This is a genomic window from Sphingomonas sorbitolis, assembly GCF_036663875.1.
In the GTDB taxonomy this organism is placed as follows: domain Bacteria; phylum Pseudomonadota; class Alphaproteobacteria; order Sphingomonadales; family Sphingomonadaceae; genus Sphingomonas.
In genome coordinates this window covers 634,385-749,727 of the sequence record NZ_JAXOJS010000001.1, presented here as the reverse complement: position 1 = coordinate 749,727, position 115,343 = coordinate 634,385, and the positions used below count along the sequence as shown (strand labels likewise).

At 64.0% G+C, this 115,343-nt stretch carries 100 protein-coding genes and 1 pseudogene (1 of these 101 cut by a window edge); 50 read left to right on the top strand and 51 right to left on the bottom strand.

The window, feature by feature from the left end:
• Both U1763_RS03120 and U1763_RS03115 read left to right on the top strand, forming a co-directional pair.
• Positions 1-770, top strand: partial view of a reprolysin-like metallopeptidase gene (locus tag U1763_RS03120; RefSeq protein WP_332754071.1) — the 3' portion only. It extends 481 nt beyond the left edge of the window; the window shows 770 of its 1,251 coding nt (coding positions 482-1,251); the start codon falls outside the window, past its left edge; the stop codon is at positions 768-770.
• Positions 771-817: 47 nt separating this feature from the next.
• On the top strand, positions 818-1,510 hold the full coding sequence (locus U1763_RS03115) for an IS5 family transposase (RefSeq protein WP_332754070.1): 693 nt from the start codon (positions 818-820) through the stop codon (positions 1,508-1,510).
• 65 nt (positions 1,511-1,575) lie between these two features.
• On the opposite strand, the gene U1763_RS03110 is transcribed toward U1763_RS03115, so the two are convergent.
• Complete coding sequence (locus U1763_RS03110) at positions 1,576-1,908, bottom strand: hypothetical protein (RefSeq protein WP_332754069.1); 333 nt, start codon at positions 1,906-1,908, stop codon at positions 1,576-1,578.
• Between the two features lie 280 nt (positions 1,909-2,188).
• Between U1763_RS03110 and U1763_RS03105 the strand changes: the two genes are divergently transcribed.
• The 4 genes from U1763_RS03105 to U1763_RS03090 all read left to right on the top strand — a co-directional run bounded on the left by U1763_RS03105 (position 2,189) and on the right by U1763_RS03090 (position 3,649).
• Positions 2,189-2,521, top strand: coding sequence for a hypothetical protein (locus U1763_RS03105; RefSeq protein ID WP_332754068.1), 333 nt, complete (start codon positions 2,189-2,191; stop codon positions 2,519-2,521).
• Positions 2,522-2,551: 30 nt separating this feature from the next.
• Positions 2,552-3,208, top strand: a complete 657-nt coding sequence (locus tag U1763_RS03100; protein ID WP_332754067.1) for an SOS response-associated peptidase family protein — start codon at positions 2,552-2,554, stop codon at positions 3,206-3,208.
• Positions 3,209-3,218: 10 nt separating this feature from the next.
• Positions 3,219-3,395, top strand: coding sequence for a hypothetical protein (locus tag U1763_RS03095; RefSeq protein WP_332754066.1), 177 nt, complete (start codon positions 3,219-3,221; stop codon positions 3,393-3,395).
• Between the two features lie 68 nt (positions 3,396-3,463).
• Entirely contained in the window at positions 3,464-3,649 is a 186-nt protein-coding gene (locus tag U1763_RS03090; RefSeq protein WP_332754065.1) for a hypothetical protein, read from the top strand.
• A 399-nt stretch (positions 3,650-4,048) separates the two neighbouring features.
• Here U1763_RS03090 and U1763_RS03085 read toward each other — a convergent pair whose 3' ends face one another.
• From U1763_RS03085 to U1763_RS03075, 3 genes are read right to left on the bottom strand one after another with little or no spacing between them, the layout of a single operon-like run.
• Positions 4,049-5,317: a Y-family DNA polymerase gene (locus tag U1763_RS03085; protein WP_332754064.1), complete on the bottom strand. Its 1,269-nt coding sequence runs from the start codon at positions 5,315-5,317 to the stop codon at positions 4,049-4,051.
• Positions 5,314-5,790 (bottom strand): LexA family protein, encoded by a 477-nt coding sequence (locus U1763_RS03080; RefSeq protein ID WP_332754063.1) that lies wholly within the window; start codon positions 5,788-5,790, stop codon positions 5,314-5,316. Before U1763_RS03080 ends, U1763_RS03085 begins: the two co-directional genes overlap by 4 nt.
• Entirely contained in the window at positions 5,787-5,996 is a 210-nt protein-coding gene (locus U1763_RS03075; protein ID WP_332754062.1) for a hypothetical protein, read from the bottom strand. The genes U1763_RS03080 and U1763_RS03075 overlap by 4 nt, the downstream gene beginning before the upstream one ends.
• Before the next feature lie 135 nt (positions 5,997-6,131).
• On the opposite strand from U1763_RS03075, the gene U1763_RS03070 reads away from it, so the two are divergent.
• From U1763_RS03070 to U1763_RS03060, 3 genes are all read left to right on the top strand, one after another.
• Complete coding sequence (locus tag U1763_RS03070) at positions 6,132-6,368, top strand: hypothetical protein (RefSeq protein ID WP_332754061.1); 237 nt, start codon at positions 6,132-6,134, stop codon at positions 6,366-6,368.
• A 527-nt stretch (positions 6,369-6,895) separates the two neighbouring features.
• The gene (locus tag U1763_RS03065; RefSeq protein WP_332754060.1) at positions 6,896-7,777 is read left to right on the top strand and encodes a toxic anion resistance protein; all 882 of its coding nucleotides are present in this window, start codon (positions 6,896-6,898) and stop codon (positions 7,775-7,777) included.
• A 40-nt stretch (positions 7,778-7,817) separates the two neighbouring features.
• On the top strand, positions 7,818-8,324 hold the full coding sequence (locus U1763_RS03060) for a hypothetical protein (protein WP_332754059.1): 507 nt from the start codon (positions 7,818-7,820) through the stop codon (positions 8,322-8,324).
• 6 nt (positions 8,325-8,330) lie between these two features.
• On the opposite strand, the gene U1763_RS03055 is transcribed toward U1763_RS03060, so the two are convergent.
• The 11 genes from U1763_RS03055 to U1763_RS03005 are packed head-to-tail and all read right to left on the bottom strand — an operon-like array spanning position 8,331 to position 18,329.
• Positions 8,331-9,122, bottom strand: a complete 792-nt coding sequence (locus U1763_RS03055; RefSeq protein WP_332754058.1) for an AIM24 family protein — start codon at positions 9,120-9,122, stop codon at positions 8,331-8,333.
• A 12-nt stretch (positions 9,123-9,134) separates the two neighbouring features.
• Positions 9,135-10,052 carry an HpcH/HpaI aldolase/citrate lyase family protein gene (locus tag U1763_RS03050; RefSeq protein ID WP_332754057.1) on the bottom strand — a complete coding sequence of 306 codons (918 nt, stop codon included), beginning with the start codon at positions 10,050-10,052 and terminating at the stop codon, positions 9,135-9,137.
• Positions 10,049-11,161 (bottom strand): cysteine protease StiP domain-containing protein, encoded by a 1,113-nt coding sequence (locus tag U1763_RS03045; protein ID WP_332754056.1) that lies wholly within the window; start codon positions 11,159-11,161, stop codon positions 10,049-10,051. Before U1763_RS03045 ends, U1763_RS03050 begins: the two co-directional genes overlap by 4 nt.
• Positions 11,151-11,900 (bottom strand): HAD family hydrolase, encoded by a 750-nt coding sequence (locus U1763_RS03040; protein ID WP_332754055.1) that lies wholly within the window; start codon positions 11,898-11,900, stop codon positions 11,151-11,153. Before U1763_RS03040 ends, U1763_RS03045 begins: the two co-directional genes overlap by 11 nt.
• A complete protein-coding gene (locus tag U1763_RS03035) occupies positions 11,897-13,018 on the bottom strand; it encodes a phosphoribosyltransferase domain-containing protein (protein ID WP_332754054.1) in 1,122 nt (373 codons plus the stop codon). Before U1763_RS03035 ends, U1763_RS03040 begins: the two co-directional genes overlap by 4 nt.
• Positions 13,012-14,148, bottom strand: a complete 1,137-nt coding sequence (locus U1763_RS03030; RefSeq protein ID WP_332754053.1) for a trypsin-like peptidase domain-containing protein — start codon at positions 14,146-14,148, stop codon at positions 13,012-13,014. The genes U1763_RS03035 and U1763_RS03030 overlap by 7 nt, the downstream gene beginning before the upstream one ends.
• A gap of 21 nt (positions 14,149-14,169) precedes the next feature.
• Positions 14,170-14,745: a TerD family protein gene (locus tag U1763_RS03025; RefSeq protein WP_332754052.1), complete on the bottom strand. Its 576-nt coding sequence runs from the start codon at positions 14,743-14,745 to the stop codon at positions 14,170-14,172.
• Positions 14,746-14,770: 25 nt separating this feature from the next.
• Entirely contained in the window at positions 14,771-15,349 is a 579-nt protein-coding gene (locus U1763_RS03020) for a TerD family protein (RefSeq protein ID WP_332754051.1), read from the bottom strand.
• 28 nt (positions 15,350-15,377) lie between these two features.
• Positions 15,378-16,499, bottom strand: coding sequence for a DUF475 domain-containing protein (locus U1763_RS03015; RefSeq protein ID WP_332754050.1), 1,122 nt, complete (start codon positions 16,497-16,499; stop codon positions 15,378-15,380).
• A gap of 40 nt (positions 16,500-16,539) precedes the next feature.
• Positions 16,540-17,721 (bottom strand): TerD family protein, encoded by a 1,182-nt coding sequence (locus U1763_RS03010; protein ID WP_332754049.1) that lies wholly within the window; start codon positions 17,719-17,721, stop codon positions 16,540-16,542.
• Positions 17,722-17,744: 23 nt separating this feature from the next.
• The gene (locus U1763_RS03005) at positions 17,745-18,329 is read right to left on the bottom strand and encodes a TerD family protein (protein ID WP_332754048.1); all 585 of its coding nucleotides are present in this window, start codon (positions 18,327-18,329) and stop codon (positions 17,745-17,747) included.
• Positions 18,330-18,524: 195 nt separating this feature from the next.
• Here U1763_RS03005 and U1763_RS03000 point away from each other — a divergent pair, with 195 nt between their 5' ends.
• On the top strand, positions 18,525-23,048 hold the full coding sequence (locus U1763_RS03000) for a PDDEXK-like endonuclease domain-containing protein (protein ID WP_332754047.1): 4,524 nt from the start codon (positions 18,525-18,527) through the stop codon (positions 23,046-23,048).
• A 481-nt stretch (positions 23,049-23,529) separates the two neighbouring features.
• Here the strand turns inward: U1763_RS03000 and U1763_RS02995 are convergent, their stop codons facing one another.
• Positions 23,530-27,345 (bottom strand): anti-phage protein Upx-like protein, encoded by a 3,816-nt coding sequence (locus U1763_RS02995; RefSeq protein WP_332754046.1) that lies wholly within the window; start codon positions 27,343-27,345, stop codon positions 23,530-23,532.
• 372 nt (positions 27,346-27,717) lie between these two features.
• Here U1763_RS02995 and U1763_RS02990 point away from each other — a divergent pair, with 372 nt between their 5' ends.
• The 5 genes from U1763_RS02990 to U1763_RS02970 all read left to right on the top strand — a co-directional run bounded on the left by U1763_RS02990 (position 27,718) and on the right by U1763_RS02970 (position 34,915).
• A complete protein-coding gene (locus U1763_RS02990; RefSeq protein WP_332754045.1) occupies positions 27,718-28,059 on the top strand; it encodes a Vch_cass14 family protein in 342 nt (113 codons plus the stop codon).
• A gap of 2 nt (positions 28,060-28,061) precedes the next feature.
• The gene (locus U1763_RS02985) at positions 28,062-28,562 is read left to right on the top strand and encodes a hypothetical protein (protein ID WP_332754044.1); all 501 of its coding nucleotides are present in this window, start codon (positions 28,062-28,064) and stop codon (positions 28,560-28,562) included.
• A 308-nt stretch (positions 28,563-28,870) separates the two neighbouring features.
• Complete coding sequence (locus tag U1763_RS02980) at positions 28,871-29,908, top strand: hypothetical protein (protein WP_332754043.1); 1,038 nt, start codon at positions 28,871-28,873, stop codon at positions 29,906-29,908.
• A gap of 939 nt (positions 29,909-30,847) precedes the next feature.
• The gene (locus tag U1763_RS02975) at positions 30,848-32,728 is read left to right on the top strand and encodes a sensor domain-containing phosphodiesterase (protein ID WP_332754042.1); all 1,881 of its coding nucleotides are present in this window, start codon (positions 30,848-30,850) and stop codon (positions 32,726-32,728) included.
• A 366-nt stretch (positions 32,729-33,094) separates the two neighbouring features.
• The gene (locus U1763_RS02970) at positions 33,095-34,915 is read left to right on the top strand and encodes a hypothetical protein (RefSeq protein WP_332754041.1); all 1,821 of its coding nucleotides are present in this window, start codon (positions 33,095-33,097) and stop codon (positions 34,913-34,915) included.
• Between the two features lie 447 nt (positions 34,916-35,362).
• On the opposite strand, the gene U1763_RS02965 is transcribed toward U1763_RS02970, so the two are convergent.
• The 12 genes from U1763_RS02965 to U1763_RS02910 all read right to left on the bottom strand — a co-directional run bounded on the left by U1763_RS02965 (position 35,363) and on the right by U1763_RS02910 (position 48,508).
• Entirely contained in the window at positions 35,363-36,238 is an 876-nt protein-coding gene (locus tag U1763_RS02965; protein ID WP_332754040.1) for a transglutaminase-like domain-containing protein, read from the bottom strand.
• A 310-nt stretch (positions 36,239-36,548) separates the two neighbouring features.
• Positions 36,549-37,115 carry a TonB-dependent receptor gene (locus U1763_RS02960; RefSeq protein ID WP_332754039.1) on the bottom strand — a complete coding sequence of 189 codons (567 nt, stop codon included), beginning with the start codon at positions 37,113-37,115 and terminating at the stop codon, positions 36,549-36,551.
• A gap of 153 nt (positions 37,116-37,268) precedes the next feature.
• Complete coding sequence (locus U1763_RS02955; RefSeq protein WP_332754038.1) at positions 37,269-37,940, bottom strand: peroxiredoxin-like family protein; 672 nt, start codon at positions 37,938-37,940, stop codon at positions 37,269-37,271.
• Positions 37,937-39,283, bottom strand: a complete 1,347-nt coding sequence (locus tag U1763_RS02950) for an LLM class flavin-dependent oxidoreductase (protein WP_332754037.1) — start codon at positions 39,281-39,283, stop codon at positions 37,937-37,939. The genes U1763_RS02955 and U1763_RS02950 overlap by 4 nt, the downstream gene beginning before the upstream one ends.
• Positions 39,280-41,814, bottom strand: coding sequence for a TonB-dependent receptor plug domain-containing protein (locus U1763_RS02945; RefSeq protein ID WP_332754036.1), 2,535 nt, complete (start codon positions 41,812-41,814; stop codon positions 39,280-39,282). The genes U1763_RS02950 and U1763_RS02945 overlap by 4 nt, the downstream gene beginning before the upstream one ends.
• 117 nt (positions 41,815-41,931) lie before the next feature.
• Positions 41,932-42,951 (bottom strand): ABC transporter substrate-binding protein, encoded by a 1,020-nt coding sequence (locus U1763_RS02940; RefSeq protein ID WP_332754035.1) that lies wholly within the window; start codon positions 42,949-42,951, stop codon positions 41,932-41,934.
• Positions 42,951-44,054 (bottom strand): LLM class flavin-dependent oxidoreductase, encoded by a 1,104-nt coding sequence (locus tag U1763_RS02935; protein WP_332754034.1) that lies wholly within the window; start codon positions 44,052-44,054, stop codon positions 42,951-42,953. The genes U1763_RS02940 and U1763_RS02935 overlap by 1 nt, the downstream gene beginning before the upstream one ends.
• Before the next feature lie 28 nt (positions 44,055-44,082).
• A complete protein-coding gene (locus tag U1763_RS02930; RefSeq protein WP_332754033.1) occupies positions 44,083-45,318 on the bottom strand; it encodes a rhodanese-like domain-containing protein in 1,236 nt (411 codons plus the stop codon).
• A complete protein-coding gene (locus U1763_RS02925) occupies positions 45,315-45,929 on the bottom strand; it encodes a cysteine dioxygenase family protein (protein WP_332754032.1) in 615 nt (204 codons plus the stop codon). The genes U1763_RS02930 and U1763_RS02925 overlap by 4 nt, the downstream gene beginning before the upstream one ends.
• A complete protein-coding gene (locus tag U1763_RS02920) occupies positions 45,929-46,684 on the bottom strand; it encodes an ABC transporter ATP-binding protein (protein ID WP_332754031.1) in 756 nt (251 codons plus the stop codon). Before U1763_RS02920 ends, U1763_RS02925 begins: the two co-directional genes overlap by 1 nt.
• A gap of 1 nt (position 46,685) precedes the next feature.
• A complete protein-coding gene (locus tag U1763_RS02915; RefSeq protein WP_332754030.1) occupies positions 46,686-47,486 on the bottom strand; it encodes an ABC transporter permease in 801 nt (266 codons plus the stop codon).
• 176 nt (positions 47,487-47,662) lie between these two features.
• The gene (locus U1763_RS02910) at positions 47,663-48,508 is read right to left on the bottom strand and encodes a LysR substrate-binding domain-containing protein (protein ID WP_332754029.1); all 846 of its coding nucleotides are present in this window, start codon (positions 48,506-48,508) and stop codon (positions 47,663-47,665) included.
• A 207-nt stretch (positions 48,509-48,715) separates the two neighbouring features.
• Here U1763_RS02910 and U1763_RS02905 point away from each other — a divergent pair, with 207 nt between their 5' ends.
• From U1763_RS02905 to U1763_RS02885, 5 genes are all read left to right on the top strand, one after another.
• Positions 48,716-49,882, top strand: coding sequence for an acyl-CoA dehydrogenase family protein (locus tag U1763_RS02905; RefSeq protein WP_332754028.1), 1,167 nt, complete (start codon positions 48,716-48,718; stop codon positions 49,880-49,882).
• Positions 49,879-50,817 (top strand): NAD(P)-dependent oxidoreductase, encoded by a 939-nt coding sequence (locus U1763_RS02900; protein ID WP_332754027.1) that lies wholly within the window; start codon positions 49,879-49,881, stop codon positions 50,815-50,817. Before U1763_RS02905 ends, U1763_RS02900 begins: the two co-directional genes overlap by 4 nt.
• A 10-nt stretch (positions 50,818-50,827) precedes the next feature.
• A complete protein-coding gene (locus U1763_RS02895; RefSeq protein WP_332754026.1) occupies positions 50,828-51,664 on the top strand; it encodes a class II aldolase/adducin family protein in 837 nt (278 codons plus the stop codon).
• On the top strand, positions 51,661-52,635 hold the full coding sequence (locus U1763_RS02890) for an ABC transporter substrate-binding protein (protein ID WP_332754025.1): 975 nt from the start codon (positions 51,661-51,663) through the stop codon (positions 52,633-52,635). Before U1763_RS02895 ends, U1763_RS02890 begins: the two co-directional genes overlap by 4 nt.
• 125 nt (positions 52,636-52,760) lie before the next feature.
• Complete coding sequence (locus tag U1763_RS02885; protein ID WP_332754024.1) at positions 52,761-54,944, top strand: TonB-dependent receptor; 2,184 nt, start codon at positions 52,761-52,763, stop codon at positions 54,942-54,944.
• Positions 54,945-55,960: 1,016 nt separating this feature from the next.
• Here the strand turns inward: U1763_RS02885 and U1763_RS02880 are convergent.
• Positions 55,961-56,947: an aldo/keto reductase gene (locus U1763_RS02880; protein ID WP_332754023.1), complete on the bottom strand. Its 987-nt coding sequence runs from the start codon at positions 56,945-56,947 to the stop codon at positions 55,961-55,963.
• A 262-nt stretch (positions 56,948-57,209) separates the two neighbouring features.
• Positions 57,210-58,031, bottom strand: a complete 822-nt coding sequence (locus U1763_RS02875) for an SDR family oxidoreductase (protein WP_332754022.1) — start codon at positions 58,029-58,031, stop codon at positions 57,210-57,212.
• Between the two features lie 124 nt (positions 58,032-58,155).
• On the opposite strand from U1763_RS02875, the gene U1763_RS02870 reads away from it, so the two are divergent.
• Positions 58,156-59,064 (top strand): LysR family transcriptional regulator, encoded by a 909-nt coding sequence (locus U1763_RS02870; RefSeq protein WP_332754021.1) that lies wholly within the window; start codon positions 58,156-58,158, stop codon positions 59,062-59,064.
• A gap of 195 nt (positions 59,065-59,259) precedes the next feature.
• On the opposite strand, the gene U1763_RS02865 is transcribed toward U1763_RS02870, so the two are convergent.
• The 3 genes from U1763_RS02865 to U1763_RS02855 form a co-directional block, all read right to left on the bottom strand.
• Entirely contained in the window at positions 59,260-59,958 is a 699-nt protein-coding gene (locus tag U1763_RS02865; RefSeq protein WP_332754020.1) for a RibD family protein, read from the bottom strand.
• A gap of 87 nt (positions 59,959-60,045) precedes the next feature.
• The gene (locus U1763_RS02860) at positions 60,046-60,369 is read right to left on the bottom strand and encodes a carboxymuconolactone decarboxylase family protein (RefSeq protein WP_332754019.1); all 324 of its coding nucleotides are present in this window, start codon (positions 60,367-60,369) and stop codon (positions 60,046-60,048) included.
• Positions 60,369-60,767, bottom strand: a complete 399-nt coding sequence (locus U1763_RS02855) for a (R)-mandelonitrile lyase (RefSeq protein WP_332754018.1) — start codon at positions 60,765-60,767, stop codon at positions 60,369-60,371. The genes U1763_RS02860 and U1763_RS02855 overlap by 1 nt, the downstream gene beginning before the upstream one ends.
• 93 nt (positions 60,768-60,860) lie before the next feature.
• Here U1763_RS02855 and U1763_RS02850 point away from each other — a divergent pair, with 93 nt between their 5' ends.
• Complete coding sequence (locus U1763_RS02850; protein WP_332754017.1) at positions 60,861-61,754, top strand: LysR family transcriptional regulator; 894 nt, start codon at positions 60,861-60,863, stop codon at positions 61,752-61,754.
• A 144-nt stretch (positions 61,755-61,898) separates the two neighbouring features.
• On the top strand, positions 61,899-63,605 hold the full coding sequence (locus U1763_RS02845; RefSeq protein WP_332754016.1) for a family 43 glycosylhydrolase: 1,707 nt from the start codon (positions 61,899-61,901) through the stop codon (positions 63,603-63,605).
• Between the two features lie 16 nt (positions 63,606-63,621).
• Here the strand turns inward: U1763_RS02845 and U1763_RS02840 are convergent.
• The 3 genes from U1763_RS02840 to U1763_RS02830 all read right to left on the bottom strand — a co-directional run bounded on the left by U1763_RS02840 (position 63,622) and on the right by U1763_RS02830 (position 66,233).
• A protein-coding gene (locus U1763_RS02840) for an IS5 family transposase (RefSeq protein ID WP_126849408.1) occupies positions 63,622-64,379 on the bottom strand; the annotation gives its coding sequence in 2 pieces (ribosomal slippage) (positions 63,622-64,046 and positions 64,046-64,379; 759 coding nt in all).
• Positions 64,380-64,647: 268 nt separating this feature from the next.
• Positions 64,648-65,604, bottom strand: a complete 957-nt coding sequence (locus U1763_RS02835) for a hypothetical protein (protein WP_332754015.1) — start codon at positions 65,602-65,604, stop codon at positions 64,648-64,650.
• Complete coding sequence (locus tag U1763_RS02830; RefSeq protein ID WP_332754014.1) at positions 65,601-66,233, bottom strand: TauD/TfdA family dioxygenase; 633 nt, start codon at positions 66,231-66,233, stop codon at positions 65,601-65,603. The genes U1763_RS02835 and U1763_RS02830 overlap by 4 nt, the downstream gene beginning before the upstream one ends.
• Before the next feature lie 318 nt (positions 66,234-66,551).
• Here U1763_RS02830 and U1763_RS02825 point away from each other — a divergent pair.
• From U1763_RS02825 to U1763_RS02805, 5 genes and pseudogenes are all read left to right on the top strand, one after another.
• Positions 66,552-66,662, top strand: a pseudogene (locus tag U1763_RS02825) (integrase core domain-containing protein); the annotation flags it as partial.
• A gap of 186 nt (positions 66,663-66,848) precedes the next feature.
• The gene (locus U1763_RS02820) at positions 66,849-67,187 is read left to right on the top strand and encodes a hypothetical protein (RefSeq protein ID WP_332754013.1); all 339 of its coding nucleotides are present in this window, start codon (positions 66,849-66,851) and stop codon (positions 67,185-67,187) included.
• A gap of 18 nt (positions 67,188-67,205) precedes the next feature.
• The gene (locus tag U1763_RS02815) at positions 67,206-68,534 is read left to right on the top strand and encodes a carbon-nitrogen hydrolase family protein (RefSeq protein ID WP_332754012.1); all 1,329 of its coding nucleotides are present in this window, start codon (positions 67,206-67,208) and stop codon (positions 68,532-68,534) included.
• Between the two features lie 45 nt (positions 68,535-68,579).
• Positions 68,580-69,413, top strand: a complete 834-nt coding sequence (locus U1763_RS02810) for a hypothetical protein (protein WP_332754011.1) — start codon at positions 68,580-68,582, stop codon at positions 69,411-69,413.
• A complete protein-coding gene (locus U1763_RS02805; protein WP_332754010.1) occupies positions 69,410-69,955 on the top strand; it encodes a hypothetical protein in 546 nt (181 codons plus the stop codon). Before U1763_RS02810 ends, U1763_RS02805 begins: the two co-directional genes overlap by 4 nt.
• Before the next feature lie 862 nt (positions 69,956-70,817).
• Here U1763_RS02805 and U1763_RS02800 read toward each other — a convergent pair.
• Entirely contained in the window at positions 70,818-71,549 is a 732-nt protein-coding gene (locus U1763_RS02800; RefSeq protein WP_332754009.1) for an SDR family oxidoreductase, read from the bottom strand.
• A gap of 140 nt (positions 71,550-71,689) precedes the next feature.
• On the opposite strand from U1763_RS02800, the gene U1763_RS02795 reads away from it, so the two are divergent.
• The 5 genes from U1763_RS02795 (at position 71,690) to U1763_RS02775 (ending at position 77,268) form a co-directional block, all read left to right on the top strand.
• The gene (locus U1763_RS02795; protein WP_332754008.1) at positions 71,690-72,289 is read left to right on the top strand and encodes a TetR/AcrR family transcriptional regulator; all 600 of its coding nucleotides are present in this window, start codon (positions 71,690-71,692) and stop codon (positions 72,287-72,289) included.
• 435 nt (positions 72,290-72,724) lie between these two features.
• Complete coding sequence (locus U1763_RS02790; RefSeq protein ID WP_332754007.1) at positions 72,725-73,714, top strand: aldo/keto reductase; 990 nt, start codon at positions 72,725-72,727, stop codon at positions 73,712-73,714.
• Between the two features lie 329 nt (positions 73,715-74,043).
• The gene (locus tag U1763_RS02785; RefSeq protein ID WP_332754006.1) at positions 74,044-74,247 is read left to right on the top strand and encodes a hypothetical protein; all 204 of its coding nucleotides are present in this window, start codon (positions 74,044-74,046) and stop codon (positions 74,245-74,247) included.
• A gap of 94 nt (positions 74,248-74,341) precedes the next feature.
• Positions 74,342-75,874, top strand: coding sequence for a cation:proton antiporter (locus tag U1763_RS02780; RefSeq protein ID WP_332754005.1), 1,533 nt, complete (start codon positions 74,342-74,344; stop codon positions 75,872-75,874).
• 149 nt (positions 75,875-76,023) lie between these two features.
• Positions 76,024-77,268 (top strand): multidrug effflux MFS transporter, encoded by a 1,245-nt coding sequence (locus U1763_RS02775; protein WP_332754004.1) that lies wholly within the window; start codon positions 76,024-76,026, stop codon positions 77,266-77,268.
• A gap of 834 nt (positions 77,269-78,102) precedes the next feature.
• On the opposite strand, the gene U1763_RS02770 is transcribed toward U1763_RS02775, so the two are convergent.
• Positions 78,103-78,834 (bottom strand): (R)-mandelonitrile lyase, encoded by a 732-nt coding sequence (locus U1763_RS02770; RefSeq protein WP_332754003.1) that lies wholly within the window; start codon positions 78,832-78,834, stop codon positions 78,103-78,105.
• 17 nt (positions 78,835-78,851) lie between these two features.
• Positions 78,852-79,301 (bottom strand): carboxymuconolactone decarboxylase family protein, encoded by a 450-nt coding sequence (locus tag U1763_RS02765; RefSeq protein WP_332754002.1) that lies wholly within the window; start codon positions 79,299-79,301, stop codon positions 78,852-78,854.
• 122 nt (positions 79,302-79,423) lie between these two features.
• Here U1763_RS02765 and U1763_RS02760 point away from each other — a divergent pair, with 122 nt between their 5' ends.
• Complete coding sequence (locus U1763_RS02760) at positions 79,424-79,609, top strand: hypothetical protein (RefSeq protein ID WP_332754001.1); 186 nt, start codon at positions 79,424-79,426, stop codon at positions 79,607-79,609.
• A gap of 353 nt (positions 79,610-79,962) precedes the next feature.
• On the opposite strand, the gene U1763_RS02755 is transcribed toward U1763_RS02760, so the two are convergent.
• Positions 79,963-81,105, bottom strand: a complete 1,143-nt coding sequence (locus U1763_RS02755; protein ID WP_332754000.1) for an FAD-dependent oxidoreductase — start codon at positions 81,103-81,105, stop codon at positions 79,963-79,965.
• 37 nt (positions 81,106-81,142) lie between these two features.
• A complete protein-coding gene (locus tag U1763_RS02750; protein ID WP_332753999.1) occupies positions 81,143-82,255 on the bottom strand; it encodes a Gfo/Idh/MocA family protein in 1,113 nt (370 codons plus the stop codon).
• 133 nt (positions 82,256-82,388) lie between these two features.
• Between U1763_RS02750 and U1763_RS02745 the strand changes: the two genes are divergently transcribed.
• The 7 genes from U1763_RS02745 (at position 82,389) to U1763_RS02715 (ending at position 91,315) form a co-directional block, all read left to right on the top strand.
• Complete coding sequence (locus U1763_RS02745) at positions 82,389-82,712, top strand: winged helix-turn-helix transcriptional regulator (RefSeq protein ID WP_332753998.1); 324 nt, start codon at positions 82,389-82,391, stop codon at positions 82,710-82,712.
• A 328-nt stretch (positions 82,713-83,040) separates the two neighbouring features.
• Positions 83,041-84,195 carry an MFS transporter gene (locus U1763_RS02740; protein WP_332753997.1) on the top strand — a complete coding sequence of 385 codons (1,155 nt, stop codon included), beginning with the start codon at positions 83,041-83,043 and terminating at the stop codon, positions 84,193-84,195.
• Positions 84,196-84,211: 16 nt separating this feature from the next.
• Entirely contained in the window at positions 84,212-84,922 is a 711-nt protein-coding gene (locus tag U1763_RS02735; RefSeq protein WP_332753996.1) for a TetR/AcrR family transcriptional regulator, read from the top strand.
• Positions 84,919-86,217, top strand: coding sequence for a c-type cytochrome (locus U1763_RS02730; protein WP_332753995.1), 1,299 nt, complete (start codon positions 84,919-84,921; stop codon positions 86,215-86,217). The genes U1763_RS02735 and U1763_RS02730 overlap by 4 nt, the downstream gene beginning before the upstream one ends.
• Entirely contained in the window at positions 86,214-86,687 is a 474-nt protein-coding gene (locus U1763_RS02725; RefSeq protein ID WP_332753994.1) for a (2Fe-2S)-binding protein, read from the top strand. The genes U1763_RS02730 and U1763_RS02725 overlap by 4 nt, the downstream gene beginning before the upstream one ends.
• Positions 86,684-89,005, top strand: a complete 2,322-nt coding sequence (locus U1763_RS02720) for a xanthine dehydrogenase family protein molybdopterin-binding subunit (protein WP_332753993.1) — start codon at positions 86,684-86,686, stop codon at positions 89,003-89,005. The genes U1763_RS02725 and U1763_RS02720 overlap by 4 nt, the downstream gene beginning before the upstream one ends.
• Before the next feature lie 111 nt (positions 89,006-89,116).
• The gene (locus U1763_RS02715) at positions 89,117-91,315 is read left to right on the top strand and encodes a xanthine dehydrogenase family protein molybdopterin-binding subunit (RefSeq protein ID WP_443026880.1); all 2,199 of its coding nucleotides are present in this window, start codon (positions 89,117-89,119) and stop codon (positions 91,313-91,315) included.
• Positions 91,316-91,369: 54 nt separating this feature from the next.
• On the opposite strand, the gene U1763_RS02710 is transcribed toward U1763_RS02715, so the two are convergent.
• Positions 91,370-91,771, bottom strand: a complete 402-nt coding sequence (locus tag U1763_RS02710) for an amidohydrolase family protein (protein ID WP_332754400.1) — start codon at positions 91,769-91,771, stop codon at positions 91,370-91,372.
• A gap of 460 nt (positions 91,772-92,231) precedes the next feature.
• On the bottom strand, positions 92,232-92,426 hold the full coding sequence (locus U1763_RS02705) for a hypothetical protein (RefSeq protein WP_332753992.1): 195 nt from the start codon (positions 92,424-92,426) through the stop codon (positions 92,232-92,234).
• A gap of 261 nt (positions 92,427-92,687) precedes the next feature.
• On the opposite strand from U1763_RS02705, the gene U1763_RS02700 reads away from it, so the two are divergent.
• The 3 genes from U1763_RS02700 (at position 92,688) to U1763_RS02690 (ending at position 94,251) form a co-directional block, all read left to right on the top strand.
• A complete protein-coding gene (locus U1763_RS02700) occupies positions 92,688-92,990 on the top strand; it encodes an EthD family reductase (RefSeq protein WP_332753991.1) in 303 nt (100 codons plus the stop codon).
• Between the two features lie 99 nt (positions 92,991-93,089).
• Entirely contained in the window at positions 93,090-93,506 is a 417-nt protein-coding gene (locus U1763_RS02695) for a (R)-mandelonitrile lyase (RefSeq protein WP_332753990.1), read from the top strand.
• 91 nt (positions 93,507-93,597) lie between these two features.
• Complete coding sequence (locus U1763_RS02690) at positions 93,598-94,251, top strand: SDR family NAD(P)-dependent oxidoreductase (RefSeq protein ID WP_332753989.1); 654 nt, start codon at positions 93,598-93,600, stop codon at positions 94,249-94,251.
• Between the two features lie 523 nt (positions 94,252-94,774).
• On the opposite strand, the gene U1763_RS02685 is transcribed toward U1763_RS02690, so the two are convergent.
• The 6 genes from U1763_RS02685 to U1763_RS02660 form a co-directional block, all read right to left on the bottom strand.
• On the bottom strand, positions 94,775-96,262 hold the full coding sequence (locus tag U1763_RS02685; RefSeq protein ID WP_332753988.1) for an FAD-binding oxidoreductase: 1,488 nt from the start codon (positions 96,260-96,262) through the stop codon (positions 94,775-94,777).
• A gap of 76 nt (positions 96,263-96,338) precedes the next feature.
• The gene (locus U1763_RS02680) at positions 96,339-97,775 is read right to left on the bottom strand and encodes an MFS transporter (RefSeq protein WP_332753987.1); all 1,437 of its coding nucleotides are present in this window, start codon (positions 97,773-97,775) and stop codon (positions 96,339-96,341) included.
• Positions 97,776-97,784: 9 nt separating this feature from the next.
• Positions 97,785-99,380 carry a thiamine pyrophosphate-dependent enzyme gene (locus U1763_RS02675; protein ID WP_332753986.1) on the bottom strand — a complete coding sequence of 532 codons (1,596 nt, stop codon included), beginning with the start codon at positions 99,378-99,380 and terminating at the stop codon, positions 97,785-97,787.
• A gap of 31 nt (positions 99,381-99,411) precedes the next feature.
• Positions 99,412-100,896: an NAD-dependent succinate-semialdehyde dehydrogenase gene (locus U1763_RS02670; RefSeq protein ID WP_332753985.1), complete on the bottom strand. Its 1,485-nt coding sequence runs from the start codon at positions 100,894-100,896 to the stop codon at positions 99,412-99,414.
• Positions 100,893-101,876 carry a cupin domain-containing protein gene (locus tag U1763_RS02665; RefSeq protein WP_332753984.1) on the bottom strand — a complete coding sequence of 328 codons (984 nt, stop codon included), beginning with the start codon at positions 101,874-101,876 and terminating at the stop codon, positions 100,893-100,895. The genes U1763_RS02670 and U1763_RS02665 overlap by 4 nt, the downstream gene beginning before the upstream one ends.
• A complete protein-coding gene (locus U1763_RS02660) occupies positions 101,869-103,548 on the bottom strand; it encodes an FAD-dependent monooxygenase (RefSeq protein WP_332753983.1) in 1,680 nt (559 codons plus the stop codon). The genes U1763_RS02665 and U1763_RS02660 overlap by 8 nt, the downstream gene beginning before the upstream one ends.
• Before the next feature lie 152 nt (positions 103,549-103,700).
• Here U1763_RS02660 and U1763_RS02655 point away from each other — a divergent pair, with 152 nt between their 5' ends.
• The 6 genes from U1763_RS02655 to U1763_RS02630 all read left to right on the top strand — a co-directional run bounded on the left by U1763_RS02655 (position 103,701) and on the right by U1763_RS02630 (position 113,129).
• Positions 103,701-104,588: a fumarylacetoacetate hydrolase family protein gene (locus U1763_RS02655; RefSeq protein ID WP_332753982.1), complete on the top strand. Its 888-nt coding sequence runs from the start codon at positions 103,701-103,703 to the stop codon at positions 104,586-104,588.
• Between the two features lie 90 nt (positions 104,589-104,678).
• Positions 104,679-105,491 (top strand): FadR/GntR family transcriptional regulator, encoded by an 813-nt coding sequence (locus tag U1763_RS02650; protein WP_332753981.1) that lies wholly within the window; start codon positions 104,679-104,681, stop codon positions 105,489-105,491.
• 211 nt (positions 105,492-105,702) lie between these two features.
• The gene (locus U1763_RS02645; RefSeq protein ID WP_332753980.1) at positions 105,703-108,591 is read left to right on the top strand and encodes a TonB-dependent receptor domain-containing protein; all 2,889 of its coding nucleotides are present in this window, start codon (positions 105,703-105,705) and stop codon (positions 108,589-108,591) included.
• Between the two features lie 163 nt (positions 108,592-108,754).
• Positions 108,755-109,942, top strand: coding sequence for an aromatic amino acid transaminase (locus tag U1763_RS02640; RefSeq protein ID WP_332753979.1), 1,188 nt, complete (start codon positions 108,755-108,757; stop codon positions 109,940-109,942).
• 99 nt (positions 109,943-110,041) lie between these two features.
• Positions 110,042-111,541 (top strand): amino acid permease, encoded by a 1,500-nt coding sequence (locus tag U1763_RS02635; RefSeq protein ID WP_332753978.1) that lies wholly within the window; start codon positions 110,042-110,044, stop codon positions 111,539-111,541.
• Positions 111,542-111,806: 265 nt separating this feature from the next.
• The gene (locus U1763_RS02630) at positions 111,807-113,129 is read left to right on the top strand and encodes an amidohydrolase (RefSeq protein WP_332754399.1); all 1,323 of its coding nucleotides are present in this window, start codon (positions 111,807-111,809) and stop codon (positions 113,127-113,129) included.
• Between the two features lie 131 nt (positions 113,130-113,260).
• Here the strand turns inward: U1763_RS02630 and U1763_RS02625 are convergent, their stop codons facing one another.
• Positions 113,261-114,187 (bottom strand): hypothetical protein, encoded by a 927-nt coding sequence (locus tag U1763_RS02625; protein ID WP_332753977.1) that lies wholly within the window; start codon positions 114,185-114,187, stop codon positions 113,261-113,263.
• Between the two features lie 312 nt (positions 114,188-114,499).
• Positions 114,500-115,210, bottom strand: coding sequence for a hypothetical protein (locus U1763_RS02620; RefSeq protein ID WP_332753976.1), 711 nt, complete (start codon positions 115,208-115,210; stop codon positions 114,500-114,502).
• Between the last annotated feature and the right edge of the window lie 133 nt (positions 115,211-115,343).

Genomic DNA, 115,343 nt, shown 5'->3' with positions numbered 1-115,343 from the left:
ACGACGACGAAGGTTCGGAAAGCGGGGCGTCAGCCGACGACGGAGGGGCAGACGCGGCGGCAGAGGCGGTCGTCATCGACCTGATGGTCGTCTACACGCCGGCCGCGAGGGACAGGCTGAAGACCGACGACGCGGTAAGGGCGAGGGCCCTGGAATCCGTTGCACGCGGCAATCAGGTTCTGGCCAACAGCGGTCTCGACGTCCGGCTCAAGCTGGTCCATTGCGCGCTGCTGCCGGGCTACGCCGAACCCTCGGGCGCGGACCCCTTCTACGTCATGCTCGCGCAACTGGAGAAGGGGATCGCCCCAGGTCTCGAGGGCCTTCACGCCCTCCGCAAGACGCACAAGGCCGACATCGTGTCGCTGCTGGTCGCCGACAATTCTCTGGGCGGACTGGCGAACGTCATCGGCGAGCCGCCGCGGGCCACGTTCGGACGCGCCGCCTATAATGTCGTATACTACCAGGTGGCGGCGTCGACCTGGACGCTGCTGCACGAGATCGGACACAATCTCGGAGCCTGCCATGAATCGCCGTGCGTCACCAGGCGACCATATGGACAGGGCCATGCGTTCGCAGCCGGCGCTCCGCCCAGGCAATACAAGACGGTCATGGTCCGCAAGAGCGTGGCCGGCCAGCGGATACCCTATTTCTCCAGCGCGGACGTGGCCGTCACGTACCGGAATGTGCCGGTAGGCGACGGCAGCCACGACAATGCCCGCGTCGTCCGCGCGGGCGCACCGATCGCCTCGACGTTCGGAGAGGCGCTTTAGGGCCTGTGGGGATTCAAAAAGTTGAGCGGACGTGATCCACGCTGCGGATGGACCGCGACGTACTGACGGATGCCCAATGGGCGAAGATGAAGTCACACTGCCTTGGCAAGGTGGGCGACCTTGGACGTAGAGGCGCGAACAACCGGCTCTTCATGGAGGCGGTGATGTGTATTGCCCGTACGGACAGTCCGTGGCGCGACCTGCCGGAGCGGTTCGGCAACTGGAGCACGGCGATCAGGCGGTTCTGCGACTGGCGGGCGGTGATGTCTTCAAGCGTATCTTCGAAGCGCTGTCAGATGAGCCTGACCTGGAGTACGCCATGGTCGACGCGACGATCGTCAAGGTCCACCGCCACGGACAGGTCGCAAAAGGGGGCTCAGAGCCAGGCCATTGGCCGCTCCAAAGGATGCATGACGACCAAGATCCTGGCGCTCACCGACGCGCTGGGCAACCTGGTCCGCTTCCGGTTGATGCCGGGTCGGCGCTTCGACAGCGTAGAGGTGCCCCCGCTCATCGACGGCATCGGCTTCGACGGGCTGATCGCGGACAAGGCATTCGAAAGCAACTCCATCTACCCTCTTATCCATGAGCATCGCGCACGGGATGCCGAGGCGCGGGGCGCCAGACGTTCACGATGCCGAAGAAAGCCTGCGGCGTGGACGCGGATCCCCAAGGCTTCCGTCGACGGGCCGGTCTCGACCTTTCGCGCGAGGTCAGGCATCGCCGTAACGCAAGGGTAGGCGTGACGTCGCTCGTGATCGGCTCCGCGACGAACGAATGTTCGACTAGTCCGGTGCGGCGGGCGTCATTGCTCCGTCTCTTGCGAAGCGACCGCGCCCATCGTCATTGCCAGCAGCGATGCGCCGCGTTGTGCGTGATCGAGCTTCAGAAGCCGGACCCAGTGCGCAATGTGTTTGCCTGCCGCATCCACGCCTTTGCGCTGCAACTGCGCGGTCGTCAGGTTCGTGTCGTTCTGGATAACCGACGCGATCGACAGCGCGTAGAAGTCTATGATGTCGTCGGCGATCAAAGCTTGATCGGGAGAGTTCGCAGCAAGGTACTGCATGACTATTGGCATGATCTCCTGGAACAGGTCGATCTTCGCCTGGTCGTCTACCTTCATGATGTTCGCGGGCATGCTGGCGTCCTCCGTTACACAGATGTATTGCCTCAGATCATTAAGCGGAAGGCCAGGCCGACGGGTCCCGCCAGTACCGGAGCCGTCATGAATCATCCGCGCGAATGGTTTCAGCCGAAAGTCGTCGGTATCGGTTGGTCGCCTCGAACGTGGGAGGGCTGGGCGGTCATCGTCGCCGTGATCGCGATTGGCTGCGTTGTCGGTCGCGTCAACGTTTGACGAGCCACAGGCGCGAGAGCGTCATGTTGCATGCGCCGGGGAACCTGGCTTAGGTTTGGCCATGGAAAACACCGAACCCCAGTTTGACCTCCTTGGCCAGCTTCGCTCGCTCATCGCGCAACGAAACGCGGCAGCGGAGGCGTTCGAGATGTTCAAGCAGGACGCCGTGCTGGCGCCTGCCGCTGATCTGGCGAACGGCGACGTCTCCTCCGACGAAGCCGCGGACGTGGCCGCAGAGGAAGTCGACACGTTCAAGGCTCAGACCGAAGGGCTTCTGGCCAGCGCGACCGACGACGAACTTCTGGCTGCGTACCAACAGACACAAGGGGAGGTTGGCGATCTCGCCGCCGAGGCGCTCCGCGATGAAATGCGGCGTCGGAACCTCGATGAATGAACAGACCGAGCGCCAACCGGGAAATCTGGCATGTGTAATCGAGCACGGTTCAGCGGCGAACCCGAGACCATAGTCGAGCGCTTCGGGGCGGAATGGTTGGCCGGGAAGCCGATGGACAACCGGTTCGATCCGAAGGAGCTGCGCCCGTTCGGACGAGCGTATGTCGTGCGGAACGAAGGCGTTCGCCCTGTGCTCGACGTCATGGAGTGGGACGTTCTGGCGGGACAGGCCAAGCAGGCTGGTCGCAAGGTTGCGCAGACGAACGTGCGCACTTTGCATCTCCCGCAATGGCGCTCGCTCGTCAGCGACCACGCCAACCGGTGCCTGATTCCGCTGACGGAGTTCTGCGAGTGGGCACGCGAGCCTACCGATCTCGGCGACGGCAAGAAGCCTATCAAGGGAGAAATGTGGTTCGCGGTCACCGATCTGCCCGTGTTCGCCATCGCGGGCTTCTGGCGACAGGTCGGTGACCGACGCTACTTCGCGATGGTCACCTGCGATGCGAACGAACTGGTGGCGCCGATCCATCCCAAGGCGATGATCACGATCCTTCGGCCGGATGATCACAAGCGTTGGCTGACGGGCAGCTACGACGACGTGCTAGCCTTGCAACGGCCATATCCGGCGGATCGGATGTCCGTACGTGGCCCCGTCTTCCCAACCCGTGGCGGCAACATTCTTGTCTGAACGGCCGGTCATGTCCGATCGCGAGGTCTGGGAGAAGGCGTCGACGATAGCAGCGGCGTTCGGAGACGACGATCCTGAACATTTCGCGGCGAGGTTCTTCGACGTTCTTCGCGACACCGCAAGTCCGCAGGACTGGCGCCGGGTCGCGGCTGCGGTCGACATCATTGCTGCCGCAACCCGACATTAGTACCGGCACGTCACCGGTCGTCCGGCTCCGCGACGCATTCCGTGCGTTTGACCGGCGAGGAAACTGACATGGCGAACGGAGAGAAGATCACGGACGGTGCCAACGAGCGGACCATCGACGAGGCGATCATCGGCACGTCACCGGGCATTCCCGACGAGGCACTTCTGCCCGGCGTGAAAATGTTGGAAGTGCCAAGCGACGGGGAGGTCGCGCGGATCGCTGCGAAGCTCGGAGCACCTGATCCAGGCAGATGACATGTCATCCTTGCGATAGGCCGGGGGCCTCCGGATCGACCGGGGACGCGTCGTCGGAGGGCTGGTATCGCAGTGTCCATTGAGGGAACCCTCCCGGTGAAATCTCGATGTCCGGAAGGCCGATGGGGTCGGACCCGGTTTCGACCCACCCCGCGCCGAGGCAACGACTGCATGCCGTACGCTTGCAACGGAAGCTGACGAGATCGATCTCAGTGTTCCACTGTCCCCTGCCTTGGCAGGTCGGGCACATGGCATCCAGGCTACCCTTGCGGGGCTGAAGCGGAACGATGTCGAATGCGTGCGGACTGTCGGGGCCGTCGCAATGGACGATGTTGCTGGCGTGGTTCATCGCGACTTACTCGTGGGACTTCTGGCCGAACGCAATATGCGATGCTGTCGCTAGGCTCGGACCGTCGGCACCTGTGCTATGTCCGTCGTCCATGCGGGCGAACGCATCTCGGAACGCATCTTCCATTCCCGCTTGAACCCCTGTGACGCCGTCACGACCGTCCACGTGCCGAACCTGCCGTTGATCGCGTCGAGCGCGCCCATGAGCCGGTCCCGCTTGGCCGTATCCTCCTCGAACAGCGTGCGCGGCCGCTCGTCTTCGGGCAGCAGGTCGTCGAGCATGATGCCAGCCTTCGTGTAGGCGTAGCCATCGCGCCACGCCTTCTCAGCGCCCCGCCTGGTCGCTGCGATCAGCTCGAGGCTGTCGTTCGTCATCGGATGCAGGGTCACCATGCGCGATGCACCGTACTGGGGCCGGTCAGGCTTATGCTTGTTCGTATGAAAGAACGCGGTCAGCCGGGCCGCGACCAACCCGTGTGATCGCAGCTTCTCGCCAGCGCGCAGCGCGTATTGCGACAGCGCTCCCATCATCCGTTCGAAGTCGCATATTGGCGTTCCGAATGACCGGGTGACGGCCATGCCCTTTCGGCGGGGCTCGACTGCTTCGACGGCATTTGACGGAACGCCACGCAGTTCGGCCACGAGTCGCTCAAGGACGACCGTTCCGACGGCGCGCGCCTGCTTCATCGGCATGTCTCGTAGGGCACCGGCAGTGTGGATGCCGAGATCGGTCAACTTGCGAGCCGTCGCTCCGCCGACGCCCCACACGTCACCAACCGCGAAGGCATGCATCACATCGCGCCGTACGTTGTCGTCACGAAGATCGGCCACACCGTCGAACTGCGGGTTTTTCTTGGCAGCCGCGTTCGCCAGCTTCGCCAGCGTCTTGGTCTCCGCAATGCCGACGCACGTGGGTATCGTCGTCCATAGCTGGACCTGGGCACGCATCGCGTTCGCGTGGGCCACAAGATCGCGCCCTTCGAAGCCGGCGAGATCCAGGAATGTCTCGTCGATCGAGTATATCTCGAAATCACGGGCGAAGGACTCGCAGGCGGCTATCACCCGGCGCTGCATGTCGCCATAGAGAGCGTAGTTCGACGACCGAACCTGGATGCCGTGCCGTTTCACCTTGTCGCGCAGGTGGTGGATGGGGTCGCCCATCTTGATGCCGAGCGCCTTGGCCTCCGCCGATCGTGCGATTGCGCAACCGTCGTTGTTCGACAGGACGATGACCGGGACCCCTACCAGACTGGCATCGAAGGCGCGCTCGCAGGAGACGTAGTAGTTGTTGCAATCGATCAGGGCGATCGGCGGGCTCATGCCATCTTCCGCGCGACGCCGACGACCGTGCCCCAGATCTCGACGTGCTCGTCCACAAGGATGTCTACGAACCCTTCGGCCTCAGGCACGAGCCAATGCCGGCCGTCGACGTAGCGCAGGCGCTTCAGCGTCCGGTCGCCATGCACCAGCGCCACGACGATCGCACCGGCCTTGGGCTTCTTGGCGCGGTTCACGACGATCAGATCACCGTCGTTGATCCCGGCGCCTGACATCGATCGACCCTCGACGCGCATGATGTAGCTGGCGGCTGGATGCTCGACGAGCCAGGCGCCAAGGTCGATCGGTTCCTGCATGTCGTCCTGCGCAGGCGACGGGAACCCGGCAGGGGTGTGGACGAGGAAGAAAGGCACCTCACAGGGCACCAGTTCGAACGGGACGTCGTGGAGTCGTAGCGCATCGTCATGACGGTGCAGAGGGACGACGACCGGGCGCTCCGGGTTCCACGAGATCACGGCCGGAGGATCGCGGCGAAGAGGAGCTGATCGTGCCGAGCGGCCAGAACGGATCGGGCATCCGGCGCGGCACCGACGGCTTGGCGGTACCCAGCTGTCCCGAACCGTTTGGCCTCGTCGAAGCTGAATGCCACGGGGCGCATGGGCGGATAGACGTCGTCGTAAATCGCCCAGGCAGCCGCTCTAAGCCGCAGATCGTGCTGCATTTCGTTGCTCCATAGATGTCGAGCCGCCGTGAGCGGCATGGTCATAGCTAGGCGCGATCCGGATTGATTCGCAAGAACATTGCAAGAACACGGACATGATGCGATTGGTCGGCCGACGATTCGAAGGACACGATCATGGCCGAATACGACGATGACCAGCAGGAGCCGAAGCCCGCGTTCGGGAAGTGGTTGCTGTCACAGCGGGACCGAGGCGATTGGGTCGATGGCATAGCCGACGCGGCGCGTGCCGATCGGACATTCCCGAAGAACGGCGATCCCGAAGCGGTGCGGGCGCATCTGCGCAAGCAGCAGGCCGATGGCGACGCCTTCGCCGCTATCGATGATGCAGAGAGCGACTGGATGGCCGCTTAGTCGTGCTGTTCGTAATCGTTGCCCTTCAGGCAGGAATGCCAACGGCGCCATTCTCCTGCACTGTGACCCGCGTCCACGATGGCGATGGCCCTTTGTGGTGCTCGAACGGCATCAAGGTTCGGATCGCAGGGGTGCAGGCGCCGGACTTCGAGAGCGCGTCACCTTGCCGCGTGGCAGATCCGCGCCGCGCTCACTACCGTTGCGACAACGCCGCCGCTAATCGCAGCCAGCAGATCGTCGAGCGGCTCGTGCTGCGCAAAACGCTGCGATGCGAGGCAACGGGCAAAAGCTATGGTCGCGTTGTCGCTCGGTGCACGCTGCCAGACGGTCGATCACTATCTTGCGCTGCGATCGCGTCCGGCGCCGCGGTTCGTTGGGACCGCTATTGGCGATAGTATCGAATGGGTGGGTGCGGGTGAGCATTTGGGCCGTGGGGGCGCGGGTCGCTGCTGCATCGTCGATCCGAAGCGCCTGTCCCGCGTGTTGGTAGTGGATCAGCGCCGCCGGATGTCGGATAGAGCATCTGCATGGCCAACGACGTGACCTCGGAGATCGTGATCAGCTCGCCGGATCGGGAGCAGGCGATGCGGGCTTTGGCTCGCGAATACCTTCGGGCATGGATGCGGCCCGGAGGGAGCATCGCCCTCGAACGCGTAGGACGTGACGCGATACGCGACGCCGCGGACGCCACGGCTCGCACGTCGCGATCCGTGGAGCCGGCGTCGACCGAGGGGATACTGGCGGATATCGAACGGTTCGCGGCCGCGTTGACCGAACCGCCGAAGGTTCGGACGCACTGGTGGTCGGCGCGCCGACCCGACGCGGACCCGCCAACCGCGTCGGACCTGGCGGCGCTCATCGAGCGGCTCGATCGTCAACGCGATGTCCTGATGCGACGAATGATCAGCCTGCAGACCGATCGTGAGCGGTTCGTAGTCCTGGATTATGCACTGGAGGATGCGGTACATCTGATACGTGCGTTCGGACCCGTGGTCGAAGCCGCCGTACGCGAGCTGCGGGACCAAGGCGGCGACGAGGCGGCCCGGATCGAGGCAGAGACGTCCGCCGCCCTTCTCGATCGTCGACGTGCCGTGCTGACCCAGCTTGCGGTGCATCGGCAGGCCATCATGACGTTGGATATGATCATCTCGAACGAGATGACCCTCGGCGCCGCACTGGAGCGGGCGCGCACAGCGACGATTTCGGCGTTGCAGGTCGCGATGGCCGCACGGCGAGCTGCGGCAGACGGTACGCTCATCGCGCGGCAGGGCGCTTCGCTCGCGCAGACGATCGATGGCGCGAGCGCCGGGACGGCGGGCGGGTCGGGGCATGCCAAGCGGATGCTCGAGGACGCGCTGATCCAGGCCAGGACCGCCATCGCAGCGATGTCGGATCGCGGGACGCGCTAGAAGCGGTGCTGGCTTTTCAGATCCGCCATGGAGTACCATCGTGCTTCACAGGTTTGTCGAACGGAAGCCGGTCGTGTCGGGATTTTTAGATCGGGTGGCGAATTGGTTGGCGGGGCCGGCGGCGTCCGAGCCGGAAGCCGCGATCGAACCGGTACGGACTGCGCCGACGATCGAGCCGGAGGACCTGAGGCTGCCCGACACGACTCGGCCGCGAGTGGCTCGACTGCTGTCGCTCGCGTCGGACATCGAAGCTCGTAGTCTGGACGATGCGGTTATGATCTCGGCGCTCACCGAGGTCAGGCAGATGCGGGACACCCACCTGCCGAAGCTCGTCACAAGCTATGCCGAGATCCCGGCCGCGCATCGTGCCGACATATTCCGCAAGACTGGCAAGTCCGCGAGCTACAATCTCAATGCGGCGGTCGATAAGATGATCCAGAGGCTCGAGACGCTGTCCAGCACGATGGCGCAGGACGACATCGACAGCTTCGCCGACAATCTGCGCTTCATTGAGCATCGGTACGGCGGCGGTGACCCCGCGCCATGACCGTCGTCATCCCAGCCTCATGGTCGGCGTCAGCCACACCGTTCCACGGCCACTGAATACGAACACCAGACCTTCGCCAGTCCGCATTGCGTTGCGCAGACCACGGACCAGCGGACGCAACTCGACCTGCAAGCCTGCCGAATACATCAGCATGACGTCGCCATCGACGATGAGCTCGTCCCGCCCGTCGAGCTCGATCACTTCGATCTCGTCGACCGGCACAGGAGCCTCAACCACGAACGCGCCCGCACCTGTGAGCTTCGGTTGCATCAGGCCGTTGCCCGACAGAATGCCTTGGACGGACCGGTGGACGTGCGTCGATACGACGATGTTGGCGTCGCAGGCGTAGAAGGCGCCGTCGTCGAGGATCAACGCATCCTGCGGGCCATCCATGGATGCCAGAATGAAATGCTTGGGTGTGGCCTCGGTCCACACCTCGCCTTGCCCGGAGTAGCGTGTCGCGAACGCGCTTTCCCCCGTGCCCGCGGATGTGATCGCCCTTGCGAAGAAGCCACCGGCGCCGGCGTTCTTCTGGACCTCTACCTGGAGACGACCCTTGGCGTACTGGAGCGCCCCGGGTTCAAGCAACGCAGCACCGCCGTCGAGCACGATCCGAAGTTGGCGAGCGGTCGACGGATGCGGCGGGTGCAGGTGGATCGTCGCCGCCGTACCATTCGGGGCGGCGTTCGGAAGGTGGACGGGCGATCCGAGTGCATGGCTCTTTCGAACGAACTGGTACAGTTCGAACCGGACGCCGGTGCTTGCCTGCTCGTCGATCTTGGTACGGTATTCGACCATCTCAGCTCTCCATCACGCTCGAAGTGGCAGCGGCATCGGTTCGGCGACGCCGAAGGCCGACGCCCGCGAAAGTAGGCGTTCGGCCCAGGCACGATGGGTCGCGGGTTCGCACATGACCCCATCGCGCGCGAAGACGGCGGGGCCGTCCGGTGCGAGGATCTGGCGCGCCTCCTCGACCTCCTGGCGGGGCACCGCATAGGCTCCTTGTATCACCGCGATCTGATCGGGGTGGATGGCCGATTTCGTGACAAGGCCGTGCTCGATGTCCCTCGCGACCTCCTCGCGGAGCAATGCCACGTCGGAGAAGCGCTCGAACACCGGAGCGCTCATCGCGAAGCCCCACGGCAGGAATGTCGCGATCAGTGATCCGATGACCGGACCGAGCGGACTGTCGTAGGCGGTGCGTCCGGCTGGGCGTCGCAGTCCCATGGCGTTCAGCAGGTCGTTGCCGCCGATGCGCAGGGCGAGGATCCGGTCCTGGACGCCAAGCAGCTGATCGCGAAGACGCCGCATCTCGAAAGGGTCGAGGGCCTCGCGGGTCTCGAGCGTCGGCATGAGGCGATGATGGTCGTGCAGCGGCAGTGACAGGAAGCCAGGCATGTTGTCGGCGTGGGCTTTCGGGATGACGAAGCCATCGATGCGCTCGATACCCGGCATGTGGAGGATGCGGTCCAGCATGCCGAGGTCGCGCGGCCTGACGAATGTGCGCGGTCCGTCAGGGTTCGCTTCGCGTGGTGGCAGACGCCGCAGAGTGGACCCCAGGTTGCCGAGTGCGAGCGGTACCTCGCGTTCGAGAACCGAGTCCTCGAGGCAGAGGACCGCGGATCTGAGTCCTCTGATACGGTTTACGCCGTACAGGCGCTCGATCGCGTCGTGTCGTGAGCAGGGCATGTATAGGGTCGCGCCGAGCGATGCCGCTGTGATCGTCAAGATTCGCTCCCCAGTGTTCTTATTATCGCGACGGCGCGGTAGCGGCTGTCGTTGCTCAGCTGTTCGACCTCGATTCCGGCGGCGTCCGCGAGATGGCGAAGATGCTGCACGTCCGGATCGAGATGGTCCCGCAGCAGAAGGCGTTCGGGTACTCGACGCAGCAGCGCGCGCGTGGCCTCGGCTATCCCGGGTTTGATGCGGTTGGGATCCCGCGTTCCCGCGAGAGCGAGCAGATCGGCGAGCATTGTCGTTCCCGAGGCGCGAAGAGAAGGGATGTTCGCCGCGTGTCCGTCGATGGGGCGAGGGGGCTTGGCGATCGCGAGCGGCGCGACGGCATCGACGAAAGCGCGGGATCGATCCGCGCCCGCATGGTGCGGGTAGGTCACACACGCATGGAAGTCGTTGGCGCCGACGAGGTCGGGGCGGAGGATGGATCGGCTGACGAGGCCGGACACGATGCCGTTCAGGAGGCCCGACGCAATGAGATAGTCGTCGTCGGTCGCAGCGATGTCGGCCTGTCCGGCGGGGTCGGCTATGACGGCAAGTACCGGGCTGAAGCCGCAAGGCCGATGCAGAAGATTCGATCGCAGCTCGCGCGCGATCGCACCCTTGCCGGTCCAACCGTCGACGAAGACGACGTCATCCGGATCATGGCGGGCGGCGATGTGCGCGAGCGCGTTGAGATCGATCCCGCGGTCCCGGATGATGCTGACGGAATAGTGGGCGGCGAGGTGGCCGGCAGCCCGCAGCGTTCGTGTAAGAAGCACCCCTATCGGCGTGCCCGCACGAGCCAGTGAGGCGATGACGATCTCGCGTCCGGGGCGACGGGTGGCGAGATGGGCCGCGAGGCTTGAGATGTCCTGGGCAAGCCGGTCGTGGTTTCGGGCCAGCGCCGCGTCGTAGAGCGCGAGATACGCATCGTCGGGAACGGCTTCCGGCGCGATCATCTCGGAATAGTGCCGGCGACCGGACTGGATCAACTGCTCCTTGGTCGCGACGTCGGTGGCTTCCAGCGTGACGGGCTTGAGTAGGAACGTGACGTCTTCGTTGGCATAGCTGCCCGAGAAGTCTGGCCGGGAAAGGACACCGTCGACGAGCTCAGCGACCACCGAGAACCGCTCCCGATAGCTGTGATTTCGTCGGCATCATCGCGTAGTCGCATAGCGCCATGAACGGCGCGTCCGTGCGACTGTCGCCGATCCCGATGACGGGTGCGTCGGGGAAGCGCGCCCGCAGGGCGGGCAGGAGCCGTGCGACCGCATGCTGCTTGCCCAGATACGGTGGCATGAGCGCGATGTTGTTTCCGTTGCGGTGGTCCGTCCATCCTTGGGGGACCTTCGGCACCGCGGCATCGACGACCCGATTGAGCGCCGCCGCATCCGCTGTAGCATGCTTCGCCAGCACGTAGAGCGGAGTGTCCTCTTCCGTCAGGACGCGGACGTTGATCGGCGTGCCGGTACGATCCGCCTCGGCGGCGATCGCCGAGACGAAGTTGGACAGGTCTTCGGAATGACGCGCGGCGTGGGCCGCGATCTCCGTCGCCCAGGCGGGGTCGACGGCGCTGTCATCGTCGAGGATCACGCCACCGTGCGCACATACGGCCGCCGCGAACGGGACCCGCACGCGCCTCAAGGCATCGAGGCTGCGTGCCGTGACCGGAATCAGATGGGTCGTCTCCGAGAGCCATTCGAGAAAGCGCATCTGGCTAGGTGTCGCATAGCTGAGTGGATCGCCGTCGCGTGTGAAGCCGAGCGGGGTCAACCGCTCCGGAGCGATGTCGGTCGGACATTTGCCGAGTGTCTGGAAGAGCGTGTCGTCCAGATCGACGAAGGCTATCGCGCGCGTCATCGGCCCCATCCCAGGACGTCCGCATCTAACGCGGCGATCAGCGCGCTATCGACGCTTCCCGCCGGCGTCTCGCGGCAGATCCATGTCCGGCGCCCGTCCTCCGAATCCGCATTGTAGAGGTAGTTGCCGACGCCGGTCTCGTAATTGTCGGCGAAGCACAGCTTGCTTCCCATGGCCGCACCCAGCCGGGCCGGGCTTCGGCTGGTCGCCTGCACGACCACGTCGCGGCCGGCGCTTTCAAGACGTTCTGCAAGGAGGAAGGGCAGGTAGGTGAACTCGCCCGTCCCGACGATCCGCAAGGGGCCGGAGTCTCTCGGGAGATCATCGCTTGGTGGAACGGAGATCGCGGTACGGAGGCCCAGCCGTCCGTAGTTCGTATGGATCGGGATCCGGCCGAGCGAACCCGCGTTCGTCTCGAACGTGGGGTCGTGCGAAGGGGCGCCCCCCGGGGTCCAGTGCAATGCACCCTTCAGTAGCGAGAAAACGTCCGTGGGGCGGGGCATCGTTGTCCGCCAAGTCGCGTCCGCGGACCAGTCGGTGAGGGTCGCGACCACGATGCGTTCGACGTGTGGCCAGCAATCCACGAGGGCGTTCGCGAGATTGCGCAGCGTCGTTCCGGTCGAAACCTCGTCGTCGACGAGTACGATGGTGCGAGGCGTGTCGATGCCAGAAGCGTTGGGTCTATAGATCAGATGGGCCGAGGCATGGCTGTGCGGCTCCTCGAACCGGCAGAGGAGGGGAGCGTCTACGAGCTGCCGGGTCGAGTGGACGAACCCGACGTCGTCACGACCGGAATGCCTACGCCATTCCTCATGAAGTGTCTGACCGAGGCAGACGGCGGTCTCGGCGAGGCCTACTACCATGACGGGGCCCGGAAGATCGGTGGGGATCTGCGACGCCAGATCTCTGACGCTGCGCCGCATCGTCGAAGGCGCGGCGGGAAGATGCCGGCCCAGTACGCGAGAGACGACGAGGAAGCCACGCTTCGGGTTTTCACGCGCCGCGAAGTCGCACAGTTCGTCCAGTGGCCAGTCGGCCCGGTCCACCGCGATGCGCAGCGTCCCCGTGGGGAGATTGACGGTCCGCTCCGCCGATCTGACGGCATGATCCATCAGCATGCGCAGGTTATCCGGAAGATCGCGTCTCGCATCTGTCGTGCGATTGCCGCGCCGCCGAGCGGATCGTCCTTGTCGGAAGTCTGAGGTTCCAGGCCGAATGCGTCGAGGAAGCTGCGAATGACGGCGCCCTTTATTGCGAAGTTGATGTTCTGTGCGTTAGCGCCGACATCGCGGATGCGATCGAGATTGAGCGACGAGCTCACTAGGCCGATGAGCCGGCCTGCGGTGTCCAGGATGGGACCGCCGCTGTTGCCGCTGGCGATCGGTGCGGTGAACTGGAAGACGGTGCTGTCGTTCCCCATGCCGCAAAGGGAGGCGATGTTGCCGGTGCTGGCTTGTGGTCCGGTGCCCAGCAGGCCCTGTAGCGGAAAGCCGAGCACCATGACGTCCTCTCCAAGATGGAGATCCAGGTTCGATCGGAAGCGTGCGACGCTAGGCAGCACCGCATCGACACGCAGCAGGGCAAGGTCATTGCGCTGATCGGTGAAGACGAGGTCGGCCGGGAGCGGTCTCCCCCCGACGAGAAGGCTGATCGGTCCTCCGTCCTCGACGACGTGCGCGTTGCTTAGGACATGATTGCGGTCGACTGCCACGCCGCTTCCCGACGATATCGCCCCGACGCGCGGAGTCGGGCGTTCGGTCGGTTGCGTCTCTGTTCCGCCCAGCCGGCGCGCCCAGCCGAGGTCGACTCCATGTGCCGCGGCGACCGCGACCAGTCCGCTGCTGAAACCTTGGCCGTTCGCGGCGAGACGCCACTCGCCGCGGTGCCGGTAGATCTCGACGAGTATGACGGCTGCGTCTTCACGGCCGGACAGATCCACCGTGAAGCGCATATCGCCGGCCGACGTCGTGATCCGCCGCCGCAGAGCACGGCTGCCGGTGTCGTAGGCGACGAGAAGCAGCCGTTCGATGCTCGTCGGCAGAAGGTCGAGCCGGAGCTCGAGCCGGCCGCTCTCGACGAAATGTGCCGCGGGGCGCATCTCGCGGCTGGTGGCGTCCATGGGTGGGAACGTCGGCGAGGCCGCACGCATCGCATCCAAAGCGATCAACGCGAGCGGTGCCGCCTCGTCCACCCCGACGCTGATTGCATCGGAAAGGCCGGCCCGCTCGCCCGCGACGAGGTCACGCATGAGAGGGCCGGCTCCGAATGGTCAGATGTTGACGCCGAACGACTGGGCGAGTGGCCCCAGGCCGCCGACGAATCCCTGACCGATCGCCTTGAACTTCCACTCGCTGCCATGACGGTAGAGGTCGCCGAAGATCATCGCGGTCTCGGTCGATGCGTCTTCGGATAGGTCGTATCGCGCGATCTCGGCACCGCCCTCCGCGTTCAGGACGCGGATGAAGGCGTTGGACACCATGCCGAAGTTCTGGCGGCGGCCGTCGGCCTCGTGGATCGTCACGGCGAAGCTGAGCTTCTGGATGTCTGCAGGGATCTGGTCGAGCGAAACGGCGACGACCTCGTCATCTCCGCTGCCCTCGCCGGTGAGATTGTCGCCCTGATGGACGACTGAACCGTTGGCGCCGTTCTTGTTGTTGTAGAAGACGAAGTCGGCGTCGGACCGGACCTTGCCGGTTTCGTTCAATACGAAGACGCTCGCGTCGAGATCGAATGCGCTGCCGTCCGTGACGCGCGTGTCCCAGCCGAGACCCACGCGCACGGCCTTGAGGCCCGGCGCTTCCTTGCTGAGGCTGACGTTGCCGCCCTTGGAGAGTGATACTGCCATTGTCCTGATCCCATCTGTTTCGGCTTCAGCCGATGTTGACACCGAAGTTGCGTGCGAGCGGCGCGAGGCCGCCCTTGTAGCCCTGGCCGACGGCGCGGAACTTCCACTCGCCGTTGTGGCGGTAGATCTCGCCGAAGATCATGGCGGTTTCCGTGGAGGCGTCTTCCGATAGGTCGTAGCGCGCGATCTCACGTCCGGTCACGTCGTTGACGACGCGGATGAAGGCGTTTGAGACCATGCCGAAGCTCTGGCGACGGGCCTCGCCGTCGTGGATGGTAACGGTGACGGCGACCTTCTGGATCTCCGCCGGCACTGTCCCCAAATCGACCTTCAGCGCCTCGTCGTCGCCATCGCCCTCGCCGGTCCGGTTGTCGCCGGTGTGCTCGACTGACCCGTCGGAGGAACGCAGGTTGTTGTAGAAGATGAAGTCGGCATCGCCGCGCACGCGCTCGGACGCTCCGAGGAGAAAGGCGCTGGCATCGAGATCGAAGTCGGTGCCGTCGGTCGTGCGCGTGTCCCAGCCGAGCCCGATGAGGATCCGGGTGAGGCCGGGCTCCTCCTTCGAGAGACTGACGTTGCCGCCCTTCGAAAGACTGACAGACATGGGTGTTCCACTCCTATTCAAGCATTGGTCAAACTTTGAGGCGTTCGCCCGTCGGCAGGGTGGGCGTGGCGTCCTCGAGAGGGATCTCCACCGGCTCGCCACGGTTCGCACGAACCGAGGCGATGAAGGCCAATCCGATGAAGGCGGCGCCGATGAGACCTGTCACGGTCTCGGGGACTTCCAAGCGCACCGAGATGAGCATTATCGCCGCGAGGGCGATGATGGCATAGAATGCGCCGTGTTCGAGGTAGCGGTATTCGGTCAGCGTGCCCCGGTCGACGAGCATCACGGTCATGGACCGCACGAACATCGCGCCGATGCCGAGGCCGAGCGCGATCACGAAAAGATTGTTCGAGAGGGCGAAGGCCCCGATCACGCCGTCGAACGAGAAGGACGCGTCCAGCACCTCCAGGTACAGGAATGACGCCAGGCCAGCCTTCGCGACGGCGCCCGTCAAGGCGGCTCCGGCATGGGCGCCAGATGCGCCCTCATCCTCTTCGTCCTTCTCGAGCACCGAACCGATCGCCTGAACGGCGATGTAGGCCACCAGTCCGAACAGACCGGATGTCAGAAAGGTCATCGCGTCGGCCGGCCCGATCAACCGGGATATGCCGTAGAGGGCTAGCAGCACGACGCCGATCGCCAGACCCGAGATGCGCGAAAGACCGGTGAACGGACGTTCGATTGCCCCGATCCAGTGCAGGTCCTTGTCCTCGTCCAGGAAGAAGGTGAGGCCGACCATGGCGAGGAAGGCGCCTCCGAACCCGGATATGCCGACATGAGCCCCCGTTATGATGCGTTCGTAGGCGACCGGATCGGTCGCCGCGAGCGTGACCGCGTCGATCGGTCCGAGTCGCGCGGCGATCGCCACGATGACGAGCGGAAAGATGATCCGCATGCCGAAGACCGCTATTATGACGCCCCATGTCAGGAAGCGGCGCTGCCAGACGGGCGTCATGTCGCGCAGGACGGTGGCGTTGACGACCGCGTTGTCGAACGACAGGGACACCTCGAGGACGCCCAGGACCAGCACGATCCACAGGATGCCGAGCGTACCCGCCACGTCGTGCGTACTAGTCCAGCCAAGCCAGGCGCCGAGTGCGAGACAGAGCGCCGTGAAGGCGAACGATCCCTTGAAGTACTTGAACATCAGTTTCCCCGTTGACCGGCAGGCTTGTAGCGAGCGGACATCAATCCTTGCGACCAGCTGTCCAGCGCAGCCCCCAGCCGAGCCGTTCGTCGAGCACCTGCTGGTCGCGGAAGTATTCGACGATGCGAGTGGCCTTCAGCTGGCCTCCGTCGTTCTCGATGAGCACCACGCCACACAGACGCCGATCATTCCGGCCCTCGGTCATGCGCACCTCGATCGGCGGCTGGTCGGGCATGGTGACGGTGACGACCCCGTCGGTCTGCTGCCAGTTCGGCACGCCGTCGTAGATGTTCGCGAAGATGATGATGCGTCGGATCTCGCTCCAGTGCGCACCATTGATCCGGAGCGTCTCGCCCTGGGAGACGTCGCCGGTCCGGTCGTCGCCCGACAGGGCGATGTAGGGCGCGTTCGCGAACGACCCGAACACGTTGCCAAGTGCCTGCACGACGCTCTTGCGACCGTCGGCCAGTTCGAAGAGGCAACCTAGATCGAGGTCGATCGCCGTGCCACCGCCGAAGAACGCCTTGCGACCGCGCGACCAGTTCAGATTGACGGTGATCTCGCCGAAGCTGGTGCCCTTCTTCTCCAGGCTGACGGTCTGCCCCGGCTTGTCGAGCGTGACCTTGCTGAGCCGCACCGGCGGCGCGGGCGGCGGCGGTGCCGGCGGTGGGGGCGGCGCTGGAGCGTCCTCGGCGACCTCGATGCCGAACGACCGCGCCAGCGGGGCGAGGCCGCCGACGAAACCCTGTCCGACCGCGCGGAACTTCCACTGGCCGTTCCGGCGGTAGAGCTCGCCGAAGACCATTGCGGCTTCGGTCGCGCTCGAGAGAGCGGGGGCGTATCGAAGCTCCGTGGTTCCGGCGCGCGACCCCACGGCGATTTCGGCGCCGACGAGCAACGCGAGCGTCTGGCTCTTGGCCTGCGCTTCGTGGATGGTGACGCAGAACACGATGCGCTCGATGTCGCTGGTCAACTTCGACAGGTCCACCCTGAACCCCCCGCGTGATCCGACGGACGCGTCGAACAGGACCGCGCCGTCGCTGGCTTCGGGTTGGTTGTAGAACACCATGTCGGTGTCGCCACGGACCTTGCCGGAGGCGGTCAGGAGATAGGCGGACGCATCGGCGTCGACGTCCCGATTTGCCTGGACGGTCCACGAGAACGCGACCGTCGCATACTCGTCGGCAACGGCGGCGTTGCCGCCTTGCTGCAGTTCCAACATGTGCGGGTTTCCCGGATTGAATTCTACAGGGTGGTTTCGATCACGCCCGTCATGTCGTGGAATGTCCGGCCGGTGGTGCGCTCGCCCAGCGCCTTCATGTCCCAACCGCCGGCACCGCGGGTGAGCTTCGCCATGACCTGGCCAGTGTGCGACCCCGAGCCCGTGAGGTCGTAGCGCGCAAGCTCCTTGCCGTTCGTCAGATCGATCAGGCGGCAGTAGGCGTTCGCGATCCGATCGAAGGTGTCGCCCTGAAAGCTGTTTACCGTGAAGACCAGCGTCTGAACCGAGGCGGGCAGGCGCGAAAGGTCGACGTTGATCGTCTCGTCGTCACCGTCCCCGGCGCCCGTGCGGTTGTCGCCGCTGTGGACGATGCTGCCGTCCTTGCTGGCGAGCTGCCGGAACCAGATCTCATCCACGAGGCGGCGGTCGGCGTCGTACAGCAGGCACGAAGCGTCGAGATCGATGTCGCCGCTACCGCCGCCGCCGAACATGCCGAGCAGACCCTTCGCCTTGCGGACATCCCAACCCAGACCCATCGCGACCCGCGTGAGCGTTCCGCCGCCCGACTTCTCGAGCCGAACGGTTTGACCCTTCTGCAAACTAACCATTTGGCCCCCGCTCCCTGACTTGCGCCTCAACTGGCGAAACTCGGATACTGTCGATGCACTGCGTCTGTGACAACCATGTTAATTAGATCGAACCGGTTTGGATGCTTCTCCATGGTATCACGTTGATTGATTGACGTTCGGGGGAACGTGACGCGATATGGCGCAACAAGCGCGACGAGGGATTGCAGGGTACATATGGTCGAACGTGACCGACTTAAGGCGCTTATCGAGTATGTCGAAGCGACCGAACGAGATCGTCTGCGCACGGTCTTGGACGTTGCGGACTATCGTGGTTTTCGCCGCGCAGGGGACGATGTGATCCTGCTGCCGGGGGTCCTCGTCAATGTTCGCGATGGCGATGACCATCGTTGGTTGAGCGTGGACAGGCTCGTCCGCCGGCCTCCGCCCGTACCCGATGACGCCGAACTGCGGACATGGCTCAATGTCACGGACGATGTCGCGGCCCCGCCGGCTCTTAGGGCCGAAGTGCCGCGCGAGCTCGCGCCCGCAATCGCGCCGATGCAGAACGACGCGCTGACGGTTAGACTTGCCGATCACCCGGATCGCGGTCGACTGGAGACCGCACTCGAAGGCTATCGGCGCGAGGTCTGGTCGGCATGGGCTCTGGAGGAACGGCCGCGTCGCCAGACGATTGACCTCTACAACGGCCTGTTCGCGTTGCGTCAGACCCTGGACGGCGGCTCCGAGCAGCCGGTCGAGCTCGCATGGGGGATCGGCATCGCCCGGTGGACCAGACCCGCTGGCCGTCTGCACCACCCGCTGCTCACGGTTCAGGTCGAACTCACGCTGGACGAGGTATCGCACAGGATAGATGTACGACCGCGAAGCGAAGCGCCCCCCTCCATCGAGACTTCTCCGCTCGACGCGCTCGACGCGCCGTCCGTCGACGAGTGGCACACCTGGACCGAGCGCTATCTCAATTCCCTCGAAGGGGAGGGTCTATCGCCGTTCGATCCCGAGAGTTTCGCACCTGTTCTGAGGCGGGCGGTCGCGCTTCTGGACTCCGATGGCCAACATCTCCCCGACATGGGAGAGCGGCACGCTCCGGTCGGAGAGACTCTTCAGGTGGACGGTCGCTGGGTCCTGATAGAGCGGACCCGCAGCGCCACGCAGCTGATGGACGATCTTCGTCGGTTCAAGGCGGAGATCGATAAGGTCGAGGAAGTGGAGGATCTGCCTGCGGCGGTGCGTGTTCTGATAGAGCCGCCAGCCGACGCGGCGACGACGGAAGCGTATCCGGTCTACCGCGGGGTCTCGACAGTGCCGGGCGTCACGTCGTCCGACGGATCGGGGGCAGACCTCTTCTTTCCGATGCCGTTCAACCGCGAGCAGGTCGAAGTTATCCAGCGGCTCGCGTCCAGACCCGGTGTGGTCGTCCAGGGACCGCCCGGCACCGGAAAGACCCATACTATCGCCAACATCATCAGCCATTATCTGGCTCTGGGCAAACGGGTGCTGGTGACGTCGCAGAAGGCACCGGCCCTCAAGGTGCTGAGGAACAAGCTTCCGGCGGCCGTCAGGCCGCTGGCGGTGAGCCTCCTCGAAAGCGACAGAGATGGCCTGAAGCAGTTCCAGGAGTCGGTCGACATCATCGCCGACCGTCTGCATCGTACGCGGCCTGTCGAGGCAGGTCGCCAGATCGCGATGCTTGATGCGCGCATAGAGACCCTGCACCGCGGCCTGGCCTCGGTCGATCGGCAGGTCGACGAGATCGGCCGTAGTGCCATGAGCCCAGTCACCATCGACGGGTTGCCCGTGGACCCGGCGGAAGCCGCGCGGCGCGTCGTCGCCGCACGTGAACTCGCCGACTGGCTTCCCGACGATCTCGACGCGATCGAGTCGCATGAACCGAAATTCGATGATGCGGGCATCGTCCGCCTTCGCGCCGCGCGGAAGGACGCTGGCGAGCGGATAGGTCTGTTGGATGCGTCGCCACCGCCCGACTGCCTTCCCGGCGCCCATGAGATCGTCGCCATCCATGAAGATCTTGTCGAGGCCTCGGCGATCGGTGAGGCCACGGGTGGAGAACGTGCGCTCGCTAGGGGTTTAGGAACTGAGACGGTCAGCTCTCTCAGAGCGCAGGCGGAAGCGATGGTCGATGCCAGATCGGCGATCGCCAATGACGGGTTCTCGTGGTCGGACGCCGCGTTGGCACGCTGGCTTGCGGACGGCGACGACCCTGCCTTGACGGCGCTTTCGGGTCTAGAGGAGGAGGTGAACGGCGTAGCGAACGAGGGGCGCCATTTCCTCGTGCGACCCGTCGCTGTCCCGGAAGGCAGTGGTGACGATCCTGCTTTCCGCGAGGCCGTGAGCAAGCTGGCCGCAGGTGATGACCTCGGTCTCTTCCAGAACCTGTTCGCGCGGCAGTTGAAGAACCAGATCGCATCGGTCCGCTTGTCGGGACGAGCCCCGACGGGACCGGAGGAATGGTCCGAGGTCGAGCGTCACCTGATCGCGGCGGACCGGGCGGTGCGGTTGTGTGCTGCATGGAACAGCGCGGGCGCGGTGGCCGGGCTTGACGGCGCGGTCTCCATCGAACCGAGTGCTGCCGAGGGGATGCGCCGACAGCTTTCCCAGCTAGCTGCTCTGCGCGCGCGAGCCATCGGCGAACGACAGCTCGAAGCCGCAACGCGCGCGACGATCCCTGGATGGCGCTTGCGCCTGATCAATGACGACGCAGCCACTCATCGGCTGATCGAACTTCTTGAGCAGCATCTGAAGTTGGCGCGGTTGTCGGCTGCCACGGCTGAACGGGAGCGGTTGCTCGCGATTGCCCGCGGCATGCAAGGACCGTGCGGCGAAGAGTTTCTGGCGATCCTCGGAATCGTCGGCGAAGCCGATGTCGATGCCGTCCTTCTAGAACGACGCTGGGTTGCGGCGTTGGGCGAGGCCAAAGTACTCCGATCGCTGGTGCCAGCCTTCGCGGACATCAAGGCCATAACCTTGCTGGTGAGGGAGAGCGGTGCTCCGCTATGGGCTGAGCGGTTACGGCGCGAGCCTGTTCAGGGACAGGAGGATCCGCTAACTCCAGGCGATTGGCGCGAGCGGTGGACCTTGCGTCGTCTGGCTACTTGGTTGCAGCGCATCGATCGGCACGACCGTCTGCGTGTGCTGGGTCGAGAGCGGCGCGAACACGAGGACCAGCTTCAGCGCACCTACGAGGAGGCCATCGAGATCCGGACTTGGTGCCGTCTCGCCGAGAAGGCGAGCGATCAGGTCCGGGCTGCTTTGGCGGCCTACGCCCAGGCGATGCGCAAGCTCGGCCGTGGAACGGGCGTTCGTGCCGGTCGCTATCGCGCGGACGCCCGCGCCGCCGCCGATCGTGCGAAGAACGCGCTGCCGTGCTGGATCATGCCGCACTACCGCGTATCGGAATCGCTCCCGGCCGAACTCGGCCTGTTCGATCTCGTGATCATCGACGAGGCGTCGCAATCGACCGTGGCTGCCCTTCCGGCGCTACTGCGCGCGCGGCAGGTGCTCATCGTCGGCGACGATCGACAGGTCAGCCCCGACGCTGGGTTTCGTGAGGAGGCGCGGATGAACCAGCTGGCAGACCGTCATCTGGGTGGTCAGGTGTCCGACTACCGCGCTGCGCTACGTGAGGAGAAGTCGCTCTATGACCTGGGTACGGTTGTGTTCGCGGGCGGGGCGATACTACTGAAGGAGCATTTTCGCTGCGTCGCTCCAATCATCGAATACTCGAAGGCGCAGTTCTACAGCCATCAACTCATACCTCTGCGGTTGCCGTCCGCATCTGAGCGCCTCGATCCGCCGCTCGTTGACATTCTGGTTGAGGACGGTTTTCGAAAAGGAAAGGTCAATCCTCTCGAAGTGGATTGCATCATCGACGCGATCGGGCGGATCGCGGACGATCCGGCGATGGCGTCACGCTCGATCGGGGTGACGACCCTGCTTGGACAGGAGCAGGCCATGGCGATCCTCAAGGCGATCGAGCAGGTGCTAGGCTCCGAGATCATGCTGCGGCACAAGATCCGTGTTGGTGAGCCGGTCGCATTTCAGGGCGACGAACGCGACATCATGTTCATTTCGCTGGTCGCAGACCGCGGAAGCAGTGCCTTGTCGGGACTCGGTTACGACCAGCGCTTCAACGTCGCCGCGTCGCGCGCACGCGACCGCATGGTGCTCGTCCGATCGGTCGAGCTGGAGGATTTGCGACCATCCGACAAGCTTCGCCGTAGCCTGATCGAGCATTTTCAGGCCCCGTTCGCCGGCGACACGACGCTGACGCAGGATCGGCGCGCGCGGTGCGAGTCGCCGTTCGAGACCGAAATGTACGATCTTCTCGTCGAGCGCGGCTACCGCGTAGACACGCAGGTTCCTGTGGGAACGAAGCGGATCGACCTCGTCGTGGAAGGCGGAAACGACCGTCGCCTCGCAATCGAATGCGATGGCGATCGGTACCACGGTCCGGAGCAATGGCCGGATGACATGGCGCGCCAACGCATGCTGGAAAGGGCAGGCTGGACCATTTGGCGATGCTTCGCGTCCCGCTTCGTCAGAGAGCGTCGTGCCGTCATGGAGGAACTGATCGCCGTCCTCACGGACCGGGGCATCGAGCCAGCAGGCGCGGAAGGTGCGCCTCCGAGCCGGTATACCGAACATAGACGCTGGCGCGGCACGCCTCTGCAGACCGACCCCGTACCTTACGCGTGGCTCGTACATGCGGATCCCTTCTGATCCAGTTCCCCAGGAGTGAGCCATTGCATGGAGCACGAAGCTTCCGATGATGGACCTGCCGGCGATTGCACCTGTCGCGAGTTTCTCAAGCGTCATCATGTGGGTCCATGACCGCGCAAACCCGCGGTGGTGCGCCGACCCGCTCATTGCGCGGCCCCCAAGCCTGGAGGTGCCCAACTTCAAATCGTCCGCATCGAACGGCGATCGCCAATATCGCGCACGCTGCGGCAGGGCGTTACAGGTTCGGCACAATCGTCCCGAACCTGACTAGCAGGAGGTACGGGCTAAAAACTGCGATTTAACCAGTACCGCCGGTGTCTTGGTCCAGTGGTCCTCGATGCCGTGCTGGAATGGCCTCGTGTTTTGATTATCATCCGGCTGACGCTCTACGAGATCCGGCGTTTCATACCCGGCATGGGGCAATCCATCTTGCGACTCGTGCGGTCGCCGCAGTGAAAGACGATGGCTATCCGGATCGATGTCAGAGCCGCCTCTTGAGGGCGGTGCCCCAATTAACGTTGCCGATGTCCCTGAGCCTGATGAAAACTGCATCCGAAGAAGGGTTTGTTTCGACAAACGTCATCGGCTGAGGCGAGTCCACCACGACCAGGCCATGGACTTGGGGAGCGGTCGGTAGCCGGTAGCGTCGGGCAAGGGCCGCTACATGCTGCCGGACGTGGGTCACGCGGTTCAAGTGCCGCATCAGGTTGTCAGGCTTGCCGTCGTGCCGGGGCACGCCACGATATTCGGATAGCCGGCGAGTGGTTTCGGCAAGGGTCCGGCAGAGCTTTATGTCCTTTGCCTCGATCACCCAGACGTGTTTGCGATCCTCGCTGAACGCCAGCACGTCGATGTCGCCCAGCAGCTTCATTTCCGGCGTCGCTTTCTGGTTGAGCGCTGCCCAGGGAGTGACCTCGGGCGCGGCGTCAAGTCCCAAGGCGACGAGCGCGTTGGCGACGGTCGCGTTGAAGGCGTTGCCAGCGGCGTTCGAGGCGCGTCCGACGTGGCTGCGCATGGCGCTGCTGGACCAGAAGCGGTCCTGGAGACCACCGTCATACGCGCCTGCGAGATTGTGGACGGCAGAGCGTTCGACGACGGCTGGAGCTACGGCGATCGACGGATCCGGCTCGTTGTCGATTGCAACAAGGGGCCGCCCTATGATCGACTGCGGGCGGTCGAACCGGCCTAGATCGTAGTCGTTGAGTAAAGCGTCGGCGGGTATGTCGTTCCAGCCATCGCGCGATCGCAACGTCAGGCGATCGATCAGGGGCTCGATCTCTTCGCCGCCGCCGAGGCCCGATGCCTTGAGGCGGTGTATCAGTTCGGAACGGCGGAGTATCAACACGTCGCGGCGTTCGGTGATGGCGATCTCGCCCGTGGCAGCGCTCAGGTCGCCGAACGTGGCAAGCTTCGATCGGAATTCGGCCTCCAAGGCTGCGGTCAGATCCGATTGCAGCGTGACCTCGCTCGCGCGGGGAATGGCCACCCTCTCATCGTAGCGCTCAATGTCCCGCTCCCGGGTCTCCAGGTGCATCGTTGTCGCGCTCGGCGCTAGAGTGCTTTCTCCAAAGGTGTGATCGTAGAGCAGATCACCGGTAGGGCTTATTACCAGACGCGCTGGCAGGCGGTCGCCCAATAAGGCCGGTAGCAATTCGCAGTAGCCGAAGTGCTGCAGCGCTATGGCGCGTAGCTCGTCGAGATCCATGCCGCCGACCCCGCTGCCGCCTTGCGAAGGGGCGTGGGACGCCGCGACCTCTGCCAGCATGGCGCAGGCCCGCAGGTTGGCGTTGGTTGCATTGCGGTGTTCCAGACTGACGTCTCGGTCGGCGTCCTCTCCGTGAATGGCGCGGAGCGCCCGCGCGGTCACCGCCCAGTGCTGTTCGTCCGCGAGGCTTGCCTGTAGCAGCGACAGGGCGGAAGTGACCAGTTCCCGTCGGTCGTAGTGCGCGACACATATGAGGAGGTGTTCGAGCGACCGCGCGTGCAGGGCTTTCAGCAGCGTTGCGCATTTCTCGCGACCCTGAACCACTTCGCCCGCCAGATGTCCCAGTCCGAGCGCATGACCATGTTTGACGATGGAAACGGCGGTGCGGGGGATTGGCCGGAACCGTTGGGCGATGATGTGGTGCAAGCGAAGTCGATCGGCGACGCGGTCGGGATAGTAGGCGTGGCGCCACCTCACATGTGGCGATGCAACCTTGCCTATAACTCGCTTAAGCGCCGACGATCGGTCTATCGCTGCTCCAGCTGCCGTCTGGATGGCATCGAGCATTGCGGCGGCGAGCGCCACCTCCGCCCGGTTCTCGACCCTGCGTGCGCCTTGCTGCCAACGCCCTGACGCATGGACATGTGCAGTACGGGACCCCGGATCGGCGGTGAAGCTGATTGCGCCGTCGAGTTCGACGTCGTTCGGCGGATCGTCGATTAGAGCGTCGACGGCCTGCAGTTCGAGTTCGATGAGCACTGGTTGCCCTACGTCCCATCCATCGACGTGGACAAGGTCGGTGATCAGGGCGATCCAATGCAGCGCGGCCTTCCAGTTCTGATATCCGTCGTTGAAGCCTTCGCCGCCTGGTTGGTGGCGGATGCTCAGCCAGATCGGCATTGGCCCGTCGAGCACGACGCCGAGAAGCATGCCGCGGCGCACCTCGTCGTAGGACGCGTAGATCGGCTCGAGGACACCGAAGTCGGCATGCGGATCCAGGCGCCCCACCGTTCGCCAGGTGCCATCGGGCAGGAGCGCGCTCCGGCGATCGAAGGCTAGAGCTGCGCGCTGTCGTGCCGCGAAGAGGCTGTCGGTCGGTATGACTACGCTCATTGGCGGCACAAGGTCTCGGCCGCCCTGTGGCACGAGTGCGAAGTCGGTCTGGCGCCACCATTCGTGGAGATTAAGCGGGCCACTGAGGTTTCGGAGCTCGAAACCGAGGTTTTCCACCATGTCCTCCAGGACCTCGAGCCGCCAGAGATCCTGGAGCGAGCCGTCCTTTGCGCCTCCCAGTGCGATCGCATCCGCGACGTCGATCCCGGCGAACCGCCATCCGCGAAGTTCCTGGGGCCGGGTGAACTCGATGATCTCTCCGGGACCCCAGCTTCCCATGAGGTAGATCGTCGTGCCGGTGATGAAGCCAGGTCTGGGGGCGCAAGCATGTCGGGCAGAGAGCATCGATGTCGTGATCCGCGCGCGACGTGCCTGGTTGGCCGGCGCCAGATCGCCGAAGCCGTGTTCGCGCCAGCCGGAAAACTGGCCTGCGGTCTGCTCGACGTGAACGTGTCGCCCGGGCGACTCCTCGCGTACGATCGAACGTGTTGGTTCGCCGAGGTTCAACCTCGTCGCTACGTCATCGAGCCGTACGAAGCCGGACTCGGCGAGGCGTTCCGCTTGGACCGCAAGTAGGGCTTCGGCGATTTCGGCTTCACGGTCGGAGGCCAGCATGTGGTCCACGATCGCCGCGCGTGCCGCCAGGCTCAGGGTGCTGGGGACTGCCAGGAGAATGCCCGTCCTCGTGCGAAGCAGCGGTCGCATGTCGAAGGCGGCGCATCCGGGCCTCTCCGTCATCGTGCTTGAAAGCTCGTTGTCCTCGCTCACGAAGCGATCGAGAAGGCCCATCTCCAGCCCGGCTTCGGCCATGTCCGCCCGCGACCACTCGACGCTGGCCGACGACGACATGAGTCTGGCGGTCGAGGGGACCGGAACGTCCTTCCACTGTCTCCCGCCTCCCGCGACCCGGCGGTCGAGTCCGGCGCGTGCGGCGATCACGTCCGAGAGCCGAAGCAGCGCATGGACCGAGGCTAGGATGGTTTCGTCGGTTTGGACTGCTATGCGCTCGGCTGCTTCAAGGAGGGTTTCGGTATAGAACGCAGGGTGTGCCCAGGTTCCGCAAAGCAGTCGCCTGTCGCCCTGTCTCGTGGGTACGGTCTGGACGAACAAGTCCTCCGATGGGTCCTCGAGTCTCGACACGTCCGCCTTGCCAAGGTCTGAGTTGAGGAAGCGCAGCAGGTCGGCGCGGTTTGGTTGCGTGTCGCCGACGGCTAGTCCGGCGACTAATCGGCTCGCCCAGTACAAGCGGACCGCGTGGACGTGGAGCTGCGGATCCAGCTGTAGTGCGGCGAGTGCGGAAAGGGCGGCGTGCTTGTCCCAGCGCGCGACGCGCCTAGTCATCTGCTGGTTGCGGATTGACGCTTCCAGAGGTGTCGTCGGCAACGGCATCAGGTTCTCCAGCCCGAACGCGGCGCGCTGGACCCTGCCAGGATCTACTGCGCCGGCGGAGGCGGCGTCGGCGAATGGTATGATTGTCACGACCGCAGGATGCGACGGCGTGCGTTCGATCGTCCAGTACTCGGCATGCGAAATCCGCTTTGAAGGGAAAGATGGGTAGCACCTCGTGCGTATCGGCGCGCTCGTTGCGATGACGACGCTCGGTTCGCTGCCACGGGCCCTGGCGATGTGGGCGAGCCACCACGTCGCTACCGCGGAACCCGATGGCGGTCGTTGGCGCGGGGCGGACGTTCGCACATGCCCACCCACCGCGGGTCAATGAGGTCCGCGGTCGCTGCCGCTCGACTGCGCTCGCGACGATCCAAACCACATCGGTCGCGTTTCCCGTACTAACCGGCCTGCATTCCGCTAATCGGCACGTTGGGTGTTCGAGTGTTGGGGAGGGACGGGAAGATGGCCATAACTGCGAAGGACGTTGAAGAGCTCCAGGTGTATGCGGCCGGCGTGATGGATCGCGCCGATCACCACGCGGGCCGGGTTAAGGGCATTGCCTTGGCATTGTTGGGAGGAATCATCTGGAGAGGCGAGCCGGGATCGATTCGCATTCGTCGCTTCGCCGGAGCGCCAGCCAACATGCTATGGGCGACGATCTCAGGGCGTACGTATGTCTTCGCCTACAACCACGACTCCGAGAAGATCGAGATCAGGGACCGCACCCAGACCGGTGCGGTCCTTCATTCGTTCGACGATGGTGATTCCGCCGCCGACGTCGAAATCGCTTTTCGGGCCCTTTGAGCATGCTCGTCGCCCGCGCCCAGCTGAACTACGTAGAGGACCTGGTGGCGCGCTTCGCCCGGGACGATGGCCAGATGCAGCCGATTGCCGTGCGGCAATCGCAGTACGTCGCGATCGTCGCTATGCTTCGCTCCGTTGGACACGTGTTCGACAAGATGGACTGCACCGATGAGGCGAGGCGCCGCTGGAGCGCCCACCAATGGAAGGCCTGGCGTCGTGAGCCGATCTTCGCCGACTTCATCGAACCCAATCGAAACGCGCTGCTCAAGGAGTTCAGGGGTGGGCTTGAGCTTTCCAACGACGCTTTCGGCGACGTCGCGGTGACGATTGACCCAACCGTACCCGGCATGGTTTCTCTCCTCGCCTCGTTCGACGCAGCCAAGGCCCGCGATGCTGATGGTCGGCTGATAATGCCGCTCTTCCACAAAGCCATCGAGTTCTGGGATGGTCACTTGGCCGAAGCCGAATCTGACGTCGCCTTTCGCGGAGCCATTCAGCACTAGACGTAGGCTCGAACGATGCCAGCCGTCCCGCGGTAGCCGGTTCGTTCACCCGCTCGGCGGGCTCGTGAGTCCCTAGAGGCGAGCGAAGATCACCACGACCGGCCGGGTTTCGCGTGAGTATAGGGCGGCTCTGGCGCTGCATTGTCAGGATTGGTTTGAACGGTATGATTGGTTCTAGTTTCCGGAAGCACGTGGCGCTCTGCCCCGTCTGCAAGACGCCTCATCACTACAGTGAGACAACGTTTCCGCTCGATAACGACTTCGGGTCCTGGCTCATTCGTTGCGCCAAATGCCCCGAGGAATTCATTGTGCAGTTGCAAAACCCGCGTCAATCCGACGCGAAGGCGTGCAACGTCGTCGATATTTATGATGACATTAAGCCGTACGGCGGCAGCGCGTCGCGGGCGAGCGAGGGGGCCGTCCACAATCTGGACCTCAACCGGCAGCAGCCGCTGTTCGATTACGCGAGCGAACCCATCTACCGATGCTCCCGCAACGGGGAGAATCTTGAGCAGGCGGCCTTTGCCTCCCTAACGAAGCACCATCCGGCGGTCGCCTCGCAACTGAACGCCGCAATGAACATGTACCTTGCGAGGTCGAGGATGCGAGCGGTGGACCACGCGGTCGTTGGCGTGCCTGTCAGCTGCAACTGTGGCGAGGAGCATCGCGCGCTGTTCTACCACCCGTTCAAAACGGATGGATCGATGGCGCCTGCTGCTGAGGCCATGCTACTCGCGGACGTGTCAGGCGCCGACCTTTCCGAAGACCTTACAGGTATTTTCAGCAAGACCTATCTGATGAACGCGATTGAGAAGCTCATCGTACGCTGGCGGCTCTTCTGCGATCAGATCGTGATAGCTGTTCCGTTTTTCGGTCATGGATACAGCACCGAGGAACAGAAGCTGCAGATCTGGGAGAGGCTGCTCGGCTTCCTCGATCCAGATCGAACTTTCCTGCTGACCCGTCCGGCGGCCTACAAGGCCTACAAGGCGGCTTTGAAGGAAGCGGGCATCGATTACGATGTCATCGCGAAGTTCGGTCTTGAGAACAGGATGATTTCGGCAGGCAATCGCAAGCAGAACTTTCACGCGAAGTTCTACGCGGGGGTGGGCGAGCGGAGCGAGATACTGAGTGGATCGGCAAACCTGGTGTCAGGCCCATCGTTTGAGAACGCGTCATTCGCGCCTTGTGCGGGACGGCGGATTACGAAGCGCTATCTCGATCCGCTTGGTGTAGAGATGCCCGCCGCACCGACGCGCGCGCGGGCGCATCTCACTGTCGAATTGGAACCGCACGGCTGGGTGTGGGATACGGCCGACGGGCCCGCGCCGGCATTGTCGAACTGACTACGCAGCGTCGCACGCTATGGCGGGAACCTCCTTCAGCGGCGGCCACCTTCCCTATTCTTCTCACCAAGTGTTTCGCCGCCTCCTGAAAGCGGTGGCTGGTTGCATTCGCCGCAGACGTATCTCCGGCTAGGTGACGCGAGCCGCCTTCATACGCTCCGCCATCGCGCTCGTGACGTCATCGATCTCCGGAGAAGTCAGATCCGGCTCGGACTCCGCCATGAGCGCGACGAACAGCGTGTCAAAGGCCTTGGGCAGGGTGATCGCACTTCACGGTACCAAGACCGGGTTAGCTGGTCGCCGTCTCCAGATGTTCCCTATTTTAGTCGCAGATGCCGGAAGGCGACCGGGATCACAACGCCGTGTCCCTCGGCGTTGGTGCCACGGCGATCAGCCCGCGGCAGCTCGTCCGATCGTTGATCTTGCGCAGGACGAATGCCGAGGGCACGCCTTCGCGGCTCGGAAGGCCATTGAGATGGCGAAGGTCGTTTGCAGGTCCTCGATGACGGACGCATGCACGATCGGAAGGAGGCAGTCACGGATCACGGGCGCTTCTTCTCCGGCGTGAATCAGGATTGCCTAGACGCTGCGCGCATCAGAACCATCGAAGGAGTTTCGTAACTGGAGCAGCCTGCACCCGGGGACAATGTCGTAGGTCGCGTGCTATGTCGGTTCATGAACTGGGGTCGCTGAACCGATGCGACCCACATGGCCGCGAGATCCGTCTCGCTACGTGCTTACGCGCTCAGGTCCCTTATGATCATCGCGAAAAATCGGCCAGTCTGTGATTACACCATTGATATCATGGACCAAATATAGGCTACAGAGTTAAATAAACTGGTGTGAGTAATAATCAAATCCAAAATGGATCTTTTAATCGACCGTCTGTAGGTCGAGTTTAAATTAATTTAAACTCGCCGTCCGGTAAACCTAATCTCTATGCATCCTCCTAAAAAAGATCAGTATCAAGAGAGTAATACTCAAGTAAGCGTACTGATTCAGCTGCAGAACGCCATATTGAAGATGATTGCCGTGGGTACTCGCCTCGCACCCACAGGTAACATGCTTTGCACCGAAGTTGAACGGATCCTTCCTCAGGTGACGTGCTCGGTTCTTACTGTCGATCTGGCAGGCCTGCTTCATCCGCTTGCCGGTCCAAGCCTTCCGGAAGCATATTCCCAAGCTCTGAATGGACTGTCCGTCGGGCCGTTAGCCGGTTCTTGTGGAACTGCCGCGTATCTCAAAACAGATATCACGGTCCTTGATATCGAGACCGATGCTCGATGGGCGCAGTTCAAACACCTTGCGCTGCCACACGGGCTCCGTGCATGCTGGTCCAGTCCGATATGTGATGCAGACGGTCGCGTGATCGCGACATTTGCTCTTTACTATCGCAGCGCGCGAGGGCCGACTGACTTTGAGCGCGATGTGGTGGCCAACTGCGTTCACCTCACGCAAATCGCTATCGAGCGACATGAGCGTGTCCTCGAGCACCAGCGGCGGGCTTTTACCGACGCCTTGACCGGTTGCCCCAATCGGGCCGCATATCATGCCGCTCTTTCGAAACTGGAAGGCGCCGCGGTCGGCACTTGGGCCCTGTTTGTATTGGATCTCGATAATCTGAAAGTCGTGAATGACACGTTCGGGCATCATGCGGGTGACGAGCTTCTTCAGGTTGCCAGCGACAGGATCTCGGCAGCGGTCAGCCCCGGGCGAACGTTTCGCGTCGGAGGCGACGAATTTGCAGTCATTCTCCAAGCTCCTGAGGCCCTCCGTGATCTGGAAAAGATCGCTGATGACGTTCTAGCCGCGCTCTCGGTCGCTGCGGATTGCGGCGGGCATAGCATCGTTCCGCGCGCTACCATCGGAGGCGCTACATTCTCACCGGACGACGCCGGGGTGGGGAGTGTTCGGCAGAATGCCGACTTTGCTCTTTACCACGCCAAGGAAACCGGTCGTGGCGGCTTCGTACGATACTGGGCAGGGCTCCGCTCGAAAATGACGCGGCGTATGGGCGCGATCAGGGACTTGAGCGCGGCGTTGCGGGAGGACCGGATCGAGGCGCATTATCAGCCGATCTTCCGACTGGACACGCGGGAGGTCGTAGGACTGGAAGCGCTTTGCCGCATGCGCATTGGCGACAATCTGGTTTCGGCCGCCTCCTTTCATGAGGCGACTGCCGACGCGCAGGTTGCGACCTCGCTCACTGCCAGGATGATGGCGCTTGTCGCGGCTGACCTACGCCGATGGCTGGATTTGGGTATTCCGTTCCAACACGTCGGTATCAACGTCTCGTCTGCGGATTTGAGTGGCGGTGCCGTGGGACAGGTTCTGTCCGCAGCGTTCGAGCGCGAGCGGGTCCCTCTCAATCATGTCATCCTCGAGGTGACCGAGACGGTGTACATGGGGCGTGGCGACCAGGCGATACAGCAAGCGATCAGGGCACTACGCGCTGACGGCATACGGGTCGCGCTGGACGACTTCGGGACGGGCTTTGCGTCGCTGACGCACCTGCTCACGGTTCCCGTCGATATCATTAAAATCGACAAGATGTTCGTTGACCACCTGGAACCCGATGGCGTCAGCGTGACCATTGTAGAAGGCCTGATCCGCATCGCGAAGAAAATGGGCATAAGGATCGTCGCCGAGGGAATAGAAACTGAGGAACAAGCTGAACAGCTTCGCGCTATCGGCTGTGAGCTGGGGCAGGGGTACATCTTCTCACCCGCGGTCGATCGGGAAACGACCACCGCCCTTCTTATGGAGCATGCACAGGGCATTGCGCGACCGCCGATATCGTCGCGATCGGGCTCGGGCTAATTGCTCATCGGCGTTGAGACCGCTGAAGGACTTACCGGCAAGACGTAGGATTCGTCAGCATCGAATTGTGAATTGGCGTCGAGGCAGGACCCGAATTCATTCTTCGCAAGACCATGTTGCCGGTCTATCGATCAATCGTGCATTGGAGTCGAGCGCGAACACCACACGATCTTCGACCCGAGTTCGCGTGCGTTAACCAACATGGAAATGGGTCGATCAGTGGACCGGATACGTGGCCAATCTGACGGCGACCCGCATTCGACCAGGCCTTCGTGAAGGAGCATTCATGATAAATTAGCGGGACACTCAGCAAACTCACTTCGCACTTCACTGACATTTGTGGAGTCCGCTATTCGGGAGCAAATCGTGCGTGTAAAAGACGATGCCATCGAAATCACTATCGAGCAGGCGGTACGAGCGCTGATTATTCGTAGCGAGTTATCGACATATGCGTCCGACATGAAAGAAAACTTACGGCAGTATGATTGGCAGCATCTGGTTCCAATACTTTGCCGCGACCTTCCGAGTTTTCGGCTGACGGTTGATCGGTACGAACGCCTCCGCTCGACGGCGTCGCGTATGCCAACGGAGTTTAAATCGAAGCTGATCGTCGCCTTCGACGCTTGGCTCGACTTGCATTGGAAGGAGGTCAGGCCGACGGCGATAAAGCGGGCCAAGGAAGGTTTGTCGAAAAATGTTCTGACGGATCACGACCTTCGACATTGTCTGGCCAGATACCCACGACTAGCAGCCGACGAGGATCTGATCCGAACCGCCATCCAAAAGCTCGTCGAGAGTCGAGATCCACATCACGAATACCTGAACCTGACCATGTTGACCGGTTCGGCTATCACAGCCGACGTTTTGATCGAGCAAGCTCTCCTGCACGGATGGACCCGACATTCGGACCAGATTGCGAAAGTGCTGAAGCTTTGGCTCGGAACAGGGGTTCGCGACAAGCTGATGATCGCGTTGTGGTCCCCCTCCGTCGATGGCGTCGAGGACAACGATATTGCGGCGGTCGCCAAGCATCTTCGACAACTGCCTCTTCGCGCCGGACCTCCGCTGAGTTCGAATGTGCTCGATGGCGCCGATGATGGTACTCGCACGGCTTGGCGGAGGAAGCTTGCAGAGCTGTTGGAGACCGACGAGCAGCTGAGGATTGCTGCAACCGAAGCCCTCCTCTGGCTTGCTTTCAAAAAGGACGACAGATTCGTTCAGTTCACGGCGATCGAGATCAATGGTCCGACCGCTCCCGAAGTACTCCGCAGTCTTGAGATGCATAATTCGGCGCTGGTGGTGCATCGGGCCCGGTCCGCGCGCGATGCGTATCATGGATCGCCGAACCTCTTCGATGCTTTCCTGACCCATACTTTTCCAGCAGAACAGGTTCTCGAGGCGAGGTCCGATGCCGGACGCACATGGATCGATGATCCCGCGCTGGAGAACCTGTTGAGGCAGACCTTCCGGAACGCGTGTGATACTTTCGCGCAGAAGGTGCCGGCTACGGCTTCCAGCGGCGAAGAAAATCTTGTCGGCAGACTCCTCGAACGTATCGAAACGAAGTGCGAGGATCTGAACGAACGAGCAGCCGCTCTCGCCCATGAGCGGAGCGATGCGCGACGCTTGATCGTGTCCATCAGGCACCGTGTGATCGGTAAGAAGGAAGAGGGCTCGCCAGGACTCCTGCCGACTGGTAGATTTTCTACCGACGTGGCTATCGTCATGAGGGCTATCGAGAACGATCAACCGCCCTTTGCTGAACGGGCGATCTTTATTCAGGCGAAGCGCGCCCTTCGGGGAGACGAATATGAACTCGATCACCTCAAGTTGGAGATCGAACAGTTGCGGCAGCTAGCGTCGCAGACAGAGTCGGCGTTCGTGTTGAATATCATCCCGCCTACGAGGCATCGTACATTCCCGGTGCTCCCCGCCAGGCAGTTGGTCGAGCGTTATGGGAAAGTTGATACAAAGACGCTTGATTTGAACGTACTCGCGATCGGCGGACGCGATCTTGCCGACTGGCTCGTCGATGACGTCATAGGACTCTGGACCGGCGATCCGCGCGACGAGGCGATTGCGAAAGCGGAGAACGGGGCGGGTGACCGCGCGACGGTACTGGTCTATCTGGAGGTGCGAAAGGTACCTGTCGATCCCGATCGTCGGCTCGGACGTGGGGCCAGATAGCGATGGACTGTGTTGATGCGACGCGCGCGATCAAGCCACGTCGCTTCCTCGCCGCAGTAGTTAGCCTGAATATAGAGACGGCATTGTCAGGGACGAGCGCCAAGAGCATCAGCCGATGGCTATGCAGGCTAGCAACGGGAACAAACCGGTCTCCCTTTTCGTGAACGCGTAAGCTGGCTTCTTCAAATCAGCGGTGCAACGCAGCAGTTCGGATATGCGCCTGACCGTTCTATCTTGGCTTTCGGCCGATTATAGGATTGCTAATTTCCGCTGCGAAATGACGGTCCCGACCACCAAGTCATGCAAAGCGGCGCTTTCCCCGATCCGGACACGACGAGGCTCGTCCGTTAAGAAAGATCTATCCGCATGCATGCAGAACGACCGACCGGCACCTACCAGCTAAAGCGACCAGGACTGTGACAGTCCAGTTACGCCAGGGTCGCTAGACTAGACGACAAGTTCCAGGATGCCGTCGTGCGGCAGGAGGGGAGCATGACGCGATACGATTCGCGGCGTAAGCTCTGACATCTCATCCGTGTGAACGTCAAAGCGGACGAGGTCCGCCCAGCCGAAAGCAGTGGTAAGGGCAGTATCGGCCGCGTCGCGACCCGCTGCCATCAGGATGCGGCCGATACGTGGAATTCGATGCCTCGCATCGTATGCATGCCACGAATTACCGAGATACACCTCGAACCAGGCGTGGAAGTCCATCGCGACATCGACGGGCTGCACACCGATGTCGCCAAGGTAGCCGCTGCAGTACCGCGCCGGGATATTCATGCAGCGGCACAGAGCGACTGCCAGATGCGCGAAGTCGCGACAGACGCCAACCCGTTCCTCGTAAGCGTCGTAGGCGGTCCGTGTGGCGCGGGCGTAGCAGTACCCGTAGGTGATCCGCTGGTGAACGAAGTCGACGATCGCGCGGACCCGCGGCGCTCCAGGCACGGTTTCGCCGAACAGGCGCCAAGCCTCTGTCGTAAGGCGGTCGGTATCGCAGTAGCGGCTGCCAAATAGATAGGTCAGTACCTCGGCCGGAAGTTCCTCGATCGAATGTTGTTCCGCGGGATACTGGGGATCGGGTTTGCCGCTATCCTCAATGACGAAGTCGCAGGACAGCGTCGTGATGCCGGTTGGCAGCATCAGGCGGGTGCAGATATTGCCGAACGCATCACGGTAGTCTTCCCGATCGGTCGCCGCGCCGATGGACGTTTCGTAGGGTGATCGCAAATCTGCCAGTCGCGATGGGTGGAGATTGAGCATGGCGATGACAGGCGTCGGGGCATTGCATTCGAAGGTCAGGGTATAGCCAGCTTGGATGAGCATAGTGCCTCGTCGAGAAAGTACCCGCGATGAACCGGACCGGCCGCCGATGATGTTTACAATAAACCAGCGGGGGGCGGAGTGGTTGCCTGTTCCCGCGTAATGCGACGCGTGCGTGCGAGAATGTCCCGTGCGACACGTACGCATTCTAAAGTCGTAAGCAGTAAATCGAGTTCACCTGCTTCATCACATCTCAGATTTTCACGCGTAGACGGGTGTAGTAGAACTCTCCGAAGAAGCCGAACGGACCGCCAATAGGCGGATAGACCTGACCATCCGAGGTGTCACCGGTGAGCGGGTAGATCTGCATCGTCTAGCTAGGAGTAAAGCGATCATGATGCCCGTCGATGAAATCCTGAGCGCCGACCGATAGGGTGAAGTATTTGATGGTGTGGTCCATTTCCCGAACGATGGTGAACTCGCCGTCGAACGGTTGGTTCGCGACGCCGTTGGTCTGGCCATAATTTTGGGCACTGGTGAATGAGCTGTGATAGTTCTCGCGAACGTTGAAGCTCAGATTGTCGGGGGACCAGTTTGCATTGAACACGACGCGGTGCCTAGGCGCGAGCTTCTCGGCATTGATGAGCTGCGCGACACTGATTATCCGGGCGTCGTAATCGGTCACCTTGGTGTCGTTGCAGTAATACGCCAGCGAGAATTTGAGCAGCGCATCGCTCACCTTCGTTCGGTACGTCCCGACGACATCGACGCCCTGCGTGCGGGTCCTGAAGCCATTGGTGAAGTACTGAACCTGACCACCTATGCCGACCGGCAGTAGCGCCGGTTGCGCCGCCAGGTCCGCTGCCGTGACGATGAACGGCGCCGTAAGACCGATGAGGTCGCGCAGATTGATGCGGTACCCATCCAAGGCGACCGTCATGCCCCGAACCGGTTCGGAATGGCTCCGTGCCAGCTTGTTGGCTGTCAGAAGCGTGATAACGCCGGTTGGCGACACGACCCGGCTGCCGACTGGCTCAATGGGTCGTCGCGAACTTTATCCCGGGAAGCTGCCGTGGATCCCCTACTCGCGGTATCACGCGCTCGGACGCTGGTTCAGTGACTCACTTGATCGCACGGCATTGAGAATCGCGCTTGGCTCGGTCCTCTGCATCCAGTCGGGTGAGACATCGGCCCATTGGACGGTGCCGTTCCTGCCGATCAGGAGTACGGTTGGAAACGGCAGTTCCCAGGTGGCCGTTCCGGTTACCGTGCCTAACGGCGTCGCAGCGGCCTGACGTGTCGCTGCATTCGCCTCGAAGACGATCCCCAACCGGTGCGCGAGCGCATTGTCGCGGTCACTGGCGATCGTGAAGTCGAACGCGTGTCGCTTCTGGATGTCCGCAAGCAGCGAGGGGACCTGCGGGCTGACCGCAACGAGCGGGACGCCGAGATCGCGCAGGCTCGGCCACAGCGCGCGCTGATACACCGGCAGGGCGATATTGCAGGCTGGGCAGCCCGCGAACCGAAAGAAGATCAATACCACTGGTCCGACGGCAATCAGCGCATCGCGGCGAATGATCGTGCCGTCCAGACTGTCGAGCGCAAAATCGGGCATCGTATCCCCCGCTTCGACCACGCGGCGCGTCGCGAAACTCTCCACAAGGTCGCGCCGTTGAGTCGCGTTGAGGGCGAGTTGAGCGGGTGTCCAGCTGCAGTCGCGTTCGGCTTGGAGCATGCCCAGTGCGGCACGAACGGACTCGGTCATGGTCGGTCTCCTTGGCGGTGAAAGCTGTTGCCGGGGTGCGCGAGGCCGAGATGGCCGCGCAACGTCGATGCCTCATATTCGCGTCGGAATGTGCCGCGAGCCTGGAGGAGGGGCACTACATCGTGCAGCATTCGGTCGACGCCGGCTGGCATGAACGCAGGCATGACGACGAACCCATCGCATGCCTCCTCGACCAGCCAGCGTTCCATTTCGTCGGCGACGGTGCGCGGGCTGCCGACCATCTTGGCGAACGACAGGCTCGAGCCGTACCAGCGGCCGAGGTCCGCGAACGTCCATCCTTCGTCGATCGCCTTGCCGATGACGTAGTGGAAGCGGCCCTTGCTGCCCCGGACCAGATCGCGGATGTCGGGGACGGGCTCGTCGATCGCGTGGCCGGCGAGGTCGTAGTTCATGCTGCCCGACATGAAGCTCAGTCCTGCCAGCGGCTCGACCAGCGCGTCGAGTTCGCCGAGCAGGTCGGCGGCGGCATCGTCGCTGTCGGCGATAATCGGCACCATGCCGGGCAGAATCTTCACCGCGTCCGGAGATCGTCCGGCGGCGGCGACGTCGTCCTTGAAGCTGCGATATCCCGCCTTGGCGCGATCGATGTCGGGATATACCGCGAACACCACTTCGGCGTTGCGCGTCGCGAGATCCTGGAACGTGCCGGATGCGCCGGCCTGGATCAGGACCGGGTGGCCTTGCGGTGGACGCGGCAGCGACAGCGGGCCCTTCACGTCGAACCATTTTCCCGCATGGTCAGCGTAATGGACCTTGGTCGGATCGCCATAGGTCCCTGCACGCTTGTCGGGCGCGATGGCGTCCTCTTCCCACGTATCCCAAAGGCGGCGGACGACGTCGAGATATTCGCCGGCCCGCGCGTAGCGGGTCGCGTGGTCGTAATGCTCGGCGCGGCCAAAATTATGCGCCTCGGCGTCACTGACCGATGTCACCGCGTTCCATGCCGCGCGACCGCCGCTGAGATGGTCGATCGACGCGAACATCCGGGCGACGTGATAGGGCTCGGTATAGCTGGTCGAGATCGTCCCGCCGAGGCCGATACGCTCGGTCGTGACCGCAAGCGCCGACAGCATCGTGAGTGGCTCCGTCCCGCGCGACGCGCGGTAGCGGACCGTGGTCGCGAAGTGGTTGCCGTAGAGATCGTCGACCGCCAGCTTGTCGGCGACAAACAGCATGTCGAGCTTGGCGGCCTCCGCCTGTGCAGCGAGGCGGCGGTAGAAACCGAAGCCCTGGTCCGCGCCACTCGCCTGCGGGTGACGCCAGCCGCCATGATGAATGCCGTCCGCGCTCACGAATAGCGCAAGGTGCATCTGGCGGCTCACAGCGACACACCGACCCGCGCGTAATAGGATCCGCCGCTGAGCCCGAACGGGGCGAACCCGCCATAGGCACCGCTGCCATCGGCGGCGATCAGGCCGTTACGATCGGGATAGGTGTCGAACAGGTTGTTGGCGCCGACCGCCAGCGTGACCCGGTCGGTCAGGTCGTAGCCGATATCGAGATCGGCCACCCATTTGCCGCCGAAGGTCCGGTCGCCGCTCGCGACGTTGCTCGACTCGGTGTAGCGGCCGTAGCGCGTTGCGCGGGCGAGCGCATGGACGCGGCCGAGTGACCAGTCGTTGGTCAGGACCAGCTTCGTACGCGGTAGCGCGGCTACCAGATCACGCTGCGCCTGGCGGCCGAACAGTACGACGTTCAGCGAACTGAGCGCTGCGGGATTGTCGGCGATGCTAAGGATCTTGGTCTTGTTGTAGCTATAAGCCGCGCTCAAGCGGAACGCGCCCAGCCCGCTCGATCGTAGCGTGTATTCCGCGACCGCATCGATACCGCGGGTGCGCGTGTCGATCGCGTTGGTGAAGAACTGTGCGCTGTCGACGCCCGTCACGCCGTTGGCGATCAGGATGTCGCGGATCGCGGTGCCGCCGTTCGACGCCGTGCCGAGGAACTCGGTCTTGACGATGCGGTCGTCGACACGGATCTGATACGCGTCGAGCGTGAGGTGCAGGGCGCCAGCTTCGTAGGTGATGCCCGCGGTGTAGTTCAGCGACTTTTCCGGCTTCAGCGGTTGCGCACCCAGCGCAATCGCCGCGGCGCTGTTCACCGGCAGGAACTTTGCGATCGTCGAGACCGGCGTGTTGCCGATGACGGTCGTGGTGTTCTGCGTGGTCGAGAAGCCGGTCTGCGCCAGCGATGGCGCGCGGAAGCCGGTGTTGACGCCGCCGCGGATCGCTAGGCCTTTTGCTAGTTCGTACCGCGTCGAGATCTTGCCGCTTGCCGTATTGCCGGCGCTGTCGTCGTAATGCTCGAACCGGCCGGCGACGCCGACGAACCACGCATCGGTGACGTTGGTCGCAAGATCGACGTAGCCGGCCAGATTGGTGCGGCTGAGCGAGGCGGCATCGGCGGGGGAGGTGCCGGTGAACGACACGAGCCCCGGCGACGGGTAGCGGCCGCCATAGAGTTGCCCGAACGGCGTGTCGTCGACCGGGATCTGGTAGCCGCCGTTGCGATAGCTGTCGGGCTCGCCCGCGCGCGACTGGAAGCGTTCCCAGCGATGTTCCGCGCCGACCGAGATCGACAGCGGCTTGGCAAGGCCGACCTCGACGTCGCGGCTGAGATCGAGATTGTTGACCCAAAGGTCCTGGATCTGCGTGCCCATGTAGAAGCTGGTCGGGCTGGTCGGTCCGATCGAGGGGTTCAGCGTGTTCTCCGCACCGAGCCAGACGCGGTCGCGGCCAAAGCTCGAACTCAGGTCCCAGGCCCAGCCGGCAAGCTCGCCCTTCGCGCCGCCGGTGACCTGGAAATCGGTTTCCTTGATCCGGCGATAGGCCTGGAAGCCGGTCGGGTACACTTGTGGCAGGACGTTGAGGCCGTTGGTGTTGGCTTGGCCGCCATAGCCGGTAGAGGAGGGGATATAGGCGCCGCGCGCGTCCCTGATATCGCGGTAGCTGAGCGTCGAGAAGCTGTAGAGGCGCAGCGTATCGCCGACCGGCAGCTCGGCATTGTACGAGCCGTTGACCATCGTGTCGCGGTTCGACCGGCCGTAGCCGCCGGCATAGACATGATCGAGTTCGGCCTCGCGCGGGTCGGGCTGGCCGTTCACCAGCGGCAGGATCCGCGGCACGGCGTCCGCCGACGAGTCCGCACGATCATGGTATTTCGCTTCGACCGCCGCGCGGAAGACTCCGCCTTCGCCGAGGCGCGTGCCGTAGCTCAGATCTGTCTGGAGTAGTGGCGCACCCTTCGAATATTGCTGGCCGCCTGTGATCGAGAAACGCCCGCCCTTCGGCGCGTCGTCAAGGATGATGTTGATGACGCCCGACACCGCGTCCGAGCCGTATTGCGCCGCCGCGCCGTCGCGGAGCACTTCGATGCGGCCGACCGCGTTGGTCGGAATCAGGTCGATATCGACCGGGGTGGAGCCGCCCGAGATGCGCGAGAGGTTGTTGATCAGCGAGGTGGTGTGACGGCGTTTCCCGTTGACCAGCACGAGCAGGTAATCGCCCGAGAGCCCGCGGATCGCGATCGGCTTGACGCTCGCGGAGGTGCCGCCGCCGCCGAGCGCGGGCATCGTCAGCGAGGGCACGATGTTGCCGAGGATCTCCTTCAACCCGGTGCGGCCAGTCGCCTGCAACTCGCGTCGGCCGATGACGTCGATCGGCACAGGGCTGTCGGCGACGGTCCGCGCCTGTCCGCCACGGACGCCGGTGACGACGATCGTGTCGTCGGTGCCGCCGCTTGCATCCGGCGTGGTCAAGGTGGTGGCGGGGGCAGGCAGTGCCTCTTGCGTGAAGGCGGGCGAGGCGAAGGTCGCGAGGGCGACACCGGCGAGCAGGCGGGAGGTCGATGTCATGATGATGTCCGTGAGCAAGACGCGCGTCTCCGGTCCCGCCGAAGCGGGAGCGCGCGAGGTAAAAACGATTGGCTGGGCGGCGTGAGGCCGCGGGCGGGTCAGGCCCGCATTCGCAGCTTACCGGGCATCGTGCGGTCCCTGGTCCAGCGGGAGATAGGCTTCGTCGAGCGATCGATTGCCCGCAAGCGCGCCCGCCTTGCGGAACTGGGCGACGACGTCGCGTTCCTCCGCCTTCACGGCCGCGTCGACCGGTACGCGCGCCATCGGCAAATGCTTCGCGTGAAACAGCGCGATATCGAGCGGGAGCCCGGTCTCCTCCGCGAGCACCTCGGCATAGTCCTGCGGATGCGCGCGGGCCCAGTCGAGCGCGCGGGATTCGCGTTGCAGATAATCGGTGAGTATCGTCTTCTTGGCCGTCGCGGCGCTCGCGTTCGCCGTGTCGAAGGCATAGCCACTGAGATAGTCTGTGCCGTCGGCGACGACGCGCGCGCCTTCGGCCAACGCGGTGCCGCTATACGGGGACCAAATCGCCCACGCATCGATCGAACCGGTATCGAACGCCGCCTTGGCATCGCCCGGCGCCAGGAAGATCAGGCGAACGTCGGTGGGCTTCAGTCCCTTCGCATCCAACGCGCGTAGCAGGAGGTAGTGGCCGACCGAGCCACGGGTCGTCGCGACCCGCTTGCCGCGAAGCCCGCCGGCATCGACGATCCGCGAGCGCGCCGGCACCAGGATCGCGAGGCTCTCGCGCGGCCGCGAGGTGGCGGATTGCACCGCGACTGCCTTGATCGGGCTGCCACTCTGATAGGCGAACTGGAACGGCGCATCGCCGACCATCCCGACATCGACGGCGCCCGCGCCGATCGCCTCCAGCAGCGTCTGAGCGGCGGGGAATTCGGACCATTCGACGCGGTAGGGCGCACCGTCGAGCGCGCCCGAGGCAAGCATCAGCGCCTTGGTGCCGCCGCGCTGGCTGCCGACGTGCAGCACGTCGTCGCTCGCACTGCCGCGTCCCAGCCATGCATACAGGCCTGCCGCGAGCACGACCGCGAGCAGCAACGGCCACCAGCGCTTCAGGCCTTCCGCCGGAGGGGGCGGTGACGCTGCCACCCCCTCGTCGTCCGTCCAGTCCGGCATCAGCCTACCGCCCGCTGCGGTTCGACGAGGTCGCGTTCGGCATCGCGCGCGGCGATCAGTTCGTGGACGACGGGCAACAGGTCACGCCCGTAATCGATCGCATCCTGCAACGGCTCGAAGCCGCGGATCAGGAAATGGTCGATGCCAAGGTCGTAATAATCGAGCATCGCGTCGGCGACCTGCTCGGGCGTGCCGACCAGCCCGGTCGAATTGCCCTGCGCACCGCCTAGTGCCGCCACGCCCGTCCAAAGGCGCTTGTCGACGCGGTAGCCCTGGTTGGCGGTATCGAGCAGCCGCTGCGAGCCGGCGTTCGGTGGTGCGTGGCCGCTGGTCGCCGCACCAGCGGAGACGCGCAGATCGCGGACCTTTTCGACGATCTGGTCGGCCTTTTTCCACGCTGCCTCTTCGGTGTCGGCGATCACCGGGCGCAAGGACAGCGAGAAACCGGGGTTGCGGCCATAGCGCGCGGCGGCGTGGCGGATCGTGCCGACCGCCTCGCGGACCTGCGCCTGCGTCTCGCCCCATAGCGCGTAGACATCGGCGTGGCGCCCGGCGACATCGATCGCGGCGGGCGAAGATCCGCCGAAGAACACGGGTAGATTGGTCGGCTTGATCTGGCTGAACGCCTGGCGGACGTTGTAGAAACGCCCGTCATGATCGAACGGCGTGGTCGACGACCATTCCTGTTTCAGGATCTCCAGATATTCGTCGGTGCGCGCGTAGCGATCGTCCTTCACCGAATGATCGCCGTCGCGCGCCATCTCGCTGTCCGCGCCACCGGTGATGATGTGGACCGCGACGCGTCCGCCCGAGAGCTGGTCGAGCGTTGCCAATTGCCGCGCGGCGAGCGTCGGCTGGGTAAAGCCGGGGCGGTGCGCGATCAGGAAGCCGAGCTTGGTCGTGATCGCGGCGGCATGCGCGGCGACGATCTGGCTTTCGGGGCTGTCGGAGCCGAACGGGATCAGCACGCGGTCGAAACCGCCCTTCTCCTGCGCAATCGCGGCGGCCTCGACATAGGCCTTGTCGAGCCCGCGCGCCTTGCCGACGCCGTGGATTTCGGATGCGTCGTTGAAACCGATATAGCCGATGAACTTGACGGGCATGACGTGTCTCCTGTGGTATTCGAGGAAATCAGATGACGTAGAAGCCGTGCGTGCCGTCGCGCGCGAGCTGCTCGACCAGGCCGTATTCCCAGTCGAGATAGGCCTGCATCGCGGCGGCGGCGTTGTCGGTGCCTTCGTAGGGGCGCTTGTACCGGTGCGCGGGGTCGCCCGGCGGGATCGTCGGGCCGGGGCCGGTTTCGAGGTCGCCCCCAGTGCCATTGGCGAATCCGCCATCGAGGACGAACACGTCCCAGCCGAGTTGAGCGAGCCATGAGGCGGTCATGTCGGCTCGGGGCCCGATGTCGTCGGCGAGAACGATCCGAGCACCGCGAACCGGTGCGGCGATGTCGGTTTCCTGCACCAGCTGCCCGCCGGGATAGGATCGGAAGCCGGCGATGTGGCCGGCAGCGTATTCGTCGGGGCGGCGCACGTCGAAGCGGTAGAGCGTGCGGCTGGTGTCGCGTTCGAGCACCGCGAGCTCGGCGGGCGTCAGGCGTTTTACACCGGCGCGGTAGGCCACGGCGCGGGCGGTCGCCTCGGTCTCGTCGCTCTGTCGTACTTCCGGCGCAGGGCGGTCGCTGCCGTGGGCGAGCGACTGGCCGGCGAGCGTCCAGCCGATCGTACCGTTGCGCAGCGCGACGACCCGGTTGGGGATGCCGGCGTTGATCAGCGACTGCGTGCCGATGATGCTGCGCGTGCGGCCGGCGCAGTTGACGATGATCGTCGTGTCGGGATCGGGCACTGCTTCCGCGACGCGCAACACGAGTTCGGCGCCCGGCACGCTGGTCGAGCCGGGGATGTTCATCGTCGCATATTCCTCGAACCTGCGCGCATCGAGGATCGCGATGTCGGCCTTCTCCTCGATCAGCGCGGCGACGTCCTCGGCGGCCAGCCACGGCGTGTGCCGGCGCGCCTCGACCAGCTCGCCGAACGCCTTCGAGTAGGAGTTCACGTCCTCGAACACTTCGAAGCCTGCCGCGCGCCAGCTTGCGAGACCGCCTTCGAGGGTAGTGATTTGGGTGTAGCCGAGGGCGGTCAGAGCTTTGGCGGCGGCGGGAACATGGCCTTCGCGGTCATCGTACAGGACGATCGGTACGTCCTTGCGCGGGAGGCGGATCGTCGCTTCCAGGTCGACGCGATCGAAGGCGAGATTGGCGGCGAACAGCGGGTGTCCGGTCGCGAACGCGGCTTCGTGACGGACGTCGAGCAGCGCGATTTCATGCCCGAGCAGCAGCGCGGTGCGGATCTCGGTTGGGGTAGTCATGCGGTGGTTCCCGAACGGTCCCAGAGGTTCGGCAGCACTGCGTTGGCATAACCCGACACGAACCGCTTCGGAGTGCCGGCCGCATCGTAGGTGGCGCGTTCGACCGCGCCGATGTTGCTGCCGTAGAGGTGGATGCTGATCGACACGCGGTCGTCGAACGCGTTGGAGACGCGGTGGATATCGCCGACCGAGGGCGAGACGGCCTCGACTTCGCCAGCTTCGAGCCGCTCGATCGCGCCGACTGCGTGCAAGCCGCCGTCCGGGTAGCGCGCGAACCGTTCGGACAGTTCGGCGCCGCGCAACACGCCGACCAGGCCCCAGACGCGGTGGTCGTGGATCGGCGTTGCCTGTCCCGGCCCCCAGACGAAGCTGACGACCGAGAAGCGTTCGCGGCTGTCGCAGTGGAGGAGGTATTGGCGATAGCGATCCGGGTCCGGCGCGGCGTAGGCGTCCGGCAGCCAGTCGTCGTGCGCGACAAGCCGGCCCAGCGCCGTGCTGCCTTCCTCGAGCAGCGACCGTTCGTCGCGGGTGCGGTCGAGCAGCGTGCCGATGCCGGTGACGAAATCGCGCAGGCGGTCGAGACGCGGGCGGTGTTGTACGAGGCTCGCCATCATTCGGCTTTCACGAAGGGCAGGGGCTCGTCCCGTTCGACGCCCAGCGATCCCAGCAACCGCTCGCGCAACGCCGTCGCGATTCCGGTACGCTGACCGCGCGGGACCGAAATGCGTTCCTCGACGACGATCCGCCCGGCATCGAGCACCAGCACGCGGTCGGCCAGCGCGATCGCCTCGTCGACGTCGTGCGTCACCAGCAACACGGCGGGCTTGTGCGCCCGCCACAACGCCATCACGAGGCCGTGCATTTTTACGCGGGTCAGCGCGTCGAGTGCTGCAAACGGCTCGTCGAGCAGCAGCAGTTTCGGTTCGCGGACCAGCGCGCGGGCGAGCGCCACGCGCTGCGCCTCACCACCCGACAGGGTCAGCGGCCAGACGTCGAGCCGGTGGCCGAGCCCGACTTCACGCAGCGCCGCCTCTGCACGGTCGCGTACGTCCGGGCCCTTCAGGCCGAGCCCGACATTGCGCCAAACGCGCTTCCACGGCAGCAACCGCGCATCCTGGAACACGACGGCACGCGACGTGGGGATCGTCACGTCCTGCGCATCGGCGGCATCGAGCCCGGCCAGCGTCCGCAGCAACGTCGTCTTGCCGGAGCCCGAGCGGCCGAGCAGCGCGACGAACTCGCCCTGTGCGATCTCGAGATGGAGATTGTCGAGAACGGTGTTGGTGCCGAAGCTGCGCGAGAAGCGCGAGAGCTTGACGACGGGTCGGACTGGCTGCGGCATCGGGATGATGTGCGAGATGTTCATTTCAGGCCTCCACGAGCTTGGGGCGCCACGCGAGCGCACGGTCTTCGATCAGGCGCACGGACTGGTCGGCGGCGAGGCCGAGCCCGGCATAGACGAGCAGGCAGACGACGATGATGTCGGTCCGCATGAAATCGCGCGCGTTGTTGATCAGGAAGCCGAGACCTGCCGACGCGTTGATCTGTTCGGCGACGACCAGGATCAGCACCGCGACCGAGAACGCGTAGCGCAGGCCGACCAGCAGTTGCGGTAGTGCGGCGGGGAGGACGATGTCGGTGACGATCTGCGCGCGTGACAGGCCGAAGCTGCGCCCCGCGTCGATCAGCCGGACGTCGACGCCGCGGATCCCGTTGTAGAGGTTGAGATAAACCGGAAACAGCGTCGCGAACGCGATCAGCGCTATCTTGGGGGTCTCGCCGATCCCGAACCAGACGATGAACAGCGGCGACAGCGCCAGCGCGGGCAATGTCCGCAGCATTTGCACAGGAGAGTCGACCGCTGCCTCGCCCTCGCGGGTTAGGCCAGCGACCAGGGCGAGGACGATGCCGAGGCTCACCCCGATCACGAGGCCCGCCGCCGCACGACCGAGCGATACGGCGAGGTTGGCGGGCAATTCGCCCGACACGATCATGCCCCACAGCGTGCCCAGCACCTGCGAAGGCGCGGCCAATGTACGGGTGGGGATCAGGCCGATCCGGGACGCCGCTTCCCAGGCCAGCATGAGCGCTATCGGCGATACCCAGCGGCTACGCTGGAGCCTGCTCTGCCATGATCGGCCGGTGGATCGTTGGGACGTCTTCGCCATGGACAGCCTTTCGGACGCTCGTTTTCCGGAGCGCCTTCAATGCGTCTTCAATTCCCATCGGTTCAATAGATAATAGCTTGCCAGCCTTATGAGCGATGTAAATACGAGCGAAAAATCGCATCGATCTCAGCAGGTTAGGGGAACGGGAAAGAAAGCCTTTGCGGCCGTGAAGAGCGTCAATCCGCGCTGGCGGATTCGACGATCGAACGAAGGACGACGTCGTGAAGCCGGTCGAGTACCGGATGTCGCGTGTCGTTGATGTGCAGGACATAGGCGACGCGGGGCAGCGCGGGGAGCCCGTCGTGGATCTCCGGATCGAGCCCCATCAAGGCGTCGGTTCGACAGGTTATACCGATCCCGCCGGTCACTGCCGCGCGCAGGGCGGACAGGCTCGGCGTCTCCAGGACGATCCGGTAGGGCCTGCCCGCCGCCTCCAGCGCGGCGATCGCGGCATCGCGGAACCGGCATGGCTTCTGGAGCACCGCCAAGGGCAGGATCGCTGCGGAGGTCAGGCGTGGATTGCCGAGCCAGTGCATGTCGGCGGTGGCGACGGCGGCCTTGTCGGTGTCCTCGCCGATACACAGGACGATATCTAGGCGATCGGTCGCGAGCAGATCGAGCAGTTCGGCGGACCCGGCGACGCGAACGTCGAGCGAGGCGTCGGGGTTGCTGGACGCGAACACGGACAAGACGCCGGACAACAACGTCTCCGCGAAATCCTGCACGAAGCCGATCCGCGCGGGGCCGGCGAGGCTGCCGTCGCCAAGTGCTGCCAGCGCACGATCGTTGACCGCAAGCAGGTCGCGTGCGTGCGGCAGGAACCGTTCGCCCTGCACCGACAGGACGAGCCTGCGTCCCTCGCGGCGGAACAGCGCGACCTGGAGCAGTTCCTCCAGTCGTTTCATCTGCAAGCTGAGTGCGGACTGGCTGACGAACACGCGGTCCGCGGCGCGGAGCATCGAGCCGGCATCGACGATCGCGACGAAGCTGCGCACGACATCGGTGGGAATGTTGACGGCCATGATCGGTCCTAGAAGCCAGGCTCATATGCGTTAGCAGACAATCTACATTGATTCGATGGGAAATGAGGCGCTCCTTGCTGCGGGAAGGAGCGCAGCCTTGGTACATCCTAATTCCGGACCCGGATCGCAGCACGGCAGCCTTGCGCCGTGCGCGACCGATCGTCTTCACGTGAAGCCTGTCCACGACCAGATCGGCATGGCCCTAGGATGAGTGCGCAACTCCTCTCGATTGCGCCACAGGGGCCGACGCTTGACCTGGATGCGATCCTGCCGGGTGTAACCGCAGCGTTCGCCGCGACCGCTGCGCACCATGATCGCACAGGCACGCTGCCGGTCGAGAACTTTGCGTTGCTGCACCGTCACGGGCTGCTCGCGCTGACCGCGCCGCACCGGCTCGGCGGCGGTGGCGGCGACCTGGCGGAGGCGCGGCGCGTGATCGCAGCGGTCGCTCGCGGCGAACCGGCGACCGCGCTCGTCCTGACGATGCAGTATCTGTTTCATGCCGGGCTCGACGATCGGTCCGGTTTCTCGGAGGCGCTGAAGACGCGTGTCGTCGGCGAGGCGTTGCGCGATGGTGCGCTGATCAATGCGCTGCGGGTGGAGCCGGATCTGGGCACGCCGGCGCGGGGCGGCCTTCCCGGCACGGTCGCGCGGCGCACGGCCGAGGGTTGGCGGCTCGACGGGCGGAAGATCTTCTCGACCGGTTCGACCGCGCTGACCTGGCTGGTGGTGTGGGCCCGTTCGGACGACGTCGAGCCGCTGGTCGGCGGCTGGCTGGTGCGCGCCGACACGCCCGGCATCCGGATCGAGGAGAGCTGGGATCATCTCGGGCTGCGCGCGAGTGCCAGCCACGACGTCGTGTTCGAGGACGTTCTGGTGCCGTTCGATCAGGCGTTGGAGCCCAGGCCGGTCAGCAAGCAGCCACCCTATTCCGCCGCGTTCGCCAACTGGTCCGCGGTGCTGACATCGGCGATCTATGACGCCGTCGCACGGAATGCGCGCGACTGGCTGGTCGGTTGGCTGATCGATCGCAAGCCGACTAATCTCGGCGCGTCGTTGTCGACCTTGCCGCGGTTCCAGGAGGTGGTCGGGACGATCGACGGGTTGCTGTTGCAGAACCGACTGCTGCTTGATGCGGGCACGAGCGGCGCGACGAGCGGGCTGGAGGCGGGGCTGGTCAAGCACCTCGTCACCGAGAACTCGATCGCCGCAGTCGAGAAGGCGATCGCAGTCACCGGCAATGCAGGACTTACGCGACACAATCCGCTGGAGCGGCATTTGCGCGATGTGCTGTGCGGCCGCATCCACACGCCGCAGGGCGATGTCGTGCTGGGCAGCATCGGTCGCGCGGCGTTCGCGGAGCGCGGCGCGTGACGCGTGTGCAGGTCGCCAGCCAGCTACCGGCGCTCTTCAACGACGCCTTTGCAGCCTCCTCCCAAGCCGCGGAGATCGTCAGCGTCGCGCCTGGATCGGCGGGGCTCGCGCATGGACCGGAGGTACTGATCGCCGCGCCGTTCCGTCGGCCGGGCGACGCGTTCCCGGCGCAACCCAACGGCTGGCCGTTCGACCTGCGCTGGATTCAGCTCGTCTCGGTGGGCATCGATTTCTACCCCGACTGGCTGTTCGAGGGGCCGGTCGTCACCACCGCCCGCGGGGCGTCGGCGATCGCGCTGGCGGAGTTCGCGCTCGCCGCAATCCTGGCGGAGGCGAAGCGCCTACCCGACATCTGGATCCATGAGCGACAGGACTGGGTCGCCAAGCCGCTCGCGACCGTTGCCGGCACCACGCTCGGGCTGATCGGGTTCGGGGCGATCGGCGAGGCGCTCGCACCGCGCGCTCAGGCGCTGGGAATGCGGGTGATCGCCACGCGCCGCTCGGACCTGCCGCTCGCAGCGGGTGTCGAGCGTGCCGATCCCGCGACGATCTTCGCGCAGGCCGACCACGTCGTCCTCGCCGCGCCCGCGACTGCACGGACCGAGCGGATGGTCGACGCGAAACTCCTGTCGCTGGCCAAGCCGAACCTGCACCTGATCAACATCGCGCGCGGCATCCTGATCGACGACGATGCGTTGCTCGCCGCGCTCGATGAGGGGCGGGTCGGGCGTGCTACGCTCGACGTTACATACCCGGAGCCGCTGACCGCAGGGCATCGCTTCTACACGCATCCGCGCGTCCGCCTGTCGCCGCATACCAGCGTCCACACGACCGAGACGCGGCGCAATCTTTCGCTGAGTTTCGCCGCCAATCTCGATCGCTTCCGCCGCGGGCAACCGCTCGACGGCGTGGTCGATCGCGCCCGCGGCTATTGAGGAGACAGACGTGACCAACCCGCTTCCCCTGCGGCGCAAGGAGCCGGCCGAGACTGCGATCGTCGAGGCGCTGTTGCCCGAGTTCGGATCGTCGGTGATCCCGGTCCACGCCGATCCCGCGGTCGAGCGGCTGTATCGCAAACAGCGCCTCGCCGCCGCGTACCGGCTGTTCGGGCGCAACGGCTACGACATGGGCGGCGCGGGGCACATCACGGTGCGCGATCCCGAATGGCCCGATCATTTCTGGGTCAACCCGTTCGGCGTGCATTTCGGCCGGATCAAGGTGTCGCACCTGATGCTCGTCAGCCACGAAGGCGTGGTCGTCGAGCCGCCCAAGGGCGTACCCGCGCGCCTCAACCGTGCAGCGTTCGCGATCCATTCGGAGTTGCACAAGGCCCGGCCCAACGTGATCGCGGCGGCGCATTCGCACTCGCTGTACGGCAAGGCATGGTCGTCGCTCGGTCGGCTGCTTGATCCGCTGACGCAGGATTCCGCGGCCTTCTACGACGATCACGCGCTGTTCGACGAGTATAGCGGGGTCGTGCTCGATGCGAGCGAGGGCGAGAAGATCGCGCTCGCGCTGGGCCACCGCAAGGCGGTGATCCTCCAGAACCACGGCATCCTGACGGTCGGCCATTCGGTCGAGGCGGCAGTGTGGCGCTATCTCGCGATGGAGAACGCGTGCCAGGCGCAGTTGCTCGCCGAGGCTGCGGGCACGACCAAGCCGATGAGCGACGCGGTCGCGCGGCACACCGCGTCGCAGGTCGGCACGGAGGTCGGCGCACTGTGGGCGTTCCAGCCCTATTGGGACGTGATCGTCTCACAAGAGCCGGATCTGCTCGATTGAGCCCGCTCGTTTCCCGTCGCGCGGTAATCGGCGGCGCACTTGCCGTGTCGGCGTGCGGACGCGGCGGTTCCAACCCGGTCGCGCTGAAGGACGTCACGCTGCGCGTCGCGACGTACAAGGGCCAGATCGACTCGTTCTTCGCGCAGGCCGGCGAGGCCGCACCATCTTATACCGTGACCAAGGCGCTGTTCGCGGGCGGCAACCAGATCGTCGAGGCGATCAACGCCGGCGCGATCGACTTCGGCGGGATGAGCGAGATCCCGCCGATCTTCGCGGCCGCTGCGGACCCGCTGTTCCGGCTGATCGCGGTGCAGCAGTACGACGTGAATAATCAGGTCGTTCTGGTGCCCGCGGGGTCGACAATCCGCAATGCGGCGGCGCTTCGCGGCAAGCGGATCGGCTACGTCCGCGCGACGACCTCGCATTACATCCTGCTTCGCCTTCTCGACGAAGTGGGGCTGACGTTCGCCGACGTCACGCCGATCGCGTTGTCGCCGTCGGACGGGCTGACCGCGTTCCAGCAGGGGCGGCTCGATGCCTGGGTGATCTACGGCGTGCAGGGCAGCCTCGCGCGGTCGACCGGCGCGCGCGTGCTCGCCACCGGCAAGGGGCGACTGTCGGGCAATTACGTCGTCGCGGCGTCGACCGCAGCGCTTGCGGACCCGCTCCGCGTCGAAGCCATTGGCGACTATCTCGACAAGATTGCGCGCACCTTCGCTTGGTCGGTGGCGAAACCCGAGGCCTGGGCGGCGGGGCTTGCCAAGGAGACCGGTGTTCCCGAAGCAATCTGGCTCCAGCAACACCGCGAGCGAAGCATCGATCCGCGCATTCTGCCCGTGACTGATGGGGCGATCGCCTCGCAGCAACAGGTTGCGGACCGGTTCGCCGCGGCAAAGGTGATTCCGTCGAAGGTGGATGTCCGTCCGCTCTGGTCGACCGCGCTCAATGTACGGATCGGGAAGATATACTGAAGAACAGTCAATGATACATATGTGTAACGACGAACAATCGGTAGTTTGAGACCAGATACCTAAAGCAACTCGTACGAATACCGGATAGACTCCATAGTTCAGCGACATAATAAGGGGTCGCATTGATGGATCGTACTACACGGCGTTTTCTGAAGATCTCGGTTGCGATCATCGCACTCGGATTGACATGTTCCGCCAGCGCGCAGACGACAGGCGGTCCGTCGACTATGGGTCCGGTCGATACGTCCGACAGGACCGACACCTCCGATCGCGGCGAGATCATCGTCACCGCCGAGCGCCGCTCGACCGACCTGCAGAAGACGCCGATCGCGATCTCCGTGTTCGGCGGGCAGCTCGCGCAGGATCGCGACATCCGCGACGTGCGCGATCTGGCAGGGCAGGTGCCCAATCTGTTCGTGCCTCGCACCTCGATCAGCCACACCACGCAGACCTTCTCGCTGCGTGGCGTCGGCGAAAGCGATCCGATCCAGGAGCCGGTGCTCGCCGTCTATGTCGACGACGTCTACATCCCGCGACAGATCGGCTCGATGGTGGAGTTCAACGATCTCGAACGGATCGAATTGCTGCGCGGTCCGCAGGGTACGCTCTACGGTCGCAATTCGAGTGCGGGCGCGCTGCGGATCATAACCCGCGAACCGGACCAGGAAACACATCTCAAGGCCGCGATCGGCTACGGCAGCAAGAACGAGGTCGACGCGCGCGCGCTCGTCAGCGGTCCGCTGAGCGATACGCTGGCCGCCAGCTTCTCGTATATCCACCACAGTCGCGACGGCGTGACCAAGGATCCGACGCTTGGACACGACGTCAACCGGATCGACGTGGACTCGTTCAGGGGCAAGCTCCGCTGGACGCCGAATGCCGATCTCGACGTGTTGTTGACCGCCAATCTCGTCCGCGACCGCTCCGACTCGCGTAGCTACATTCCGGTCAACCAGCCCGGCGTCACATTCGACAAGCGCACGTCCTATTCGGAGGTCGAGCCGGTTCAGGATCTGGACGGCCGTTCTGGCTCGCTCCGCGTGAAATATGCGCTGGGCGAGCATCTCAGCCTGAAGTCGATTACCGCGGTCGGCGGGTTCAATCTCGATCCGGTGTCGTACGACAATGACGGCCAGTCCGCGCTGATCCAGAAGAACCTGATCCACTATAACGATCGCTACGTGACGCAGGAGGTGCAGCTGAACGGCGATTACGGCGCGTTGACCTTCACCGGCGGGCTATTCTATCTGCACGAGCGCTTCTTCGTCGAACGCGACGGGTTTACGCGCCTTGGTACGTCGCCGACCGCAGCGGTCTCGGGTCTGCGCGCGCATAACATCACGACCACCGATGCCTATGCGATCTTCGGCGAGGCGACCTATCGGCTCGGGTCGGTGTTCAGCGTCACCGGGGGCTTGCGAGGTACGATCGAGCACAAGGACTTCGTGTTCGACAACAAGGTCATCAACCTCGCACGTGTCACGACCGCGCAGTCGATCGCGGGAGAAGCAGACGAGACGTGGCGTGCGCTGACGCCGAAAGCGTCGGTGCAGGCACAATGGAGCCCGCAGTTGCTGCAATATGCCAGCTATTCGCAGGGGTTCAAATCGGGCGGGTACGACAACCGAGCGACGCGGCTCGACCTTGCGACGCTGCCGTTTGCGCCGGAAAAGGTCAGCACCTACGAAACCGGGCTGAAGGCAACACTGTTCGATCGTGCGCTGCGGTCCAACATTGCCGTGTTCTACAACGACTATCAGGACTTGCAGGTGTCGTTTTTCGATCCGGTATATCAGGGATCGCGGCGTGGCAATGCCGGCAAGGCGCACAGCTGGGGTGTCGAGATCGAGAACAGTGCAAGCCTGACCGACCGTTTCAGCGTGCAACTTGCCGGCGGGTATCTCCACGCGACGTTCGACGACTACAAGGGCGCTGGCGGGGCAGGGGTGAATGCCGATGGCAACCGCCTGACCAACGCGCCCAAATGGACCGTCACTGGTGGCGCGAGCTACGAACTGCCTTTGGCGGCCGCTGGTTCGCTGAGACTTGCCGCCGACGTCAATTACCAGTCGGCTTATTACGTCTCCGCGCTCAACCGCCCTCAGGACCGCTCGCCCGGCCAGGCCTACGTGAACGGCACCCTCACGTGGAATACTCCGAACCCGCATGTCGACGTCGCGCTCTCGGTCCGCAACGTCTTGAACGCCAGCAAGCAGGTTGCCTCCGTCTACAACCCGTCGATCGGTGCCTGGTACGAGAATTTCCCGGATCCCCGGACCGCACTTTTGACGCTGCGGTTCAGCCGGTAGTTGGTCTTTGCGTAGTGGGCACAGCTTGGCCGCCAGCTACAGGCTTGGCGTCAGAACCATAGGTTTCGACTGACTTGTTGTTGGGGAAGAAGATCGGTTCCACAGCCCTTACCAATGGCTAAGGTTCGAAATCGCATCTTCATATGCTTGTTTTGGAAACGGCGCTTGGCGGACGCAGATGTCGCTGCTCCTGACCCTGGTAAACTTCTTGACAAGTTTAACGATGACTTCGAGATCTGATCGTGGACGATGCCTTTGGTCGATGTGGTGACGAGGTATGGCGCCGAGGGATTAGCCGTTATCCTGCACGCTAAGTCGCCGCATTAGCGGCAAAGCTCGAAGGGCTTGCGTGGGACGCCGTCGGGCCGTCACAGATTCCTGCCCTTGGAACGCAGTGTCGCGGGGGTGACTTTGCATACCTTGCACGAGCGACCGGACGAGGTCGGGCCGCATGGGTTCCCAGGCTGTCGCGGACTGCAAGACGGGGCGAGAGCACCAACATTACGATAAAGTCCGCGACGATCATGCCTGATGAGAAGGCGAGGGCATTTGCGAATGGCTCGTGGTGTGACGTAGTCCATAGACGATCGCGTCGCGATCATCCATCTGGGCTGGCCGAAAGATCGTGTGATTCAGATCGGACCCCTCAATTGCGGCTGCGGACTGGAGATTGGGTTCGAGGATGGCGAAGTGGCCTGCGCCTGCCGCCACGCCGTAGACCCTGACTGAACTGATGAGATAAGGCGTCTCACATCCGCCTTGTCCATAACCGTTACGATGGCGCGGGCTTGCTAGGTCATCGGGCCGGAAAGATTGTCCTGTCCAACCACTGCCGGATGGAGCGCCGCGGCGTTGAGCATATCGCCCTCGACAGGCGTGATGCCCGCGTTGTTCGTCATCGTAGAGAGACTCATGGCCTTTGGCAGATAAAGCGTCGGCGTCGCATCGGTTCGCTCCAGAAGCACTCCGGCCGCGATACGGACGATTTGCCCCGTGTGCGCCACGGATCAAGATCTTCATACGTACTCCTCGTGGCCGGTGCCACGACCGCCCTGGATCTCAATCGAGTCTGCCGCCCTGGTCAGTTCGTCCACTTCGCTCGTAGACAGATCAATATCCGCAGCGGCCATGTTCTCCTCGATCCGGTGCAGCTTGCGCGAGCCGGGGATCGGGACGATCGATGGATCCTGCGCAAGTAGCCAAGCGAGCGCGATCTGTGCCGGCGTGACGCCCTTGTCTTCGGCAACCCGGATGACATGGTCGACCAGGGCTTGATTGGCCTTCATCGCCTCGGGTGTGAAGCGCGGGAACCAGGATCGCACGTCCGACTTGTCGAACGTCTGGTTAGGATCGACCTTGCCGGTCAGGAAGCCTTGACCCAACGGGCTCCATGGCACGAAGCCGATACCCAGTTCCCGACATAGGGGTAGAACTTCGGCTTCCGGATCACGAGACCAAAGTGAATATTCGCTCTGAAGGGCAGCCACCGGCTGAATCGCATGCGCGCGGCGGATCGTGTCTGTCCCAGCTTCCGACAAACCGAAATGTTTGACTTTACCCTCGGCGATCAGGTCGCGAACAGTGCCGGCGACATCCTCGATCGGCGTTTCGGGATCGACGCGGTGCTGATAGAGCAGGTCGATTACGTCGGTGCGGAGGCGTTTTAACGACTTCTCCACGACGGAGCGGATGTGCGCGGGGTTGCTGGTGAACTTGCCCGAGCGTTCGCCGGTCTCATGGTTGATGTCGAACCCGAACTTTGTAGCTATCACCACCCTGTCGCGGACGGGCGCAAGGCCTTCGCCAACCAGTTCCTCGTTGCTGAACGGGCCGTATACTTCGGCCGTATCGAAGAAGGTCTGGCCGTGGTCGACCGCCCCGCGCATGAGCGAGATCATTGCGGCCTTGTCTTCGGGCGGGCCATAGTTGGTGCTCATCCCCATGCAGCCGAGGCCGATAGCGGAAACTGTAAGGCCGTCGTGGCCCAGTTGGCGTGTCTTCATGATTCAGCTCCTTGGACCCAAAGTTTAGCGATGCGATAGCGGGAGGAGGGATTCCGGCAGCCGGTCAGCCTCACGCCTTCTTGCGCGCACGGGGAATCATGCGGATGGAGGCGGCCTCGTCAGCCGCGGCAACGGAGGTGCCAGCAAAGCTCATCATGCCGGAGCTGAGGCCTGAGACTGTCCGGCTGCCGAGATTATGCGTTGGCATCGCATTACTCGTTGCGTTGGGAAGATCACGCGATCGCCATGCCCCCGAGATTGGTCAGCCCGGAACGGGCAGCTTGCCTGCGCGCATCGCGGCGATCACGCCACCGTCGATCAGCAGATCGCTCCCGGTGACGAAGCTGGCGTCGGGCCCGAGCAGATAGGCGGCCGCAACGGCGATCTCTTCGGGAGGGGCCATCCGCTTTGAGGGCGAGGCGGCGATCATCGCGCGGTAGCCGTCGCCGATCTCCGAGTTCAGCTCGTGCTGCGCCAGCGGCGTTACGATGATGCCTGGGCTGATCGAATTGACGCGCGCGCCCTTCTCGCCCCAGCTCATCGCAGCGGATTGGACCCGCAGATGGTTCGCGCGCTTGGCGATCATGTAGCCGACTAGCGAGTTGGGCACCTTGAGCAACGGCAGCGACAGCAACTCGTCGGCGGGAAGGTGGGCGAGCTCCTGCTCCTGTTCCTCGGGAAGCTGGCGCATCATGTGGCCTGCCATGCTCGAGATGATGAGGCCCGCGCCCCCTGGAGAGATTACGCGCTCAAACTCCTCGAAGACGACGGCCGCGCCATAGAGATCGACCTTCAGCACCTGCTCGGGCGGCGCCATGTTCGGCGACAGGCCTGCGGTGTTGACGAGCTGCATGACCGGGCCGAGCGATGCGGCCCTGTCGGCCAGTGCCCGCACGGACTTACGGGACGAGACATCGACGATCTGGGTTACGACGGTGTAGCTGGCGGCCTCCATGCCGTCGGCCGCGTCCCGCAGCGTGTTCGCGTCGAGGTCGGCGAGCAGCACGGTCTTTCCGAAGCCCTGCCGGCGCGCGATCGCATTGCCGATGCCCCCCGAGCCGATCACTACGATCACGTCTGCCATTGCCTGTCTCCATCCGATGCCAGGCGTAGGGTGCCGAGCGAACTGCGATTGACAGTATCTAGGCTAGATCAGGCTGAACGATTAGGTACTGAGTTCCGCATGAGGCTATACCGGGAGCTTATCAATGCAACGTGACGAGTTGAGCGACCTGTCGGTTTTCCTCGCAGTCGCAGAGGAGCGCAGCTTTACCCGCGCCGCGACGCGGATCGGCACATCCCAGTCCGCGATTAGTCAGATCGTTCGTCGACTCGAAGCTAGGATGGGCGTGAAGCTACTGACGCGGACGACCCGTAGCGTAGTGCCTACGGTTGCCGGCGAGCAACTGGCCGAGACGCTGCGCCCGGCCTTCGACGACATTGACGCAAGGTTGGCAGCGCTGAGCGCGCTGCGCGAGCGCCCGTCCGGGTTGGTGCGCCTGACATCGAGTAGGCATGCCGCGATGACCCTTCTCTGGCCGGTGATCACGCGGCTCCTTTTCGACTATCCCGACGTTACCGTCGAGTTGTCGATCGACTCTGCGCTGGCCGATATCGTCTCCGCCCGGTTCGATGCGGGGATCCGTCTGGGCGAACAGGTCGCCCAGGACATGATTGCGGTTCGCATCGGTCCCGACCTGCGCATGGCTGTGGTCGGCGCTCCGGCCTATTTTGACGACCATCCGGCGCCCGCCACGCCTCGCGACCTTACGGATCATCGTTGCATCAACATTCGACTGCCGACGAAGGGCGGATTCTACGCTTGGGAATTCGAGCACGGCGGTCGTGAGTTGCATGTCCGTGTCGTAGGGCCGCTCATTCTTAACGACTTGGACATGGTCCTTAAGGCTGCCAGCGAGGGTTTGGGACTTGCCTGCGTGATGGAAGATCAAGCAGCGCCATATCTCGCCGACGGGCGGTTGATACGAGTACTCGACAACTGGTGCGCGCCGTTTGCCGGCTACCACCTGTACTACCCCGATCGCCGCCAGCTCCCGCCAGCGTTCCAGGTGCTAGTCGCAGCGTTACGTAATGCGGCTCTTAAATATTCTGCTTGATACGGGCCGACTTCAAAAATGCCTGCATGACGACATGCGCGAACCAAGAGTAGATCGGCTATGTCTGCGGCGATGACATCGGCTGCGTACGGACGTTTCTTTCCTAAAGAAGCAAAAAACGGTCATCAACCTTAGCGGCAACATCGCTCACGTCACCGGCGGACCAGGAGGCATCGGACAGCGTCGAGGCGCTCGTCAGTATGGTTTCACATCGTAGGTCAGGAGTACCACACCATGCTCAAGAGGCGTTGCGCCGCGGAAGGTAAGCCCGACCTGACCGCCGAGGCCCCCGGCACCACTGGAGACGATCCGTCGCCCGCCCTCGCTACCGTCGAGTGCCGGAGCGACCAGTACCATCAATTCGTCGACCATTCCCGCTGCTAGCATCGATCCGTTGATCCCGCCGCCGCCTTCGACCAGCAGTGTGCGAACGCCGAACTCCGATCCAAGGATATCCAGCGCCGCGGCGAGATCGATATTGGCACCTTTAGCGACGATGTACGAGACGCCGTCGCCGGCGAGCTCTGCGAGGTGCTCGTCGTCGACCGCGTCGCCGAGCAGTACGACGATGTGGTCGCCATCGATGTCTCCCTCGTCGAAATGGAGCTTGCCCGAACGATCGACCGCAACCGCATAGCGACCACCGGGCTTGGCGGCGATATGGACAGGCCGCGAGACCGGTGCGGATATGGGCTGGCGGTGCGCAACCGCTTTCGACATTTCGCCCATCGTCACTCGACCGACGAGCCATGCATCGCCGGCGATCTCCGTGTGCAGGCGCTCATAGACGCTCTTCCATTCCTCGCGTGTTCCGTCGGGACTTGGCGTATAGCGGCTTGGATGGAGACCGCCGTCGATCGACGACATCATCAGGCATATTACGTGAGGCTTCATGTACGTCGTTCCTTTCCTGCCGCCGGCAGCGTGACGAGAGCGCTTGCGTCATCAGCGCGGCAGGACCGGCTGGCGAGCAAGTGGTGCTCAAGCGTCGTCAGCGAACGCCGTCCGCAGGACTCCGATCGCCGTGTTCGCGGTCGGCCAACCTGAATAGAAGGCGAGATGAATGACCGTTTCGACGAGTTCATCCTTCGACACACCGTTGGCGAGCGCCCGAGCGACGTGACCAGGGAGTTCGTTGTGGCGATAGTTTGCGACCAGGGCCGCGACCGTGACCAGGCTGCGGTCCCGTTGAGAGAGCCCGGGCCGTTCCCAGACCTCTCCGAAGAGGACGCGATCCGAGAGGTCGGCGAAGTCGGTTGAAACGTCGCCGTAGGCCTTCTGTGCGGGAGTTTGTGGACCATCCATCAATCGGCACTCCCCTGATAGTCAGCGTCCGACACCTTCTCCATCCAGTCGACCGCCCGGCCGTCCTCGGCTTCAGCGATCGCGATGTGGCTCATGGCGTTGTCCGGCGCAGCCCCGTGCCAGTGCTTCTCGCCTGGTTGAAAGAAGACGATGTCACCGGGGCGTACCTCTTCGACGGGACCGCCCTCCCGCTGCACCCGGCCGAGACCGAAGGTGATGATGATGGTCTGACCGAGAGGGTGCGTATGCCAAGCGGTGCGCGCACCGGGTTCGAAGGTCACGGTCGCTCCGCTTAGGGCGCCACTACCCTTGAACGGCGAATCCGTTCGTACCGTGCCGGTGAAGTAGTCCGCTGGCCCCTTGCCAGATGGCTGTGATCCGCTGCGAGTGATATCCATTTTGTCTCTCCGAATGATGACCTGAATGTAATCCCCGTCCGAGCTCCGCATTAGATGCTGGATGTGGCATGGACCTATCGCTACCGTTCATGAATGAACCGCGACGATTTGGTGGACCTCAATGCCTTCATGGCGGTTTCGGCGGAGCGCAGCTTCACGCGCGCGGCGGCCAAGTTGGGCACTTCGCAATCCGCCCTGAGCCACACGGTCCGACGTCTGGAGACGCGGCTTGGCGTCAGGCTACTCACACGGACGACGCGCAGCGTTGCGCCGACTGCCGCCGGCGATCGGTTGTTGGCGACTTTGACGCCCGCGCTTGGCATGATCGATGCGGAGATCGCGTCGTTGAGCGATCTCCGCGACAAGCCGCGGGGGTTGATCCGCCTCACGACGTCCGAACATGCGGCAGAAACCGTGCTGCTGCCCGTCCTCGCACCCTTTCTGGCGAAATATCCCGATGTCCAGGTCGAACTCAGCATCGATTCGAGCCTGACCGACATCGTCGCGGATCAGTTCGATGCCGGCGTGCGGCTTGGCGAAGCTCTCGCGAAGGACATGATCGCCGTACGGATCAGTCCGGACCTCCGGATGGCGATCGTAGGATCGCCGGGCTATTTCGAGTCCCATCCAGTGCCTCGGACACCGCAGGATCTGGCCCAGCACAGATGCATCAACCTGCGGTTGAAGTCCGCCGGGGGCATGTACGCCTGGGAACTCGAGAAGGACGTGCGCGAAATCCGCGTCAGGGTCGACGGTCAGTTGTCCTGCAACAACACCACAACCATCACGCGTGCCTCGCGGGGAGGTGTCGGTCTGGCTTTCGTGATGGAAAGCACCGTGGCCGAAGACGTGGCGAACGGGTCGCTGGTGCGCGTGTTGGAGGATTGGTGTCCGCCCTTCGCCGGTTATCACCTATACTACCCGAGCCGTCGCCAGCCGTCCGCCGCGTTCGCGCTGCTGGTCGAGGCGTTACGCCACCGCGGCTAAAATAACGCGAAGCTCTGTCGACCCGGTAACGTCTGACGGGCGGTTGAAACCGAGCGGCGCTCTGTTAGCAACTCGGCAATCAGGTTCGGTATGCGTTGCCCGGACGGGCCGGAATGAACTCGAATCGTCTAGAGAGGTACGTCCATGTCGCTATCCCGCAGAGAAACGCTCGCCATGGCATTGTCATCGGCTGGCGCGCTTTCCGTCGGGGTGCCGGTGGCGGCGGCCGGACGAGCGATCGTCAAGCAAGGGCGCGCCGGCTCGCCGCAGGATGCCAGGACGCGGAAAGGTGGTTTCGGTACCGAAGGTAGCCGCCGTGCCGACCTCGGTAACGGGCGGTACCGAAACCCGATCATTCCGGGCGACCATCCGGATCCCACCATCCTGAAGGATGGCACCGACTACTTCATGACGTTCTCGTCGTTTCAATCGTATCCGGCACTCGTGATTTGGCATTCGACCGACTTGGTGAACTGGGCGCCGATCGGGCCGGCACTGCATAAGAATCTCGGTGTGATCTGGGCGGTCGATCTGGTGAAGCACGGTGATCGCTATTTCATCTACATACCCGCCGATCCAACCGGCAACGGTTGGTCGATCTACGTCATCTGGGCCGATGACATAAAGGGTCCATGGAGCGAGCCGATTGATCTTCACATCAGTGGCCAGATCGATCCCGGCCATGTCGTGGGCGAGGACGGTAGACGTTATCTCTTCACCAACGGGGTGAAGAGGATTCGGCTTGCAGACGACGGACTGCGGACCGACGGTCCGTTGGAGCAGGCGTATGCACCATGGCATTATCCGGACGACTGGGTCGTCGAGAACTTCGCCCCCGAAGGTCCCAAGCTGCTGCGTCGAAATGGCTGGTTCTATCTCGTCACTGCCGTCGGTGGTACGGCTGGGCCGGCCACGGGGCACATGGTGATCGCGGCCCGATCCCGGTCGGTGAACGGACCTTGGGAGCACTGTCCACACAACCCGCTGGTAAGGACTCGTTCCGCCGCCGAGCCTTGGTGGTCGCGCGGGCATGCTACACTGGTGGAGGGGCCGGGTGGCGACTGGTGGATGGTGTATCATGGATATGAGAACGGCTTCCGGACGCTCGGGCGGCAAACGTTGCTCGCGCCGATGGAATGGACCGCGGACGGCTGGTTCCGGGCATTGGGGGGCGACCTCTCGCAAGACCTGCCCAAACCGGCGGGCGGTCGCCCAAGCCCACCGCCGCCTCCGCTAAGCGACGACTTCGCGCGCGATCGCATGGGTCTTCAATGGAGTTTTCACCAACCTGCCGCTGACGAGGCCCGCCGCGCCCGGTATGTTCCCGGAGCGCTGCAGATCGACGGACGCGGAACGTCGCCAGCAGACGGCTCACCGCTTACCTGCATCGTAGGCGATCGCTCCTATCAGGCCGAATTATCAATAGATCTGATCGGCGATGCAGAGGCTGGTCTCCTGTTGTTCTACAACGATAAGGCGTTCGTCGGCATCGGCTTCGCGCGAAACACGTTGAAGATCTTCGAATATTCGGACGAGTTGGTATGGGCGCGGAGGCCTCTTGATACCCGCACGCTGCGCCTCCGGATCAGCAATGACGAAAATGTCATCACCCAATACTATTCGCTGGATGAGGGGAGGACTTGGACACGCCACGACACGCGAATGGAAATCTCGGGGTTCCATCACAATGTATTCGGCGGTTTCCTCAGTCTCAGAATTGGCGTTTACGTATCGGGGAAAGGCGCGGCACGGCTCCGGAACTTCCGATACGTCGGCAATCCGCCGACACCGGTTGAGAGCCCTTCACGAAAAGTCGCGCTGGCGGATAGTGGGCCGCCCTATCGGGCCTAGGGTCAGGACTCGTTGATCAAAGCCAGAAGATGACAGTGGCAGCGAGGGCGATGGCGGACAAGAAGACCGTCGGACACCTGTCGTAGCGGGTCGCAACGCGGCGCCAGTCCTTCAGCCGTCCGAACATGATCTCGATACGGCTACGGCGCCTGTAGCGGCGTTTGTCGTATTTGATGGGCTCGAGCCGAGACTTCCGACCTGGGATGCATGGCTGGATGCCCTTGGCCTGCAAGGCATCCCTGAACCAGTCGGCGTCGTAACCGCGGTCGCCGAGCAGCCATTGCGCCTTGGGCAGATCGTCGAGCAATGCGGCCGCACCGGTGTAGTCGCTGACCTGTCCGGCGGTCATGAAGAAGCTGAGCGGACGGCCGTTTGCGTCGGTCACGGCATGGAGCTTCGTGTTCATGCCACCTTTGGTGCGACCAATCAGGCGCCCGAGATCCCCTTTTTAACCCGCAGGCTCGATGCCGTGCGGTGCGCCTTCAGATACGTCGCGTCGATCATGACGGTCTTTGGGTCGGCATCAGCGGCAGCCAGACCTTCCATCATGCGGAGGAACACACCCATCTCACCCCACCGTTTCCAGCGATTGTAGAGCGTCTTGTGCGGGCCGTAGTCGCTGGGCGCATCACGCCAGCGCAGCCCATTGCGGTTCACGAAAACGATACCGCTCAACACCCGCCGGTCGTCAACTCGCGGCTTGCCATGGCTCTTTGGGAAATATGGCCGCAGGCGTGCCATCTGCTCGTCCGTCAGCCAGTACAGGTCGCTCATCCTCAGTCTCCTCACGGAGCCTGAATCAGATCGCGCCTCTCACATCAATGGGTCCTGACCCTAGTCCAGCATGGACCTTTGAGGGGCAGGGCGGAGTCGCCGGGGGGATGGCTAGCGTCCACCGTGGCGCGCTTCACGGGGTGGATCCCGTTTCCGCGGTTGCACGGAGCAGACCCACTACGCCTAGGCGGCCGCGAACCTCGGCATCACTGAGGTCCTTGATGTGCGACGCGCTTCGTCGGCGAGCGCGGGTGCGGCGCTAGTCGGATCAGCGCTCGTTGTTGTCGTCCTCATAGCCAGCCCATCTATCTTCGGGAGGGGCGTAATACTCGGCGGCGTCATATTCCTGTTTGTTCGTGTAGCGATCCGCGAGCTCGACCACCGCCAACCTTGCTAGAGTATTGATTTTCAGACCGCACGCGATGCATTCGAAGTGGGTCGGCAGGTGCTCCTGCTTTTCAACGATGACGTCGTCCTCGAGCTTTCGGGTCGCTGCCGCAACCGGTCTGCCAGAAACCAGGGCGGCGGAGCCGCACGCCGGACAGTCAACGCGGTGTCCTGTCTGCCGCTTCGCCCAAATCTTGGCCTGCTCCGTCGCAGTCGAGCGTTCATCGTCGCCCTTCGCCATCCAGACCTTTCGATGTGCGTCGATGTCGCCCCTGACCGCCTTCGCGCTCTCGTCCGAGGCCGCAGCGATCACTTCTTCCGCAGCCTTCGCTTCCTCTGAACCGACGAAGCTCTCGAGCGTCAGATCCATGGACGTGAGCAGGACCTTGCACGTAGCGTAGAAGCGGGGCTGCCAACTGGCTCCCTTCACCCCGTCGAAGGCCAATTCCCCGGAATGCAGTTCGGCGTTGCGCTGACCGGTATGCTGGATGCCGAAGCTCTCGTGTTCCGCTAAGAAGTCGGGCAGCACGATCGTGAGGCGCCTGAACACATCGGAGATCGCAATCGACTTCGGCGCGAACCTTTTCTCCACGGGTTCAAAACCGAGGGCGCTGATGATGTTCGCTCCTGCCTTGTCAGGTTCTGCCAGGAGCACCGGGTGCACGTTTGCGAGTGCCGCTCGGGCCAGGAGTTCCAGCGACAGGCTAGTCCAGAGGGCATGGTCCCATAGGTCCTTGTCGAGTGCCTGGGCTTGCTGGATGTAGCGCTCAGCCTTGTCATAGAGTCCCTGTGGACTCCATGCCGTCGGCACTGGTCCCGGGACGACGGTCTGTTTCACAGGAGGTTCCTCAGGTAGACGCGTTCCAACTTGCGATCCCGTCGATCAGGTGGAATCGCCGGGCGGGCATGGAGCATGCGCCAGTTGTCGATCACCAGAACGTCGCCGTCATTGACCATGACCGCAGGTTGCGGTTTCGCTTCGTGGATCAGGCTTTGAAACGTCTCGAAGGCGAGTACGCCCACGCGGCTCGCCGGCGTCAGGTAGACTGAGTCCCACCGGATGATCTCGTCCGGCCCGACGGTCTGCCGTAGCCGGAGCAACCTGAGTTCACCATGCTGCGGCCGGCGCGGCCGCGCTAGTGCCCGTCCCAGCGCCTCGTTGCCCATGATCGCCCCGATGGCACGCCCATCAAGCATCAGGGTCGGCACGTCTGCATATCCCCGCACGCATCGAAGAAGAAGGTATCTCGGCGGAACGGACCAATGGGCCAAGTCGGTATGGAAGGGGAATTGCCCGACCCCGAAGATGCCGCTGTACGTATTCGGCGTTGATGTCGTCTTCGGCATCAATGACTGCACGACATCGCCGCCCCACGGAGCGATCGTTTCGCCAAGTTTCTCCGCAACGTGATCGCTCCGAAGGCCGGGGGCGAGGCCGGCAAGGATCGCATATCCATCTGCCGCCACTTTCTCCCGGAGCGGGGAGGGGGTCGATCCTTCATTCGTCCTTGCTGCATGCGCCATTGTGTCTTCGTCTTAGTTGCTCTCGGGCAATCGATGAAGCGGCAGTTGGCGGTCCCTCGACGTCTCCCAATGAAAGGCCGTCTGTCGCAGGCGCGTCGCAGCGTAGGGATGAACTGAACCGCCACCGGGTCTGCCGGGGGCGTCGGGGTGTGAGGCATTCGGTCACATCCATGTCGTCCGCAGCGGTACAATATCGATCTCCAACTCCGGCAGGCGAGATGTCGCCGATGGGCCTCGGCACCCCGCGAGAGCGTACCGACAAATGCCTTCATGAAGTCGTTCAACGGTCGGCTTCGCGACGAGTGCCTGAACACACCTTGGCTTCCGACCATCACAAATACCCAGACCAAGATCGAGACCTGGCGGCGGGACTAAAACGATAGGGCCCTCACGCGTCGCTTGGCTGGATGCCGCCGGTCGAACATGCCGCTGCCGCGGACACCTGGACGGCCCAATGAACGTGGAAAATTCTCCCTCAGATGGATGATAAACCGGGGGATCCAAAAAACGAAATGAGCTAACTGTCTGTCCTGACCATCCGGTAGGGGCTGCTGAGACATGGCGAACAAGATCAGGACGCCTCAAGGGCAGGACATGCTCCTTATGAGGGACTGTATCGGCGGCGTGCCCTTGGGACGGGAACAGGTGCTTGGCATCGGCTTCTCCAACAGGAGGATGGTAGGCGCCGACGCACCTTCGATGCAGGCCATCGTGGAACTCGCGGATGACGATGTTTGGTCGGAAGCGGCTTCCGGTGAGCCGGAATACGAACCTCGGCTCTATGTGCCGGCCGTCTTCAGTTCGACCGCGGCTCCCGAAGGCGAACCGAAGTTCCGTGTGGACGCGGCTGCCGCATCGACGGACGCGCCGCCCGTCCCAGCCGCGACGGCCGCCTGAGCGTCGCCCGGGACCGACATGCGCGAAGTTGACTGGATCAAGGCTGCGGACGCTCTCGCCGCGGAGCACGCGGCACGGTTGTCGGCCCACGAGGCGGAAGCTGAGGCCGCCGGCGTCGCGCTGCCACTGGTCGAGGATCTGCGGCGGGCGCTGGTCGAGATCGACCTGCTCTTCCGATCCGCGCCAACCGCAGTGGAGAACAGGTACAAGAGGATAAGCGAGAGCGATCTGAGAGACCTCACCAAGGCCGGCACGGCGAACCTCGACGCCGGTTCCCTCGCCTGGCCCGCCGGCGCCCGACTGGACGGCGCGGCGGCGCAGCTGCGGGCGCTCGACGCGTTCCTCCGCGCGTTCGCGCCGCTGGGGCCGCCGGTCGATCCCAACATGGACTTTCTATGTCACGAACATCGAACCCACGTGATCCCCCGCCATGCGGCGGCGCCTCCCGCGAATCCGGCGCAGGTTCGGACGCTGACCTACGCAAGGCGGGGACTCGTCCACCATCGGCTGATACCCGCTGAGATCAGCGGCTACGACATCGAACTGCATTGGCACCGCGACCTCTTCCTAGCCATGCGCTCATCCGGAAGTTCGGTCGTCGGCGCTATCTTCCAAGACCTGACGCTGGTCCGAGACCCGGACTTCCAACGCTTCGTCGCCGCCGATGCCCCATGCGCCGACGAGGATGCGACCCTCAGGGCGCAGGTTGACGCGATCCGCTCTCCCGAGGTTAAGCTGGCCGTCTGGCCGGAACTCACCATGCCGCCCGAACGTCTCGCCAAACTCACCGAACTCCTGCGCGAGCGCGCCCTCGCGACGTCGCCGGCTTCCGGCGCCTGCATCATAGCAGCCGGCAGCTGGCACGAGGTGGAAGACGGGGAGGTTCGGAACCGAATGCACCTGCTCTCCGCGATGGGCCGACCCCGCCTCCACCATGACAAGTCGATTCCGCTCGAGAGTCGCACGCTGGGAAACGAGGAACTCACCCCGTCGTATCGGATACCGGTGCTGATCACCGAAGACGCCCTCGTCACCTTCGCGATCTGCCGCGATTTCTGCGAGAGCCAGATTTCGGAGGTTTACCGCCTTATGGACGTCGATCTGGTCGTGGTCCCGTCCTACGGCGACCTTAAGACCATCGACGCCCATCGGCAGCAGGCCGGAAACCTGTTCACGACGACTGGCGCGCGCGTCTTCGTGGTACAGCAGGTCGTCCCGGAGGAGGTCGCGAAATCGGGAATGGGCTACATCCTTCCTCCGGAGGTCGATCCTACTGCGACGGCCGCCTCGACCCTAGTCACCGCGTCGCCGGGAGCGACGTATCCGATCTCCTTCAAGAGAGTTTAAGATGGACATGCGACTGAACGGTCCTAAATTATCGGGTGAATGGAAATGAACGGAAAAGTCATGCGCCCGGAACTGGCCTTCGCCGCGATCCGGCAGGGCGATCTCACCGCAGCCGAAGGCTGGGAACTCATCTCCCGCTTCGCGGTCACGGAGGACAGGAAGGTCGCTGAACGTCTCTGCGACAGCCTCCGCGTCTGGACCTGGAAGGCTCTCGATCGCCGGAGGCGGGATGACGGCTTGAAGGAATGGGTCGATGTTCTGAACAGAGTTGAAGCGTTCGTGGCCGATCGCTTCGACGAACTGGCTATACGCCTCCAGACGCTCTCGGATCTGCTACACGACTCGCTCGGAGCGGTGGACATGGTCGACACCCCCGGTCTTCTGCAGAGGAAGCACGTCCCCGTCATAGTGGCCGCTTTGTCCGCCTCCACTGGCGAGTGGATCGAACGCTCGACCCTGATGGGCCGCGTCGGCCTCAAGGCTGCGAACATGACCAGACTGATGGGCCTTCTGGCGGACGTCGGCTGGGTCGAACAGATCCCGCAGGGACGAGAGATCGCGTACCGCCTCTCGACGGAGGGGATGAAGCAATCGAATGTGTGTATCGCCTCATTCAGAAACGAACAGGAGGCGGATCCTCAGCCGGATGGCTTGGAATTGCCGCATGACTACCTCGATCAGTTCGTGTTCGGCTCCAGCCTGATATCCCACCAGCCTTTCACGGTCGAGAAGGGTTCCGTTGATCGAACCTACGCCTTGGAACTGGGCAAGCTGCATGAGATAGGTTTCACCAGCATCCAAGAACGACGCAGATCCAACTTGCCGGCACATGCGCCGATCCTTGGCGGGCACCAGAGCATGATCGCGTCGCTTCGATGAGCCGCCCACCACACACGAAGACGGACGGCCCGCCAGTCGCGCTTCGTCGACCGACGCCGATCCCCGTGCCCACTGGCATTCAGCCGGTCTCGGTCAGCGGCGTGTTCATCGACTCCGTCAGCACGATCGCCAAGACGTCGGCGACCCTACATCTCCTTCCCGGTCTTCTGGGCGAACCCGAACAGAAAGATGCGACCAAGGCCCTGATCCCTTTCGCGGAGATACGTCTGGGTGGGCGGCCGGTCGGTGACGCAGGCAGCGACGAGACCGTACCTCCGGACGACGTGCCTACCATGTTCACAGCCAACGTCCCGCTCGAGAATCTTGCCTTCCTCCTGCTCGACCTCACGAACGAACTGAAGCGCGCCTGCACGGAGGTCTGCGGCCTGGGACGTGATGGTCTTGACGTGGACCACGCCAGGATGGCGGTCGTGCGCTACTTCGTCGCGCACCTCGAACGGGAAGCCCGACAGTGTCGCTCAAGGCTAGACAAGGCGTTCGGAGAACCTTCGTCGGCTGAGAAGACCGAGAAGAGCGACTGATCGGGCAGCCTGATCCTCGCCGCTGACTACGCCTCGTTCGTGTATGAGGCGATTTCGGTCTTGCTCGCGAAAGCGTTCGGCGCTCTCGATCGTGCCTGATGGGACGGCGGCAGCTAGCGGCCGACGCGCGAGGACCGAACGGTCATGGCGAGGCGTCATGCTTCGGCGTGCGCCGCCTCGCCACTCCGTCCCCTCGAGCGCTAGTTTTTCGACCTTGCCGATCCGCAGGTCCGTGAGCGGTCGCATCTCCAGTTCTTGCCCTGATCCGCACGGACTTACCGCCGATATGCGATCCGCAACCGCGCGTACCTCCGGGAACGGCGAATGGCCGTCCCAGTTCGCCTGCCCACGGTGCTTCGAAGGCAGCCTGACCATCAGCTGCAAAACTCCTGTCGGGCGCGAGGACGTGTGGAATGGTCGGGTCTCTGCCCCCCAGGCGGCGCATCCGCACGGTTGGACAACCTTAGTCCGAAACGCGGAGGGCAAGGTCGGCGAGCGTTGGCGGGAGGACCCGGGCGAACCTCCCGTATTCTGCCTGGGAACTTCGGATGCGGGGGAGATGCGCGGATCGTCGGCAGTGCGATGCGCTAGGGCGACTTGCTGGTTCGATTCGCTTATGGAAGTCGCGGGCAGGGGCGTCTCTCGCGCCAGATGATCCTGCGAACGTCGGGCTCCGTCGACTGGACAGGGCGGCAGATGTCGCGGCGGTCGAGAGACTGATCATGAGGGGCATCGGCGCATCGAGGCCAAGCACGAGTGTATGTGTGCGAGACATCGATGCGCTTGGCCCGAAGCCGAAGCTAGTCCAATCTTGTGGCCCGTAAGACATTGCTCTGACGCCGATCCCTCGATCGGGTCGAGATCACCATGCGACCTCGCTCGTTGCTTCCACGAACCGGCCGGACACCGCTTCGTTGCCGAGCAACGCGAATTGGACCGGGACCTGCGCGCCTTCCTCGGCCGTCAGATAGCCGGTGTGGCCCGACAGGTCGGTCTTGACGTAACCGGGGCTGACTGAGTTGACGACGATCGACGTGCCGAGGAGCTCCTGCGCGAGCTGCACGGTCAGCATGTTGACCGCCGCCTTCGACGCGTTGTAGCCGATCATGCGCGCCGAATAATACGGTGAGGTTGGATCGCCGTTGATTGCCAGCGAACCGAGCGAGCTCGACAGATTCACGATCCGTGCCGCTGGCGCCTCGCGCAGGAGCGGCAACATGGTCTGCGTCACTGCCAGTGTTCCCAGGAAGTTCGTGTCGAGAATGCGGCGCACGGCGTCGATCGACGAAGCGGACGGCGGCCCGTCTTCGGCATCGACGATCCCAGCGTTGTTGATCAGGATGTCGAGCCTGCCATGCTCCGCGCGGATCGTTTCGGCGGCTGCGGTGATGGTCGAGTGATCGTTGAGATCGATCGCGACGGATCGGGCCTCCAGGCCTTCTGATGTCAGATCGTCGATCGCCGTTTGTGCTCGCGCTGGATCGCGAGCCCCGATGACGACCAGGACGCCCGCTCGCGCGAGTTGGCGAGCGATCTCCAATCCGATGCCCTTGTTCGCTCCGGTGACGAGTGCGACGCGAATTGTGTCGGCCATGTATAATCCTTGGTGTTGGGTTGGTGAGTGGTCCTAGGATACGATCGAAGCCCAGTTTTTAGGATTCGCTTATGGTTTCGACCCCGTCTGTCGCCCTGGCCCCCCGCAAACTGCCGCGGCAGGCTCGCGCAGGAGTGACGATGGATGCCATCGTCGAAGCGACGATTCAGGTTTTGGCCACTGATGGCCCGCAGCGTTTGACCACCACCCGAGTGGCCAAGCGTGCCGGCGTCTCCGTCGGCACCATGTACCAGTATTTTCCGCACAAGGAGGCGTTGGTCTACGCCGTGAACGAACGCCGCCTCGATTCGCTAGCCGGGGCGGTGGAGACGGCATGTGAGGCGCAGCATGGCGCGACGATCGAGCAGATGGTCGGCACGCTCGTGACGACGTATTGGCAGGCCAAGTCGGACCGGCCTGAGGTCATGCGCAGCTTGTGCCGGTCGGTCGCGGAACTCGTGAACGAACCGTTGATCGCGGGCTTCTGCCGGCGCGTTGACCGAGCCGTTGAAGCGATGTTCGCCAGTGCGGCGGGTGATGGATCGATCGATCTGCCTGCGGTCAACCTTGCGCTGCTCGCGACCAATTTTGGCGCGGTTCGGACATTCTACGAGCGTACCCTGTCCGCGTCGCAGATCGATGCGATGCACGGGCAATTCACCTCGATGTGGGTCGCCTATCTCAGGGAGATGAAGGTGTCGCCAACCGCGCCCGCCGACGAAGGTCCTGTTGTGAGGTGAAGATTCTGACGGATCGACGTCTTGTCCGTTCACGAACCTCGAATGCGATTGCCGGGCCGCTCGCCAGCCAAGCGTGACCGAGCTGACGGAGTTCGAATACGCGCTGGCGGCGTTCGGCAGTTCACGGGCGCCGGCGGGTCGCGCGAACGCTGCGTGGGCAATCGGAGGCCGGACGGCGTTTCGGTGAATCCGGTCGACGGCCGGCACCCTCTGAACGGTCGCGCCCTTGGCCAAGTAGAGTAGGACCACGAAGACGCCTTGGCACTTCGCGGGCTGGCGGTAGCATCGCAACCGCGAGCCGTGGCACGGTCATGATCAAATTCATGAACACAAATGATAAGCTCATGCCGGTTTCGGCGTATAATCGCATCAGGCGGTCACACCTATCTGTGTCCCATCGGTCGGGCCTTGGCGCTCGGATTGAAGGAGACGATTATGGAAACGCGCGAACTGGGTAGGAGCGGCCTGCAGGTCTCGGCGATCGGTTTCGGCTGCATGGGGCTGAACTACAGCTACGGACATGCGCTCGACGAGAACGAAGCGATCGCCTTGATCCGGCATACGGTGGAGCGCGGCGAGCGCTTCTTCGATACCGCCGAGATGTACGGTCCCTACACCAATGAGGAGATAGTCGGCAAAGCGCTTGCGTCCGTACGCGACGACGTCGTGATCGCCACCAAGTTCGGCTTCGACATCGTCGACGGCAAGAGCGTTGGCATGAACAGCCGCCCCGAGCAGATCAAGGCGGTCGCGGATGCATCGCTGAAGCGGCTGGGCGTCGAGCAGATCGACTTGTTCTACCAGCATCGCGTCGATCCGAACGTCCCGATCGAGGACGTGGCCGGCGCGGTCAAGGAGCTGATCGAAGCCGGCAAGGTCAAGCATTTCGGCCTTTCCGAACCCGGCGCCGCGACCGTTCGCCGCGCTCATGCCGTGCAGCCGGTGACCGCTCTGCAGAACGAATATTCGCTTTGGACGCGTGGACCCGAGACAAACGGCATCTTCGACGCGTGCGAGGAGTTGGGCATCGGCCTGGTCGCCTACAGTCCGCTCGGCAAGGGCTTTCTGACGGGTGCGATGGGCAAGGACAGCAAGATTGCGGAGAACGACTTTCGCAAGCTGCTGCCGCGCTTCACGCCGGAGGCGATGGAGAAGAACCAGGCGCTGATCGATCGCATCGGCGCCATAGCGACCGCTAAGGAGGCCACGCCGGCACAGGTCGCGCTTGCGTGGATTCTCGCGCAGCGCCCCTGGATCGTGCCTATTCCGGGAACCACGAAGCTCAGCCGTTTCGACGAGAACATCGCCGCGGCCGATCTCGAGCTGACGGAGGCCGATCTCGGCGACATCGGCGAAGCGCTCGCCGCCATCGAGGTCGAGGGCAACCGCTATCCCGAGCAGCTCGAGGCCACCACGGGTCGCTGAGCAGGGTCGTCGGCTTCTGCTGACTTCGACGTGGTTGGTACGCATCGGCGGATCGGATCCGACGCAGCGCTGTCGCCAGCGCTGCGTCGATGCATCAACGATCGGGTCGCGGCGTTCGACAACGTCTGGCCTCGCTTCGGCACTGATGCGCTCGCCGGCGTGGCGGCGGCGCTGCTCGCCGTAGAAGCAGCTTCTCCTCACGCGCAGACGGTCGAACCAGAAGCTGCGGCTCCGAGGGCATCGCGTACGCCGACGAGTCTTACATCTCGGCCGGCCAGTACGGCGGACTGCCGTTTTCGCTCACGGTGCGTGTCAGGTTGGAGCGGGGCGTGATCTCGCGGGTAGACGTCGAGACGCCGGCGAAGGACGTGACCTCGCTTGGCTATACAAGGCGTTTCGCCGCTACCGCGCGTGGGGTGGTGCTCGACAGGGCGATCGATCAGCTGAACGTCGGCAGACTGGCAGGTGCGAGTGGATGTCCGGACGGTTTCAATGCGGCGATCGCAAGGACCCGGAAGCAGGCAGCGCGCTGAACCGCGTTCCTTCCCCGATGCCGCACATCCCGTGTACGCAGAGGAGGGGCACCCGCTACGGACGATGGCAAGCTTGAAGGGGAACGTCGCGTTGATGATCTTTGAGACGATCCTTCTTCTGCTGCTGGGGGCCGCACTGCTGTCGATCCTCGCCGGGCGGATCGGCGTGCCGTATCCCACTCTGCTGGCGGTGGGCGGCGTGGTATTGGCGTTGATCCCGGGCACCCCGCAGTTCGATCTACCACCGGACCTGATCCTGTCGCTCTTCGTCGCGCCGGTTCTGCTCGACGCAGCGTACGACACTTCGCTGCGTGATCTTCGATCCAATTGGCGACCGGTTCTGTCTCTCGTGATCGTTGCAGTCGGATTGACGACCCTCGCGGTAGCGATCGTAGCGCGCGTCTTGCTTCCGGACATGCCGTGGGCCGCGGCTATCGCGCTCGGTGCGCTGCTGGCCCCGCCGGATGCCGTTGCCGCGCTCGCGGTCATGCGCTCTGTTGCACCGCCCCACCGCATCCGATCGATCCTGGAAGGAGAGAGTCTTCTGAACGATGCATCGTCGCTGCTCGTCTACAAGCTGGCGGTGGCAGCGGTCGCGGTCGGTGCCTTCCGGCCAGCCGATGCCGTTCCGGCATTCGCGCTGGTTACTGTTGGTAGCGTCGTGGTCGGTTGGTTGCTCGCCAAGCTGGTCATCCGCCTGACCGCGCCGATCGAACATCCGGCGATCGCGACGATCCTCCAGTTCGTGATGACATTCGGCGTGTGGATAGTGGCCGAGCGGCTGGAGCTGTCAGGTGTCGTCACGATCGTCGTGTTCGGGCTCACAGCCGGACGCCGCAGCTCTTCGTCGTCGCGCACGTCCGTCAGGGTCCTGTCGTTCGCGACATGGGAGACGCTGACGTTGGTGCTGAACGTGCTGGCGTTCACGATGATAGGTCTGCAGCTGCGACCGATCCTCGAGCGGCTCGATGGCGCCGAGCGGGCGACGTATCCTCTCTACGCAATCGCGATCCTTGGCATCGTCATTGTCGTGCGACTGGCTTGGGTACTGGTCTACGGCGCCTCACATCGTCTGTCGCGTGCGCCGGACGACGCACAGCGGAGCTGGAGCGGAACGATCAAGAGCGGGCTTTTGGTCGGGTGGTCCGGTATGCGCGGTATCGTCACGCTCGCTGCGGCACTCGCGATCCCTGAAGGATTTCCCTACCGCGACTTCGTCCTGTTGGTGGCATTCGTCGTGGTGCTGGGGACATTGGTTATCCAGGGCCTGACGCTCAAGCCGCTGCTGCGCGCACTGCGATTTCCAGCCGACACGGTCGTGTCGGACGAGATGGCGGCGGCACGCGCGACCGCGATCGATGCGGCGATGAGGACGATCGACGACGACACCGGTCCTGCGGCGGAACGGCTGCGCCACGAGTATCGCGAGGCGCTCGGAGCCGTCCGCGCCGGTGATGATCCGCGCGCGTCGTCCGACAACACCCTGAGGCAGCGGATGATCCCGGCATCCCGTCACGCGATCGATGCGTTGCGCCTAGAAGGGACGATCGGCGACGAAGCCTATAGGGCTGTCGAGGAAGAGCTGGACTGGCTCGAACTCAGTTCCCGTCCGTCCGCTACAGACTGATCGTCGGCAGACTTATGAATTCGCGATATCACTACATGCTGATCTCGCTGCCTAATGGCTGTGAGGGCCGCGCCTTAAAACGAGGTTGACGCGATGGTCGCGTCGGCGCCCCCGGGTGCCGGACAGGTGGACCCATGAAAGCTCGACCTTTGACAATACCCGACAGCGGTGCCCAGGTTGTACCACCATTGTCGGCTGCGCTGGACGCGCACGGCCAGAGCCTGCGCATGATGGCGATCCTGAGTGTGCTGATGGGTTTCGGCTCGATTTCGACCGACATATATCTACCGGCGCTGCCGACGATGGGGCAGGCGCTAGGGTCGACCAGCGGGACGATGGAGCTGACGATCTCGGGCTATCTGGTTGGGTTCAGTCTTGGGCAACTGCTCTGGGGTCCGATTGGCGATCGTTACGGCCGCCGGCTTCCGGTTGCCGCGGGCATAGTGCTGTTCGTCATCGGGTCGGCCGGCTGCGCGCTGTCGGATACGGCGTGGCAGATGATCGGGTGGCGGGTCGTTCAGGCAGTCGGCGCCTGCGCGGGCGTGGTGCTGGCACGCGCGATGGTGCGCGACATGTACGACCGGGACCGCGCGGCGCAGATGTTGTCGACCCTGATCGTCATCATGGCGATCGCACCGCTGATCGGGCCTCTGGTCGGCGGTCAGATCCTGGCGTTTGGTTCGTGGCGGATCATCTTCTGGCTGCTGGTCGGAATCGGTGTGCTCACGCTCGTCGCCCTGTTCTCGCTGCCCGAGACCCTTGCCCCCGAGCAGCGCAACCGCGAGCCGATGATCCGCGCCATCGCCGGTTACGGAAACCTTCTTCGACAGCGTGCGATCCTCGGATACGCTGGCGTCGGCGCGTTCTTCTACATGGGCATCTATGCCTACATCGCGGGCACGCCATTCGCCTACATCAGCTACTACCACGTCCCGGCCCAGGCTTACGGTTGGCTCTTCGGCAGCGTGATTGCCGGCATCATGGCCGTCAACATGATCAACACCCGGCTGGTCACGAAACTCGGTAGTGATCGGCTGTTGCGAGCCGGCACGACCGGCACCGCCGTCTTCGGCGTCGCGGTCGCGGTGGCGGCCGGCACCGGCTGGGGCGGATTGTGGTGCCTAGCCGCGACACTGTTCCTGTTTTCGGCCATGTCGGGCTTGATCGTCGCCAACTCGATCGCAGGCGCTCTCGCGCGGTTTCCGGAACGAGCCGGCACCGCCTCCGCACTGGTCGGCGCAATTCAGTACGGGGCCGGCATCGTCGGGTCGGCGCTGGTCGGCGCGTTCGCGGACGGAACACCGTGGCCAATGGGCTGGGTGGTCGCGGTCGCTGGAACCGGCTGCCTGCTCAGCGGTCGCCTTTTCCTTCCTGCGCCACGTATCACGCGCTGACGAGATCGTGAGTATCGATGGCAACCGTCGTCCTGCATGCTGCCATTCCCCAAAAGATCGGGGAACTGGAAAAGCCGTGAGAAGAGGGGCGAACTGGTCAGCGCAGGCTGGCATCACGTTCGACAGGGCTCAAGCATAAGTCCGTGCGAAGCGAAAACGGACGCGTGGACACGATCAGCCCTGGTATCATCATGACGCCGCCGACGAACGCACCTCACTGCCGCGCTGCGACGGGTGTAGGCAGGTGGAATATCTCGTTCACGCCAGCTGGGCTCGAACGCCCGACCGGGTCGGCATGCTGGGCGTCCTGCTGATGGGGCTGGTCACGCGATTATCACCGCCAGCCACGTCCCGATAAGGCGAACCCGCGCCGGGATATGCGCCGCCCGCAAGTTCGGCGACAGAGGCCGCTCGTCTCACAGAACCCATCGGTCACGAATTCGATCGCTCCTGCGGAGCCAGATCGAGTACGAAGCGATACTTCAAGTCTCTTCTCGCCGCACTCGCAGGCAGCGCTGATGTCCTGTATTTCGGGCGGCCAGATCTCCAAGATCGAATCATGCGGCCCGCAGAACTGGGCATATCCGGCGTCTCGTCCAAGCCACCGTTGAGCGAGCCCGCCAGTGTCTTACCGCGCTCACCATCGGCGCGCTCGTGAGAGCGTTTTCGCCCTCCAGGGGCCCTAGGCACAGGGCGATCCCACGCCCGCCCAGCTTCCTGGATGACAGGCCGGTATATCATGCCGTTGCATCGGTCGGGACCATGCTACGTCCCCATGCTGAGGCCATTGGCGCTGACACGAGCTCCAGATCCGCATGTAGCCGTCGGCTGACTTCATCGACGAGAGGTGGAGGACGATTGCCGGAAAACCGCGTCGCTTACCGGCTCCAACCAAGTGACGTTGCGCCCCGGAACGGACTCGGCAACTGCAACATGGGTCATGCCATTCGACATGGACGCTCCATGCCAGTGCTTTACGCCCGGTGCCGTCCAGATGGTGTCACCAAGGTGGATCCTGCGCGCTTGCTCTCCCTCTGTCTGCACGAGGCCTTCGCCCTGGGTAACGACAAGCAGTTGCTCAAGCGGATGGAAGTGCCAGTTGCTACGCGCGCTTGGCTGAAACGATACGGTCGCCCCGCCGAGCGTCGCTCCGCCACTGCCGGTGAAGGCCGACGTGACCGTGACGAGACCGGTGAAGTTTGCGGACGGACCCTGCCGCGGCTCGGTCGCGGGCGGAATGACACGCAGCGGATGGTCGGTTGCGGATGCCACGGACGCGTCTGCCGTTACTCTAGCCGCGACCGCGACCGCCACCGCCGCGATCGCCTTTGGCCAACCGGCATAGAATGCCAGATGCGTAAGCGTTTCGTCGACCTGTTCGCGTGTCAGGCCGTTCTCGATTCCACGCTTGATGTGGAAGGGCAGCTGATCAGCGTCCCCGCTTGCGCCCAAGGCCGCGATGGTGACGAGGCTGCGATCCCGCGCCGCGAGATCCGGTCTGCGCCAAAGGTCCGCGAAAAGTACGTCGTTAGTCAGCATCGCGAGCTTCGGGGCCGTCAGCGCCATTCGCATCGACCATGGCCCTACGCCCCCGCCTCCGAAGTGGGGACCGGCAGCAACGCCGTGCTGGTCCGAACGCTATCCGGATCGACGCCTCGGGCTCGGAAGACTTGATCGACGACCTCCAGCGCGGAGACCGCGCTTGGCCATCCGCTATAGAAAGCGAGATGCGTCACTAGACCGGCGATCTCGCTTGGCCGGACGCCATTGTCGAGCGCGCGCCCCAGATGCCCTTTCAGCTGCGCCGTCTTTCCCGTCGCGATCAACGCCGCGACGGTAACAAGGCTGCGATCGCGCGATGACAGTTCGGATCGCAGCCACACATCGCCGAACAGCACCTGGTCGGTGTAGCCCGCGAGGGCTGGCGTCCAGCGCTGCATCAGGGGCGGCGCCCCTGATGTCGGCTTGGCATCCTGGGCGCCTGCGGATGTTGCGAGCAACATGACGGTACCGGCAGCTATGGAACGTCGCATGATCATTTTCTTCCATCCAGGGACGATGACGGGGCGTCCCCATTTCGCGGCTCCGTCCCAAGTCCTCGATCGCGTACTGTGCTGAGCAGCTAGCTCTGCGCTACCAACGCACCGGAACCGCGGTGCCGCTCATGCTCGATGCGGCATGTAGTTATCTGCCATGTTCATCAATCGACATGCAGCTGATGCCGTGGCACCTCGGCTTCGTGGTCCTGAAAGTCGACGCGCAAGGCTATCGCCGGCATATTCCCAGGATCCGGTTCGAAGTTGCCCGTGCAGGAACGAACTGCCTCGACGGATCTGCCTGATTCGACGAGTATTTGGCATCATTCCAAAATTCGAACGCGCTCCGGTCCGCTATCGCGGGTCGTTGATACGGAGTGGAGATCGCCATGAGAATTGCCGTCGTCGGGGCTGCCGGGCGAATAGGCGTCAACCTCAGCCGAGCCCTACTCGACGCGGGGTATCACGTGAGAGCATTGCGAGGGGGGAGCGGCCCGGCTTGCATTGGTCAGGAAGGGCGCCGAACCATGCATCGGTAGCTTCGACGATGGCACCGGGGATCTCGACGGCTGTCGACGCGGCCATCCCGAAGGCGCGCGATATGTTGCAGGATCGCCGTCCGTTCAGGCTGCCCATGCCGAGATCGGCGTAAGGCCAGTCACTCCTTGTCCGATGCGGCGTTTCCCAAGAGAAGATCGAGAAGGCTGGACGGGCTTTCTTTGCCGAACAGCAGCTTGTGATTGCGTTCGGATTCGGCAGCGAAGGCGGCGCTGCGAGGGAACAGGGCTTCCTCGTATTCGGCCAGTGCCGCTTCAATGTCGGAGGGATGGGACGCGATGGCCTTCCCGAGTTCGGCGCCGTCGAACATGGCGAGATTGGCGCCTTCGCCTGCGAACGGCGACATCAGGTGAGCGGCGTCGCCGATCAGAGTGACTCCCCTGACGCGGCCCCATCGGTGGCCGATCGGCAACGCCTGGATCACCCGCAGAACGGGCGTCGCATCGCCATCGGTGATGAGCGCGGTCAATTCCGGGGCCCAGCCGATAAACTCATCCGCGATCCTTGCAATGACCGCATCGTTGTCGGTCCTATCGATGTCAGTCAGCCAGTCCAGGGGCTTGGACAGGGCGACATAGGTGTGGAGAACGGCGTTTGGCTCACGATGCGCGAGGATGCCCCTGCCGGGCTCGACCGCGAACAGCGCTCCTTTGCCGACCGCGCCAGCCGCTGCGGCGTGTAGTCGATCCGCGTCATGGAGATAGGTCTCGATGAACATCGTGCCGACGTAGTCCGGCGTCGCGTCGGACAGGAGTGGGCGGATCTTCGACCATGCGCCGTCTGCTCCGACGAGCAGGTCGGTGACGGTTTCCGCGCCATTCGCGAATGTCAGCCGGTAATGCCCGTCTTCCAGCGGTTCTACCGCAACGACCTTATGGCCCCATTGAACCATGCCATCCGGAAGAGATTCCAACAGTATTCTGCGTAGATCACCGCGTAGCACCTCCGGCCGGTTTCCAGTGCCGTCGTCCGCTTCGTCGAGAAGCGCGATGCCGTGACGATCGAGCACTCGTGTCGCCTCTCCACCATGGTGGACGATCGCTCGAAACTCGTCGAACAAGTCTGCGGCCTGAAGCGCCAGTTGTCCGTTATAGTCATGGATATCAAGCTGCCCGCCCTGGATGCGCATGGCGGGGGAGGCCTCTGCCTCATAGATCGTCGCGCAAATTCCGTTGAGATGCAGAACGCGAGCGAGGATGAGACCGCCGAGACCTGCGCCGATGATTGTGACCGATCGAATCAAGGAAGCACCTGTCGGATGTTGGAACGATTTTCGACAATCACTGCTGAAGGACGATGCGACTGCCGTCGTCCGCGGATCGTTCGATCGCGGCAAGAATGCGGTGGACCGCGACGGCATCGTCGAAGCTTGGTGCCGTACGGGTACCATCACGCAGGTCAGCCGCGATGCGAGCATAAATACGCGCAACGTTTTCGGCAGCAGGATTCTCTGGAAAGCCGATCGACTGTTCGGACAGGTCAATCGGGGTAAACGCCGCGTCCGGGCCGATTGCCGCCTCAAGGCGCAGTGGTGCCAGCTGGACGTGACCGAACGGCGCGATGATCCGGACGTCGCCGTGCGTGCCATTAATCTCCCACAACAGGCCATTCCGGTCGCGCGGCATGCCACCGCGATAATGGATCGATACCGGCGCGCCGCTAACGAGCATGCCATTGACTAGAACCTGATCTGGCGCATCCGTCGGTATCTGCTCGCCGGTATCGTTCACGCGGGCGCTCGGTCGGCGGGTGGCCAGCACCGAGGAAAGCGTTGCCAGAGGCCCGAAGATGTCGGTCAGCGCTGCGAGCATGTGGCCCACCGGGATCGTGAGCATGGTCGCGCCACCCGCCTTGTCCAGCAGATAGGCGTCCGTACTCTTGTTCGCGACGGTGCCACCCCAGCCGCCGCCGCGCGCAACCACTGTCACGGAGAGGATGGTTCCAAGATCGCCGGCTGCGACCATCCGCCTGATGTGGACGATCTCCGGAGCGACCACGGCTTGCGTGCCGACGACGGCGAGGACGCCTTTCTCCCGAGCCAGGGTCGCCAGCGCATCCGCTTCGGCCAAGCCGTTGCCCAGCGGCCATTCGCAGTAGGCGTGTTTGCCCGCCTCGAGCGCGGCCTTCACGATCTCCAGATGATGAGCCACCTTGACGGTCACGGAGACCATGTCGATCTCTCGGGAAGCTACGAGTTCGGCGACGCTCGCAAAGGCTCGGCCAGCGCCTGTCTCCGCCACCGCACGTTCTGAACTTGCGAGAGTCGAATTGGCGATCCCCGCGATCTCGAAACGATCGGCGAGGGCATTCAATGCGGGAACGTGCGCCCGTGCTGCCCAACTCCGACCGGGCTGCAGACCGACTATGCCGACCTTGAGTTTTCGATCCGACATGCGTCTTTCCTTTATGGCACGTTGACCCGCTACAGGTACTGAGGGCGGTTTGACGCGCCAAGAACGCAAATCTTTAGGACTAGGTCACATGTCTCTGCCTACTCTTCCGCTCGTCACCGCCGACTGCCGGAGGATGAGCGGGGTGCTCAACATCGTCGGCGACAAGTGGACGGTGATGATTGTCATGGTGCTGCGCATCAGGCCGCACCGGTTCAATGACCTCAAACGGAGCATCGGCGGCATCAGCCAGCAAATGTTGACTCGCACGCTGAAGGCACTCGAACGCGACGGGATGATTGTGCGGACCGTTCATCCGACCGTGCCGCCAAAGGTGGAATATGCGCTGTCGGACCTTGGAATTTCGCTCGCACAGCCGGTTCGGCAGCTGGGCGATTGGGCCGAGGCTCACATGGACAGGATCGAGGGGAACCGCACCCGCTACGATGCGACCAAGTAGCGGAAGGGTCGGGAGCTTCGGGTAGCCGACGCGGTACAAGGCATTAGGTCGGTTGTAGGCAAAGGAAAGGACGAGAGCGCCCGATACCTCCTCGGGGCTATATTTTCGCTGGACCCGTTCCCGCGCGTTAGTCGCGTGGACCGCGACGTTCGCCGACCGTTCCATGCCGCGACCCGCGTCATGACTCCGATCGCATCGCGGCAGCTTGGAGCACCACTTACCAGCAGCTTTTCATATAGACGATACGTTTCGTCTCGCCTATACCTTTCTCGTAATGTTGGGCTGCGCGAGCGCTTTGCGTCCACGCAAAGGATAGAGATCGACTTTCATGGTTCGGAATGTCGCCCTAGTGTTCTGCCTGATGACCGCAGGAATGCTGGCGTCTGGGCAACTCTACATGTCGATTCCGATCGCAGACGCGGTCGCCGCCCACTTCCACGTCCCCACCGCGGATGTCGCGTTGATGAGCCCGGCGTTCGGCCTCGCTTATGCCGTCGGTTTCCTCTTTTGGGGACCGATGTCCGACCGGCTTGGTCGGAAGTCCGTTCTGTTGACCGGGTTATTCGCTACGGCCTTGGCCACTCTTTGCGTGGCCTATGCGTCGGACTTCTCGATCGAACTCGCCGCGCGCGTTGCTCAAGGGCTCTGCGCAGCCAGTATTCCGCCAGCTGGTATCGCCCTGGTCAGCGAGACGCTTAGCCCGCGTTGGCGTCCCTTCGGACAGGGCATGATGAGTTTTGCCTTCATCGCTTCCGCCCCCGTTTCACAACTTTACGCGCAGCGCGCTGGACTTGGGTTCTCCAGTCTCATCATGTCCACCGTGATCGGCTTTGCTGCGTGTGGCGTCATATTGGCGATCATCAATTCCAAGCACTCCGAGGAGGGTTCCCATCAGGCGCACCCGCTGTCGCACAGCATCAAGGATCTGTTCGCAAACCCGGTTGTCCTGACGCTTTGGGGCGCGTCCTGTACTGTCCTCTTCGGCTTTGTGGCATTTCAAACGCAGTTGAACGGTGCTTTGGGAAGCGCGGAATGGGATCCTCTGACCATTCGCGCCCTTACTCTGTTGGGCATGTTGGCGAGTTTCGGCGCGGGGTTCATCATCCGGCTATACGGGGATGTTCGCACGCTCCAGGCCGGGCTTCTAATTGCTGGCGGTGCTCTCGTTTCCACTACGTTCGGGGCGCCGCTTGCCGTCACGATCATCACCCTTTCTGTCGGCGTAGCTTTGTCGATCACGAGTATCGTTTCCGCGATCTCACGATCGGCTTCCCAAGGTAGCCGTGGTCTCGCGATCGCGGTGTATTCTTTCTGTCTGTTCGTAGGTGCGAGCCTCGCCCCGCTCTACTCGCATCTTGTTGCGGTCTCCGCCAAGAACGCATTGCTCCTGCCAGCGGGTTTGATGGTCGCCGCGGCGACCTGCCTGGGGATGCGCTGGATGCGAGCGCAGCTAGACCTGCGTCCTCAGGGGCGCCCTGCATGATAACGGGAGTTCCAAGATGGTAGAGACTATGAAGGCTGGCGCTGGTGTCGAAAAGCGTCCCGCCGAACGGCGCCGCAATCCAGATGTAACGGCGACCATTCTCGCCACCACCTACGCGTTGCTGCGTGAGCAGGGTTTTCGTCAACTCACCATCGAAGGTGTGGCCGCACGGGCGGGCGTTGGAAAAGCCACGATCTATCGCTGGTGGTCCAGCAAGGGCGCACTGGCCGTGGAGGCATTCCTGCTCCACGTGACTCCGGCTATCGACTATAGAGGGACGGGGTCATCGCGGCGCGACATCGCGCTGCAGATGCGCAAGCTCGCCCATGCGTTCGCGGGCGCCGACGGCACCATCATTCGGGAGATGTTGGCGATGGCCCAGTTCGACGGCGAAACCCTGCATCTCTTCAAGGAGGGGTATCTCGAACCACGACGCGTGGCGGCCCGCGAGATGCTGGCTCTCGGCGTGCAGCAAGGTGAGTTCCGATCGGATTTCGACCCTGATGTCATCATCGACGGCCTGTATGGGCCGATTCACCACCGCTTGATGCTTGGGCGTCCTACGGACGATGAGACGTTTCTCAAGACGATCGAGGAGGCCATGTTGTCGTCGATCGCCATGGTGCCTGACGTCGGGCGGTCGGATGCGAAGCATCTGGATTCAGACGATACCGCCCCATCTGGCGAAGTCGTTCGCAACCGTCGTCACAGGGGAGGTGCCGAATGAGCATCGTGAGCAGACTGCGCCGATGGAAACCGTATCTCCTTCCTGCGATCCTACTTGGGATCGCCGGGGCCATATTGGCTTTAGCCATTGCCTGGCGACCGGCGATCGCGCCGATCCACGCACCGGACCGGGGCTCCTTCGCACCGCAGCTCGTGGCGCTTGGCGCCAGTCTCGCGAAGATCGGCGATTGCGCCGTCTGCCACACAGCAGAGCGCGGGCGCCCGCTGGCCGGCGGCAGGGGGCTGCCGACGCCATTTGGCATGCTGTACTCCACGAACCTGACCCCCGACGAAGACACCGGTATCGGCAAATGGTCGGAGGCGGCCTTCCGCCGCGCTATGGTGGACGGCGTGTCGCGCGATGGAAGGCATCTCTACCCCGCGCTCCCCTACGAGCATTTCACCCATGTCGCTGACGAGGATGTGAGGGCGATCTACGCCTTTCTCATGACCAGGCGCCCGGTGAGGCAGGTTCCCCCGGCCAATCGTCTCATCCCGCCGTTGGGCTTCCGTCCGCTGCTGGCGGGTTGGAAGATGCTGTTCCTGAAGAAGGGCGCTTTCCAGAGCGACCCTGCCCGATCGGATGTCCTGAACCGTGGCGCCTATCTTGCCGAAGGGCTGGGCCATTGTGGCGGCTGCCATACCCCTCGCAACCTGATGGGAGCCGAACAATCGTCCCGCGCCTATGCGGGGGGTGTCGCCGAGGGCTGGCGCGCGCCTGCGCTCGACAAGACCAACCCGGCCGCCGGTTCGTGGACCACGGAGGCGTTGTACACGTATCTTCGAACGGGGATCTCGCCCGATCACGGCGTGGCGGCGGGATCGATGGGACCTGTCGTCGAAAGCCTGTCCGAAGCTGACGACAAGGACGTTCGTGCGATCGCTGCCTATATCGCGTCTGGCATGCAGGGCGGGTCCTCCACGCGATGGGCTCCGGTCGATCACAGTGTCGAGGCGGCGCGGGAATTCCCCAAGGGCGCCCAACTCTTCGCAGGCGCATGTGCGGCATGCCACGGCTCCGGCGCGCCGATGGCGTCGCAGGGACGCCCTCAGCTCGGGCTTGCGACGAGCATGCGAGACCAGGATCCGCAGAGTGCGATCCAGGCCGTGCTCGTCGGCGTCAATCCACCGGTGGCCGGTCGGGGACCGAAGATGCCGGGCTACGTCGACAGCCTGACGGACGAGCAGATCGCGCAGCTGCTTTCATATGGTCGCCGACGGTTCACCGACCTTCCGGTCTGGGACGGTCTGCAGAAGAAAGTCGTCAAGGCGCGCAAGGAGGCCGTCGAGCCATGAGCATCACGATCAAAGTCAACGGCACGAACCGGCGCGTCGACGCGTCGCCCGATACTCCATTGCTGTACGTCCTGCGTGAGGATCTGCGTCTCAACGGTGCCAAGTATGGCTGCGGGCTGGGGCAGTGCGGCGCCTGCACGGTGCAACTCGACGGAAAGGCGATCTTCTCGTGCGTCACGCCGGTTGGCGCGATCGAGGGTCGAAGCGTGAGAACTGTCGAGGGTCTCGGCACCGCGTCATCGATGAGCCCGCTGCAGCAGGCGTTCCTGGACGAACAGGCTGCGCAGTGCGGCTATTGCATCGCGGGCATGATCATGCGCGCGCAGGCGTTGCTAGACGCCAATCCCAGCCCGACCGAGCAGGAGATCAGATCGCACATGCAACCCAATCTATGCCGGTGCGGCACGCACAAACGGATCCTGCGCGCGGTCCATCGCGCCGCTCGCGGAACGCCGGCGGGTGCGGCATGAGCGTGGTGTCGCCAGACCGGTCCCGGTCGCGGCGCGATGTTCTCGCGGGCGGGGGCGTGTTCGTCGCGTTCAGCCTGGCCGTGCCGTCGCTTGCGCAGCTGGTGGCCGACGGGCGGGGCGGCAGGACGGAGATCAGCGGCGGCGAGGGCGGCCAGATGCAGACTGGCGGCGGCGAGGGCGGCAAACCCCAGATCCTCCGGCCGGACCTTCCGGGCAGCCTGAAGAGCAATCCCTTGCTGGATTCCTGGATCAGGCTCGCACCCGATGGGCATGTGACAGTATTCTCCGGCAAGGTCGAATTGGGCCAAGGCATTCGCACCGCTTTGTTGCAGGTCGCCGCGGAGGAGCTGGACCTGCCACCTGCCGTGATAGATTTCGTGACCGGCGACACCGCGCGCACGCCGCATGAAGGGCTGACTGCCGGGAGCCATTCGATGCAGGACAGTGGCACGGCCATCGCCAATGCGGCCGCAAACGTTCTGATGCTGTTGCGCGGCGAGGCCGGCAAGTTCTGGCAGCTCGACCCGACATCGCTGGCGACCTCCGGAAGGGGACACGTCGTCGCCCCTGACGGCCGACGTCTGGCTTACGGTCAGATCGCCGCCCGCCTTTCGCTGAACGTCGAGGCCAGGCCCGATGCGCCGCGTCGGACGCCGTCCGCATATCGCACCCTGGGTCGCAGCATGCCGCGGGTCGATATTCCGGCCAAACTCGTCGGCGGCGAAGCCTATGTGCAGGACATGCGCATGCCGGGGATGCTGCATGCCCGAGTCATCCGCGGTCCCAGCTTCGATACGACCCTGGTTGCGCCGCGGCTGGACGCGGCGCGGCGCATGCCCGGTGTCGTCGGCATCGTGCGGAAGGGCGACTTCATCGCAATCGTCGCGAAGCGCGAGTGGCAGGCGATCCAGGCCATGCGGGTCGCGCAAAGCTCGGAATACGAGCGCAAGGGCAGGGATCTGCCAGTCGGGAAGGATGCGCGCGTGCTTCAGTCCCTCGCATCGCGCGAGATCGTGATCCTGGACACGAAGAACGGCAACCATCCTGCTGTGAAGAGCATCAGCGCGTCCTACAGCCGGCCCTGGCTCAGTCATGGTTCGATCGGACCGTCCTGCGCCGTCGCGCTTGCCCGGAACGGGTCGCTTTCGATCTGGACCCACAGTCAGGGCGTGTTCGACCTCCAGCGGGTCGTCGCCGAACTCGTCAATCTGCCGCTGGACAAGGTGCGCTGCATCCATGTCGAATCGGCGGGATGCTACGGGCACAACGGGGCCGACGACGTGGGTGCCGATGCCGCGGTGATCGCGCAGGAATTTCCGGGTCACCCGATCAGGCTGCAATGGATGCGCGAACAGGAGTTCGGCTGGGAACCCGCCGGTTGCGCCATGGTGACGACCGTCGAGGCGGGGATCGGCTCCGACCGGCGCATCTCCCACTGGAATTACGAGGTGTGGAGCAATTCGCACAACAACCGCCCGGTGCAGTCGGGCGGCGTCCTTGTCGGGCAGGAACTCGATCCGCCGCGCCCCGCCCAGGAGCCGAAGCCGATACCGATGCCGGAGGGAGACGGAAGCCGCAACTCGAACCCGCTCTACAATTTTCCCAATATGAACGTGCTGTACCACTTCGTGCCCGAGATGCCGTTGCGGGTCTCGGCGATCCGATCGCTGGGAGCGCACCTGAACATATTCAGTCTCGAAAGCATGATGGACGAACTTGCGCATGCCACCGGCGTCGATCCGCTGGCGTTCAGACTGGCTTACATGGAGGACGAGCGCGCCCGCGCGGTCATGATCGAGGCGACGGACCGGTTCGGCTGGTCTCGTCGCCCCAAGGGAGATGGCCGGCGGGGGACCGGCATGGCGTTCGCGCGGTACAAGAACATCGGCGCGTACTGTGCGGTCGTCATGGAGGTCGAAGTCGAACGTGAGACCGGTGCCGTTACCGTCCACCGCGTCGATACGGCCGTTGACGCCGGGTTGATCGCGAACCCGGATGGCATCCGCAATCAGGTCGAGGGCGGGATCATCCAGTCTTTGAGCTGGGCTTTGCTCGAAGAGGTCACGTTCGACAGCAGCAAGCGGACCAGCTTCGAGTGGGGCAGCTATCCGATCCTTCGTTTCGAGGACATTCCGGGTGAGATCAACGTGCATCTGTTGAACCGGCCGAACCTGCCCTTTCTCGGCGCAGGCGAGACATCTCAGGGACCGGCATCGGCTGCGCTGGCCAATGCCATTGCCGATGCGACGGGGGTCCGCCTGCGGGACATGCCGCTCACGCCGACGAAGGTCAAAGCTGCGATCGGTCTGGACGGGTGATGCCGGTGTGCGCGAGCACCTGCGGGACGTCTTGGGCGTTCACGCACCGATCCTCGCTGCCGCCATGCTCCACTGTTGAAGGGTTGCCACTGCCCAAACGGGACAACGGTCATGACTGAAGCAAACCCATCGGCGGCGTTCTGGCATAATGGGATCCGCGCGACGAACGCCGACCGGGTCGTCCGGCTCGGCGACCCCCTGTCACGCATCGATGGCCCGTTGAAGGTATGCGGTACCGCGGAGTTTCCAGGTGACGTGCCCGTCGGCGGGCTGGCGTATGGGGCACTCGTTCTCAGTCCGATCGCGAAGGGCCAAATAGACGGGATCTCTCGCGACGCCGCCTTGGGGTGCCCCGACGTCCTCATGATCCTGACCCATGAGGACGTCGGAGAGGCGATCCGACACGTGGAGCATGTGATGGAGGGGGGCTGGGCGAACAGTAGCTGGCGCCCGCTTTCCTCCCCTGAGATCCGGTACGCGGGCCAGATCGTGGGGCTCGTGGTGGCGGAAACACTGGAAGCGGCGCGCGAGGGCGCGGCAGCACTGGATGTGACCTACCGCGCAGAGCCGCCGGTCACATCGCTCGGCGATCCGCGCTCGGACGTCCAACCGCTGTCTTCGGTTCGGCACGGTTTTCTGGACCGACGCAAGGGAAACCTCGACGAGGCGCTGATCGAGGCAACGGCGTGCATCGACGAGTTTTATACAACGCCAGTCCAGCACCATAATCCCATCGAGTTGCCGAGTACGACATGCCGATGGGACGGCGACCATCTGACCGTGTACGAACCGACGCGGTTCGTGTCCGCGGCGCAGCACGGCTTGGCGGCCCAGCTGGATCTCGATCCCGCAAAGGTGCGGATCGTTTCACCCTTCATCGGAGGGCATTTCGGCGCGAAACTCGCCTTGTCGCAGCACACGGCGATCTGCGCGCTGGCCGCGCGCCGCTTACAGAGAACGGTGCGTCTTGACGTAAATCGTGCGGATCAGTTCTCGATCGCGAATCACCGGACGGAGACGAGCCACAGGATCCGGCTCGCTGCGGACTGCGAGGGACGCCTGCGAGGCGTCGGCCACGCCGCCGACGTGGTCAGCTCGCGCTTCGACGCGTTCGCCATGGAAGGGACGGATGTATCGACCGCCCTCTACGCCGCGGACGCGATCGTCGCCGAGGAGCGGCTGGGGCGGGTCGACCGGAACACCCCGGGACCGATGCGCGCGCCGCCCGAGGTCCCATACCTGTTCGCGATCGAGAGCGCGCTGGATGAACTGGCCCACACACTCGACATGGATCCCGTCGACCTTCGCCGTCGCAACGAAGCCCAGGTCGATCCCGTCACCGGCAAGCCGTTCACGACACGCCCGATGATGCGGTGCTTCGACGCCGCGGCAGAGGCGTTTGGTTGGTCGGCGCGCAGACGGCGGCCGCGGACGGCCCTGTGTGACGGCTGGTGGGTCGGGTACGGCTGTGCGGCCGCGGCGCGGCCGGTCAAGACCGGACCAGTCGCGATCCGGCTGGTGCGGAGCGAGACCGGTGCGGTGCGCGTGGAGACCGGACATCATGAAATCGGGAACGGCCTGTATACGCTGCTCGCCGCGGTCGCATCCGAGCGCCTCTGCGTACCGCTCGACGCGGTCACGGTGAGCCTCGGCGACACGGACCTGCCGGCCGCGGGGATCTCGGGTGGATCGTCCACGACGACCAGCCTCGTCCATGCGCTGGCGCAGGCCTGTGCGGAGCTGCTCATGATGCCGGTCGGTGCTCGGGAGGTGTATCTCGAATACGTCCCGCCCGGCAGCGACGCCGGGACGCAGGCGGCACTTCGCACCGGTCACATGAAGCTCAGCAGTGCCTCGGAGGAAAAGCTCGCGTGGACCTTTGGCGCACACATGGTCGAGGTGCGCGTCAATTCCGTGAGCGGGGAAGTGCGGGTGGCCCGCCACGTTGGCGCATTCGCGGCCGGACGTGTTCTGAACCCGGTTGCGGCACGCGGCCAGTTTCTGGGCGGTATGATCTGGGGGCAGGGTTCCGCACTGTTCGAGAAGACGGAGATCGACGAACGGACGGGTGCCTACATCAATCGCGACCTGGGCGAGTATCTGGTGCCGACGGCCGCGGACGTCGGTGAGTTGGAAGCGATCGTCGTTGCCGATGACGACACGGAGGTGAACCGGGAAGGCGTGAAGGGGCTTGGAGAGATCGGCATCATCGGCGTCAATGCAGCCATCGCGAACGCGGTGTTCAACGCGACCGGCATACGGGTTCGCGACCTCCCCATCAGGCTCGAGAGTCTGCTGGGCCCGGTCTGATCCGGCGGCGGCGCGGCGACGCGGCGCAGCCGGCGGATCGACCGGGCCACCCGACTAGCGCTTTTCGGCGAGCAGGCGGGCGGCATTGCCCAGGATGACGTCGATCACCTGCGGTTCGAAACCGCTATCGCGAATGTGATCGAACGACTGCGCGTAGCTCTCGAGCGGAACGACGATGGGGTAGTCGCTTCCGGTGACGATCTGGGAAGCGCCGAACGCTTCGATCGAGACCTGCAGCGCGGCGCGTGATCCCCAGCCGACCGTATCGTAGTAGAACCGCCGCGCAGTATTCCCGGGGGACTTGATCATAATTTCGGATCGCGGCATCTGTCCATCCAGACGCTGTAGCGGCATAGGCAGAACACCGCCGAAATGCGGCACGATGAAGCGCAGTCGCGGAAAGCGCGAAGGGATCGCTTGATGGATGAGGTGGAGTACGGCCACACTGTCCTCCAGCGATGCCCCGAGGCAGATGGTCAGACCCCATTCGTTGACCGCCGGGGATCCGATCCCGGTCTGGCAGGGGTGGAGAAACCATCGACTCGCATTTTCCGATGGGGTGCCCGTTCAGATTTGTCACCGTCCGCCGCAAGCGAGTGCTGTTTTTCGCAAGCCACTCGACGGCCGGCGGCACCTGCGGCGGCAGCGGGCCACCGGGCGCGAAGGTCGCGCATGGCATTGCCTCCCGCCACATGACGTCCGGGAAGACGCTGGACGAGCGACCGGTCGCGAAATCGCAGCTCGAGTCCGACGGCGCTAGCGGGACAGCCAACGATCGCGCGTCGTCAGGGAATGTCGTCGCTCGTGCTCGACAGGGCGGTGCCGGACGGGAATCCCGCCGCCCGCCTCGTCCATCGCGACACCACCACTCTTGGCGGTGGCGAGTACGCCGGCCAAGGAGCGTATGGCGATGCCGTCACAGATCCGCGACCACCGTCGGCACGCCCGACGCCGCCAGATGGTCTGGCGTGGCGCACGGCGTCATCATACCAGTCAGGAGCTCTGCTCGTGGACGCCGCCGGATCGGCGGCGATGCCCGTTCGCCTGGCCATGTCAAGACGATACTCCGCCACTTCGACGTCGACGTGACCAGATGGGTCGGGTTGTGCACGTTCGGATCTTTCGGGCGATATCCGCTCGCCCGCTGGCCCAGTGGTGGCATCGAGGAATTTTTCCAAACGCAAGACTGCATCGATCGGCATTCCACCCCTTGTCAAACGTCTAACGAGGCGATACGTACCGTCTCGTCACCGGAGATCGCTGGTCACTGACGGCTGCCGGTGACGCAGCATCTGATCACGCCGGCGTGTCGATGCCGGTGGCTCATGCTGGTACCGCCGGGCATGCCCGGCCCAATATGAGGACGGGCGCCATGTCGACGATTGTTTTTGTGACCTATCGGGCCACTTCGAAGTCACGTTTCGATCGCGACTACTATCTCAACAACCATTTGCCGTTGGTCGCGACGTCTTGGGAAAAGTACGGGTACGAGGACTCGACCGCCCTGTTTCCGCTGAACATGTCGACGGATACGATCGCGATCTGCGAGCTTCGCTTTCGCGACGACGCGGCGCTCGCGGCGTCGTTGGCGTCCGACGAAGCCTCGGCAGTGATGGCCGACATCGAGAACTACACGAATATCACTGCCGAATTCTCGCGTCCCACGCCGCTCTGAGAGTCCGACGGGACGAGCATTCGCGGGCCGATTGACGGTCCAGGTCGATCTTCACCAAATCCTACCCACGCCTGCAAAGGCAATCAGACTGGAAAAGCCATGATTCTCATCCGCAACGGAACACAACCTTCGCGCAAGGGCACGGCCGAAGAGTTCACCGGCTCGGCACGGATCGATCTCCACAACGCGGCCCCCGCTCCCGTGAAGATCGGGATCGCGAGCGTGACCTTCGAGCCGGGCGCGCGCACCGCGTGGCATACGCACCCTCTTGGCCAGACGCTCGTCGTCACCTCGGGCGCGGGCTGGACCCAGTGCGACGGAGAACCGATCGTCGAGATTCGTGCGGGCGATGTGATATGGTGCCCGCCAGGTCATCGCCACTGGCACGGAGCCACGCCCACCACGGCGATGACGCACATCGCCGTGCAGGAAGCCGTCGATGGCAAGATGGTGCACTGGCTGGAGCAGGTCACCGACGAGCAGTATCTTGCCGGACCGCGAGACGCTTCGGTCTAGTTTCGACCCTCGAGACCTTGATGTGATCCGACGCATGGTCGGAGTCGGCGATCGAGTTCTACGCCTTGATCGCCGAGAACGGGAGATTAGCATGAAGACGTTTCTGAGCATCGGATCAGGCCCTGGCATCGGCACCGCCACGGCCGAATGCTTCGGGCGTGAAGGTTACCGGCTTGTCCTCACCTCGCGGGATGTGGCGAAGCTCGATCATCGGGCAGCCGAGTTGTCCGAGAAGGGCTATCGCGTCGAGACGCGTGCGGTTGATGCAGGGGATCTGGACGGCGTCGCGGCGCTCATCCGCGATGTTGCTGCCGAGTTCGAGACGATCGACGTCCTGCACTTCAACTCGGCCGCCATGCACGGCGGAACGATCGACCAGCAGGCGGCCGATACGTTCGTTCCCGATCTCACGATCAACGTGGCGGCGGCGCTGGTGGCGGTGCAGACCGTATCGCCCGCCATGTTGGCCCGTGGTTCGGGATCGATCCTGCTCACCAGCGGGGTGTTCGCGATAACGCCGAATCCGGAGTACCTGTCGCTCGGCATCGGCAAGGCGGCCATCCGTAACATGGCGCAGGCGTTGTTCGATCCCTTCAAGGATCGCGGCGTGCACATTGCGATGGTCAACGTCGCGACGCCGGTGGCGCCCGGCTCCGCCGAGGCGCTGGGTGTCGCCGACGCATTCTGGAATTTGCATGCCGCGCCCGCGGAGACGTGGGATTGGGAAGTCACATACCCTTCCTGATCCCGAGGGCGTCACAGTCCATTTGGACGTATCGAACCGAACTCCTCGATGATACCGGCAGGAAAACGTGCCTGCCGGTATCACTCAGGGATGACACCGCTCAAGACGGCCGGATGCGATCGCGTCGTCGCGAACTTCTGTAACGTTCAGCCTTTTGCCAGTCCGATCGCGGCCGGATCGCCTCGCCCCCTTTTGGCGCTCGGTTATCGTTGACCGACGATCTGTCGCGGACCGCGCCATCGCGGTCGGTTCTGCGCCACTGCCGCCATCTCGACTTGGCGGCAGAGTTCCGGACGAACTTGGCAAACAGGCCATAGAGGACGAAATTCGAACTCCCTCGATCAGTCAGACGACGGGGCCTCGGTTTGCCAAGGCGGGCAGACCGTACAGGTCATCGATCATGATCGATGCGCTGGCAGCCGCTCGGAACCCGAAGACGGCGGCGCCGCAGACGATTGAACGTTTCCGATCCGACCCGACCACGTACGCTGCTTGTATTTTTCGATGCGTGCCTGGTGAGATATCAGACGAGGATTTCGGGATCGGGACTGAACATTTTTCCTGGGTTCATGATGCCGTTTGGATCCATCGCACGCTTGATCGTCTGCATGGTCGCCAACTCGGTCGAGGACTTGTGCCGACGAAGATCGAGGATCTTCTCGCTACCGATCCCGTGTTCCGCGGAGATCGATCCGGATAGAAGGGTGACCAGTTCGTAGACCGCCGTCTTCACGCGACCGCTGAACTGCTCGACCTCCGATGGAGGCATCCCACGCGGCCATTTGAACGAGAAGTGGAGGTTGCCGTCTCCGATATGGCCCAGAGGATAGGGCCGGATCGATGGAAGGATCGCGAGAACGGCCTCGATGCCCCGTTCGATCAGTCGAGGGATGGAAGCGGTCGGCACGGAGACGTCGAATGTCAGGCCGGGTCCATCAGCGCGTGCGGCTTCCCCGACGCCCTCGCGCACCTTCCAGAGGCTCGCCGTCTGAGCCTCGTTCTGTGCGAGGACCGCGTCGAGAACCCTGCCGTTGTCGAATTGACCGACGAGGAACCGCGTCAATCGGTCCGCCAAGCTTTCGCCGCTCTCCTCGGTGGGCATGGATGACGACCACTCCAGCAGCAGGGACCACGACGTTTCGGCCGGCAACGGATCGGCAGTCCCTTCGACGTGCCGAACGACCATGTCGATCGCGGCCCGGCTCATCAGTTCGCATGAGGAGACGGCGTCGCCGGAGAATGCGATCGCATCGGCCAGGAGTTCGATGGCGGCTTGAGGATCGCGGATCGCGATCCACGCGGTCGCCGACTGCTTCGGGAGTGGCCAGAGCTTCACGACGGCCTTCGTGATGATTCCGAGAGTGCCTTCGGATCCGATGAAGAGATGCTTCAGATCGTACCCCGCATTGTCCTTCTTGAGCGATCTCAGACCGTTCCAGACGTTGCCATCGGGCAGCACGACCTCGAGTCCGAGGACGAGTTGCCGGGCGTTGCCATACCGCAGCACCTGCACGCCACCGGCATTGGTCGCTATGTTGCCTCCGATCGTGCAGGAACCCTCGGCGCCGAGGCTGAGAGGAAACAACAGATCCTTCGCGGCGGCGGCCTCCTGCATCGTCTGAAGGATGCATCCCGCCTCCACCGTCATGCAGTGGCCGAGAGGATCGATGTCGATGATCCGGTTCATACGGCCGAGCGACAGCACGACGCTTCGATCCGCATCCGTCGAAATCCCCCCACCCACGAGGCCGGTGTTTCCGCCTTGGGGAACGATCGCGATCCGCCGCTCGCCGCACAGGCGGACGATCCGTGACACCTCGCTCGTACTGACGGGCCGGACGACGGCGGCCGTCTGGCCCGACGATGTCCCGCGCCAGTCCGTGACGTAGGGCCGCTTTCCCGCCTCATCCAGCACCAGGCCCTTGTCGCCGACTATGGCATGCAATGCGGGAATCAGATCCGTTCCAGCGGAGCCCGCGGTTTCCGCGATCATGCTTACTCGGTTTTCCATGTAGGCTCCTGTGAAGCGGGGCTGGCAGGTCGGGAAATCGGTCGATGGCCCTTGCCAGGTGTCCGGGGGTTCGGATCTATCGGCGAAGCGCCGCGGACCGACGTCCTGGGGCACCCGCCGCGTCATCCGCGCTCGGCGCACGCGAGCCGCCCCCGTTCGAACCGTGCGTCCAGCGGATCGTGGCGACGCACACGGCTCCGGCCGACACGCATAGCGCCACGAAGGACAGCCCGGCCGTGAAGCTCCCCGTCGCGTCGTGAAGCACGCCGATCATCGCTGGCCCGACCGCGGTTCCGAGCATGCCGACCACGCTGATCGCCGCGATCCCCACCGCTCGCGCCGACGCAGAGAGATACTGCGGCGCCATGCTCCAGAAGATCGCCTGCGCCGAGAAGGTCCCTGCGGAACATAGGATCAGGCCGACGAACTTCAGCAGGGGTGCCTGGGCGAGCGCGACGGCGCCCCAGCCAGGGGCCGCCACCGCCATCGGGATGACCACGTGCCAGACCCGCTCCCGGTGCCGGTCGGAATGCGCGCCCCAGGCGGCCATCGTCACGATCGCGATCACGGAGGGAACGGCCGTGACCAGTCCGATCTGAAACAGACTGGCGTCGGGGGCTATGCTGCGGACGATCTGGGGCACCCAGGTCGAGTTCGCGCTGAGCGACATGACGAGGCCGAAATAGCACAGGGCGAGAAGTATGAGACTGGGTTGGATGAGTTGTCGCGGGGTCGACAGTTCCGGGAGGGGAACATTGCCCGCCTGCATCGTCGCAGCCTGCTCGTCCCGTTGCAGCGATCCGCGCAACGTGCGCTTCTCCTCGTCGGTCAGCCACCGGGCGTCTTCCGGCCTGTCGTCCAGATAGAACAGGGCCGCGACGCCCAGGAGGACGGACGGAATGCCCTCGAGGATGAACAGCCACCTCCACCCGGACAGTCCTAGAACGCCGTCCATCTCCAGGATGGCGCCTGAGATCGCCGACCCGAACAGGATGGTCAGGGGCTGAGCCATCACGAAGAGTGTGCTTGCTCGCGCACGATAGGCGTCCGGGAACCAATATGTGAGATACAGGAGGATGCCGGGCATGAAGCCCGCCTCAGCGAGGCCGACGAGCGCGCGCAGCGCGTAGAGGCTGTGAGGCCCCGTGGCGAAGACGCACGCGCACGAGGCGATGCCCCACGTGATCATGATCCGCGGGATCCAGAGCCGGGCGCCGACCTTGCGCATGGCCATGTTGCTCGGGATCTCCGCCAGCACGTAGGCCGAGTAGAATATGCTGCTGGCGATCCCGAACGACGCGACCGACAATCCGAGCTCCCGGTTCATGGAGAGCGCCGCGAAACTCATGTTTATGCGGTCCAGATAGGAACACACGAACAACAGGACCAGGAACCACATGAGTCGTCGGTAGACCTTGCGGTTAACCAGCTGCTCCCGAAGCGTGTCTTCCATATCGGCGTACCCGTCCTGCTTTTGCTCTGTCCGCCGGTCTTGCGGGGCAAGCGATTCCATTGACCGACGTCAGGCGATCCGCGGCATGTTGATGAACTTCCAGGGATCGGGCATCGCGCCCACCGGGACGTGGATCAGCAGGGGTGCGCCGGACTTCAGCCCGTCGCGGACGGCACTCTCCAGACCGCGGGCGTCCTCCACCTTGACGGCCGCCATCCCGAAAGATCTTGCCAGCGCGACGAAGTCGGGATTCCGAAGGTCGGAGACGATGGTGTGGCCGAACTGCTGCTGCTGCAGCCGTCGCACGTTCCCGAAAGCGCCGTCGTCGAATACGATCGCGACCACCCCGATACCGTGCTGCACGGCGGTCGCGAGTTCCTGGACGTTGAACATGAAACCACCGTCGCCACTGACCGATACGACCGCCTTCTCAGGGCAGGCGACCTTCGCGCCAAGGGCCGTCGCATAGCCCCACCCAAGTGTTCCCTGGTAGCCCGGTGTCAGGAAGGTTCGCGGTTCGTGCACGGGGAAGAGCAGACGGCTGGCGTAACCGACCTGCGTCAGCTCGTCCACGAAGATGCCGTCGTCCGGCAAGGCCGAACGGATGGCGCTCAGGAAATCCTTCTGGATCGAGAGTACGGCGAGTTCGTCCGCCACCTGATGCTTCAGCGCGCCTATCTCCGCCGCTCGCGACGGACGGTCCTGGCCCGCCAGCTGCTCGACCAGCGCGTGCAGCGCGTCCTTCGCATCGCCGAGAATCGCCACCTCGGGCGGAGCTATGCGCTCCATCTCGACGGCATCGATCTCGATGCGCACGATGCGGGTGCCGACCGGCACGCCCCACATCATCTGCTGGACCTGCAGCCTCGTCCCGACCGCCAGGACCACGTCAGCGCGACCCCACAGCCGGTGGCCCGTCGTCCAGTTCACGGCGAGCGGGTCGTCGCTATCGAGGATCCCGCGTCCCATACGGTTCGAGACGACGGGCGCCTGCAGCAGGTCGGATATGGCCTGCACCTCGTCCGCCGCGTGCAGCGCTCCGCCGCCGACGACGATCAGTGGCCTCTCGGCCGTGGAGAGAAGTGCCGTCGCCCGCGCGACCGCCTCCTGGTCCAACGCGATGCGCACTGGCGGCCGTGGGGATTCGCGGGTGATTTCACCGCGTCGGCCCCAGACGTCGATCGCGCACTCCAACGCCACTGGGCGGGGGCGGCCGGACGTCATCTGGCGGAACGCCTCGTTGACCAGCGGCTGGGCGTCCTGGGGCCCGGTGATGCGGTCGGCCCACTTGGTGAGCGAGCGCATCGTCGCAAGCTGGTCGGGCAGTTCGTGGAGGAAGCCGTGCCCAGCGCCGATGTGTCGCTGCGGTATCTGGCCGGTCAGAGCGAGAACGGGTGCATTGCAGGCGTATGCGGTACACAGCGCGCCGGCGGTGTTGAGCACGCCCGGTCCCGGTACGACGCAGTACGCCGCCGGTCGGCCGGTGGCCATCGCGGCGCCGAGCGCCATGTAGGCCGCGCCCTGCTCGTGGCGCGTGTGCACCGGCCGGATGCGATCCTGCACCTTGTAGACGGCTTCGAAGAAGTGGTCGTTCTGCACCCCGGGCAGGCAGAACAGCGTATCGATGCCGTTATCGATCAGACTCTCCACCGTGGCGTCGGCCACCGTACCTCTAGCGTTGGTCATGCTTGCTTCCTCAGTTTGCTGAATGGACGACGAGCCTGGTCGTCAGGAAGGCGTCCAGGCCTTCCGATCCGTTCTCGATTCCGTGACCGCTGTCCTTGACGCCTCCGAACGGCGCCTCCGGCAGCGCGATGGCGAAGGTGTTGAGCCCTATCATGCCGGCTTGGCAGCCGTCGGCTATACGGCGGGACGCGCCGACGCTTCCGGTGAAGGCATATGCGGCCAGTCCGTAAGGGAGGCGGTTCGCCTCGGCGATGGCGTCTTCCAGGTGTTGGAACGGCATCAGCGCGGCGACCGGCCCGAATGGCTCCGCGTTCATCACCTGCAGATCGGGCGTCCCACCCAGGATGACGGTGGGCTCGTAGAACGAGCCGATGTTGCCCATCCTCGATCCACCCGCGGCGACGTCGGCTCCATGGTCGATGGCGTCCTGCACGAGTTCCTCCATCGCCTCGACCCGTCTGTCGTGCGCGAGCGGTCCCATTCCGGTATCGGCCAGTAGACCGTCACCCAGTCGCAACTGGCGCGCCTTCGCGACGAACCGCTCGACGAAGTCGTCGTAGATGCGCTCGTGGACGATGAACCGGGTCGGCGACACGCAGATTTGGCCGGCGTTGCGAAACTTCGCGGCGACGCCCATCGTCGTGACGCGATCGACATCGGCATCCTCCAGCACGAGCACGGGGGCATGGCCTCCCAGCTCCAACGTGATGACCTTGAGATGCTCCCCCGCGAGCTGGGCGAGATGCCTGCCGACCGGGACGGACCCGGTGAAGGACACTTTGGCGATCGCGCGATGGGTCACCAGGTGGCGCGACACCACGTCCGGACGACCGAAGACCAGATTGACCACTCCGGCCGGCAGTCCGGCGTCATGCAGCGCCCGGACGATGTGCACTGCGATTCCCGGCGTCTCCTCGGCGGGCTTGATGACCACGGTGCAACCCGCAGCGAGGGCCGCAGCCAGCTTGCGCGCCGGCAGATCGGCGGGGAAGTTCCAGGGCGTGAACAGCGCGCACGGCCCGATCGGATACTTCCGGACCTGCAGGTCCACCGCCGACGACCTGGAGGGTATGATGCGTCCGTAGGCGCGACGCCCCTCCTCGGCGAACCAGTCGAAGACGTTGGCGGCCGACTCGACTTCGGCTCGTGCCTCCGCAAGCGGCTTCCCCTGCTCCAGCGTCAACGTCAGCGAGAGCGCGTCCCGTCTTTCGCGCAGGAGGCCGGCGGCGCGATGCAGGACTGCGGCCCGGTCGAACGCGCTGGTCGAACTCCAGGCGGGGAACGCGGCCACCGCCGCGTCCACGGCATCATCGAGGTCCTGCCGCCCCGCGAGCGGAAGTTCCGCCAAGACGGTTCCGGTCGCGGGGTTGAGGACCGGTATGGTGTCGCGGCCTCCGCCCCGCAGCTCCTCGCCGCCGACGATGAGGCAGAGCTTCGGGTAGGAGGAGCCGCCACCGTCGGCTGGACCGGTCGGGGGCGCGAGGTCCGTGCTCATTGTGCGTGATCCTCGACCGGTACGGGTCGTTCCTCGCGCACCCAGTTCAATTTGGAGAGCAGGGGAGCGTCGGACACCTCGAGCAGGACCGCATCGTCGGACGCTTCCAGCGTGTGCCGCTGCCAATGGGGTACCGCGATCATGTCTCCGGGCGCCCAGACGGATCGCGACGTCTCGAAAGTGCTCGTTCCGTTGCCGCGGACGACGGCGTAGATCCGGCTCACCGTGGAGCGCGGCCTGACCAGCTTCGACCCGGCATCGACGTGGAAGACGGTGCGATCGAACGTGAGAAGCGCGTCGTGGCCGAGTTCCAGCGATCGGATGCCCTCGCCGATCTCGGGGGACGCTGTCAGGACCGGGTAGTAGTCCTCGAAGCCGAACCGCATGGGGGAGTCGGGATCGACCCGGTCCGGGTTCTCCAGGCCGTCCGGATGGTGTTCGAAGAACATCGGCCCCAGCATCTGGACTAGAGGTGCGTCGAGGAAGTCGATCCAGTACGATTCCGCGGTGCTTTCGTTGCTGTGGCCGTGCCAGCAGCCCATGGGCGTGAGCAGGATGTCACCCGGCGCCATCGGCACCTTGACCCCGTCGACGATCGTGTAGCTCCCTGCCTCAGCCTCGACCACGACGCGCATGGCGTTCGGGCTATGCCGGTGGCTTCTCGCCGTCTCGCCCGGCTTCACCATCTGGTACGCCCCCACCAGGGTCGGCACGGTTGCATAGTCGTTGCCTGGGATGGGATTGGCCATGATCAGGTTGCGACGCTCGGCCCATGCCGGATCAACGAGATCGCCTGCCCTGTGCAACGCGGCGCGTGCCTCCTGGAAACGCCAATGCGCCGGTATGAACGTCTGCTTCGGCTCGGGGTAGAGGGACGGTGTGGGCTTGGCCCATCCGTTCCTCATCTTGACCTGCTCGAGCATGCCGTAGAGCGCTGGCAGATCCTTCGCCGACGCGAAGGCGGGGGTGGCGTCATGCATGGGCGTCGACTCCGTCTGATGGGGATGGCTGGGCGGCTCCGGCGAGCCCGTTGCCGCTCACGATCTCGAGGATCGACCGCGGATCGGCGGGGACCTCGTTCGAGCGCCACGCGACGTGCCCGTCCGGCCGCACCAGGACGAGCGGGTATCGATAGAGGCGCAGCACGTCCGGCTCGTCGAGCCAGACGATCGAGAGCGGCATGCCGATCGTGGCGGCCGCGTCGGCGAGCGGGGAGACGTCGATGCCGGTCTCGAAACTCAGCAGGGTGAAGTCTCGCCCGAAGAGGTCGAGCGTCGATCGGCCGTCACGCAGCCATGCGTGCGGCGCGCGGGCTCCGGGACGCGAGGACGGACGGTAGTCGATCGCGTCCACGAGCTCCGCCTTCGCCGCTTCGCGATCCTCGCCATCCTCGTAGATTATGATCGGCGACTCGAGGTAGCGGTTGCCCAGGTGCATGTTCAACGACAGCCATTCGCGCTGCAGTCCATCCGACAACGCCTTGCCGACCCGTTCGCGCGCCTCCCGGCCATCCTCGCTGTCCTCGAAGATCTGAGGGCCGCTCCGGGCGCCCTGCATGATCTCCAGATTGCCCGTGGAGAACTGCGTGATCCGCTGCGCGATCGGCCTGCGCTCGGTCGTGTACGACTCCAGCAGCTCCGGGCCGCCCCAACCGTCGAGTCTGGCGGACAGCTTCCACGAGAGGTCGACCGCGTCGCCGATGCCGGTGTTCATGCCGAGGCCGCCCGTAGGCGAGGTCCGGTGACATGCGTCGCCGCAGATCAGCACCGGCTCGGCTCCGTAGTCGTCGGCCACCAGTTCCGCCCGCGCCCATGGCAGGACGCTTATGATCTCGAACCTGAACTCCCGTCCCACGAGACGGTAGGCGATATCCCGGAGTTCATCCTCGCCGAGCGCGCGGCGTTCCAGCGACCCTATGATCGACATGCGCCAGAGGTCATCGCCGTTGATCGCCACGATGGTCGCCCAGATGCCGTTCGGCCCGACGAACATGTATCGGTAGCCCGGACGCTTGTCGTGCAGCTGATTGAACGTCGCGCAGCGGAAGATGGCATTGGTCGTGAACGTCAGGACGCCACGACCCCGCATCTCGATGCCCAGCGCATTGCGCACCGCGCTGTGCGCGCCGTCGGCGCCGACGAGGTAGCTCGCGCGGATCGTGCGCGTCCCGCCGTCCAGGTCGCTGACGACCGCCGCCACCCCCCGCTGGTCGGTCTCGAAGGATTCCAGGCGCTGCCCGTAATGAAGCGAGACCGTGGGCTGTGACGTCGCGAAGCGTCGCAGGATCGGGTCGAACATGTTCTGCGGGCACCGCTCGCGCTTCTGGGGACTTTCGGGGGGCGGGCGGTCGTCCGCCATCGACGGCATCGGCTGCCGCCCGAGCTCGTAGCCGTTCAACGCCGTCAGGTAGACGTTGTCCTGCGGATAGCTTCGAACATATGGCGCCGCCTCGACGTCTCCGACGATCCCCCAACGACGGCAGAACTCCATCGTGCGAATGCCGACCAGGTCCATCTTCGGTTGATAGATCGACCCGTCGCCCTCGTCGACGACCATGACCCGCTTGCCGCGCCAGCCCAGGTCTCCCGCCAGCGCCAGCCCCACGGGGCCTGCGCCGACCACCAGAACGTCTGTCTGAATTTCCTCGCCCACTGCTGCTGATTCCTCTTGCTTTCCGGTCAGACCATAAACTAACAAGACCGCAGTGCAACAGCGATCTGGTGAAAACGTGTCGGTTTTTACCAGATATAAGATTGGAAACGGTCCGACTTCTTCGGTCAGACCATACTAGGTAGGGCGATGTCATGAAGCTGGTCTGCTTCGACGAATACAGGATTGGCGTCGTGATCGATGGCGCGGTCCGAGACGTGACGGACGTGATCCCGTCGGCGTTGGACGCCTTGCCCGCGCACCGGATGAACTGGCTCATCGCCAACTGGTCGGACGCGGCGGATGCCGTGGGAATCATGGCTTCACGTGGGGGTGGCCGCCCCCTGGCGGAGGTCAGGCTGCGGACTCCGGTGCCCAGGCCGGGCCACGTGTTCGCAGCCCCTGCGAACTACAGGAGCCATATCGGCGAGCTGAAGGAGCGTGCGGTCACCAAGGCAGGGCGATCGGCGCGCGAGCAGGGGTTCTTCCTGAAGGCGCCCGGGTCGGTCGTCGGCGCACACGACGAGATCGTGCTGCCCAAGGGGTCCGGTCGGCGCTTCGATCACGAGTCGGAATTGGCGGTGATCGTGGGCAGGGCGGGGCGGAACGTTTCGCGCGCGTCGGCCCTCGACCACGTGTTCGGCTACGCCTGCCTCATGGACATCACGATGAGGATCGAGCCCGGTACCGGCGAGGAGGAGCGGTCCATGCGGAAGTCCTTCTCCTCGTTCACTCCGATTGGTCCCTGGATAGTCACCGCGGACGAGGTGGGCGATCCCGGCGAGCTGGCCAACCAGCTCTACGTCAACGACGATCTGCGGCAGGACGCCAATACGAGCGACATGATTGTCGACGTCGCGGAGCTGATCGAGCTGGTCTCCTCGGTGCTGCCCATCGAGCCGGGCGACATCATCGCGACCGGGACGCCGGCCGGCGTCGGTCAGATCGTGGCGGGCGACCGTGTCAGGATCGTCATCGAACGGGTCGGCGAGATGGCGTTGAACGTCGTCGAGGCCGACCACGTCGCGCCCCGCGCCTACTAGTCCGCAAGCGCCGAGAGACTCGACATGGACAGCTCTTCTCCTCACCCGACGATCGGAGGTCATCCGACCTTCGATCTGCGAGGCGAAGTCATGAACGAAACACAAGACGTTCCGAAGCACCTGTCACTGTTCGAGCCCCTCGGCGAGAAACGGATATCGGAAGAGGTCGCCGACCGCATCCGGCGGTTGATCGAGGAGGGGAGCCTGCGGATCGGCGATCGGCTGCCGCCGGAGCGGGATCTCTCGAAGCGGCTGGGGGTCAGTCGCTCCGTGCTGCGCGAGGCTCTGCGTACGCTGGAGAACAAGGGTCTCGTCCGACTGAAGCCGGGGAAGGGCGGCGGCGCGTTCGTGGCCGAGTTCAAGACCGACACCATCTCGGAATCGATCGGAGACCTCCTGCGGCTCGCCCGCATATCGCTTCCCCAGCTCACCGAGGCGCGGACGTGGATTGAGGAGGTCGTCGTCCGGGTGGCGTGCGACCGGGGAGACGAGACGGACTTCGTGGCGCTGGAGGAGAACGTCGCTCTGGCCGAACAGCTCTTCGCCGAGGGCAAGATGCTGGAGAAGCTCGACGTCAACATCGAGTTTCACAACGTGCTCGCCGCCGCGACGAAGAATCCCATCCTCGTCATGATGACGAAGACCCTGGGCGGCGTGATGCGGAGCTTCGCCATGCGGCTCGGTGCGGAGACGACGCGAAGCGTCATCAGGTCGCGGACGACCTTCATCGCGCTGCTGCGTCAGCGAAACGCCGACGGCGCTGTGCTGGAGATGCGTGAGCAACTCCAAGCGATCGAGCAGGTGTATGTCGAACTCGCAAAGACACGGGGCGCTTATGATTTGACGATCGACAATGATCTGAAGCGTGGAGAGGGTGCATTTTCCTCTCTGTCGAACGAGTAGGGGATGAGTGTTTGGTCTGTTCGAAACCGTGATCGAATGGACCCGGATCTTACGATGGTTCATCCCCAGCATATGAATAGTGCGACCTTTATTTGTTAGTCGTTACTTTGAGAACACCCATGGGCCGATCGTCGAAAACGCTTAATTCGAGCTTTCGTGCGGCAATAGTGGGCAACGTCCAACCGGACAACGAGGAGAGGAAGGGGTGACCATGAAGAAGATCAGCACTTTGGCGACCGCGACATGTTGGGCCGCACTGATGGCCGTAGGCTCCAGTGCGACCGCGCACGCGCAGGCCGCGAGCGACACGGGCGGGCAGGCGGGGGGAGTGCCTTTAACCGCGCAGGCAACGACCGGTGCCGCTTCCTCCGACTCTCCGCCGGTGGCTGGGCAGGCGCAGGAACCTGCCGATCAGGCCGCGAACCCGGCGGCAGGTGAAAAGGGGGCGGCGGATATCGTCGTCACCGGCACCCGTGTGACCAGGGACGGCTATCAGGCCCCAACCCCGACGACTGTGATCACCGCGGACACCTTCCACCAGGCCGCGCAGGCTACGGTGGTCGACTACGTCAACACCTTGCCGGCCCTGTCGGGTTCGTCCACTCCCCGCAACACCGGTAGCGTCGTCGGCGGCGGCCTCGGCGGGGCGAACCTCCTCAATCTCCGGAACCTCGGCGTGAACCGGACGCTAGTCCTGCTGGACGGCAGGCGGGTGGTGAGCGCAGCGACGATAGGCGCCGTCGACGTCAACACGCTGCCGACCGCGTTGCTGTCGCGCGTGGACGTCGTCACGGGCGGCGCTTCCGCCGCCTGGGGTTCGGACGCCGTCGCTGGCGTGGTCAACTTCGTGCTCGACACGAAGTACACCGGCGTGAAGGGGGAGATCGAATCCGGCATCAGCCGATACGGCGATGCGCGACGTCTGCGCGCCAGTCTCAGCGGCGGCACGGATTTCGCCGGCGGGCGAGGCCACGTCATCGCGAGTGCCGAATACGTCAACAACGGCGAAGCCGGACGGGCCGGATCGCGGCCCTGGTTCCAGAGCTGGAAGGTCATCAACAATCCGGGCTTCGTCGCAGGCAACGGTCAGCCTCGCCGTCTGCTTTCGCCCAATGTCGGTCTATCGAGCGCGACCGACGGTGGCCTGATCACGGGCGGTCCGCTCCGCGGGACGCAGTTCCTGCCGGGTGGCGTTCCCGCACCATTCGACTTCGGTCGGGTCGCGGGGAACCAGAAGATTGGCGGAACGCCGAACGACGTCGCCCGCAACACGTCGCTGCTCGCACCACTGGAGTACGGGACCGCCTTCGTCCATGCGAACTACGACTTCAGCGAGGCTGCAAGCCTGTTCGTCGAGGGCACGTACGGCAAGAGCGTCTCCGACTACCCGTCCGTCGGATACTTCCGGTTCAACAACATCACGATCGCGCAGGGCAATCCGTTTCTGGATTCGGCCACGCGCGCGAGACTGGTCGGCGCTGGCCTGCCGTCGTTCGTGATGGGCCGAACCAACTACGACTTCGGCGAGCCGATGGCGCACAACGAACGGGAGGTCGTCCGCGGCGTGATCGGTCTGACCGGCAAGTCTGGCAGCTGGTCGTGGGATGCCTACTACCAGCACGGTGAGAGCAGGGTGCTGAACCTGGTGCGCAACGATCCGGTCGTCGCACGCTACAATCAGGCGATCGACGCCGTCACCGGCGCGAACGGCGCGATCGTGTGCCGGTCGACGCTGACGAACGCCGCCGATGGATGTGTGCCGCTCAATCCGTTCGGGGTCGGCTCGCCGTCGGCCGGGGCGATCAACTTCATCACCGGCACCGCCCGTCAGGCCATCACGTTGAAGCAGGACGTCGCCGCGGCAACGCTGCGCGGCGAGCCGTTCAGGCTCCCGGCAGGTCCCGTCTCGCTTGCCACGGGCGTCGAATACAGGCGTGAGGCCTTCCGTGCCACGGCCGACACGATCTCGCTGACCGACGGTTTCTGGCTGGGCAACTACAAACCCGCAGCCGGAAAATACGACGTGAAGGAGGGCTTCGTCGAACTGGTCGTACCGATCGTGAAGTCCGAGGGCATTCTTCGGTCCCTCGACCTGAACGGCGCGGCCCGCGTCACCCACTACAACACCAGCGGCACGGTCGTTACCTGGAAGGGGGGCGCGACGGCGAACATCGCCGATAGCATCCGACTGCGGGGGACCGCGTCACGCGACATCCGCGCGCCGAACCTCAACGACCTCTACCTGACCGGATCCGTCCAGAGCGTTCTGGTGAACGACACGAACGGGACGAGCTACTTCGCCATCCAGCGCCAGACCGGGAACCCGAGCCTGAGGCCGGAGAAGGCGCAGACCCTGTCCGGAGGCGTGGTTCTGAGCCCGCAGATCCTTCCCGGCTTCAACGTCTCCGTCGATTACTTCCACATTCGCATCAAGGACGCGATCGCGACGTTGACCATCCAGCAGATCGTGGACGGCTGCGGAGCGGGCACCACCCAGCTTTGTCCGTATATCACCCGCAGCAGCGCGGGTGCCATAACGCAGGTGATCGCGACCGGACTGAACCTCGCACAGGAAAGCACGTCGGGCGTCGATTTCGAAGGCAGCTATCGTCGGCGCCTGTCCGACCTCGGCATCGGGTCCGGCGACGGAACCGTGACCCTGCGCAGTCTCTTCACGTATGTGCACGATCGCGTGATCGCGCTGCCGGGGACCCGCATCGACTATGCGGGTGAGGTCGCGAACTACAGTCTGCCGCATTGGCGTGGTCTGGCGTCGGTCAACTATACGGACCGGACGTCGTCCCTATCGGTGGTCGGGCGCTACGTAGGTGGCGGCAAGATCAACAACGCCTGGGTGCAGGGCGTCGACATCGACAACAACAACGTGCCGAGCGTGTGGTATTTCGATACCAACGTCACGTTGAAGCTCCCGCCGGTCAACCACCGCGAGGCAGAGTTCTTCGTGTCCGTCGAGAACCTGTTCAACACCGCCCCCAGGATCTCGCCCAACACCACCCAGGTGTCCAACTACGGGGCGAATTCGACGGTCTACGATACGTTGGGCCGGCAGTTCCTCGCCGGGTTCCGCTTCAGGCTGTAACTCGGGCCGTGTGCCTGGCTTGGGAGACGTCGTCACCGGCACGTCGTTCCGAAGCTTGAGGGCGTGGATGGACAGGTCACTCCTTGGATCTGTCCATCCACGCGGCCGAACTGCTGCTCCGCAAAGCGCGCCGAGCCGCTGAGAAACGAGAGATAGAGCGAACATGACCCTATTAGACAATCTTCCCGTCATCGGCGCGGATGGACCGCTGGCAGCTACGAAGGCTTTCGAAGCGGACCTCCGTCCCTTCAAGGCCGACCTTGGCATCGGCGTCTACAAGGACGAGGCCGGGGCGACGCCGGTGATGCGCGCGGTGAAGGCCGCCGAGGCGCGTCTCGTGCGAGACCAGCGGTCCAAGAGCTACCTCGGGCTGGACGGCGACCAGCAGTTCGCAGACGAGGTCGGCAAGCTGGCAATCTCCAGATCCGACCTGCTCGAGCGCAGCACGTTCATGCAGACGCCGGGCGGAACCGGCGCCCTCAGGCTGGCGATGGAACTGATCGCCGCGCGCTCGCCGACCAGACGGATCATCGTCGGTGTTCCGGGTTGGGTCAATTACGGACCGATCTGCCGGGAGGTCGGGCTCGACGTGGTCGGCGTCGACACCTTCGATCTCGCCTCCCAGCGCTTCGAGTCGGAGGGCCTGCTTGCCGCGATCGAGACGGCGAAGCCTGGGGACGCCGTCCTGCTCCAGGTCTCCTGCCACAATCCCCACGGTGCCGACCCGACGCCCGCGCAGTGGCATGCCATCGCGACGGCGGTGGCCGAGCGTGGCGTGCTCCCCGTTCTCGACATGGCCTATCAGGGGTTCGGGTCGAGCCTGGAGGATGATGCCCGCCCGATCGAATGGATGCTCGAGCGCTCGCCTGAAGCGCTCATCGCAGTCACGTGCTCGAAGAACTTCAGCCTCTACCGGGAGCGGACGGGCGCACTCGGGATCGTCGGCGAGCAACGGAGCCACGTCATGGGAGCCCGGTCCCTTGCACTCAGCAAGGCGCGGATCTGCTGGTCGATGCCACCCGACCACGGGGCAGCCGTCGTACGTACGATATTGCAGGACGATCTTCTTCGTACCGATTGGGGACTCGAGCTGGAGTGGATGCGCCAGCGCGTGAATGACATGCGCGCGGCGCTCTCGGCGAGACTCGATGCATCGCGCTACGACTTCTCGACGCACAAGGGCATGTTCGCGCTGCTACCGCTGAAACGGCCATCGATCGAGCGCCTGCGCGTCGAGGACGGGATCTATGTATCTCCCGACGGGCGCATAAACGTCGCAGGCCTCAACGGCGAGAACGCCGCCCGCGTCCTGGATGCGCTGATACGCGAGATCGGAAAGTCGCGGGACTGAACCCGCGCATGCGAATCGCACCGGTCATCCGGCATCAAGGCTCGCGTCCCGATGCAGTGCGGACGGGCGCGAGCGGAATACGAAAGTTCGGAGAATGTCATGCCTGAACACCTGGGCCGTCGCATGATCGCCCGCCTCAAACTCCGGAAGAGCGTCGCGCAGGTGCAGCTCGAGGCCCAGACCAGCGAGCTCACACGTTCGCTGGGTCCTGCAAATCTGGTCTTTCTCGGGATCGGATGCATCATCGGTGCGGGCATCTTCGTTCGAACCGGCAACGCCGCCGCGCTTCACGCAGGTCCGGCCGTACTCATCAGCTTCCTCATCGCGGGCATCGTCTGCGGTCTGACGGGTCTATGCTATGCCGAGCTTTCGTCGACGCTTCCGGTTTCGGGATCCGCCTACACGTACTGCTACACGACGATAGGCGAATTCGCGGCGTGGCTCATGGGATCGCTGCTGCTGCTCGAGTATGGCCTAGCGGCCTCCGTGATATCGGTAGGGTGGTCGGGTTACGTCGTTTCCCTGCTCAACGACTTCGGCATACACATCCCGGTCGAACTCGCGGGCCCGATGGGACACGTCGCGCCCGACGGCACCGTGCAGGTGTTCAACCTTCCGGCGTTCGGGCTGTGCGCGGGAATGGCGTTCCTGCTGTTCCTGGGCGTCTCGAAATCGGCCAAGTTCAACAACGTGATCGTATCGATCAAGCTGACGGTCCTGATCGCCTTCATTCTGGTCGTCGGTTGGCACATCGCTCAGAACTTCGATACGCTGAAGCACAACTGGACCCCGTTCATCCCTGAACCGACTGGCCGCTACGGAGAGTTTGGATGGAGCGGGGTGCTTCGCGGCGCCTCGATCGTCTTCTTCGCCTACGTGGGGTTCGAGGCCGTATCGACGGCGGGACAGGAGGCGAAGAACCCCGAGCGGGACATGCCGATCGGCATCATCGGATCCCTCGTCGCGTGCACGATAATCTACATCCTCATATCGATCGTGCTGACCCTGATGGTGAACTACACCCATCTCAACACGCCCGATCCCATCGCGGTCGCCGTCGATGCGCTCGGACCCAAATGGCGCTGGTTCTCGATGCTCGTGAAGTCGGGTGCGATCATCGGTCTTACGTCCGTGGTCCTGATCCTGATGTACGGGCAGACGCGCGTCTTCTACACCATGGCACGCGACGGCCTCCTCCCGAGGATCTTCTCCTTCGTCCATCCGCGCTTCAAGAGCCCGAGCGTCAATACGGTGGTCGTGGGGCTGATCGTCTCGATCTCGGCTGGCTTCGCCGAGATAAACACGATGGGCGACATGACGTCCGTGGGAACGCTGACGGCATTCGCCATCGTATGCTCGACCGTGATCTGGCTTCGGCGAACGCATCCCGAGCTAACGCGGGGTTTTTCCGTGCCCTTCTATCCGGTCCTGCCCGTCCTCGGTATTCTTGCCTGCCTCTTCCTGATCATGACGGTCGAGGTCCACGTGCTGAAGATGCTCAGCTTGTACCTGGTCGGATCGACGGTCGTCTATTTCCTGTACGGCTTCCGTCATTCTGCCCTGGCGCGTGAGCGCGGCCTTTCCGGCGACGAGAGGTGACGCATGGTCCGTCAGGCGGCACTGGGGTCGTCGTAGTCCCGGGCGATGCCGTCGAGGACCGGGTCGCGACGCTGACCGGTGCTTCGGCGGCTGGTCCGCGTCTGCCGATACGGACCTGACGACATCTCGAAAGGGGCGACGGTTCGGGCGGCTTCCCACGTTCATCTCGTCAATGGCGTGTTTCGGATCGTCGTATCATGGTGCAAACCCTACGCCCGCCCCCGTGACGGCGCGCTCACCCGGTGAAGGAACGAAACCTGTGGCCATGGAAATCCGAGTGATGTTCGCCGCCGTCGCGTTGTTGGCGTCGACGACGGTGCGGGCGGAGAAGCCAACGGCCGCGCGTGCGGCGATCGACGCCTTTCTGGAGAAGGGGTATTCCGGTCTGGCCGCGTTGCGCGAGGACATACACGCCCATCCGGAATTGGGATTCCACGAGAAGCGCACGGCGTCGCTGCTCGCCGCGCGAATGCGGGCGCTCGGGTTCTCGGTCACCGAGGGGGTTGGTGGCACCGGCGTCGTTGCGATGCTGAAGAACGGTGAGGGACCTACGGCGATGATCCGTACGGAACTCGACGCTCTGCCGATGGAGGAGGCGACCGGGCTTCCGTACCAGAGCCGTGAACAGGCGCCATACAACGGCGGCACGACCTTCGTAGCCCATTCCTGCGGGCATGACACCCACATGGCGGCCTGGGTTGGGGCCGCGGGCGCTCTCGTGGCGAACAAGGCCCTTTGGCATGGAACGCTCATGTTCATAGCGCAGCCCTCCGAGGAGACGGTGGGCGGCGCGCGCAAGATGATTGCGGACGGGCTCTTCAGTCGCTTTCCGAAGCCCGACTACGGTTTCGCCGCTCACGTCGACAACGCCCCGACGGGTTCGGTGAAGGTGAAGGACGGCGCCGCGACCTCGAACAGCGATGCGGTGGTCATCGACTTCAAGGGGCGCGGCGGGCATGGATCGATGCCGAGCCTCACAATCGACCCCGTGGTCATGGCGGCCCACTTCGTCACTGACGTCCAGACGGTGATAAGTCGACAGAAGGATGCGAATTCGTTCGGCGTCATTACCGTCGGAAGCTTCCAGGCAGGAAGCGTCGGCAACATCATCCCCGACAGCGCGCATCTGAAGCTCACGTTGCGCTCGTTCACCCCCGATGTCCGCGAATTGCTGATCGCCGGCGTCGAGCGAACGGCAAACGCGGTGGCCGTGATGGGCGCTGCACCGGCACCCGACATCCGTTATCCAGGCGGTACCGGCGCGGTCGTCAACGACCACGCCCTCAGTGTCCGCGTCGCGGCGTATCTGACGGCGGCGAGTGGGGACAAGGTCGTCTTCGTGCCGTCGAACCTGCCAGGCTGGTCCGCCAGCGAGGATTTCTCGGCGTACATCGATGCTGGTGTTCCGTCGGTGTTCTTCTCGATCGGCGGCTATTCGCCTGCCCGCCTGGCGGAGTACGCCAAGCGGGGCGAGCCCGTACCCACCAACCACTCTCCATTGTTCGCGCCTGACGAGAAGCCGGCGATCATCACCAATGCGCGCACGCTCGCGCTGGCCGCGATGACGGTACTCGGCCGACCCGGATGAATTCGGTGAGAGCCGATGCTTGGACGAACGGGTCATAGCTGATTGCAATCGGTGCCGATCCTACGCGGTCGGCTGAAGCATGGTGATACGGATCGTAGGCGGGCGTGAACGATCGCCGCGCGGTGCGCTCCTCACCGGGCGAGCAGATATATCGTATGGTTCCGGAAGTCCCAGACCGTCTTGTACTGCTTCAGGAAGCCATAGCCGATCGTCAGGATGGTGTTCGACGTTATCCCGATCGGCTTGGCGGCGGCGAACGGCTCGTCGCTGACCTCCAATCCGCTGATGCCGGTCAGCCGCTGCCCGCCGATCGTCCACGAACCGAGATCGTAGCGTTGGCCATCGGCGTTTCGCGTGAGGATCTTCAGCCCCGACAGGCGTCGCTTTGTCGCGGCGTCGGCGTAGAGCGTGCCGTATTGGCCGGTGTCGAACGCGGCGACCGCGGCGACGCCGCCGATGCGGATGTCCACGAGCGGATGATTGGGTAGCTTGCCCAGTCGATACGGGATCGTGGCGACCACCTTTTCGCCAGCAAGGTACTGGCTCGGCGCTCCGTCATAGAACGTCGCCAGGCCGCGCCGATAATCCAGCTTCATCGCACGATCCCGCCAGAAGCCGTACCCGACCCAGCCGATGAAGTCCGGCGTGATGCCCTCCAGAAGTGTCGCGTCCTGCGTCTGCACATCCGTCGCCCTCGGATATGGGAGGGGACCGATGCGGATTCCGGTGACGATCGGCGTGAGCTTGGTGGCATACGTCTGTCCGCTACCGAAGAAGCCGGTGCCGATCGTGCGAGCGGTGGTCAGTGGGACGCGGTGGTCGTTCAGTGCCAGCGAGGTCTCCATGCCCGTGTCGAGCATCAGCTTGCCGTTGACGCCAGCCACTTCGCCTTCGATGAACGGGTATTCCCGCACCATGACGAAAGGCAGCGCGACGGTTCCGCTCGGCAGTCGGACTTCGGATGCGCGCGCGGACTTGGGAATGGAGGGCACCTGCGCGTGCAGGGCGATCCCGCTGATCGCGAGACACGCGATCGTGGCGAGCGTCGCTTTTGACAATCGGGTGCGCGTCCGACCACCGCCGTGATTCTGACAGGACGGCGTCGAGTGCATTGTCAAATCTCCGTGACCGCGTCGGCGCTGGATTCCCGATCGACCCTCCGCCGTCAAGACGTCATACTGGCTTGATTGCAGAGCGCAGGCGCTTCTGTTCGACGGTCGTCGGTCGGGTGGGTACGCGCGGGGTTTGGTCGCGTTCCGACAACCAGATCTTGCGTTTGGCGCGCCCATGGTCTCGGCCGGAGTGCCGATGCCCGTGGGGGGACATGAAAATAGCTCGTTCGCGTTCCCGGTTCGGTTCCGATCCAACACCTAGATCGCCGACACCAGTTTCAATTGCGGTCGTGACCGAGCGGGGGCCGTTGCCGCCGGCTTGCGCTCCGAAACCGGACCGGATCTGACGGGCGTCGCGAAGGGAAGCCATGGGATCTGGTCCAGCGTCGTCTGCGTCGCGACGCCAAGCCGTTTGGAGATCTCGGCAGGCATCAGGGTCAGCGTCTCCCAATGTGATCGCACGCGGATGGAAGTGCTCGGTCCCCACGACTGACCGTCGAACGACATCGCGTCGCCTCGGATTGATCGAGGCCGAAGGCACCGGGGAAGGCGCGGTACGATGTCGGAAACCGGACGGTTGAGGGTGCCGGCGATGTGCAGCGAGGATCGGATCTTCCCGGTGATCTGCAGTTGCAGCGCACCGTCCATCTCCAGGTAGCTGCCGCCAGGGAAATGGAGACACAGTTCGACGAGTCCGTCGCGATCGGTCACCACTCCGTTCGCGCCGTCGAAGCCGGTACGAAGGCGCATGACCGGTTTGCGGCGGAACTGGATCAGCAGCCGTCCGCGGTCGGCCATCTGCCCCTGGAGGAGGTCATGGAACTCGGCGCCGGTCATGCCCGCGAGTCTGTAGGCCTCGGCGACGGTCCCGCTGACGACTGTGAGGCAGGGCTCCGCACCGAAGATGCTGCGGAGCTCGCGGGTGCGGTCGCGGATGTCCGCGAGATCATGCGCTTGGTTCGAATACATGGGCAATGTCCTTTCCTGGGTGCCGTCGGAGCGCTTGTGCTCCGTCGACGGCGGGTCAAAACGTGGATTGTATTGGTTTGGAAAAGCGTTCGGCAGCGATCCGACAGGGCTCGCGAGCCTTGTCGGATCCTGG

Bases quoted from the DNA above. Each gene is read 5' to 3' on its own strand.
- U1763_RS02885 (WP_332754024.1), top strand. From the start codon at position 52,761: ATGGATCGTACTACACGGCGTTTTCTGAAGATCTCGGTTGCGATCATC.
- U1763_RS02955 (WP_332754038.1), bottom strand. From the start codon at position 37,940: ATGACCGAGTCCGTTCGTGCCGCACTGGGCATGCTCCAAGCCGAACGC.
- U1763_RS02800 (WP_332754009.1), bottom strand. From the start codon at position 71,549: ATGGCCGACACAATTCGCGTCGCACTCGTCACCGGAGCGAACAAGGGC.
- U1763_RS02855 (WP_332754018.1), bottom strand. From the start codon at position 60,767: ATGGATATCACTCGCAGCGGATCACAGCCATCTGGCAAGGGGCCAGCG.
- U1763_RS03040 (WP_332754055.1), bottom strand. From the start codon at position 11,900: ATGACGCGCGCGATAGCCTTCGTCGATCTGGACGACACGCTCTTCCAG.
- U1763_RS02680 (WP_332753987.1), bottom strand. From the start codon at position 97,775: ATGGAATCGCTTGCCCCGCAAGACCGGCGGACAGAGCAAAAGCAGGAC.
- U1763_RS02865 (WP_332754020.1), bottom strand. From the start codon at position 59,958: ATGAAGCCTCACGTAATATGCCTGATGATGTCGTCGATCGACGGCGGT.
- U1763_RS03110 (WP_332754069.1), bottom strand. From the start codon at position 1,908: ATGCCCGCGAACATCATGAAGGTAGACGACCAGGCGAAGATCGACCTG.
- U1763_RS02770 (WP_332754003.1), bottom strand. From the start codon at position 78,834: ATGGCGCTGACGGCCCCGAAGCTCGCGATGCTGACTAACGACGTACTT.
- U1763_RS03015 (WP_332754050.1), bottom strand. From the start codon at position 16,499: ATGTTCAAGTACTTCAAGGGATCGTTCGCCTTCACGGCGCTCTGTCTC.
- U1763_RS02650 (WP_332753981.1), top strand. From the start codon at position 104,679: ATGAACGAAACACAAGACGTTCCGAAGCACCTGTCACTGTTCGAGCCC.
- U1763_RS02740 (WP_332753997.1), top strand. From the start codon at position 83,041: ATGGTTCGGAATGTCGCCCTAGTGTTCTGCCTGATGACCGCAGGAATG.
- U1763_RS02930 (WP_332754033.1), bottom strand. From the start codon at position 45,318: ATGACTACCCCAACCGAGATCCGCACCGCGCTGCTGCTCGGGCATGAA.
- U1763_RS02860 (WP_332754019.1), bottom strand. From the start codon at position 60,369: ATGGATGGTCCACAAACTCCCGCACAGAAGGCCTACGGCGACGTTTCA.
- U1763_RS03035 (WP_332754054.1), bottom strand. From the start codon at position 13,018: ATGCTGATGGATCATGCCGTCAGATCGGCGGAGCGGACCGTCAATCTC.
- U1763_RS02750 (WP_332753999.1), bottom strand. From the start codon at position 82,255: ATGTCGGATCGAAAACTCAAGGTCGGCATAGTCGGTCTGCAGCCCGGT.
- U1763_RS03075 (WP_332754062.1), bottom strand. From the start codon at position 5,996: ATGCAGCACGATCTGCGGCTTAGAGCGGCTGCCTGGGCGATTTACGAC.
- U1763_RS02845 (WP_332754016.1), top strand. From the start codon at position 61,899: ATGTCGCTATCCCGCAGAGAAACGCTCGCCATGGCATTGTCATCGGCT.
- U1763_RS02920 (WP_332754031.1), bottom strand. From the start codon at position 46,684: ATGAACATCTCGCACATCATCCCGATGCCGCAGCCAGTCCGACCCGTC.
- U1763_RS03090 (WP_332754065.1), top strand. From the start codon at position 3,464: ATGGCGAACGGAGAGAAGATCACGGACGGTGCCAACGAGCGGACCATC.
- U1763_RS02985 (WP_332754044.1), top strand. From the start codon at position 28,062: ATGCTCGTCGCCCGCGCCCAGCTGAACTACGTAGAGGACCTGGTGGCG.
- U1763_RS02665 (WP_332753984.1), bottom strand. From the start codon at position 101,876: ATGCATGACGCCACCCCCGCCTTCGCGTCGGCGAAGGATCTGCCAGCG.
- U1763_RS02820 (WP_332754013.1), top strand. From the start codon at position 66,849: ATGGCGAACAAGATCAGGACGCCTCAAGGGCAGGACATGCTCCTTATG.
- U1763_RS03020 (WP_332754051.1), bottom strand. From the start codon at position 15,349: ATGTCTGTCAGTCTTTCGAAGGGCGGCAACGTCAGTCTCTCGAAGGAG.
- U1763_RS02690 (WP_332753989.1), top strand. From the start codon at position 93,598: ATGAAGACGTTTCTGAGCATCGGATCAGGCCCTGGCATCGGCACCGCC.
- U1763_RS03055 (WP_332754058.1), bottom strand. From the start codon at position 9,122: ATGGTCGAATACCGTACCAAGATCGACGAGCAGGCAAGCACCGGCGTC.
- U1763_RS03030 (WP_332754053.1), bottom strand. From the start codon at position 14,148: ATGCGTGACCTCGTCGCGGGCGAGCGGGCCGGCCTTTCCGATGCAATC.
- U1763_RS03000 (WP_332754047.1), top strand. From the start codon at position 18,525: ATGGTCGAACGTGACCGACTTAAGGCGCTTATCGAGTATGTCGAAGCG.
- U1763_RS02975 (WP_332754042.1), top strand. From the start codon at position 30,848: ATGCATCCTCCTAAAAAAGATCAGTATCAAGAGAGTAATACTCAAGTA.
- U1763_RS02720 (WP_332753993.1), top strand. From the start codon at position 86,684: ATGAGCGTGGTGTCGCCAGACCGGTCCCGGTCGCGGCGCGATGTTCTC.
- U1763_RS03100 (WP_332754067.1), top strand. From the start codon at position 2,552: ATGTGTAATCGAGCACGGTTCAGCGGCGAACCCGAGACCATAGTCGAG.
- U1763_RS02735 (WP_332753996.1), top strand. From the start codon at position 84,212: ATGGTAGAGACTATGAAGGCTGGCGCTGGTGTCGAAAAGCGTCCCGCC.
- U1763_RS02795 (WP_332754008.1), top strand. From the start codon at position 71,690: ATGGATGCCATCGTCGAAGCGACGATTCAGGTTTTGGCCACTGATGGC.
- U1763_RS03070 (WP_332754061.1), top strand. From the start codon at position 6,132: ATGGCCGAATACGACGATGACCAGCAGGAGCCGAAGCCCGCGTTCGGG.
- U1763_RS02945 (WP_332754036.1), bottom strand. From the start codon at position 41,814: ATGACATCGACCTCCCGCCTGCTCGCCGGTGTCGCCCTCGCGACCTTC.
- U1763_RS02715 (WP_443026880.1), top strand. From the start codon at position 89,117: ATGACTGAAGCAAACCCATCGGCGGCGTTCTGGCATAATGGGATCCGC.
- U1763_RS02910 (WP_332754029.1), bottom strand. From the start codon at position 48,508: ATGGCCGTCAACATTCCCACCGATGTCGTGCGCAGCTTCGTCGCGATC.
- U1763_RS02670 (WP_332753985.1), bottom strand. From the start codon at position 100,896: ATGAGCACGGACCTCGCGCCCCCGACCGGTCCAGCCGACGGTGGCGGC.
- U1763_RS02940 (WP_332754035.1), bottom strand. From the start codon at position 42,951: ATGCCGGACTGGACGGACGACGAGGGGGTGGCAGCGTCACCGCCCCCT.
- U1763_RS02805 (WP_332754010.1), top strand. From the start codon at position 69,410: ATGAGCCGCCCACCACACACGAAGACGGACGGCCCGCCAGTCGCGCTT.
- U1763_RS02850 (WP_332754017.1), top strand. From the start codon at position 60,861: ATGAACCGCGACGATTTGGTGGACCTCAATGCCTTCATGGCGGTTTCG.
- U1763_RS03115 (WP_332754070.1), top strand. From the start codon at position 818: ATGGACCGCGACGTACTGACGGATGCCCAATGGGCGAAGATGAAGTCA.
- U1763_RS02655 (WP_332753982.1), top strand. From the start codon at position 103,701: ATGAAGCTGGTCTGCTTCGACGAATACAGGATTGGCGTCGTGATCGAT.
- U1763_RS02700 (WP_332753991.1), top strand. From the start codon at position 92,688: ATGTCGACGATTGTTTTTGTGACCTATCGGGCCACTTCGAAGTCACGT.
- U1763_RS02635 (WP_332753978.1), top strand. From the start codon at position 110,042: ATGCCTGAACACCTGGGCCGTCGCATGATCGCCCGCCTCAAACTCCGG.
- U1763_RS02620 (WP_332753976.1), bottom strand. From the start codon at position 115,210: ATGTATTCGAACCAAGCGCATGATCTCGCGGACATCCGCGACCGCACC.
- U1763_RS02875 (WP_332754022.1), bottom strand. From the start codon at position 58,031: ATGGCAGACGTGATCGTAGTGATCGGCTCGGGGGGCATCGGCAATGCG.
- U1763_RS02645 (WP_332753980.1), top strand. From the start codon at position 105,703: ATGAAGAAGATCAGCACTTTGGCGACCGCGACATGTTGGGCCGCACTG.
- U1763_RS02745 (WP_332753998.1), top strand. From the start codon at position 82,389: ATGAGCGGGGTGCTCAACATCGTCGGCGACAAGTGGACGGTGATGATT.
- U1763_RS02915 (WP_332754030.1), bottom strand. From the start codon at position 47,486: ATGGCGAAGACGTCCCAACGATCCACCGGCCGATCATGGCAGAGCAGG.
- U1763_RS02960 (WP_332754039.1), bottom strand. From the start codon at position 37,115: ATGACGGTCGCCTTGGATGGGTACCGCATCAATCTGCGCGACCTCATC.
- U1763_RS03025 (WP_332754052.1), bottom strand. From the start codon at position 14,745: ATGGCAGTATCACTCTCCAAGGGCGGCAACGTCAGCCTCAGCAAGGAA.
- U1763_RS02905 (WP_332754028.1), top strand. From the start codon at position 48,716: ATGAGTGCGCAACTCCTCTCGATTGCGCCACAGGGGCCGACGCTTGAC.
- U1763_RS02810 (WP_332754011.1), top strand. From the start codon at position 68,580: ATGAACGGAAAAGTCATGCGCCCGGAACTGGCCTTCGCCGCGATCCGG.
- U1763_RS03085 (WP_332754064.1), bottom strand. From the start codon at position 5,317: ATGAGCCCGCCGATCGCCCTGATCGATTGCAACAACTACTACGTCTCC.
- U1763_RS02780 (WP_332754005.1), top strand. From the start codon at position 74,342: ATGATCTTTGAGACGATCCTTCTTCTGCTGCTGGGGGCCGCACTGCTG.
- U1763_RS02990 (WP_332754045.1), top strand. From the start codon at position 27,718: ATGGCCATAACTGCGAAGGACGTTGAAGAGCTCCAGGTGTATGCGGCC.
- U1763_RS02870 (WP_332754021.1), top strand. From the start codon at position 58,156: ATGCAACGTGACGAGTTGAGCGACCTGTCGGTTTTCCTCGCAGTCGCA.
- U1763_RS02925 (WP_332754032.1), bottom strand. From the start codon at position 45,929: ATGGCGAGCCTCGTACAACACCGCCCGCGTCTCGACCGCCTGCGCGAT.
- U1763_RS02965 (WP_332754040.1), bottom strand. From the start codon at position 36,238: ATGCTCATCCAAGCTGGCTATACCCTGACCTTCGAATGCAATGCCCCG.
- U1763_RS03010 (WP_332754049.1), bottom strand. From the start codon at position 17,721: ATGTTGGAACTGCAGCAAGGCGGCAACGCCGCCGTTGCCGACGAGTAT.
- U1763_RS02815 (WP_332754012.1), top strand. From the start codon at position 67,206: ATGCGCGAAGTTGACTGGATCAAGGCTGCGGACGCTCTCGCCGCGGAG.
- U1763_RS03105 (WP_332754068.1), top strand. From the start codon at position 2,189: ATGGAAAACACCGAACCCCAGTTTGACCTCCTTGGCCAGCTTCGCTCG.
- U1763_RS02730 (WP_332753995.1), top strand. From the start codon at position 84,919: ATGAGCATCGTGAGCAGACTGCGCCGATGGAAACCGTATCTCCTTCCT.
- U1763_RS02685 (WP_332753988.1), bottom strand. From the start codon at position 96,262: ATGGAAAACCGAGTAAGCATGATCGCGGAAACCGCGGGCTCCGCTGGA.
- U1763_RS02790 (WP_332754007.1), top strand. From the start codon at position 72,725: ATGGAAACGCGCGAACTGGGTAGGAGCGGCCTGCAGGTCTCGGCGATC.
- U1763_RS03005 (WP_332754048.1), bottom strand. From the start codon at position 18,329: ATGGTTAGTTTGCAGAAGGGTCAAACCGTTCGGCTCGAGAAGTCGGGC.
- U1763_RS03065 (WP_332754060.1), top strand. From the start codon at position 6,896: ATGGCCAACGACGTGACCTCGGAGATCGTGATCAGCTCGCCGGATCGG.
- U1763_RS02725 (WP_332753994.1), top strand. From the start codon at position 86,214: ATGAGCATCACGATCAAAGTCAACGGCACGAACCGGCGCGTCGACGCG.
- U1763_RS02640 (WP_332753979.1), top strand. From the start codon at position 108,755: ATGACCCTATTAGACAATCTTCCCGTCATCGGCGCGGATGGACCGCTG.
- U1763_RS02765 (WP_332754002.1), bottom strand. From the start codon at position 79,301: ATGCGACGTTCCATAGCTGCCGGTACCGTCATGTTGCTCGCAACATCC.
- U1763_RS02695 (WP_332753990.1), top strand. From the start codon at position 93,090: ATGATTCTCATCCGCAACGGAACACAACCTTCGCGCAAGGGCACGGCC.
- U1763_RS02630 (WP_332754399.1), top strand. From the start codon at position 111,807: ATGGAAATCCGAGTGATGTTCGCCGCCGTCGCGTTGTTGGCGTCGACG.
- U1763_RS02935 (WP_332754034.1), bottom strand. From the start codon at position 44,054: ATGCCCGTCAAGTTCATCGGCTATATCGGTTTCAACGACGCATCCGAA.
- U1763_RS02880 (WP_332754023.1), bottom strand. From the start codon at position 56,947: ATGAAGACACGCCAACTGGGCCACGACGGCCTTACAGTTTCCGCTATC.
- U1763_RS03095 (WP_332754066.1), top strand. From the start codon at position 3,219: ATGTCCGATCGCGAGGTCTGGGAGAAGGCGTCGACGATAGCAGCGGCG.